The 115,343-nt window shown below is 73.2% G+C and carries 80 protein-coding genes and 1 pseudogene (1 of these 81 only partly in view); 51 read left to right on the top strand and 30 right to left on the bottom strand.

The window, feature by feature from the left end; all coding sequences use genetic code 11:
• Window positions 1–800: the 3' portion of a GDP-L-fucose synthase family protein gene (locus ACWERV_RS01490; RefSeq protein ID WP_452927599.1), read on the top strand. Its footprint begins 268 nt before the window's first position; only the last 800 of its 1,068 coding nucleotides appear in the window; its start codon lies beyond the left edge, outside the window; its stop codon occupies window positions 798–800.
• Here ACWERV_RS01490 and ACWERV_RS01495 read toward each other — a convergent pair.
• Window positions 797–2,407: a sugar transferase gene (locus ACWERV_RS01495; protein ID WP_452927283.1), complete on the bottom strand. Its 1,611-nt coding sequence runs from the start codon at window positions 2,405–2,407 to the stop codon at window positions 797–799. The two genes, ACWERV_RS01490 and ACWERV_RS01495, sit on opposite strands and share 4 nt — an antisense overlap.
• 253 nt (window positions 2,408–2,660) lie before the next feature.
• Between ACWERV_RS01495 and ACWERV_RS01500 the strand changes: the two genes are divergently transcribed.
• Window positions 2,661–3,653, top strand: a complete 993-nt coding sequence (locus tag ACWERV_RS01500) for a small ribosomal subunit Rsm22 family protein (RefSeq protein ID WP_452927285.1) — start codon at window positions 2,661–2,663, stop codon at window positions 3,651–3,653.
• 148 nt (window positions 3,654–3,801) lie between these two features.
• On the opposite strand, the gene corA is transcribed toward ACWERV_RS01500, so the two are convergent.
• From corA to ACWERV_RS01515, 3 genes are all read right to left on the bottom strand, one after another.
• Window positions 3,802–4,920, bottom strand: a complete 1,119-nt coding sequence (corA, locus tag ACWERV_RS01505) for a magnesium/cobalt transporter CorA (protein ID WP_398187765.1) — start codon at window positions 4,918–4,920, stop codon at window positions 3,802–3,804.
• The gene (locus ACWERV_RS01510) at window positions 4,917–6,458 is read right to left on the bottom strand and encodes a phytoene desaturase family protein (RefSeq protein WP_452927289.1); all 1,542 of its coding nucleotides are present in this window, start codon (window positions 6,456–6,458) and stop codon (window positions 4,917–4,919) included. The genes corA and ACWERV_RS01510 overlap by 4 nt, the downstream gene beginning before the upstream one ends.
• Window positions 6,459–6,987: 529 nt before the next feature.
• Window positions 6,988–7,200, bottom strand: a complete 213-nt coding sequence (locus tag ACWERV_RS01515; RefSeq protein WP_398188185.1) for a hypothetical protein — start codon at window positions 7,198–7,200, stop codon at window positions 6,988–6,990.
• 113 nt (window positions 7,201–7,313) lie between these two features.
• Here ACWERV_RS01515 and map point away from each other — a divergent pair, with 113 nt between their 5' ends.
• Together map and ACWERV_RS01525 are read left to right on the top strand one after the other, a co-directional pair.
• Window positions 7,314–8,174, top strand: a complete 861-nt coding sequence (map, locus tag ACWERV_RS01520; protein ID WP_452927291.1) for a type I methionyl aminopeptidase — start codon at window positions 7,314–7,316, stop codon at window positions 8,172–8,174.
• A gap of 97 nt (window positions 8,175–8,271) precedes the next feature.
• On the top strand, window positions 8,272–9,240 hold the full coding sequence (locus tag ACWERV_RS01525) for a hypothetical protein (protein WP_452927293.1): 969 nt from the start codon (window positions 8,272–8,274) through the stop codon (window positions 9,238–9,240).
• A 22-nt stretch (window positions 9,241–9,262) separates the two neighbouring features.
• Here ACWERV_RS01525 and ACWERV_RS01530 read toward each other — a convergent pair whose 3' ends face one another.
• Complete coding sequence (locus tag ACWERV_RS01530) at window positions 9,263–9,979, bottom strand: bifunctional DNA primase/polymerase (RefSeq protein ID WP_398187776.1); 717 nt, start codon at window positions 9,977–9,979, stop codon at window positions 9,263–9,265.
• A 233-nt stretch (window positions 9,980–10,212) separates the two neighbouring features.
• Between ACWERV_RS01530 and ACWERV_RS01535 the strand changes: the two genes are divergently transcribed.
• Window positions 10,213–10,899 (top strand): biliverdin-producing heme oxygenase, encoded by a 687-nt coding sequence (locus ACWERV_RS01535; protein ID WP_452927296.1) that lies wholly within the window; start codon window positions 10,213–10,215, stop codon window positions 10,897–10,899.
• 171 nt (window positions 10,900–11,070) lie between these two features.
• Here the strand turns inward: ACWERV_RS01535 and ACWERV_RS01540 are convergent, their stop codons facing one another.
• A complete protein-coding gene (locus tag ACWERV_RS01540; protein WP_452927299.1) occupies window positions 11,071–12,513 on the bottom strand; it encodes an HtaA domain-containing protein in 1,443 nt (480 codons plus the stop codon).
• 116 nt (window positions 12,514–12,629) lie between these two features.
• The gene (locus tag ACWERV_RS01545) at window positions 12,630–14,150 is read right to left on the bottom strand and encodes an HtaA domain-containing protein (protein ID WP_452927302.1); all 1,521 of its coding nucleotides are present in this window, start codon (window positions 14,148–14,150) and stop codon (window positions 12,630–12,632) included.
• A gap of 205 nt (window positions 14,151–14,355) precedes the next feature.
• Here ACWERV_RS01545 and ACWERV_RS01550 point away from each other — a divergent pair, with 205 nt between their 5' ends.
• The 6 genes from ACWERV_RS01550 to ACWERV_RS01575 all read left to right on the top strand — a co-directional run bounded on the left by ACWERV_RS01550 (window position 14,356) and on the right by ACWERV_RS01575 (window position 20,146).
• The gene (locus ACWERV_RS01550) at window positions 14,356–15,333 is read left to right on the top strand and encodes a heme/hemin ABC transporter substrate-binding protein (RefSeq protein WP_452927305.1); all 978 of its coding nucleotides are present in this window, start codon (window positions 14,356–14,358) and stop codon (window positions 15,331–15,333) included.
• Window positions 15,330–16,535, top strand: a complete 1,206-nt coding sequence (locus ACWERV_RS01555) for a FecCD family ABC transporter permease (protein ID WP_452927308.1) — start codon at window positions 15,330–15,332, stop codon at window positions 16,533–16,535. The genes ACWERV_RS01550 and ACWERV_RS01555 overlap by 4 nt, the downstream gene beginning before the upstream one ends.
• Window positions 16,532–17,395 (top strand): heme ABC transporter ATP-binding protein, encoded by an 864-nt coding sequence (locus ACWERV_RS01560; protein WP_452927311.1) that lies wholly within the window; start codon window positions 16,532–16,534, stop codon window positions 17,393–17,395. Before ACWERV_RS01555 ends, ACWERV_RS01560 begins: the two co-directional genes overlap by 4 nt.
• Window positions 17,396–17,560: 165 nt before the next feature.
• Window positions 17,561–18,394, top strand: coding sequence for a dimethylargininase (gene ddaH / locus ACWERV_RS01565; RefSeq protein ID WP_452927314.1), 834 nt, complete (start codon window positions 17,561–17,563; stop codon window positions 18,392–18,394).
• Window positions 18,395–18,478: 84 nt separating this feature from the next.
• Window positions 18,479–19,204, top strand: coding sequence for an NADPH-dependent F420 reductase (npdG, locus tag ACWERV_RS01570; protein WP_452927317.1), 726 nt, complete (start codon window positions 18,479–18,481; stop codon window positions 19,202–19,204).
• Between the two features lie 117 nt (window positions 19,205–19,321).
• Window positions 19,322–20,146, top strand: a complete 825-nt coding sequence (locus ACWERV_RS01575; RefSeq protein ID WP_452927320.1) for a tetratricopeptide repeat protein — start codon at window positions 19,322–19,324, stop codon at window positions 20,144–20,146.
• Between the two features lie 13 nt (window positions 20,147–20,159).
• Here the strand turns inward: ACWERV_RS01575 and ACWERV_RS01580 are convergent, their stop codons facing one another.
• Both ACWERV_RS01580 and ACWERV_RS01585 read right to left on the bottom strand, forming a co-directional pair.
• Window positions 20,160–20,714: a MarR family winged helix-turn-helix transcriptional regulator gene (locus ACWERV_RS01580; RefSeq protein WP_452927323.1), complete on the bottom strand. Its 555-nt coding sequence runs from the start codon at window positions 20,712–20,714 to the stop codon at window positions 20,160–20,162.
• On the bottom strand, window positions 20,711–22,405 hold the full coding sequence (locus ACWERV_RS01585) for an FUSC family protein (RefSeq protein WP_452927326.1): 1,695 nt from the start codon (window positions 22,403–22,405) through the stop codon (window positions 20,711–20,713). Before ACWERV_RS01585 ends, ACWERV_RS01580 begins: the two co-directional genes overlap by 4 nt.
• A 122-nt stretch (window positions 22,406–22,527) precedes the next feature.
• On the opposite strand from ACWERV_RS01585, the gene ACWERV_RS01590 reads away from it, so the two are divergent.
• From ACWERV_RS01590 to ACWERV_RS01600, 3 genes are all read left to right on the top strand, one after another.
• Window positions 22,528–22,722 carry a hypothetical protein gene (locus tag ACWERV_RS01590; RefSeq protein WP_398187810.1) on the top strand — a complete coding sequence of 65 codons (195 nt, stop codon included), beginning with the start codon at window positions 22,528–22,530 and terminating at the stop codon, window positions 22,720–22,722.
• A gap of 245 nt (window positions 22,723–22,967) precedes the next feature.
• On the top strand, window positions 22,968–23,462 hold the full coding sequence (locus tag ACWERV_RS01595) for a hypothetical protein (protein ID WP_452927329.1): 495 nt from the start codon (window positions 22,968–22,970) through the stop codon (window positions 23,460–23,462).
• A 206-nt stretch (window positions 23,463–23,668) separates the two neighbouring features.
• Complete coding sequence (locus tag ACWERV_RS01600) at window positions 23,669–24,157, top strand: hypothetical protein (protein ID WP_452927331.1); 489 nt, start codon at window positions 23,669–23,671, stop codon at window positions 24,155–24,157.
• Window positions 24,158–24,707: 550 nt separating this feature from the next.
• Here ACWERV_RS01600 and ACWERV_RS01605 read toward each other — a convergent pair.
• Window positions 24,708–25,493 (bottom strand): site-2 protease family protein, encoded by a 786-nt coding sequence (locus ACWERV_RS01605; RefSeq protein WP_452927334.1) that lies wholly within the window; start codon window positions 25,491–25,493, stop codon window positions 24,708–24,710.
• A gap of 537 nt (window positions 25,494–26,030) precedes the next feature.
• Here ACWERV_RS01605 and ACWERV_RS01610 point away from each other — a divergent pair.
• Complete coding sequence (locus ACWERV_RS01610) at window positions 26,031–29,453, top strand: AfsR/SARP family transcriptional regulator (RefSeq protein WP_452927337.1); 3,423 nt, start codon at window positions 26,031–26,033, stop codon at window positions 29,451–29,453.
• Between the two features lie 12 nt (window positions 29,454–29,465).
• Here ACWERV_RS01610 and ACWERV_RS01615 read toward each other — a convergent pair whose 3' ends face one another.
• The 6 genes from ACWERV_RS01615 to ACWERV_RS01640 form a co-directional block, all read right to left on the bottom strand.
• Window positions 29,466–30,302, bottom strand: coding sequence for an ABC transporter permease (locus tag ACWERV_RS01615; RefSeq protein ID WP_452927340.1), 837 nt, complete (start codon window positions 30,300–30,302; stop codon window positions 29,466–29,468).
• Window positions 30,299–31,363 carry an ATP-binding cassette domain-containing protein gene (locus ACWERV_RS01620; RefSeq protein WP_452927342.1) on the bottom strand — a complete coding sequence of 355 codons (1,065 nt, stop codon included), beginning with the start codon at window positions 31,361–31,363 and terminating at the stop codon, window positions 30,299–30,301. Before ACWERV_RS01620 ends, ACWERV_RS01615 begins: the two co-directional genes overlap by 4 nt.
• A 153-nt stretch (window positions 31,364–31,516) precedes the next feature.
• Window positions 31,517–32,194: an anti-sigma factor family protein gene (locus ACWERV_RS01625; RefSeq protein WP_452927345.1), complete on the bottom strand. Its 678-nt coding sequence runs from the start codon at window positions 32,192–32,194 to the stop codon at window positions 31,517–31,519.
• On the bottom strand, window positions 32,191–32,823 hold the full coding sequence (locus tag ACWERV_RS01630; protein WP_452927348.1) for a sigma-70 family RNA polymerase sigma factor: 633 nt from the start codon (window positions 32,821–32,823) through the stop codon (window positions 32,191–32,193). The genes ACWERV_RS01625 and ACWERV_RS01630 overlap by 4 nt, the downstream gene beginning before the upstream one ends.
• Before the next feature lie 196 nt (window positions 32,824–33,019).
• Complete coding sequence (gene panB / locus ACWERV_RS01635) at window positions 33,020–33,892, bottom strand: 3-methyl-2-oxobutanoate hydroxymethyltransferase (protein ID WP_398187831.1); 873 nt, start codon at window positions 33,890–33,892, stop codon at window positions 33,020–33,022.
• Between the two features lie 151 nt (window positions 33,893–34,043).
• The gene (locus ACWERV_RS01640) at window positions 34,044–34,664 is read right to left on the bottom strand and encodes a TetR family transcriptional regulator (RefSeq protein ID WP_452927352.1); all 621 of its coding nucleotides are present in this window, start codon (window positions 34,662–34,664) and stop codon (window positions 34,044–34,046) included.
• An 82-nt stretch (window positions 34,665–34,746) separates the two neighbouring features.
• On the opposite strand from ACWERV_RS01640, the gene ACWERV_RS01645 reads away from it, so the two are divergent.
• The 8 genes and pseudogenes from ACWERV_RS01645 to ACWERV_RS01680 all read left to right on the top strand — a co-directional run bounded on the left by ACWERV_RS01645 (window position 34,747) and on the right by ACWERV_RS01680 (window position 70,100).
• Window positions 34,747–35,682, top strand: a complete 936-nt coding sequence (locus ACWERV_RS01645; RefSeq protein WP_452927355.1) for an oxidoreductase — start codon at window positions 34,747–34,749, stop codon at window positions 35,680–35,682.
• A 296-nt stretch (window positions 35,683–35,978) separates the two neighbouring features.
• Entirely contained in the window at window positions 35,979–37,088 is a 1,110-nt protein-coding gene (locus ACWERV_RS01650) for a cytochrome P450 (RefSeq protein ID WP_398187840.1), read from the top strand.
• On the top strand, window positions 37,088–37,300 hold the full coding sequence (locus ACWERV_RS01655; RefSeq protein ID WP_452927359.1) for a ferredoxin: 213 nt from the start codon (window positions 37,088–37,090) through the stop codon (window positions 37,298–37,300). Before ACWERV_RS01650 ends, ACWERV_RS01655 begins: the two co-directional genes overlap by 1 nt.
• A 333-nt stretch (window positions 37,301–37,633) precedes the next feature.
• The gene (locus tag ACWERV_RS01660) at window positions 37,634–38,212 is read left to right on the top strand and encodes a LuxR C-terminal-related transcriptional regulator (protein WP_452927362.1); all 579 of its coding nucleotides are present in this window, start codon (window positions 37,634–37,636) and stop codon (window positions 38,210–38,212) included.
• 231 nt (window positions 38,213–38,443) lie between these two features.
• Window positions 38,444–58,402, top strand: a complete 19,959-nt coding sequence (locus ACWERV_RS01665; protein WP_452927365.1) for an SDR family NAD(P)-dependent oxidoreductase — start codon at window positions 38,444–38,446, stop codon at window positions 58,400–58,402.
• Window positions 58,403–58,448: 46 nt separating this feature from the next.
• Window positions 58,449–66,581: pseudogene (locus tag ACWERV_RS01670) on the top strand (HAD-IIIC family phosphatase); the annotation flags it as partial.
• A complete protein-coding gene (locus ACWERV_RS01675) occupies window positions 66,574–68,970 on the top strand; it encodes a thioester reductase domain-containing protein (protein ID WP_452927368.1) in 2,397 nt (798 codons plus the stop codon). The pseudogene ACWERV_RS01670 and the gene ACWERV_RS01675, both read left to right, overlap by 8 nt.
• The gene (locus ACWERV_RS01680; RefSeq protein WP_452927371.1) at window positions 68,967–70,100 is read left to right on the top strand and encodes an alpha/beta hydrolase; all 1,134 of its coding nucleotides are present in this window, start codon (window positions 68,967–68,969) and stop codon (window positions 70,098–70,100) included. The genes ACWERV_RS01675 and ACWERV_RS01680 overlap by 4 nt, the downstream gene beginning before the upstream one ends.
• Window positions 70,101–70,188: 88 nt before the next feature.
• Here ACWERV_RS01680 and ACWERV_RS01685 read toward each other — a convergent pair whose 3' ends face one another.
• Window positions 70,189–70,920: a TetR/AcrR family transcriptional regulator gene (locus ACWERV_RS01685; RefSeq protein WP_452927374.1), complete on the bottom strand. Its 732-nt coding sequence runs from the start codon at window positions 70,918–70,920 to the stop codon at window positions 70,189–70,191.
• A complete protein-coding gene (locus ACWERV_RS01690) occupies window positions 70,917–72,515 on the bottom strand; it encodes a DHA2 family efflux MFS transporter permease subunit (RefSeq protein ID WP_452927377.1) in 1,599 nt (532 codons plus the stop codon). The genes ACWERV_RS01685 and ACWERV_RS01690 overlap by 4 nt, the downstream gene beginning before the upstream one ends.
• Window positions 72,516–72,682: 167 nt before the next feature.
• Between ACWERV_RS01690 and ACWERV_RS01695 the strand changes: the two genes are divergently transcribed.
• Both ACWERV_RS01695 and ACWERV_RS01700 read left to right on the top strand, forming a co-directional pair.
• A complete protein-coding gene (locus ACWERV_RS01695; RefSeq protein ID WP_452927380.1) occupies window positions 72,683–73,471 on the top strand; it encodes a hypothetical protein in 789 nt (262 codons plus the stop codon).
• A gap of 247 nt (window positions 73,472–73,718) precedes the next feature.
• On the top strand, window positions 73,719–74,672 hold the full coding sequence (locus ACWERV_RS01700; RefSeq protein WP_452927383.1) for an NADP-dependent oxidoreductase: 954 nt from the start codon (window positions 73,719–73,721) through the stop codon (window positions 74,670–74,672).
• Between the two features lie 10 nt (window positions 74,673–74,682).
• Here the strand turns inward: ACWERV_RS01700 and ACWERV_RS01705 are convergent, their stop codons facing one another.
• The gene (locus tag ACWERV_RS01705; protein WP_452927386.1) at window positions 74,683–75,090 is read right to left on the bottom strand and encodes a hypothetical protein; all 408 of its coding nucleotides are present in this window, start codon (window positions 75,088–75,090) and stop codon (window positions 74,683–74,685) included.
• Window positions 75,091–75,608: 518 nt separating this feature from the next.
• Between ACWERV_RS01705 and ACWERV_RS01710 the strand changes: the two genes are divergently transcribed.
• Together ACWERV_RS01710 and ACWERV_RS01715 are read left to right on the top strand one after the other, a co-directional pair.
• Window positions 75,609–76,511: a helix-turn-helix domain-containing protein gene (locus ACWERV_RS01710; RefSeq protein WP_452927388.1), complete on the top strand. Its 903-nt coding sequence runs from the start codon at window positions 75,609–75,611 to the stop codon at window positions 76,509–76,511.
• 14 nt (window positions 76,512–76,525) lie between these two features.
• On the top strand, window positions 76,526–76,735 hold the full coding sequence (locus ACWERV_RS01715) for a DUF397 domain-containing protein (RefSeq protein ID WP_452927391.1): 210 nt from the start codon (window positions 76,526–76,528) through the stop codon (window positions 76,733–76,735).
• 16 nt (window positions 76,736–76,751) lie between these two features.
• On the opposite strand, the gene ACWERV_RS01720 is transcribed toward ACWERV_RS01715, so the two are convergent.
• Complete coding sequence (locus ACWERV_RS01720) at window positions 76,752–77,300, bottom strand: GNAT family N-acetyltransferase (protein WP_452927394.1); 549 nt, start codon at window positions 77,298–77,300, stop codon at window positions 76,752–76,754.
• 62 nt (window positions 77,301–77,362) lie between these two features.
• On the opposite strand from ACWERV_RS01720, the gene ACWERV_RS01725 reads away from it, so the two are divergent.
• Together ACWERV_RS01725 and ACWERV_RS01730 are read left to right on the top strand one after the other, a co-directional pair.
• Entirely contained in the window at window positions 77,363–77,611 is a 249-nt protein-coding gene (locus tag ACWERV_RS01725; RefSeq protein WP_452927397.1) for a hypothetical protein, read from the top strand.
• The gene (locus ACWERV_RS01730) at window positions 77,608–78,009 is read left to right on the top strand and encodes a DNA-binding protein (protein ID WP_452927399.1); all 402 of its coding nucleotides are present in this window, start codon (window positions 77,608–77,610) and stop codon (window positions 78,007–78,009) included. The genes ACWERV_RS01725 and ACWERV_RS01730 overlap by 4 nt, the downstream gene beginning before the upstream one ends.
• Window positions 78,010–78,084: 75 nt before the next feature.
• On the opposite strand, the gene ACWERV_RS01735 is transcribed toward ACWERV_RS01730, so the two are convergent.
• Complete coding sequence (locus tag ACWERV_RS01735) at window positions 78,085–78,591, bottom strand: carboxymuconolactone decarboxylase family protein (RefSeq protein WP_452927402.1); 507 nt, start codon at window positions 78,589–78,591, stop codon at window positions 78,085–78,087.
• 62 nt (window positions 78,592–78,653) lie between these two features.
• Between ACWERV_RS01735 and ACWERV_RS01740 the strand changes: the two genes are divergently transcribed.
• Both ACWERV_RS01740 and ACWERV_RS01745 read left to right on the top strand, forming a co-directional pair.
• Complete coding sequence (locus tag ACWERV_RS01740; RefSeq protein ID WP_452927405.1) at window positions 78,654–79,133, top strand: MarR family winged helix-turn-helix transcriptional regulator; 480 nt, start codon at window positions 78,654–78,656, stop codon at window positions 79,131–79,133.
• A gap of 304 nt (window positions 79,134–79,437) precedes the next feature.
• Entirely contained in the window at window positions 79,438–80,370 is a 933-nt protein-coding gene (locus ACWERV_RS01745) for an endonuclease/exonuclease/phosphatase family protein (protein WP_452927602.1), read from the top strand.
• Here the strand turns inward: ACWERV_RS01745 and ACWERV_RS01750 are convergent.
• From ACWERV_RS01750 to ACWERV_RS01775, 6 genes are all read right to left on the bottom strand, one after another.
• Window positions 80,367–82,121: an NAD+ synthase gene (locus tag ACWERV_RS01750; RefSeq protein ID WP_452927408.1), complete on the bottom strand. Its 1,755-nt coding sequence runs from the start codon at window positions 82,119–82,121 to the stop codon at window positions 80,367–80,369. The two genes, ACWERV_RS01745 and ACWERV_RS01750, sit on opposite strands and share 4 nt — an antisense overlap.
• A gap of 150 nt (window positions 82,122–82,271) precedes the next feature.
• A complete protein-coding gene (locus ACWERV_RS01755) occupies window positions 82,272–83,912 on the bottom strand; it encodes a glycoside hydrolase family 13 protein (RefSeq protein ID WP_398187898.1) in 1,641 nt (546 codons plus the stop codon).
• Between the two features lie 136 nt (window positions 83,913–84,048).
• Entirely contained in the window at window positions 84,049–84,939 is an 891-nt protein-coding gene (locus ACWERV_RS01760; protein WP_398187900.1) for a carbohydrate ABC transporter permease, read from the bottom strand.
• Window positions 84,940–84,954: 15 nt separating this feature from the next.
• The gene (locus ACWERV_RS01765; RefSeq protein WP_452927412.1) at window positions 84,955–85,911 is read right to left on the bottom strand and encodes a carbohydrate ABC transporter permease; all 957 of its coding nucleotides are present in this window, start codon (window positions 85,909–85,911) and stop codon (window positions 84,955–84,957) included.
• A gap of 117 nt (window positions 85,912–86,028) precedes the next feature.
• On the bottom strand, window positions 86,029–87,435 hold the full coding sequence (locus ACWERV_RS01770) for an ABC transporter substrate-binding protein (protein ID WP_452927415.1): 1,407 nt from the start codon (window positions 87,433–87,435) through the stop codon (window positions 86,029–86,031).
• A gap of 299 nt (window positions 87,436–87,734) precedes the next feature.
• Window positions 87,735–88,760 (bottom strand): LacI family DNA-binding transcriptional regulator, encoded by a 1,026-nt coding sequence (locus ACWERV_RS01775; RefSeq protein ID WP_031518284.1) that lies wholly within the window; start codon window positions 88,758–88,760, stop codon window positions 87,735–87,737.
• 172 nt (window positions 88,761–88,932) lie between these two features.
• Here ACWERV_RS01775 and ACWERV_RS01780 point away from each other — a divergent pair, with 172 nt between their 5' ends.
• The gene (locus ACWERV_RS01780) at window positions 88,933–91,203 is read left to right on the top strand and encodes a galactose-binding domain-containing protein (protein ID WP_452927419.1); all 2,271 of its coding nucleotides are present in this window, start codon (window positions 88,933–88,935) and stop codon (window positions 91,201–91,203) included.
• A gap of 4 nt (window positions 91,204–91,207) precedes the next feature.
• Here the strand turns inward: ACWERV_RS01780 and ACWERV_RS01785 are convergent, their stop codons facing one another.
• Window positions 91,208–92,476, bottom strand: a complete 1,269-nt coding sequence (locus tag ACWERV_RS01785) for a PucR family transcriptional regulator (protein ID WP_452927422.1) — start codon at window positions 92,474–92,476, stop codon at window positions 91,208–91,210.
• A gap of 456 nt (window positions 92,477–92,932) precedes the next feature.
• Between ACWERV_RS01785 and ACWERV_RS01790 the strand changes: the two genes are divergently transcribed.
• The 16 genes from ACWERV_RS01790 (at window position 92,933) to glnA (ending at window position 109,533) form a co-directional block, all read left to right on the top strand.
• Window positions 92,933–93,550 carry a hypothetical protein gene (locus ACWERV_RS01790; protein WP_452927425.1) on the top strand — a complete coding sequence of 206 codons (618 nt, stop codon included), beginning with the start codon at window positions 92,933–92,935 and terminating at the stop codon, window positions 93,548–93,550.
• Window positions 93,551–93,811: 261 nt separating this feature from the next.
• Window positions 93,812–95,518, top strand: a complete 1,707-nt coding sequence (locus ACWERV_RS01795) for a DUF6801 domain-containing protein (protein WP_452927428.1) — start codon at window positions 93,812–93,814, stop codon at window positions 95,516–95,518.
• Between the two features lie 64 nt (window positions 95,519–95,582).
• On the top strand, window positions 95,583–96,566 hold the full coding sequence (locus ACWERV_RS01800; RefSeq protein WP_452927431.1) for an ABC transporter ATP-binding protein: 984 nt from the start codon (window positions 95,583–95,585) through the stop codon (window positions 96,564–96,566).
• Window positions 96,563–97,375, top strand: coding sequence for an MlaE family ABC transporter permease (locus ACWERV_RS01805; protein WP_398187926.1), 813 nt, complete (start codon window positions 96,563–96,565; stop codon window positions 97,373–97,375). Before ACWERV_RS01800 ends, ACWERV_RS01805 begins: the two co-directional genes overlap by 4 nt.
• A gap of 3 nt (window positions 97,376–97,378) precedes the next feature.
• A complete protein-coding gene (locus tag ACWERV_RS01810) occupies window positions 97,379–98,194 on the top strand; it encodes an MlaE family ABC transporter permease (protein ID WP_452927434.1) in 816 nt (271 codons plus the stop codon).
• Window positions 98,191–99,465, top strand: coding sequence for an MCE family protein (locus ACWERV_RS01815; RefSeq protein ID WP_452927436.1), 1,275 nt, complete (start codon window positions 98,191–98,193; stop codon window positions 99,463–99,465). The genes ACWERV_RS01810 and ACWERV_RS01815 overlap by 4 nt, the downstream gene beginning before the upstream one ends.
• Window positions 99,462–100,490, top strand: a complete 1,029-nt coding sequence (locus tag ACWERV_RS01820) for an MCE family protein (protein WP_452927439.1) — start codon at window positions 99,462–99,464, stop codon at window positions 100,488–100,490. Before ACWERV_RS01815 ends, ACWERV_RS01820 begins: the two co-directional genes overlap by 4 nt.
• Window positions 100,490–101,566, top strand: a complete 1,077-nt coding sequence (locus ACWERV_RS01825) for an MCE family protein (protein ID WP_452927442.1) — start codon at window positions 100,490–100,492, stop codon at window positions 101,564–101,566. Before ACWERV_RS01820 ends, ACWERV_RS01825 begins: the two co-directional genes overlap by 1 nt.
• Window positions 101,563–102,690 carry an MCE family protein gene (locus ACWERV_RS01830; RefSeq protein WP_452927445.1) on the top strand — a complete coding sequence of 376 codons (1,128 nt, stop codon included), beginning with the start codon at window positions 101,563–101,565 and terminating at the stop codon, window positions 102,688–102,690. Before ACWERV_RS01825 ends, ACWERV_RS01830 begins: the two co-directional genes overlap by 4 nt.
• A complete protein-coding gene (locus tag ACWERV_RS01835; protein ID WP_452927448.1) occupies window positions 102,687–103,829 on the top strand; it encodes an MCE family protein in 1,143 nt (380 codons plus the stop codon). The genes ACWERV_RS01830 and ACWERV_RS01835 overlap by 4 nt, the downstream gene beginning before the upstream one ends.
• Window positions 103,829–105,133: an MCE family protein gene (locus ACWERV_RS01840; protein WP_452927451.1), complete on the top strand. Its 1,305-nt coding sequence runs from the start codon at window positions 103,829–103,831 to the stop codon at window positions 105,131–105,133. The genes ACWERV_RS01835 and ACWERV_RS01840 overlap by 1 nt, the downstream gene beginning before the upstream one ends.
• Window positions 105,134–105,303: 170 nt before the next feature.
• Complete coding sequence (locus ACWERV_RS01845; protein ID WP_452927605.1) at window positions 105,304–105,813, top strand: hypothetical protein; 510 nt, start codon at window positions 105,304–105,306, stop codon at window positions 105,811–105,813.
• A gap of 19 nt (window positions 105,814–105,832) precedes the next feature.
• Window positions 105,833–106,537, top strand: a complete 705-nt coding sequence (locus ACWERV_RS01850) for a hypothetical protein (protein ID WP_452927454.1) — start codon at window positions 105,833–105,835, stop codon at window positions 106,535–106,537.
• Window positions 106,538–106,548: 11 nt separating this feature from the next.
• A complete protein-coding gene (locus ACWERV_RS01855) occupies window positions 106,549–107,199 on the top strand; it encodes a nuclear transport factor 2 family protein (RefSeq protein ID WP_452927457.1) in 651 nt (216 codons plus the stop codon).
• A gap of 28 nt (window positions 107,200–107,227) precedes the next feature.
• Window positions 107,228–108,019 (top strand): hypothetical protein, encoded by a 792-nt coding sequence (locus ACWERV_RS01860; RefSeq protein ID WP_452927460.1) that lies wholly within the window; start codon window positions 107,228–107,230, stop codon window positions 108,017–108,019.
• A gap of 152 nt (window positions 108,020–108,171) precedes the next feature.
• Window positions 108,172–109,533, top strand: coding sequence for a type I glutamate--ammonia ligase (gene glnA, locus ACWERV_RS01865; protein ID WP_452927462.1), 1,362 nt, complete (start codon window positions 108,172–108,174; stop codon window positions 109,531–109,533).
• 63 nt (window positions 109,534–109,596) lie between these two features.
• On the opposite strand, the gene ACWERV_RS01870 is transcribed toward glnA, so the two are convergent.
• Complete coding sequence (locus tag ACWERV_RS01870) at window positions 109,597–110,985, bottom strand: DUF7507 domain-containing protein (protein WP_452927465.1); 1,389 nt, start codon at window positions 110,983–110,985, stop codon at window positions 109,597–109,599.
• Window positions 110,986–111,652: 667 nt separating this feature from the next.
• Here ACWERV_RS01870 and ACWERV_RS01875 point away from each other — a divergent pair.
• Together ACWERV_RS01875 and ACWERV_RS01880 are read left to right on the top strand one after the other, a co-directional pair.
• Window positions 111,653–112,399 (top strand): GPP34 family phosphoprotein, encoded by a 747-nt coding sequence (locus ACWERV_RS01875; RefSeq protein WP_452927468.1) that lies wholly within the window; start codon window positions 111,653–111,655, stop codon window positions 112,397–112,399.
• A 101-nt stretch (window positions 112,400–112,500) separates the two neighbouring features.
• Window positions 112,501–112,929: a nitroreductase/quinone reductase family protein gene (locus tag ACWERV_RS01880; RefSeq protein WP_452927471.1), complete on the top strand. Its 429-nt coding sequence runs from the start codon at window positions 112,501–112,503 to the stop codon at window positions 112,927–112,929.
• Between the two features lie 28 nt (window positions 112,930–112,957).
• Here ACWERV_RS01880 and ACWERV_RS01885 read toward each other — a convergent pair whose 3' ends face one another.
• Entirely contained in the window at window positions 112,958–114,442 is a 1,485-nt protein-coding gene (locus ACWERV_RS01885; RefSeq protein ID WP_452927474.1) for an MFS transporter, read from the bottom strand.
• Window positions 114,443–114,591: 149 nt separating this feature from the next.
• On the opposite strand from ACWERV_RS01885, the gene ACWERV_RS01890 reads away from it, so the two are divergent.
• On the top strand, window positions 114,592–115,236 hold the full coding sequence (locus ACWERV_RS01890; RefSeq protein ID WP_452927477.1) for a TetR/AcrR family transcriptional regulator: 645 nt from the start codon (window positions 114,592–114,594) through the stop codon (window positions 115,234–115,236).
• The last annotated feature ends 107 nt before the right edge of the window (window positions 115,237–115,343 follow it).

Raw genomic sequence — 115,343 nt, forward strand, 5'->3', positions numbered from 1 at the left:
CCGCCCGGGTCGGGGGGATCATGGCCAACGCGACCTACCCCGTGCAGTTCCTGGAGGACAACCTGCGCATCCAGCTCAGCGTCGTCGCGGGCGCGCACGCCGCCGGGGTGCCCCGGCTGCTCTTCCTCGGCTCCTCCTGCATCTACCCGCGGCTGGCCCCGCAGCCCATCCGCGAGGACGCCCTGCTGACCGGCCCGCTGGAGCCCACCAACGAGGCCTACGCGCTCGCGAAGATCGCCGGCATCGTCCAGGTGCAGTCCTACCGGCGGCAGTACGGCGCCGCGTACGTCTCCGCGATGCCGACCAACCTCTACGGGCCCGGCGACAACTTCGACCTGGAGACCTCGCACGTCCTGCCCGCGCTGATCCGCCGTTTCCACGAGGCGGCCCGGGACGGCGCCCCCGAGGTCACCCTGTGGGGCAGCGGCACCCCGCGCCGCGAGTTCCTGCACGTCGACGACCTTGCCGCGGCCTGCACCCTGCTGCTGCGCACATACGACGCCGACGAACCGGTCAACGTCGGCTGCGGCACCGACCTGCCCATCCGCGAACTCGCCGAGACCGTACGGGACGTCGTCGGCTACCGCGGCCGGATCGGCTGGGACACCACCCGGCCCGACGGCACCCCGCGCAAACTCCTCGACGTCTCCCGGCTGTTCGCGCTCGGCTGGCGCCCGCGGATCGCGCTGCGCGAGGGCATCGCGGCCGTGTACGCCCAGTGGTGCGCGCAGTCGCAGGCCGCGCAGGCCCCCGGGTCTGTGCCGGACCCGGGGGCCGGAGGCGTGGCGGCGGCCCACTAGTAGGCCCCGCGCCCGTCGACCACGGCCCGCAGCGTGCGGGTCATGACCTCCAGATCGCCCGCCAGCGACCAGTTGTCGACGTACCGCAGATCCAGCGCGAGCGTCTCGTCCCACGACAGGTCCGAACGCCCGCTGACCTGCCACAGCCCGGTGATGCCCGGCTTGACCGCGAGCCGGCGCAGCGCCACCTCGTCGTACCGGTCCACCTCGTCCGGCAGCGGCGGACGCGGGCCGACCAGCGACATCTCACCGCGCAGCACATTGAGCAGCTGCGGCAGCTCGTCCAGCGAGCAGCGCCGCAGGAAGCGGCCCACGGCCGTGACCCGCGGATCGTGCCGCATCTTGAACATCAGGCCGTCGTGCTCGTTGGCGCCACTGCGCTCCAGCTCCGCCCTGCGGTCCTCGGCGTCGACCACCATCGTGCGGAACTTCCACATCGTGAACGGTGTGCGGTGCTGCCCGCAGCGCACCTGCCGGTAGAAGGCCGGGCCCCGCGAGGTCACCTTGACCAGCGCCGCCAGCACGCAGAACAGCGGCGCCAGCACCAGCAGGCCGAGCGCGGCCGAGGCGCGGTCCAGCGCCGACTTCAGCCGCAACTGCGCCCCGTGCCGCACGGGCGGTGTGATGTGCAGCAGCACCAGGCCCGCCGGATCCTCCAGCCGCACCCGCCGCACCTGCACGTCCACCAGCCCCGGCGCGAGCGCCACCGGCAGACCCGCGTCGTGCAGCCACCAGGACAGCCGGCGTAATCGTTCCGCCGACAGCCGCGGGCCCGGCGCCACCAGGACCAGCTGCGCGCGCGTCTCGCGCGCCGCCCGCAGGACCGCCTGCGCGTCCTGCCCCGGCCCGGCCGGCTCCAGCACACCGAGCCGCCCCGCGACCGGCGCGCCGCTCGCCAGCCGCCTGCTGCCCACCGGCACGACACCCACGACGGCGTACGCGTGCCCGGCGCGGGCCGCCAGATGTGCCACCGCGTGGTCCACGGCGCCCGGCTCGCCCACCACCAGCACCGGGCGCACCGCGTGCGCGGTGCGCCGCGCGGCACGCAGCCGGTGGTACGTCACCCGGCAGCACAGCACCGTCAGCACCGGTGCCCACACGAGCCCGGCGAACGCCGCCGACGGCCCGGCCACGGCGCCGGACGCCGTCCGCAGTACCGTCAGCACCCCGAGCAGCAGCAGCCAGTCCACGACCACCTGCGTCCCGCCCCGGGTCTCGCCGAACGCGCCCGGCGCGTACCGCCGCCGTAACGCCCGCACCACCGGCCAGGCGAGCGCCGCCGCCAGGCCCCACGCGACCGCGTGCGGTGCGTCCGAGGCGTGCAGCGCCAGCGCCGTGGGCACGCCCGCGCCGACCGCATCGACGGTGAGGTTCACCGCGTACCACGCGGCCTTGCCGCCGCTCTCGCGCTGCGCGCCCTGCCAGGCCGCGGCAGCGGCCGTACGCCCGGCTAACGCCGCGGCGCGCGCGGAACCCGCACCGCTGCCCGGACGCCGCGCGTACGACGGCGGCACCGGCGCGCCGAGGGCGCCCGGGAGCGCCGGCTGCGCTCCCCATGCGGGCGGTTCGTCCTTCCGCCCCGAACTTCGCTCACGTGCAACGGGCATGACTGGTATGGCCGACTGTGACTCGACACGCCGCATGTACCCCCCAGGCACCTCGCGACTCGACGTCTTCCACTTCCCCTTGTGGTGTCCCGCCGTGCTCCCAGGAACGCTAGGCCACGGGGAGGCCCTTCCGCTGTGGTTTACGCATATTCGAGCCGATGTTTTGTGCGAGTTAACACGCCTATGGCGCTCCGTTGGCCACGCAGTGTAAGGGGCGCGTGACAAGGGTGAACGCCCCTTACAGTTGGGGCTTGTGCCTACCGTGCCCCTCCCCGACGACCTGCGCGCCGCCCTCGCCGACCGGTTGCGGTCCACCGCCCCCACCAGCGCGTCCGCCCAGGTCGAGCGGCTGATGGACAACTACCGCGGCGCCACGCCCACCGCCGCGCCCGTCCTGCGCGACGCCGCCGACGTCGCCGCCTATGCCGCGTACCGGATGCCCGCGACCTATGCCGCGGTCCGTACCGCCCTCGGCGCGTTCCGCTTGCAGTCCGCCGCATGGGCCCCGCACACCCACCTCGACCTCGGCGGCGGCACCGGCGCGGCCACCTGGGCGGTCGCCGACACCTGGCCGGACGCCGGCCACACCAGCACCGTCCTCGACTGGTCGCAGCCCGCCCTCGACCTCGGCGCCGACCTCGCCCGCGCCGCCCGCACCCCCGCCGTCCGCACCGCCTCCTGGACGCGACGCCCCCTCGGCGGCGCGTCCGCCCTCCCGGGCGCGGACCTCGTGACCGTCTCCTACGTCCTCGGCGAACTCACCCCCGCCGACCGCGCCTCCCTCGTCGACGCCGCCCTCACCTCCGCGCAGGGCGCGGTCGTCGTCGTCGAACCCGGCACCCCCGAGGGCTACGCCCGCGTCCTCGCCGCCCGCGACCGGCTGATCGCCGCCGGGCTGCACGTCCTCGCGCCCTGCCCGCACGACGGGCCCTGCCCCGTCACCGGCACGGACTGGTGCCACTTCGCGGCGCGTGTGCAGCGCACCGCGCTGCACCGCCAGGTCAAGGGCGCGACGCTGCCCTACGAGGACGAGAAGTTCAGCTACGTCGCTGCCGCGCGCTTTCCGGCGCAGCCGGCGCAGGGGCGTGTGGTGCGCCACCCGCAGATCCGCAAGGGGCTGGTCATGCTCGATCTCTGCGAGGCGGAACCGGGACTGGCGCGTACGACGGTGAGCAAACGCCACGGTGACCTCTACCGCGCGGCGCGCGACACGGAGTGGGGTGACGCGTGGCCGCCTCCGGCCTAGGGGCCCGCCACGTAGGGGTGGTTGCTGTCGTCGCCGGACCGTCCGCCGGTGGGGGCTGGTCGCGCAGTTCCCCGCGCCCCTGAAAAACGGGTGCCCGGCGGCGCGGCTGCGCCCCTGAAAAACGGGGTGCCCGGCGGCGGGATGGGGGTCAGAGCCAGCCGATGCGGCGGAAGGCGCGGAAGACGATCGTGGAGAGGGTGATCGTCACTCCGAGCATCAGGGGGTAGCCGTAGGTCCAGCCCAGTTCGGGCATGTGGTGGAAGTTCATGCCGTAGAAGCCGGCGATCATCGTCGGGATGGCGAGGATCGCGGCGCCCGCGGAGATGCGGCGCATGTCGACGTTCTGCTGGACGGCGAGCTGGCTGAGGTTGGCGGCGAGCAGGCCGTCGACGAGTTCGCTGTTGGAGACGAGGCGTTCGCGGACGTGCGAGAGGTGGTCGGAGACGTCGCGGAAGTAGCGGCGCATCTCCGTGTCGAGCAGGCCGTCGGCGCCCTCGGTGAGGCGTTCCAGGGGGCGGGCCAGCGGGAAGACGGCGTGCTTGAACTCGATCATCTCGCGCTTGAGCTGGTAGATCCGCTCGGCGTCGTCGACGTGGGTGGACGAGAAGACGTCCGTCTCCAGCGCCTCGACGTCCAGCTCGACCGCGTCCGCGACGTCGAGGTAGTCGTCGGTGACCTGGTCGGTGATCGCGTGCAGGACGGCCGAGGGGCCGTGCGCGAGCATGTCGGGGCGGGCCTCCAAGGCGCGGCGGACGCGGGAGAGGCCGGGGGCGCTGCCGTGCCGGACGACGACCACGAAGTCCGGGCCCAGGAAGATCATCACCTCGCCGGTGTCGACGACCTCGCTGGTGGCGGTCAGCTTCTCGTGCTCGACGAAGACGATCGTCTTGAGGACGAGGAAGAGCGTGTCCCCGTAGCGCTCCAGCTTGGGCCGCTGGTGGGCCTGCACCGCGTCCTCGACGGCCAGCGGGTGCAGCCCGAAGACCTCGGCGATCTCCGCGATGTGCTCGGCCTCCGGCTCGTGCAGGCCTATCCAGGCGAAGCCGCCGCGCTTGCGGGCCTCGTCCAGCGCCTGCTGCGGCGGCAGCGAGGCGGCGCGGCAGCCGTCCTCGTACACCGCGCAGTCCACCACCACGTCCGCGGTGCAGCGGCGCTGCTCGGGGACGTCGTCGGCGCCCTCCAGGGTGTGCCAGCGTCCGCCGTGCCGCCACTGCCGGCCGGTCCTGTGCCGGGCCGGTGCCGCCGCCTCGGACCTGTGCTGCTTCATCGTGCCTTCTCCAGTACCGCCATCGCCGCGTTGTGCCCGGGGACCGCGCTGACCCCGCCGCCGCGGACCGCGCCCGCGCCGCAAAGGTAGAGGTTCGCATACCCGGTGCCGACGCCCCATCGCCCTGTGGCGTCCGTCACGTCGCCGTCGGCGTACGGCCACGCCAGGTCGCGGTGGAAGATGTGCCCGCCGGGCAGGCCCACCTCGCCCTCCAGGTCCAGCGGCGACTTCGCCTCGATGCAGGGACGGCCCTCCGGGTCGTGCGCGAGGCAGTCCGCGAGCGGCTCGGCCAGCACGGCGTCGAGCTGCGCGAGGGTGGCCCGCAGCAGCTCGGCCTTCGTGCCCGCCGGGTCCTCGGCGAAGAGCCGCGCGGGGGCGTGCAGGCCGAAGAGGGTCAGGGTGTGCATGCCCTGCTCGGCGAGTTCCGGGGCGAGGATCGACGGGTCGGTCAGGCTGTGGCAGTAGATCTCGGACGGCGGCGCGTCCGGCACCCGCCCGTCCGCCGCCTGCTCGTACGCGGCCTGGAGCGCGCGGTAGCCCTCGGCGACGTGGAAGGTCCCGGCGAACGCGTCCCGCGGGTCCACCGCGGTGTCCCGCAGCCGCGGCAGGCGGCGCAGCAGCATGTTGACCTTGAGCTGGGACCCCTCCGGGGCGGGTCCTGGCGGCTCCTCGCCGAGCAGCGCGGCCAGGGTGTGCGGGGCGGCGTTGACCAGCACGTCACGGGCCTGGACGGTGCCGCCGTCGGCGAACGTCACCTCGGCCCGGACACCGTCGGTCTCGATACGGGTGACCTCCGTGCGGGTACGGACGTGCGCGCCCGCCGCGCGGGCCGCCGCCGCGAGGGCGTCGGTGAAGGCGCCCATGCCACCGACCGGCACGTCCCAGTCACCCGTGCCGCCGCCGATGACGTGGTAGAGGAAGCAGCGGTTCTGCTTCAGCGAGGGGTCATGGGCGTGGCTGAACGTCCCGATCAGCGCGTCGGTCAGCACCACGCCCCGCACCGTGTCGTCCGCGAACGCCGCCTCGACCGTCTCGCCGAGCGGCCGCTCGAACAACGCGCCCCACGCCGCGCGGTCCCCCACCCGGCGCTCCAGCTCCGCCCGCGTCGGCAGCGGCTCCGTGAGCGTCGGGAAGACCGCCTCCGCGACCTGCCGCGTCATCCCGTAGAACGCCTCCCACGCGGCGTACTCCCGCTCCGACCCGGTGAGCCGCGCGAAACCCGCACGCGTCCGCGCCGCGTCCTCCGCGTCCACCAGCAGGCCGCCCCCGGCGTACGGCGTGTACGACGAGATGCGGCGCCGCCGCACCCGGAAGTCCAGGCCCAGATCCCGGACGATCTTCCCCGGCAGCAGGCTGACCAGGTACGAGTAGCGCGACAACCGCGCGTCCACCCCGGGGAACACCCGGCTCGACACCGCCGCACCCCCCACATGGTCTAGCCGCTCCACGACCAGCACGGTGCGGCCTGCGCGGGCGAGGTACGTTGCGGCGGTGAGGCCGTTGTGCCCACCGCCGATCACGACGACGTCGTACTCCATCCCGGCACTCTAGGCTCGCCGCCGGGCTTGTGGCTTCTCCGCCACGGGGTGCCCCTTGCGGTGGGCATCGCGCCTTTCCCGCCGTCGTGGCTGGTCGCTCCGTTCTCCCCCAGGGCTTCGCCTGGGGGTACCCCCACGCAGCCCCTAAAAACGGGTGCTCTCTCACGCACCGGTGCCCAGCCGGGTGGAAAAACGGGTGCTCTCTCGCGCACCGGCGGCCAGCACCCTGGAAAACGGGTGCCCGCGCCCCGCGTACGTCACCCCCACCGGCAGGCAGCCGCTCAACCGGCTGGAAGGGGGACGGTGCGGGGTGCCCCCGCAGGAATGCGCTGGGAGGGGCTCACCAACTCGGTAGGAGGGCGAAGGCGCATTCCGAGGAGGTGCCCCGTGGCGGCCCCCGCCCCACCCAGCGGCGCGCCGCGAAAGGGGCGCGAGGAACGGCGCGAGCAACCACCCACCGGCAGAAGGTCGCGCGACCAACCGCAACAAGCCACCCCGGAGCGCACCCCCCCGCCCCACCCCGCGGTGGTCAGGACTTGTCGGACCACCGCGGATCCGTGTCCCACTCAAGATTCCGCTCCGCGGCCTGCTCCATCGCCGCTTCCGCCGCCTCCCGCGAGGGATACGGGCCGAAGCGGTTCTTCGACGGGCACTGCGGGCCCTCCTCCGCCTTCTTGTGGTCCAGGCAGTAGAACCACTCGCCCGGCTTGCCGGCCGGCTTCTTCGTCCGGAAGACCGCCATCAGCTCCTCCTCTTTCCTCCTGCTCCCGCTCCTGCTCTCTTTCGGCCACGTGAGAGCACCTACCCACCCCGGCAGGGCGCAGCCCCATGATGCGCGCCGATACACTCGGCGGCATGTCTGCGCCGTCCTCGCCGCTCGTTCCCGGCACGCTCTCGCCCACCCGGCAGGTGCCCGCGTCGATTCCCCGTCCGGAGTACGTGGGGAAGCCGGGGCCGACCCCGTACACGGGGCCCGAGGTGCAGGACGGGGAGACGGTCGAGCGGATGCGGGTGGCCTCGCGGATCGCCGCGCAGGCGATGGCGGCCGCGGCGGAGGCGGTGGCCCCGGGCGTGACCACGGACGAGCTGGACGCGATCGCGCACGCGTACATGGTCGGTCACGGCGCGTACCCGTCCGATCTCGGCTACCGCGGTTTCCCGAAGTCCGTGTGCACCTCGGTGAACGAGGTGATCTGCCACGGCATCCCGGATTCGACGGTGCTGCGCGACGGCGACATCGTGAACATCGACGTGACGGCGTTCATCGGCGGGGTGCACGGCGACTGCAACGCCACCTACCTGGTGGGCGAGGTCGACGAGGAGTCCCGGCTCCTCGTCGAGCGCACACACGAGTCGCTGGCGCGGGCGATCAAGGCGGTGCGGCCGGGGCGGCAGATCAACGTGATCGGGCGCGTCATCGAGTCGTACGCCAAGCGCTTCGGCTACGGGGTGGTGCGGGACTTCACCGGGCACGGCATCAACACGTCCTTCCACTCCGGGCTGATCATCCCGCACTACGACGACCCGCGGGCGACGACCGTGATCAAGCCGGGCATGACGTTCACGATCGAGCCGATGCTGACGCTGGGCACGCACGAGTACGAGATCTGGGACGACGGCTGGACGGTCGTGACCAAGGACCGCAGGCGCACGGCGCAGTTCGAGCACACCCTCGTCGTCACGGCGGAGGGCGCGGAGATTCTGACCCTGCCGTGAGAGCGGGCCCGCGGCCGGTAATGTGGCGCCGATTCCGCGCGTCATCGCGCAGGAGTTCAGCCAGAGCTCAAGCGCACGAGTCGAGGAGCCACGCGCCATGAACCGCCGCAGGGTGGGCCTCCGGGCCGCCGTCACCGCGCTTGCCCTGCTGCCGCTGGCCGGGTGCATGACGGTGCACGGGGAGCGCGAGAACATACCGTCGGTGCAGCAGAAGAAGGCCGCCGCGGTGCTGGCGAACTTCCTGACGGTCAACAACCGCGCCAACAAGGCGTATGTGCCCGCGGACATCCTCACCATCGAGTCCGGCGCGCTCGGTACGACGGACGAGGCGGGGCTGCGCGCGCGGCACACCAACCACCCGGACGGCAACCCGGGTTACCAGCCGCTGGCCTTCTCCGACGCCCACTACCTCATACCCCGGCAGGTGGGCTGGCCCAAGTTCTTCGTCGCCGATGTGGCCACCAACCGCGGGGCGAACTCCCGCTGGCTGCTGGTCTTCCGGCACGCGGGCCCGGACCAGCCGTGGAAGGCGGCCTATGTGGCGGCCGTGGCCACCGGGAAGATGCCGCGGTTCGCGAAGGACAAGGACGGCTACGCGCTCGACCTGGGTCTGGGCGGTACCGATCTGCTGGTCCAGCCGGGGCAGTTGAGCCAGACGTACGCCGACTACCTCGGCAAGGGCGGGGACGGCACCTTCGCCGACGGCCGCTCGACCTCGCAGGTGCGCGCCGACCGCGCGGCGCAGGGCAAGACGGCCAACTCCGTGACGCAGTACGCCGACCAGGCCACGAGCGGCGGCGACTTCGCGCCGGTCGCGCTGCGCACCGCGGACGGCGGCGCGGTGGTCTTCTTCGCCACCCGCCACCAGTCGCGCTCGACCTTCCGGGCGGGCTACGGGCTCTCGCTCGACGAGGACACCAAGGCGCTGATGACGGGCACCCCGAAGACGTCGATCACCCGTTCGACGGTCGCCGACGAGCTGGTGACGGTGCCGAAGGCGGGCGGCGGCGGCAAGGTGACCTTCCTCAGCCGCGTGGTGGGCCTGGTCTCGGCGAAGGGCGAGTGAGCCCGGCGCCGGGGGCGGGCGCTCAGCGCAGCCAGGTCGCCGGTTCGCGCTCCGGCTCGTAGGAGAACTGCGCGCACGCGTCCGCGAGGACGTCGAGGACCGGCAGCGGGTCGGGGAGCGGCAGGTCGGGGCCGTGGCCCGGGAGCCATTCGACGGTCTCGCCGGACGGCAGCCGGGAGGGCGGCAGCAGGACGTAGCTGCCGCGCGAGTGCCAGCGGATGCCGGGGTGCTCGTCGCGCGTCTCGGGATGGCAGTCCAGCTCGCAGGGCCACCACTCGTCCTCGTCGGCGGGATTGCCGCGGGTCGCGGTGAAGAACAGCAGCCGGTCGCCGGCCAGGGCGACCGGGCCGAGCGTGGCACCGTCGGCGATCAGCCGCTCCATGGCGAGCCGCCCGGCCTCGGCGGGGACGTCGAGGACGTCGTGGCCGACTCCGGTGGCGGTGACGAAGTTGGCCAGCGGGTCACGTCCGAGCCAGCGCTCCAGGGTGTCCGGATCGGTGCTGGCCTGTGTCTGCCACGCGGGGGAGACGGGGTGGACGGCGGGGATGGGACAGCCGATGCGCTCGCACGAGCACCCGTAGTTCGCGGGGTGGGCGGCGGGTGCGACGGGGAATCCGGCGGCGGTGGCGGCCCTGACCAAGGGGTCCCGGCGAAGGTCGGGCACGGCGGCCCCAGCGGCGCCCGAGGCGCCCTCCGCGCGGCGGCGCACCCACCCGGCCAACCTGCCTTTGCCTGCCATCGAGCTCCTTCCCTGGCCCCCGTCCCGCAGTGTCCACGGTACGCGGCTGGTGGAGGACATCCTCCCTCTTGCCGGGAATGAACACCCACCCGGGGTCGCCGTGTTCCCGCCACTTCCACCGGCGACTTTTTCCGACACGGAGTCGGCAACCCATTGACTTAGGCATACCTAAGTTGTGATGATCTGACTGCCGGGCGGCGCACGGGCTCCCGGCAGGACACCGGAGGTCTCCCATGTCAGCGCCCCTGTCCGCGCTCACCCCGCCCGCACCGGCGCAGCCCTTCTCCGCCGTCATCCGCGACGCCAGCCGCGCCCAGCACACCGAGGCGGAGAACTCCCGCTTCATGGCCGATCTGCTCGGCGGGCACCTCGGCATCACCGCCTACGCGCGCCTCACCGAGCAGCTCCTGCACATCTACCGGGCCCTGGAGGAAGGCGCCGACACCCTCGCCGGCGACCCGGTCGCCGGGCCCTTCCTGCGGCCCGAGCTGCGCCGCGTCCCCGCCCTGGAACGTGATCTCGACCACCTCCTCGGCGACGGCCCGCGCGAGCGCACCGCCCCGCTGCCCGCCACCGCCCGTTATGCCGCCCGGATCGCCCGGACCGCGGCCGAGTGGCCCGCCGGATACGTCGCGCACCACTACACCCGCTACCTCGGCGACCTCTCCGGCGGCCAGGTCATCCGCGGCATCGCCGAGAAGACCTGGAATCTGCCCCACAAGGGCGACGGCGTCCGCTTCTATGTCTTCGAGGACATCGCCAATCCGGCCGCCTTCAAGCGCGAGTACCGCGAACGGCTGGACGCCCTGCCGATCGGCGCGGACGAGCAGGCCCGCGTCGTCGAGGAATGCCGCGAGGCCTTCCGGCTCAACAGCGAACTGTTCGCCGCGCTCGGCGAGGAATTCCCGCGCGCCGCGTGAGCCGGTCCCCCCGAGCTGCTCCCCGCCAGGGGAGCGGCGGGGCTCCGGGCGGCCGGTGGTGGTCCGCCCGGAGCCCCGCGTACGGCTGCGTACGTCCATACCCGCCCACGTCGAGCGGGCGCCCGCCCCGGTGCAGAGGGGGCGGGCGCCCGCTTTTCGCGGTGACGGCCGTCAGGCGCGGCGGCGGGCCGCCGTCACCGTGAAGGCCGCGCCCGCGAGCACCAGTGCGCCCGCGGCCCCGACGAGCGCGCCGGTGGGCACACCCGCGCCCGTCTCGGCGAGCTGCGCGCCCGTGCCGCCGACGCTGCCCGCGCCGTCCGTGCCCGTGCCGCCGGAGGTGCCGCCGTCCGTGCCCGTGCCGCCGGAGGAGGTGCCGGTGGACGGTGCGGCGGTGGGCAGGGCCGCGTCGTCGCTCAGCGAGACCGCGAGGGTCACCGGGTCGAGCGCGGCGCCCTTCTCGTAGAAGCCGCTGAAGACCTTGGCGCCGTCCGCGGTGAGCGTGGCCTTCGCGGCGCTGACGGTCACCACGCCGGACTTCGCGGCGGGCGCGACCCCGGAGAGGTCGGCGACGGCCAGGTCGTCGTAGTCGGTGACCTTCCCGCTGGTCAGGTCCTTGCTCGCGACATCGGCGGTGAGGGTGCCGGTCGCGCCCTTCGTGTGCACCTTCAGGTCCGAGAGCTTCAGGTCCAGCGCGTACGTGCCCTGCTGGAGGTGGCCGAGGAAGCGGACGCCGCCGGAGAAGGCCGCGTTCAGCTCCGTGGTGCCCGCGTCCCAGGTACCGGTGCCCTTCGGGAAGCGGTAGCCGGACGCGGTGGCGGTCGCCCCGCCGCTCAGCTCGACCTTCCCGGCGGCGATCGGGCCCGTCACGTACGTACGGAAGGACTCCTTGACGCCCCAGTCGAGGTTGCCGTCGGCCACGGTGGCCGGTCCGCCGGGCGTGGTGGGCGCGGTGGTGGGGGGCGTGGTCGGCGGGGTGGTGGGCGGGGTCGTGGGCGGTGTCGTGGGCGCCTCCGCCGTCACGGCGAGGTCGGCCGGGTCCAGGGCGGTGCCCGCCGCGTACATCCCGTTGAAGGCCTGCGCGCCCGCCGCCGTCAGGGCCGCCGGTATGCCGTCGAACGTCATGGCACCGTCCGCGCCGCTGCCCGGCCGCACCCCGGAGAGGTCGAGCGTGGCGAACTCCACGTCGTCCGCGGTGCTGCCGCCCGCCGTCACGTCGGCGGTGAGCGTGCCGGAGGTGCCCTGCGTGGTCACCTTGAGGTCGCCGAGGGTGATGTCGAAGCCGTGCGCGGTCGAGGCGAACTCGACGCTGCCCTTGAAGGCCACCGTCACCGCGTGCGTCGCGGTGTCGTACGAGCCGGTGCCGGAGGTGAAGTGGAAGGTGCCGCCGCTGTTGGTGGTGGCGCCGTCCGCGGTCGTGATGGTGCCCTGGGCGGCACCGGTGACGTACGAGCGGAAGGACTGCTTCACGCCCCAGTCGAAGGTGCCGCCGCTGATCGGCAGCGTTCCGCTCCCGGCGGCGGACGCGAGCGCGGGCGTGCCGAGCGCGACGGCGCCGGCCGCCAGCACGACGGCCGTCGCGAGCGCGGTTCTGCGGGTACGGGTTCGGGCGGTCATGGTGGATCTCTCCTCGAAGAGCGGGACAGGGATCGGGATGCCGCGCGCCCTCGCGCGGCGGGACGGGGGCGGCGGCGAAAGCACGCCGCCCGCGGACGTTCTGAGGGCCGGGAGCGTCAGCCGCCGTCACCGGCGGGGGAGTCGGCGCCCGGCGAGGTGGTGTCTGCCGAATCGGCTTCAGGGGCGGGGGAGTCGGCGCCCGGCGGTGAGTCCCCGGCCCCTTCGGGACCGGCCGCCGTACGGCGGCGGCGGGCGCGTATCAGCAGCCCCGCCGCCACGGCCACGGCCGCGGCCACGACGGCGGCGACGGCCACGGTCAGGCCCCCCGGCGTCCCGCCCCCGCTGCTGCCGGACGACGCGACCGGCTGCGGCGAACGGGCCGCCGGGGGAGTGGTGGTGGCCGCGGGCGCGGTCGTGGCGGCGTCCGAGCCGATGTCGGGCAGCGCGGGCAGCGCGACGCCGGGGGTGAGGGCGATGGACAGGCTCACGGGGTCCATCGCCGTGCCCGCCGTGTAGAGCCCGCCGAAGGCCGCCGCCCCCTGGGCGGTGAGCGTGGCCGCGGCCTCGTCCACGGTGGCGAGGCCGTCCTTCACGACGGGCGCGGCGGGAAAGGTCACGAAGGGCTGCCCGTCGGCGTAGAGCGTGCCCTTGCCGTCCGCGACGGTGACCCGCGCCTGAGTGAGCGTCAGGTCCAGCCCGTACGAGCCGTCCTGGCCGCGCATGCCCAGGAAGCGGACGCTGCCGGAGAAGGACGCGTCCAGCGTGCGCCGCGCCGCGTCGTACGTCCCCTTGCCCGAGCCGAAGCGGAAGAGGGCGCCGCCCTCCCGTGCCCCGCCCGCCAGTTGCCAGCTGCCGTGCGCGATGTCGCCGGTGACGTACTCCCGGAAGGTGCGGCGCACGCCCCAGTCGACGGCGCCGTCCGCGATGCTGCCGGGGGCCAGCGACGCGGGCTTCCGCGTCGGCGCCTTGGACGGGGTGGCGGACGCCGCCGCCTTCGGGTGCAGATCGACGGAGAGGGTGACGGGGTCGAGCGCGGTGCCCGCGGTGTAGTACCCGGCGAAGGCGCTGGCTCCCTGCGTGGTGAGCGTCGCGGGCACGCCGGTGAGCGCCAGCCGTGTCCCCGTCACCCCGCGGGTGTCCACCCCGCCGAGCGCGAGGCGCGCGAGCGGCACCTGCCGGGACACCGTGACCTTGCCGGTGTCCTTGTCCTTGCTGCTCATGTCGGCGTAGAGGGTGCCGCTGTGCCCCGAGATCCGTACCGAGGGGCGGGAGATGGCGAGGTCCAGCTGGTAGACCCCGTTGCTCTGCTTGTGCCCGACGAAGTGCACGCCGCCCGCGAAGCCCGCGCTCAGCGCGCCGGACGCGGGATCGTACGACCCTTGCGCGGACGGGAAGCGGAACTGCTCGCTCCCGACGGTGTCCGCGCTTCCGGTCAGGCTCCAACTCCCGTGCGCGATGGGCCCGGTGACGTAGCTCTGGAAGGACGACTTGATCCCCCAGTCCAGCCGTCCGCCGCTCACCGTCACCGTGTCGGCGGCCCGCGCGGCGGGTGCTCCGCCGAGCGCGGCGGCAGCGGCCACGACGACCGCGGCGAGGACGCACGCGATACGGACGCGGGCATGGCGAAGCAGCGGCATCAGACCCCCTCCGGGCTGTGATTTTAGGTAAGGCTAACCTAAGCTATCCGGGCAGGCGGCGGGAACCACCCGCCCCCGACGAGGAGCGAGAGGGGCCGCCCCCGTGCACAGCCCGGACACGTACAGGCGTCACGCGCGACGGCGCGCCGCGGCGGAAGGCGCCCCCGGCGGAACGAACACCCCGCGCGCCCGGCGCCGAACGGGCATGGCGCTCGCGGCGGTTGCCACCGCCGCCCTGCTCGCCCTCACCGCGTGCGGCGGCGCGAAGGACACCGCGGCCGCCCCCTCCGCCGCGCCCGCCGACACGATCGAGCCCCTGCCCGGCGCCGCGCCCACCCCCGCCCTCCCCGCCACCGTGACCTCGGCGGACGGCCACCGCGTCACCGTCACCTCCGACGACCGGATCGTGCCGCTCACCGGCGGCCTCTCCGAGATCGTCTTCACGCTCGGCCTCGGCTCGCACGTCGTCGCACGCGACATCACCGCGACCTTCCCGCAGGCGGCGAAGCTCCCGCTGGTCACCCGCGCGCACGACGTGTCGGCCGAGGGTGTCCTCTCCCTGCACCCCACCCTCGTCCTCGCCGAGGAGTCCACCGGCCCCGCCGAGGCCGTCGCCCAGATCCGCCAGGCGGGCATCCCCCTGGTGATCCTCCCCGCCGCGACCTCCCTCGCGGACGTCGGCCCGCGGATCACCGCCGTCGCCGCCGCACTCGGTGTCCCCGCCGCGGGCAAGGCCCTGCACGACCGCACCGAGCAGCGCATCACCGCCGTACGCGACTCCCTCCCCGCGGGCACCACCAAGCCGCGGGTCGCCTTCCTCTACCTGCGCGGCACCGCCTCCGTCTACCTGATCGGCGGCCGCGGCTCCGGCGCCGACTCCCTCATCGACGCGGCGGGCGGGGTCGACGCGGGCGTGGCCTCCGGCCTGACCAAGGACTTCACCCCGATCACCAGCGAGGCCCTCGTCAAGGCCGCCCCCGACGTGATCCTCGTGATGACCAAGGGCCTCGCGTCCGTCGGCGGCGTCACCGGCCTGGAGAAGGTCCCCGGCGTCGCCCAGACCCCCGCGGGCCTCGACCACCGCGTGGTCGCCATCGACGACGGCACCCTCCTCAACTTCGGCCCCCGCACGGACGCCGTCCTGCGCGAACTGTCCGCCGGCATCCACAAAAAGACGTCATGACCGCGTCCCCCACCGACGACCGGCCGCCGACACGCCCACCGGCCGCGGGCGCATCCGCTGCTCGGGACGGGGCCGACCCGCGCACACCGCAGGCACGTGCGGACGTCTCCCCGGCGATACCCGCGGGAGGCGCCGCGCGCGCAACCACCCACCAGGGCAAGGCCGCACGCCCCGCCTCCCGGCGCACCGCCCCGCTGACGCTCGCCCTCGTCCTGGCCCTCCTCCTCGTCTGCCTGCTCTCCGCGGGCATCGGCGCCTACCACATCCCCCCCGCTGACGTCCTCGCCTCCGCCGCCCACCGCGCGGGGGCCGGCGGCCACCGGCTCGACCGCGTCGCGGAATCCGTCCTCTGGGACGTCCGCCTGCCGCGCATCGTCCTCGCCCTGCTCGTCGGCGGCTCCCTCGGCTGCGCGGGAGCGCTCATGCAGGGCGTGTTCGGCAACCCGCTCGCCGAACCCGGCGTCATCGGCATCTCGTCGGGCGCCGCGGTCGGCGCGGTCGGCTCCATCGCGCTCGGCCTGACCTTCGCCGGGACATGGACGGTCACGGTGTGCGCGTTCGCCGCCGGACTGCTCACCGTCCTCCTGGTGTACGGACTGTCGCGCTCCGGCGGCCGCACGGAAGTGGTGACGCTCGTCCTGACCGGCATCGCCGTCAACGCCTTCTCCGGCGCGCTCATCGGCCTGTTCGTGTTCTACGCCGACAACTCCCAGCTCACACAGATCACTTTCTGGCAGCTCGGCTCCCTCGCCCAGGCCACCTGGCCCAAGGTGCTGGCCGTACTGCCCTGCGCGGCAGCCGGTTTCGCCGTCGCGCCCTTCTTCGCCCGCCGCCTCGACCTGCTGGCGCTCGGCGAACGCCAGGCGGGCCACCTCGGCGTGGACGTCGAACGCCTGCGGCTCACGCTCGTGCTCGTGGTGGCGCTGCTCACGGCGGCCGCTGTCGCCGTCGCCGGGATCGTGGCCTTCGTCGGGCTCGTCGTGCCGCACCTGCTGCGGATGGTGGCGGGCCCCGGCCACCGCTTCCTCGTGCCGGGCAGCGCGCTGGGCGGTGCGCTCGTGCTGGTCGCCGCGGACCTCGGGGCACGTACCCTCGCGGTGCCCGCCGAACTCCCCCTGGGAGTGCTCACCGCGCTCGTCGGCAGCCCCTTCTTCTTCTGGCTGCTGCGCAGGACCCGCGCCCGGCAGGGAGGTTGGGCATGAGCGCCCTCGACTCGGTGCTGCGCCGTGGCCGTACGCACCTGGCCCGCCGTCGCGCGGGCACCCCGGTACCCCCGCCGCCCCGCCCCGGCGACGTGCTCGCCGCCGCCCGCGCGCTGCGGGTACGGCTCGGGGCCAGGACCGTGCTCGACGGGGTGGACCTCGACGTCACCGCCGGCGAGGTGCTCGCCCTGGTGGGCCCGAACGGCGCGGGCAAGTCCACCCTGCTGGCCGCGCTCGCGGGCGACCTGCCCACGGCGGGCGGCGAGGTGACGATCGACGGCACACCGGTCACCGCGTGGGCCCCGCGCCACCTCGCCCGGCGCCGCGCGGTGCTGCCCCAGTCCGCGCCGCTCGCCTTCCCGTTCACCGCAGGAGACGTCGTACGCATGGGCCGCGCGCCCTGGGCGGGCACACCGCTCGCCGCCGACGACGACACGGCGGTGGCCGAGGCCATGGCGGCGACCGAAGCGGGGGGCTTCGCGGACCGGCCCTACCCCGCGCTCTCCGGCGGCGAACGCGCGCGGGTCGCGCTGGCCCGGGTGCTCGCGCAGCGCGCGCCGCTGCTGCTCCTGGACGAGCCGACCGCCGCGCTCGACCTCCACCACCAGGAGCTGGTGCTGCGTGTGTGCCGTGAGCAGGCCGCCGCCGGGCGGGCGGTCGTCGTCGTCCTCCACGACCTCGGCCTCGCGGCCGCGCACGCCGACCGGGTCGCCGTCCTCGCCGCCGCCCGCATCACGGCCTGCGGCCCGCCTCCCGACGTCCTGACGTCCCCTCTCCTGACCGAGGTCTACGCCCACCCCGTCGAAGTCCTCCCCCACCCCCGCACGTCCGCCCCCCTGATCCTCCCCCTCCGCGACTGACCCCCGCCGAGCAGGCTGCGCGCTGCCGCGCGGCCCCTCCGTCCGCTGAGGCCCGGTGCGAACGACAGGGCTCTTCGCGCAGCGATCTGGCGCACAATCCTGCCAGGGGTACGGGCCCACCGGCCCGGCCCCGTATCAGGGAACTCACACCCCGAGGAGCCCGCATTGCGCACAGCCACGCCCCGTCGCTACCTGATGTGCCCACCCGCGCACTTCCGGGTCGCGTACTCCATCAACCCGTGGATGGACCCCCGCAAGCCCGTCGATCCCGCGCTCGCCACCTTCCAGTGGGAGGACCTGCGCGACCGCTACCGCGGCCTCGGCCACACCGTGGAGACCCTCGAACCGGTGGCGGGTCTGCCGGACATGGTCTTCGCGGCGAACGGCGCGACCGTCGTGGACGGGCGTGTGCTGGGCGCGCGGTTCGCCAACCCCGAGCGCGCGGGCGAGGCGCCCGCGCACCTCGCGTGGTTCCGCGAGCGGGCGGCGGGCTTCGCCGACATACGCGAGCCCGAGCACGTCAACGAGGCCGAGGGCGACTTCGCCGTGACCTCCGGGTGGCTGCTCGCCGGGCAGGGCTTCCGCAGCAGCCCGCTGGCGCACGACGAGGCGCAGGAGTTCTTCGGGCGGCCGGTGATCAGCCTGGAGCTGACCGACCCGCGCTACTACCACCTCGACACCGCGCTCGCCGTCCTCGACGACGGCGCCGACGAGATCATGTACTACCCCGGCGCCTTCTCGCCGGGTTCGCGGGCCGTCCTCGCCCGGCTCTTCCCGGACGCCCTGCTCGCGACCGCGGAGGACGCGGCCGTGCTCGGCCTCAACGCGGTGAGCGACGGCCGCAACGTCCTCCTGCCGCGCGAGGCGGCCGGGCTCGCCGCGGCACTGCGCCACCGCGGGTACGAGCCGGTGGGCGTCGACATGAGCGAGCTGCACAAGGCGGGCGGCAGCGTGAAGTGCTGCACGATGGAGCTGCGCCCGGCCCCCGCGCGGGCCTGACCCGGCGCCGGGAAGCCGCCGTTCGGGCGGCGCCGTGGCCCCCGGAACCCCCCGCGCCGGGGGCCACCTGGCAGGATCGCCGTCATGACTAACGCTGACGACAGCAACACCGCCGCCCCTGCCAAGCCCAAGGCTCCCGCGAAGGACCCCTGGGCGCTGCCCGACGTCTCGGGCCTGGTCGTCGGGGTGCTCGGCGGCACCGGTGACCAGGGCCGCGGCCTCGCGTACCGGCTCGGCAGGGCGGGCCAGCGGGTGATCATCGGCTCGCGCAGCGCGGACCGCGCGCGGGTCGCCGCCGACGAACTCGGCCACGGCGTCGAGGGCGCGGAGAACGCGGAGTGCGCGCGGCGCAGCGACATCGTGATCGTGGCGGTGCCGTGGGAGGGCCACGCCAAGACCCTGGAGGAGCTGCGCGCCGACCTCGCGGGCAAGCTCGTGATCGACTGCGTCAATCCGCTCGGCTTCGACAAGCAGGGCGCCTACGCGCTCGTCCCGGAGGAGGGCAGCGCGGCCCAGCAGGCCGCGGCCCTGCTGCCGGACTCCCGCGTCACCGCGGCCTTCCACCACCTGTCCGCGGTGCTGCTGCAGAACCCCGAGGTCGAGGCGATCGACACCGACGTCATGGTCCTCGGCGACTCCCGCGCGGACACCGACACCGTCCAGGCCCTCGCGGCCCGCATCCCGGGCATGCGCGGCGTCTTCGCGGGACGGCTGCGCAACGCCCACCAGGTCGAGTCCCTGGTGGCCAACCTCATCTCCACCAACCGCCGCTACAAGGCCCACGCGGGTCTGCGCCTGACGGACGTCTGAGCCGAGTCGCGTGGGGGTACCTCCCGGGCGGAGCCCGGTCCGGGAGGTGCCGCACGCGCCCCGGTGGCGCGGGCGCGTTCTCGAACAGGCGTGCCCCGTACGCCATATGCTCCGGGTATGACGATATTCCGCCCCAAGTCCCGTGGCGCCGCCGGGCAGGGAGTGCTCGCCATGCCCGAACTGGCCCGCGCCGCCGCCTTCTACCAGGCCGGGCGTTACGCGGAGGCGGAGGCCGAGGCCCGTACCGTCGCCGCGGCCCGGAACTGGCCGCCGGAGGACGCGCCGATGGCCCTCGGCCTCGCCGCCCTCGCGGTGAACGCGCAGGGCCGCCACGCGGACGCCCTGGCCGCCTACGACGACCTGGTGCCCCGGTTCCGCAAGATCTTCGGGGCCAGGCACGCGCAGACCCTGATCCTGCGCTCGAACCGCGCACAGGTCCTGACCGCGCTCTCCCGGCACGCCGAGGCCGAGGCGGAGTGCGCCGACATCGCCCGTGCGGCGGCCCGCGGCAAGGGGCCGGAGATGCCGAACATCACGGTGGCGGCGCGCAACGGACAGGTCTACGCCCTCAACAGCCAGGGCCGGCACGCGGAGGCCGAGGCCGTCGTCCGTGCCGCGCTCGCCGTGCCCGGTGTGCCCGCCCAGTTCACGCTGTCCCTCACGCTCGGTCTGGCCCGCAGCCTCAACGGGCAGGGCCGGCACGCCGAGGGGCTGGTGGAGGCCGAGCGCGCGGCCGCGCAGTACGCCGACCAGGCCGCCCAGCGGTCCGTCGCCGGCGCCGTCGAACTGGCCACGGCCAACGCCCTGCTGGGCCTCGACCGCGCCACCGAGGCCCGCGCGCAGGCCTCGGCCGGTCATGAGGCGTGCCTCGCCGCCTTCGGACCGGACCACTACCGCACCGTCGAGGCACGGGAGTTGCTCGCCCGTATCGACGAGGCCTGACCCGCCGCCGGGGCTACGGCCTGCCGAGCCGCCCCTCCAGCTGGACGAGCAGATCGCTCAGCCGCGCCGCCAGCTCGTCCCGGGCCGCGCCGGGGACACCCGCGAGCACCGCGGCCTCGTAGGAGAGCTGGTCGGGCAGCAGTCCGTCGACGAGGTCTCGTCCGGCGTCGGTCAGGCGGACCAGGGCGACCCGGCGGTCGCGGGTGTCGGGGCGGCGGTCGACGAGGCCGCGCTCGGTGAGGGACTTCAGCCGCTTGGTCACGGCCGCGCCGGACGAGAAGGTCTCGCGGGCCAGCTCGCCCGGTGTGAGCTCGTGCCCGGTGCGGCGCAGCGTGCCGAGGACGTCGAACTCCGGGCGGGTCAGCCCGGCGCGCCGCAGCGGCGCGTCCTCCGCCTGCTGGAGCAGCGCGGCGCAGCGGTTGATGCGCCCGATGATCTCCATGGGCGCGGTGTCGATGTCGGGCCGTACCGCGTACCACTGCCGGACGACACCGGCCACCGTGTCGTCCGCGACGCCGCGCGCCGTCCCGTCCGCCGTCCCGTCCGCCGTCCCGTCCGCCGCCGTCATACGTGTACGCCCTCCGCAGGTGGCGGCGCCTGCCGCCGTATCGCCACCGCGAGGGTACGGTGCCCGGCCTGCTCGGCGTGCAGCACCCGCTCCCGCGGGAGGTCCCGCTGCCACCACTCGCCGGCCGCGGTGTCGGCGGCGGTCCGCAGGGCGACGAGCGCGCCGGTGAGGTCGCGGTGCGCGGCGGTGAGGGCGTGCGGGTCGGGTTCGGGCGCGGCGAGCAGCCCGGCGGAGTGCTCGCGGGCGCGGTGGACGGCGGCGAGCGCGTGCTCGATACGGTCGCCGGCCCGCCGGTTGGTGACGGCGACGGCCGCGGCGAAGCCGACGAGCGCCCCGACGACGGTGTCCAGCGCGCGGTCGGCCATGAGCGTCCCGGGCTCCTGGTAGCGGGCGAAGTCGGTGACGAGCAGCGCCATGGGTGTGACGCACACGCTGCCGAGCCAGTAGTTGCGGGTGATGAGCGCCTCGGCGCCGAAGTTGAGGGCGACGCAGCACAGCACGAGCGACAGCCGGCTGACGTGGCTGAGCGGTGCCAGGGCGGCGAAGAAGAGGACGCCGAGGAGATTGCCGACGACGCGCTGGACCCCGCGGTTCCAGGTGAGCGTGACGTTCGCCTGGTAGAGCGAGGCGGCGGTGACGAGCGCCCAGTACGGCCGCCCCACACCGAGCGCGAGCGACGCGTACCCGGCGAGCGCGCACCCGAGCGCCGTCCGCACGGCGAGCGGCGCGACAGCCGCGAGCCGCTCCCGTACGAGCGCGGCGAACGGCTGCCCCGACCGGGGCCCGGCGGCGGCGGTGGCCGCTGCCCGCTTCCGCCGTACGCCGTGCGCGGTCCACGTCTCCCGCCCCGCGGACCCCGCGCCCTCCGGCGCCGGGAAGGCCCCGTTGCCGCGCAGCTGCGCCGCCCAGGCCCGCAGCCGGGCCGGGTCCGCGTCGGCGGGGGCGGCCAGGGCGACCTCGGCGCGGGTCAGCAGCCGGGCGAGGGGAGCGGCGGCCGTGGAGCGGGGCCCGGAGGCGCCCAGCGTCTGCCAGGCCGCGTGCAGGGCGGCGGCCGCGGCACCGCGGGCGGCCCCGTCGCCGGACTGCGCGTACCCGGCGGTGGCGCGCAGCGCGTGCGCGGTGGCCCGGCGCTCCGGCCCGTACGGCCGGACCAGCCCCGGCGCCATGCCGACGACCCACGACCACAGGCCCGCGAGCGCCGCGAGGCCCACATGCCCGGGGACCTGCCACAGCTCCTGCGGGGCGAAGAGCGTCGCCGAACTGATGAAGGTGAAGATCACGTTGGCCGGCGGCCCGACCCGTGTCGCGTCGCACACCGCCTTCTGGCCCGCGGCCAGCAGCGCCCCGACCGTCACCAGCACCACCGCGCTGCTGGTCAGCGACGCCGTCACGAGCGCGGCCGCGAAACCCGCGAGCATGCCGAGCACGACCCAGCCCAGCACGCGGGCGCGGGCGGCGTACGGCCGGTTGTGCGCGTACAGGGCGCACAGCGACCCGGCCATCGTGTAAAGGGCCAGGTCGAGCCGCCCGAGCGCGAGCAGCAGCAGGTTGGGCGGGGCCACGGACACGACGACGCTCAGCGCGGGCTTGAACCATGTCTCCGACGGCACGCCGAGCCGCATCAGACCGGACAGGGAGAGGCGGGGGAGACGGGGGAGGCTGCGGGTGAGGGGAGCGGGCGTGCGGGGCATACGAACAAGCTTAACAGGTGTTTTACTCGTAAAGGATATGACCGGGGATGGCCCGCCGCCCGTGGTGGGGGAGAATGGGCGGAACGCCGCCCCGCGCTGCTCAGGACAGGAGCCGTACGCCCATGCCCCGCCTCGCCCTCTACGCCCTCGTGGTGTGCGTGCTCGCCGTAGCCGCCGCCGTCGTGTCCTTCGTGAAGGGCAACTGGATCGGCATCGTGTGGGTGCTCGTCGCAGGCGTCTCCAGCAACATGTGGTGGTACTACCACCGCAAGGCGCGCCTCACCGCGGCCGGCGCCCCGGGCGCCGACCAGGGGTGAACCGGCCCCGCCGGGCTCAGTGCCGCCAGCACTGATGAGCCCTCCCGGCGGGCTGGGCTTCCGGTGTTCCGCACTCCGCTGACCTGCGTGGCGGTGGTCGGCGTTGGGCGCTGTTGGTCAGTGTTGGCCAGCCTCGTACGGCCCACGGGCGGCCCCGAAGCCGGGTGCTGAGGCCGGGTGCTGAGGCCGCCGCCGGAACCGGCGGTGGCCCCGCAAGCCTCCTTCCTTGTGGGAGGGAGCCCGGCATGGATGCCAGCACCGTCACGGCCGTCGCCGCCACGGCCATAGCGAGCGCGTCGTTCGTGGTCTCGATCGGCGAGGCCCGCACCACGCGGCGCCACAACCGGCACTCGGTGGCACCCGCCCTCGAACTCTGGACACAGCGTCGCCAGGGCGGCACGACTGGTCTGCGGCTGTGCAACTACGGCCTCGGGCCCGCCGTCGTCACCGGGACCGCCGTGGCGCTCGACGGCGTCGAACTGGGGGGCTGGACCCGCTCGGTCGTCGACGGCCTCCGTGGCGGCCTCGCCGAATGGCCGCACGCCCTCGCCATCAACCCGGGGCACCACGTGATCCCGGCAGGTGCGGAGCGCTTCCTGATGTACGTCACCGCATACGACCCCGCCCGCCATCGCGATCTGTGGCAGCTCCTCACCACGCGGCTGACCCTGCGGGTGACATACGACTCGCTCTACGGCGGCGAGGGCTTCGAAGTCCACCACCCGCTCCCGACCGCCTGAGGCTTCGGCTCGCCCCGGCCGCGTACCCCTACCGGCGGACCGGCATCGAGCACCCTCTCTGGCCGGGTACTCGAAGCGACTTCTACCGGCGGGGGCCGGGGCGACCACCCGGTCAGGTTCGGCGGGGCGGCTGCACGTCGGTCCACCGAGCGAGTCAGGAGGCTACGGATGGGGAAAGAATCATTGCGAGGCCGAGTGGGGGACGCATGAGCGCTGAGCTTTTGGTGGCAGGAGGCGCCACCGTTATCGCGTTGGGTTCGTTATGGGTGTCGGTCGTACAGTCCCGAAGTACCATCCGGCACAACCGTCAGTCGGTACGCCCGCTGATCCAAGTTCGCCAAGTACGCCTCAAGCCCGACCGTCGGGCGGGTCTGCTGGCGGTCAACGCAGGACTCGGACCCGCACTTGTCACCAGCACCGAGGTCTATTTCGACGGCACACACCTGGGACAGTGGAATCTGTCAGCCTTTCACCACGTCTTCGCAGGCGCACCGCGAGAACCAGTGATCTCAGCTCTCTTCACCGGCTCCGCCCTTCTGCCTCACACCAAGACTTACCTTCTGCTCCTTGAACCCTTCGACGACACCTCCGACGCCTGGTTCTGGGAAATCGTCGCCAACCGCCTGCGTGTCGAAATCCACTACGAGTCCCTTTACGGCGGAGAAAACTTCCACGCCGTCCCACCACCCCTGTGATGGCGACAGCAGGGGCTGCTTTTCAAGATATCGCGGCTCATCCGGCTCAACTGATCCGCAATGAGCCGGATGAGCCGCGATATTTCGGGAACCACAGCTCTCAAGGACAACTCACCACCTGCGCGGTGTGCGGCCAGCCCCTCGCAGCGCTGAGAACCGGCCAGACCACCCACCCCTCCTGCACCTGACCGGCCGGGACACCTGGACACCGTCCGGACCGGGCAGCCACCCCGCCGTCCGCACGACCACCCCACCGCGCCCAGCCAGGAGCCCACCCGTGCCCAGCACCCCGCCGAAGGGCGGCAAGGTGCGGGACGTGCCCCTGCCGGAGTGCTGCCCGCGCCGAAGCCCGGCGGGCCCGTCAAGGCGTCCCGGGAGGACGGCACGCATGCCCTGAGGCACTTCTACGCCTCGGTGCTGCCGGACGCGGGCGAGAACATCGAGGCCCTGAGCACGTACCTCGGTCACAGCGATGCGGGCTTCACGCTCCGGACCTATTGCGGCGTTCCGAGCCGCCCGCGAGACGCCTGACGGCCCACAGACGGCCCCGTCAGTGCTTCCAGAACTGGAAGTAGTAGTAGCCGTTCGCGGCCAGCCACGGCGGCACGTGGAACCACTGCAGGACGTGGTAGACGCCGTCGAAGAACTTCTCGTTGACCGCCGGGATGTACAGCACACCGAACGTCGCGAGCAGCCCGAACGGCGCGAACGCCTCCGCCTGGCGGCGGATGTTGTACGACAGCCACGGCTCCCAGATGCCGTAGCCGTCCAGCCCCGGCACCGGCAGCAGATTCAGGAAAGCCGCGCTGACCTGGAGGAACGCCAGGAAGGCGAGCGCCGTGCAGAAGATCAGCGGCCAGCCGTCGGCCAGCCCCGTGGTGAACGGCAGCATCAGCAGCACCGCGAACAGCACGTTCGCGAGCGGGCCCGCCGCCGAGATCGCGGTGTGCTTCCAACGGCCCCGGATACGGTTGCGCTCGATGAACACCGCGCCGCCCGGCAGACCGATACCGCCCAGGATCACGAAGATCACCGGCAGTACGATCGACAGCCCGGCGTTGACGTACTTCAGCGGATTGAGGGTGAGATAGCCCTTCGACCCGATGCTGATGTCACCGCTGTGCAGGGCGGTACGGGCGTGCGCGTACTCGTGCAGGCACAGGGAGACGACCCAGCCGGACACGACGAAGAGGAAGACGGCGAAGCCGGGGTCGGAGGCGAAGTCCGTCCACAGGGCCCAGCCGGAGACGCCCATGACGGCGGCGATCCCCAGGAACACCGGGCTCACCCACCGGTCCCCGCTCCCGCGGGCCTGACGAATGGGCGTGACGCTCATGAACGGGCCTTTCCCCTTCCCGGGGCTCCGGCCGCCCCGGCGTGTCGTGCATTCTCCCATGCGGGGGGCTGTGAAGAATCCGTGAGCTCGGCCCCCACCGGGGCGCGGGTCGTCACCGGCCCGAAGGGACGGTTCGGTTTCGTGCCGGACCACCGGCCGGTGGTGGGTTGCTCGCTCCGTTCTCCCCCAAAGCTTCGCCTGGGGGTACCCCCACGCGCCCCTGCGGGGCGCTGCTTCTGCTCGGCGGGGCACCCGTTTTTTAGGGGCGCGGGGAACTGCGCGCTCAGCCACGACGGTGGCGCGGGTCGTCACCGGCCCGATGGGGCAGTTCGGTCCGTCCCGGACCACCGGCCGGTGGGGGCTGCTCGCTCCGTTCTCCCCCAGAGCTTCGCCTGGGGGGTACCCCCATGCGCCCCTGAAAAACGGGTGCCCGGCGGGGCATCCGCGCCCCGGAGAACGGGTACCCCGCAGAGCATCCGCGTCCCTGAGAACGCTCGCCCGGCGAGGCATCCGCAGGGCATCCGTAAGAATGGGGGAGTGCGATACGGGATCCTCGGGGGCGCCGAGGTGTGGGGGGACGGCGGTGGGGCGAGGGGATCGCTCGCCGGCGGGCGGCTGCGCGCGCTGCTGACCGCGCTGGCGCTGCGGCCCGGCCGCGTCGTCGCGGCGGACGCGCTGATCGAGGACGTGTGGGACGGCGAGCCGCCCGCCGGGGCGACCGGCGCACTGCAGGCGCTGGTCGGACGGCTGCGCCGGGCGATCGGGCACGACGCGGTCGACTCCGTCGAGGGCGGCTACCGCCTCGTCGCGGAGAAGGACGACATCGACCTCTTCCGTTTCGAGCGCCTCGCAGAGGAGGGGTCCCGCGCGCTCGCCGACGGCGACCCCGTCAAGGCCGCGGGTCTGCTCGCGGACGCGCTCGCGCTGTGGCGCGGCCCCGCCCTCGCGGATCTTCCGGACCGGGGCAGCGCGGCGGTGCGGGCCGAGGCGCTGCGGCTGGACGCCCGGCGGCTGCGGCTGGCGGCGGAGGTGCAGCTGGGCCGGGCGGCGGGTGTGCTGCCGGAGCTCGCGGGGCTGGCCGCCGACCACCCGCTGGACGAGCCGTTGCACGCCCTGCACATCCGTGCCCTGCGTGCGGCGGGCCGTACGGCGGACGCGCTCGCGGCGTACGAGAGTGTGCGGCGCGCCCTCGCGGATCAGCTCGGCACCGACCCGAGCCCCGAACTGCGGGCACTGCACGCGGAGTTGCTGAACCCCGCGGCCGAGCCGGCGCCACCGCCGCGGCCCGTGGCGCAGAAGCGGCGGCCCGCCCGGCAGGGCAACTCCCGCGCCCGACTCACGAGCTTCGTCGGCCGGGAGGCCGAACTCGGCGCGGTGGCCGACGACTTGACCCGCGCCCGGCTGGTGACGCTCACCGGTCCTGGCGGCACGGGCAAGACCCGGCTGTCGCAGGAGACCGGCGATCTCGTCGCCGACCGCTGGCGGGACGGCGTCTGGTACGCCGAACTCGCCCCGGTCAGCGACCCGCGCGGCCTCCCCGAGGCCGTCATCAGCTCGCTCGGCCTGCGCGACACTCAGTTGCACGGTCTGACCAGCGAGGCGATAGCCGCGGTCGAGAACAAGAGCAAGGACCCGGTGCGCCGCCTCACCGATCTGCTCGCGGGCCGCGAGCTGCTCCTCGTGCTCGACAACTGCGAGCATGTCATCGACGCCGCCGCGACCCTCGCCGAGCGGCTGCTCGCCGACTGCCCGGGTCTCGTCGTCCTCGCGACGAGCCGCGAACCCCTGGGCGTACCGGGGGAGTTGGTGCGGCCGCTGGATCCGCTGCCGGATCCGACCGCGCTGCGGCTGCTCGCCGACCGCGGGGCGGCGGCCCGCCCCGGCTTCTCCGTGGACGACGACCCGCTCGCGTGCGCGGAGCTGTGCCGCAGGCTGGACGGGCTGCCGCTGGCGATCGAGCTGGCCGCGGCCCGGCTGCGCAGCATGTCGCCGCGCGGCCTGGCCGACCGCCTGGACGACCGCTTCCGGCTGCTGACCGGCGGCAGCCGTACGCTGCTGCCGCGCCAGCAGACGCTGCGCGCGGTCGTCGACTGGTCCTGGGATCTGCTCGACCCGGCCGAGCGCACCCTGCTGCGCCGCCTCGCCGTCTTCCGCGGCGGCTGGACGCTGGAGGCGATCGAGGCGATCTGCGCCGACCCGGTACCGGGCGGCGGCGCCCGCACCCCCACCGCCCCGGCGCCCGGCGGGTCCGGCGACCGGATCGACGCCGCCGACGCGGCCCCGCTGCTCGCCTCGCTCGTCGACAAGTCCCTGGTCCTCGCGGAGTTCACGGGTGACGGCGAGCGCTACCGGATGCTGGAGACGATCGCCGAGTACGCCGCCGAGCGGCTGGACGAGTCGGGTGAGCGGGACGCGGTCGCGGGACGGCACCTCGTCCACTTCCGGGAACTGGCCCGCAGGGCGCACCCCAAGATGCGCGGGGCCGGTCAACTGGCCTGGTTCGAGCGGCTGGAGCGCGAGCACGAGAATCTGCGGGCGGCGCTGCGCCGTGCCGTCGACACCGGTGACGAGGACGAGGCGCTGATCCTCGTGCTGGCCTGCTCGTGGTTCTGGGAGGTGCGCAACTACCTCTCCGAGCGCCGCTACTGGCCCGGTCTGGTGGCCGCGATGGGCGAGGACCCGTTCGACACGCCGCCGTACCTGGAACCCGTCGAGCGCGGGCCGCTCGACGACCCGCCGCCGCTCGGCGAGCAGCAGCTCATCGAGGCGCGGCGCTGGGTGCGGGTGGTGCAGATGGCCGCCTCGGAGGGCGACACGGAGTGGTGGACGATGCCGGAGGTCGCCCGGCTCGGTGAGCGGATGATCGCGAGCTACCCGCCGCACCTGCCGCAGTCGGCCCGCTTTCCGGGCCTGATGCGCCCGTACGCGGCCTTCTTCACCGGCGACTTCGAGAAGCTGCGCAGCCTGGTGGACGAGACGGTGGAGTCCTGCCGCATCCACCACCGGGAATGGGAGCTGGCCTTCTCCCTCCAGATGCGGGCCAAGGTCAACAACGACGTGAGCGAGTACGTCGAGGCGTCGATCCGCGACATCGCCGAGAGCCGGAAGATCTTCGAGCGGTTCGGCGACGAGTGGGGCATGGCCGAGACGCTGTCGGCCGAGGCGGAGGCGGCCGGCAACGCGGGGGACTGGGCGCACGCCGCCGAGAGCTGCCGCAAGGGCATCGCACTGGCCCGCAAGATCGGCTCCCAGCAGCATGTCCCGGTCCTCACCGTCCGGTTGGGCGACGCCCTGGTCAACCTCGGCGAGATCGACGAGGGCATGAGGACGCTGCGCCGGGGCGTCGAGGAGGCCTCGGAGTACGGCGCCGACCACGACGGCGCCCGCTTCTACGGCCGGGTGCTGCTCGCGGGCGCGCTCACGCACGTCGGGAGGACCGCCGAGGCGCTGGAACTCATCGAGGAGACGCACCACGACAGCCGGCACACCAGCGGCCAGCCCGGCTTCGTCGTCGGCATGCTCGTGAGCATGAAGGGCTATCTGGTCGGCCTGCTCGGCGACCCGCTCGGCGGCCTGGGCATGATCCGCGACGGTCTCGCGGTGCTCGCCGCGCATCCGATCGCCCATGTCATCACCCCGCGGATCGGCATGATCCTCGCCCCCGGCGCCGCCGAACTCCTGTCGGTGCTGGCCGAGTCGGCGTCCCCGGCCGCCCCCGTGCCGCCCGGCGGGCGCGCCGACCGCCGGGCCCGGCGCGCCGCGGCCCTGCTCAACGCCCACCGCCGGCTGCGCCCCAACGCGCTGCCGCCCGCCGAGGCCCAGCGGGTGGCCGCCACCACCGAGCGGCTGCACGTGCTGCTCGGCGCGGAGCGGTACGCGGCCGCGCACGCCGAGGGCGACGGCCTCACGGTGGAGGAGGCCGTCGCCCTCATGCGCGACGTGGCGGAGCCGGCCGGCTGAACCGGCGCGCACTCAGGTCTTCTTGCGGAAGCGGGCGACCGCGAGGGGCGCCGTGACCAGGGTGATGCCCGCGGTCCAGGCGAGCGTGATCCACACCGAGTGGGCGACGGCCCCGCCGTTGATCAGGCTGCGGGAGGCGTCGGCGAGCGTGGACAGCGGGTTGACCTTGGTGAAGCCTTCCAGCCAGCCGGGCATCGTGGTCGGCTTGGCGAAGATCGAGCTGCCGAACTGCAGCGGCATCAGCACGAGCATGGCGACCCCCTGGACTGCCTGCGGCGTCTTCATGGTCAGGCCCAGCAGGATGAAGATCCACATCAGCGACGCCCCGAACACCGCGGACAGCGCGATCGCGGCCAGCAGGTGCAGCACGTCCGTGCCGATGGTCATCCCCAGCGCGAAGCCCATGCCGAGGAGGATGAGGGTCGCGATCATCATGCGGCCCAGCTCGACGACGATCTTGGCGATCAGGACCGAGGACCGCGCGATCGGCATCGTGCGGAAGCGGTCCATGACCCCCTTCTTGAAGTCGTCGTTGATACCGGTGCCGACGGCCTGCGCGATGTTCATGCCCATCATCGCCATCAGGCCGGGCACCACGTAGTTGACGTACTCGTGCTGGTGGCCCTTGCCGGAGACCGCGCCGCCGAAGACGTACACGAACAGCAGCGTGAAGATGATCGGCATCAGGACGGCGTCGAACATCGACTCCGGGTCCTGCTTGATCTGGAGCAGGTTGCGGCGCGAGAGGGCGCCGATGTGCCGCAGGTTGGCCCGCAGGCCTATCCGTCCCTCGGCGGGCGCCGCGGCGGTCGTGGCCGGCCGGTCGAGGGTGGCCGTGGCCGTGGTCATACCGTCACCTTCTTCTTCTCCCCGTGGTCCGCCGTGCGGGCGGTGGTCGCGCCGGCGGCAGCCGGTGCGGAGTCGTCGTCGTGCGTGCCGTCGTCGGCCTTCTTGCCGGTGATGGCGAGGAAGACCTCGTCCAGGCTGGGCAGGTGCGTGCCGATGTGCGCGATGCCGAAGCCCCGCTCGGCCAGCAGGCCGACGACGGCCGTGAGCTGCTCGTCGGTGAGGATCGGCACCGACACCTCGCCGTCGGCAGGGGCGGTCTGCACCTCGCCGAGCCCGGCCAGGCCCGCGTCGCGGACGGCCGCGGCCATCGCGTGCAGCTGCACCGGGTCGGACGGGCGGATCACCAGCGTGCGGCCGCCGACCTTCGCCTTCAGCTCCGCCACCCGGCCGTTGGCGATCACCCGGCCGCGGTCGATGACCGTCAGCTCGTTCGCGAGCTGCTCGGCCTCCTCCATGTACTGCGTGGTCAGCAGCACCGTCGCGCCCTCGGCGACCATGCGCTGGACCTCTTCCCACACCTCGTTGCGGGTGCGCGGGTCGAGACCGGTCGTCGGCTCGTCCAGGTAGAGCACCTGCGGGCGGCCTATCATGCTCGCCGCCAGGTCGAGGCGGCGGCGCATACCGCCGGAGTAGTGCATCGCGGGGCGCTTGGCGGCCTCGGTCAGCGAGAAGCGCTCCAGCAGCTCGTCGGCCCGCGCCTTGGCGTCCCGGCTCGACAGGTCGAGCAGCCGCCCGATCATGTAGAGGTTCTCCCGGCCGGACAGCTTCTCGTCCACCGAGGCGTACTGGCCGGTGAGGCCGATCACCCGGCGCAGCTGCCGGGGCTGCCGCAGCACGTCGTAGCCGGCCACCGTGGCCGTGCCCGCGTCCTGCCGGATCAGCGTGGACAGCACCCGCACCAGGGTGGTCTTGCCGGCCCCGTTCGGCCCGAGGACCCCGAGGACGGTGCCCTGCTTCACGTCAAGGTCAACGCCGTCGAGTGCCTTGGTCTGGCCGAAGTGTTTGACCAGCCCCCGCACCTCGACGGCGGACTCGTTGTTCCTGTTCGGTCGCGTCGTCATGTCCACCACTGTGCCGGGCGCCCCCGACACGGCACCGACACGGCACCGACACGCCCTGTCGGTGCCGCCGACACGCCCCGGCACGCGGTGTCGGTACGCCGTCGGTGCACTTTCGGTACGCCGCTGACCTGCGGAAACGCTCGGGTGACGGGGTCAGGCGGGGACGCTGACGAGCAGGTCGCCGCGCTCGGTGCGGATCTCGAAGTGGGTGATGTCGCCCGCGTGCAGCCCCGCGGCGCCGTGCACGGTGAGCGGAACGGGCTGCGTGTCGGTGCCGTAGCCGTCCGCGGGGACGGACCAGGTGGCCACGGTCTGCTGGTCGCCGTCCATCGCGTAGACCAGCAGCCGGCAGGTCAGCGGGCCGCGGACACCGGTCAGCCGCAGGTCGATCACACTGCCCCAGCCCTTGTCCGTCACGCCGACGACCGCCGAGACGCCCGTCGCCGGGTCCGAACCGCTGTGCTGCTGGGTGCTGAAACCCGGCTGCGCGGTGGACGAGCGGCTGCCCTGCACGGACACCACGGCGACCACCGGACCGCCCACCACCAGCACCGCCGCTGCTGCCACCGCGACCGTCAGCCGCCGCCGGCGCGACCTGCGCGCGCCCGCGACCTGCGCGAGCAGCCGGTCCAGCAGCGCGTCGCCGCTGGGCGGACCGGCGAGGTCGACGCCGTCCGCGCGCAGCTCCGCGAGCACCGGCACGACCCCGCCCAGCTGGTCCAGCTCGTCACCGCACAGGTCGCACTCCGCCAGGTGCGTCTCGAAGCGCGCCATCTCGTCGTCGTCGAGGGCGCCGAGCAGGTAGGCGCCCACGTCCATGTGCGGGTTCACGACGTCGTCACCCCCCTCTCCTCCAGCGCGTTGCGCAGCGCGCGCAGCGCGTAGAACACCCGCGAGCGTACGGTGCCGGGCGGCAGCCCCAGTTCCGCGGCGGCCTCATTGACGGTACGGCCCCGGAAGTACGTTTCGACGAGGGCTTCACGATGTGCCTCGGACAGGTCCTGCAGCGCGTCGGAAATGGTCATCAGGCGCAGCGAGCGTTCCAGTTCGTCGCTCGCGGGAAGCTGCTCCAGGGCGGCGGGGGAGGTCTCCGGCGGGCGTGCCTGGCGGCTGCGGTGGCCGTCGATGACCAGCCGCCGGGCGACGGTCACCAGCCACGGCCGCAGCGAGCGGGCCGCCGGGTCGAGCGTGGCGGCGCTCTTCCAGGCCCGCAGCAGGGTCTCCTGCACGATGTCCTCGGCCAGGAAGCGGTCGCCGGCCACGAGCCGCAGGACGTACGCGTACAGCGCGCCGGCGTGCTCGCGGTACAGCGCCCGCATCAGCTCCTCCTCCGGAGCGGCGCCGGCCGGCCCCGAAGGCCCGTGGGGTGGTCCTTCCACGGGCGCATCCTGCCCTACCCGGCCCGCGCGGTCGAGATCGCCTCCCACGGCGAGCGCACCGCGACGCGGAGTGAGGTTCATGGCGGAGGTCCCGTCCGTCCCGTATGTGCCGGTGGGCGCCCCCGGGCGGAGCGCTCACCCGCACATACGGGCGGACGGCGGGAATGTCTCAAAAGGGCCCGTGCGGATTTCGCGGGAAGGCCCTTTCCGGACGTCCTGCGCGAAGACGCCCGCACGAGGACACACCCCGTGCGGGCGTCCCCCGCGGATCAGCGGTTCAGTGGAACGTGTGCTCCTCGGCGGGGAAGGCCCCGCCGACGACCTCCTCGGCGTACGCCTTGGCCGCGTCGCCGAGCGAGCGCCGCAGGTCCAGGTACTGCTTGGTGAAGCGCGGCACCTTGCCGCCGGTGAGGCCGGCCATGTCCGTCCACACCAGCACCTGCGCGTCGGTGTCCGGCCCGGCGCCGATGCCGACGACCGGGATGTGCAGCGAGCGGGTGACCTCCGCGGCGACCTCGGCGGGCACCAGCTCCAGCACGACGGCGAAGGCGCCCGCGTCCTGCGCGGCCTTCGCGTCCCGGATGAGCTGCTGCGCCGCCTCCTCGCCGCGGCCCTGCACCCGGTGCCCCAGCGTGTTGACCGACTGCGGCGTCAGGCCCAGATGCGCCATGACCGGGATGCCGGACTCCACGATCAGCCCGGTGGCCGCGAGCGAGCGCTCCCCGCCCTCCAGCTTGACCGCCCCGACCCCGGCCTCCTTGACCAGCCGCGTCGCGCTGCGCAGCGCCTGCACGGGACCTTCCTGGTACGACCCGAAGGTCAGGTCCCCGACGACCAGCGCGCGGCTCGTCCCGCGCACGACCGCCGCGGCCAGCATCGTCATCTCGTCCAGCGTGACGGGCACGGTGCTCTCGTAGCCGAGGTGGCAGTTGCCCATCGAGTCCCCGACCAGCAGCACCGGGATCCCGGCCTCGTCGAAGACCGACGCGGTCATCGCGTCGTACGCGGTGAGCATCGGCCACCGCTCCCCGCGCTCCTTGGCGAGCGCCAGATCACGCACCGTGACCCGGCGGCTGCGGCTCCCGCCGTACAGCGCCTTGGGATTGTCGAGCCCCTTGCCCTGCTCCTGGGCAGCAGAAAGTGACGTCATTCTCGACGGCTCCTTCACGTCATCTCGAGGCACCCTGACGGTGTCCCCGGACCACCCCCCATGCTGGCACGCTGCGCGCCCGCGGCAAAGGGGGCTCCCCGTCCCGGCTCGCTCCCGGGCGGCGCGGCACCCGTGGCGGGGCGGGCGCGTCTCAGGACCGGGCGCGGTCCACGACGGAGTCCAGCGCCGGGGCGACGACGGCGAAGGCCCGGCCGGTCAGCTCCGCCGGGTCCACGGTGTCGTCGTCGCTCCACCGCTGGAGGATGGTGTCGAAGGCCGTCAGCGCCATCCCGGCGGCCAGCTCCGGGTACAGCTCCGCCGCCGGGTCCATGCCGAGGCGCCGGGCCAGTTCCGCCGCCAGCTCGCCGCGCCACTGCGCCTGGCGCTCCAGGAAGCGGGCGAGCAGCGGCGGTGTGCGCAGGATCAGCCGCACCACGCTCAGCGCCCGGTCCGCGTGCCCCGCGCAGGCGTCGACGGACGACTGCACCGCGTGCCGCAGGGCGACGGACGGCGGCTCCTGCGGCGGGCGGGCGGCCAGTTCGTCGCGCATGCTGGCGCCCATCTCCGCGAGGAACTGGACGACGACGTCCTCCTTCGAGGAGAAGTAGCGGAAGAACGTCCGCTTGGACACGCCCGCCGCCGCGGTGATCTCGTCCACCGTCACTGCGTCGAACCCCTCGCGCACGAGCAGGTTCAGCGCGGCCTGGGTCAGTGCGTCCGCGACGAGCGCGCGCTTGCGCTCGGCCAGGGTCCCAGCGGGTCGGGAAGTCATCCACCCATCGTAGGCGCCGCGCCGTTTTCGCCTCCAGATGCCACGCTTGACACTCAATGCCACGGAGGGCACGATGAGCCGCATGACGCGTGAGAGCCGTTGGCGAGCCGACCAGATGCCGGACCAGGACGGACGGGTGTTCGTCGTCACGGGGGCCAACAGCGGCCTCGGACTGGCGACCACCAGGGCGCTGGCCCGCAAGGGTGCCCGGGTGGTGCTGGCCGTCCGCGACGAGGAGAAGGGCCGCCGGGCCGTCGCGCAGCTGATGTCCGAGCAGGCCAGGGCCCGCCTGGAGGTGCGCCCGCTGGACCTGGCGGACCTGGCGTCGGTGCACGCCTTCGCCGACGGGCTGAAGTCCGACGGGGTGCACCCCGACGTGCTCATCAACAACGCGGGCCTCATGGCGCCGCCCCGCACGCTCACCGCCGGGGGCCAGGAGGTGCAGTTCGCCGCCAACCACCTCGGCCACTTCGCCCTCACCGCCCTGCTGCTCGGCCTCATGGCCGGCAGCGACGACCCCCGCGTCGTCACCGTCACCTCCGCCAACCACCGCCAGGCGCGGATGTTCTTCGACGACCTGACGGGTGAGCGCAAGTACGCGCCCATGGGCTACTACAACCAGTCCAAGCTCGCCAACGCCCTGTTCGGCTGGGAGCTGCACCGCAGGCTCGGCGCGGCCGGCAGCCGGGTCCGCAGCGTGCTCGCGCACCCCGGTTACACTGCCACCGGACTCCAGACCAGCGCGCCCGTCGGCCGGGTGAAGTTCGTCTTCGGCCGGCTGCTGCTGCCGCTCGCGCAGGCGCCGGAGCAGGGCGCGCTGCCGCAGCTCTACGCGGCCACCGATCCGCAGGCGCGCGGCGGTGAGCTCTACGGGCCCGACGGCATGGGCGAGTTGCGCGGCGCGCCCAAGCGGGTGGAGCTGGCCCCGCGCGCCACCGATCCGGCGGCCGCCGCCCGGCTGTGGCAGCTTTCCGAACAGCTGACCGGAGTGAGTTTCGCGCTGCCCGCCGTGGTCTGACGCGCTTGTCGAGAGGTATCGGGCGTTCGCGCCATATAGGCTGCCCAAACACCGGAATAAACTATTCCGTTGGCTGCGGGCCAAGTGTGAGTCAGATCACTCTATGGCGGCCATTTGGCGCGATCCCTGTTACGATGATGACCCCTTATTGACAGCACGTTGTTCGGGGGTCCACTGTGACGAATAAGGTTCCGGACGTTGATGTCGTAAATCTCCCTGCTTTCCCATTCATAGGCCCGGAAAGCAATCCCTTCATTCCGGTCCGTGATGACGACCTGGCGCGCTTAGAAGGGGCCATGGGCAAGGTCCGGCTCCCCTTCGGGGGATGGGCCTGGCTGGCGACACGGCACGATCAGGTCAAGCAACTGCTGCGGCACCCCGGATTCAGCTCCGACCAGTACCGTCCGGGATTCCCGGTGCTGAATCCGCTGCCGCCCCAGCAGGCGGACGCCACCGGGCTGTTCATCTTCATGGACGGCGAGGCGCACAGCCGCCTGCGGCGCATGCTCACCGCCGAGTTCATGATCAAGAACATCCGGCGGATCGAGCCGCTGATCGAGGAGACGGTCGTCGAGACCCTGGAGCGCATGCGGGCCGGCGGCCCGCCCGCCGACCTGATGAGCGAGTTCGCGCTCCCCGTCCCGTCCATGACGATCAGCCACCTGCTGGGCGTCCCGTACTCCGACCACGAGTTCTTCCAGGAGCACAGCCGCGCGATCATGGACCGCAACTCCGGTCCCGCCGAGGTCGGGGCCGCGCTCGGCGCCCTGAGCCAGCTCCTCGGCGAACTGATCACCTACAAGCGCACCACGCCCGGCGAGGACCTGCTGAGCAGGCTCGTCGCCGAGCGCGTCGTCCCCGGCGAACTGCGCGAGGACGAGCTGCTGAGCATGGCCCAGCTGCTGCTCGTCGCCGGCCACGAGACCACCGCCAACATGATCGGGCTGTCCGCGCTGGCCCTGCTGGAGCACCCGGAGACCCTGGACGCCCTGCGCAAGGACCCCGGCCTCGCCCCCAACGTGGTCGAGGAACTCCTGCGGTACGTCACCGTCGTCCGCACCGGCCTGCCACGGCTCGCCATGGAGGACGTCGAGATCGACGGCCACCTCATCCGGGAGGGCGAGGGCGTCGTCGCCATGCTGTCGCTGGCCAACCGGGACGCGGCGGCCTTCCCCGACCCCGAGGTCTTCGACCCCGAACGGCAGGAGGCGCACCGCCACATGGCGTTCGGCTTCGGCCTGCACCAGTGCGTCGGCCAGCCGCTGGCCCGCGCCGAACTGCGCATCGCGCTGGTGGAACTCGCCCGCCGCTTCCCCGGCCTGCGCTCCCTGACCACGCTCGCGGACGTCCCCAAGCGCCACATGGCCGTGACCTTCGGGGTCGGCGAGCTCCCGGTGACGTGGTAATGCGCATCACCGTCGACAGGGAACTGTGCTGCGGGTCCGGCAACTGCGTCGCCAACGCCCCCGAGGCGTTCGACCAGGACGATGCCGAAGGACTCGTACAACTGCTGGTGGAAGAAGCGCCCGAAAATCTCCGGGCGCAGGTGGAAAGAGCCGCACACATGTGCCCGGTGGGTGCGATCAGTGTCAGTCCGCAGGCTGCTTCGACGAATTGACGACGCCATAGTGCGGGGGCGAGTGCGCCGTTGTCCGTGAACCGTCCGGCGGGGGACCGATGAATATCACCGGCCCGCCGGACCTGGTTCCGGGTCCGCTGTGAATTCTGCCGCGAGCGCCGGATGGATCGTCGTCTTCCTCCGGTGCTTCTTCGGCGTGCCCGCCTCTCTGGCGCACGGGGCGAACCCGTGCGTGTCCGCGTCCGGAAACGGTGTGTCGCTGCGCGTCCTCACTGCGTGCATTTCACGCCCAGCAGGGGAGCGATGATGATGAACAAAGACCCCAGAATACGAATTGTCGTGTGCGACCAGCATCCTTACGGACGTCTCGGTATGCGCGAGGCATTAGGCCGGGACCCCGCGCTGTGCGTGGTCGGGGAGGCGCCCGGTCTCGGCGAACTGGTCCCGGTCGTCGACCTGTGCCGCCCCGACGTCGTGGTGCTGGCCGACCCGCCCACCGCGTCCTACGCCGACACCCACGAGATGGTCGGGGTCGGCGCCGACCTGGTGGTCGTCGTGCCCGACGCCGACGTCGCCCTCGGCTGGATCGGCTGCACCCGGGCCGAGATCAAGGCCCTCGTCCACTCCGACGACCCCGAGGAAGAGCTGGTCACCGCCGTCCGCAGAACCGCCGACGGCACCGGATACGTCTCACCCGGCCTCAGCGGCCCGCTGCTCGGGTACGTGCGCGCCTCACTGCCGCGGCGCCTGACCGTCGTCCCCACCCACGCGCCCCTGACCTCGCGCGAGTCCGAGGTGCTGGAGCTCGTACGGCGCGGCATGGCGAACAAGGAGATCGCCCGCCGGCTCGGACTGAGCGAGAAGACCGTCAAGTTCCACGTCTCCAACGTGCTCGCGAAGGCGCACATGGCCTCCCGGGCCCAGCTCATCGCCTCCGCCAGAACCATGTGAGCCGGGGCCCCGCGAGCACCAACGACCGCGGACGCCCGACCGCCCGCGCCCAGACCGTCCACGCCCCGGGGCGGCACCGACCACCCGGCCCCGCTGATTGCAGCACAGGCCCGGCGGCCGGACAACCTGGACGAAGGTCCAGCACCGGCCGGAAAACCCCTACCGAAGCCCCAGGTCCGGGCCGTTCCTCTGACGGAAGCCGATCTTGGGGTCGCTGCGGATACTCCGAGTATGAAGCCATCCATGCCCGGTGACCAGGTGACCGACGGCTCCTACGACAACGCCGTCGCGGTGATCGGCCTCTCCTGCCGCGTCCCGTCGGCCTCCACCCCGGCCGAGCTGTGGCGACTGCTGTCCGAAGGAACCGACGCGGTCTCCCCGTGGCCACAGGACAGAGGACCCGGCTCCCCGTCCTGGCGTGGCGGCTTCCTCGCCGACGTCGGCTCCTTCGACGCGGCCTTCTTCGGGGTACGGCCCGAGGAAGCCGCCGCCATGGACCCCCAGCAGCGCCTCGCGCTGGAACTCGCCTGGGAGGCCGCCGAGGACGCCGGGACGCCCGCCGACCGGCTGCGCGGCACCCGCACGGGGACGTTCGTCGGCGTCGCGTCCGACGACTACACCACCCTCGCCACCCGCGCCGCGCTCACCGGCCGGACCGGCGGCGGCGACCTCGACGACTTCGTGGGCCGCCACCGCGCCGTCGTCGCCAACCGGATCTCCTGGACCCTCGGCCTGCGCGGGCCGAGCCTGGCCGTCGATGCGGCCCAGGCGTCGTCGCTGGTGGCCGTCCACCTGGCCGCCGAGAGCATCCGCCGCGGCGAGTGCGACCTCGCCCTCGCGGGCGGCGTCAGCCTGATCCTCTCGCCGGAGAGCATGACGGCCACCGCGGGCCTGGGCGCCCTGTCCGTACGCGGCCGCAGCGCCGTCTTCGACGCGAGCGCCGACGGGTTCGTACGCGGCGAGGGCGGCGGCATGGTCCTGCTCAAGCCGCTCGCGCGGGCCGTCGCGGACGGCGACCCGATCTACTGCGTCATCCGCGGCAGCGCCGTCAACAACGACGGCGCGGGCGACCGCCTCACCGACCCGGACGCGCAAGGCCAGCAGGACGTCCTCGCGCGCGCCTACGCCGACGCGGGCACCAGCCCCGACGTCGTCCAGTACGTGGAACTGCACGGCACCGGCACCCCCGTCGGCGACCCCGTCGAGGCCGCCGCCCTGTCCGCCGTCGTCGGACGCGGCACCGACCGCCCCCCGCTGCACGTCGGTTCGGTCAAGACCAACATCGGCCACCTGGAGGCCGCCGCCGGCATCGCCGGACTGCTCAAGGCCGCCCTCAGCGTCCGGCACCGGCAACTGCCCCCCACCCTGCACTTCCGCACCCCGCACCCGGCGATCCCGCTGGACACGCTCAACCTGCGCGTGCAGACCGCGCTCGACGCCTGGCCCCGGCCCGACACCCCGCTCGTCGCGGGCGTCAGCTCCTTCGGCATCGGCGGCACCAACTGCCACGTGGTGCTCGCCGAAGGCCCCTACACCGGCCGCCCCGACCGCCCGGTCGCCCGGCCCGCCACCCCCCGCCCGCTGCCCTGGGTCATCTCGGCCCGCACCGGCCGCGCCCTCGACGCCCAGGCCGGCCGCCTGCTGGACCACCTCCGGGACGGCGACCTCCGGGACAGTCACCTCCCGGACGGCGACCTCCGGGACAGCGGTGACGACGCGGCCGACATCGCCCGCTCGCTCGCCGCGACCCGCACCGCCCTGGAACACCGCGCCGTCGTCATCGGCACCGACCGGGCCGAACTCGCCGCCAAGCTGGCCGACCTGCACACCGCCGCCGTCACCGGCGTGACGAGTGCGGCCGGTGCCACCGGCAACCCCGGCGCCACCGCGGCGGAGGGCCGTACCGCCTTCCTCTTCGCGGGCGGCGGCGCGCACCGCCTCGGCATGGGGCGCGAACTGTACGCGGCACACCCCGTCTTCGCCCGCGCGCTCGACGAGGTGCTCGACCACTTCGACCCCGCCCTCGGCCTGCGCGAGGTGCTCCTCGACGCCCACGACGACACGGCGGACACGGCGGACGCGGAAACCGCGGCAGCAGCACTCGACGGCATGCGCCTCATGCAGCCCGCGCTGTTCGCCTTCCAGGTCGCCATGTACCGCCTGGTCACCTCCTGGGGCGTCACCCCCGACCTGCTCGTGGGCCACTCCTTCGGCGAGATCGTCGCCGCCCACGTCTCCGGCTCCCTCTCCCTGGCCGACGCCGCCGCCCTCGCCGCGGCCCGCGGCGCGCTCATGGAGGCCCTGCCGCCCGGCGGCGCCATGATCGCCGTCGAGGCCACCGAGGAGGAGGCGGCCGAAGCGCTGCGGGACACCGACGACGTGTCCATCGGCGTCATCAACGGCCCGCGCTCCGTCGTGCTGTCGGGCGCGGACGCGTCCGTCACCCGCGTCGCCGCCGCCTTCCAGGACCGGGGCCGCCGCACCACCCGGCTGCGCGTGCAGAACGCCGCCCACTCACCGCTCACCGTGCCCATGCTCGACGACCTCGCCCGCAGCATTAGCGGGCTCACCGCCGACGCACCGCGCATCCCGATCGTCTCCACCGTCACCGGGCGCACCGGCACCCCGATGACCGAGCCGTACTGGATCGCCCACGTCGGCGCCACCGTGCGCTTCCACGACGCCGTCACCGCCTGCCGCGAGCTGGGCGTGACCCGGTTCCTCGAACTCTCCCCGGACTCCGTCCTCACCCCGCTGGTCCACCCCACGGAGACCGAGGTCGCCGTCGCCCTCCAGCACCGGGACGTCCCCGAACCCGAGGCCCTGCTCACCGGGCTCGGCGCCGCCTGGGTCGCCGGCCTGCCCGTCGACTGGGCCGAGGCCGTCGGCGACGCCCGCCTCGTCGCCCTGCCCACCTACGCCTTCCAGCGGGAGCGCTACTGGCTCGACGAACTCCCCGCCGCATCCGCCGCATCCGCCGCATCCGTTGCATCCGTTGCCGAGCAGCACCTCAGCTCCACCACGCTCGCCCTGCGCGACACGATCCGCAGCTCCCCCGACGGCTTCCTCCAGCGCTGGCTGGCCGAACACGTCGCCGAGATCGCCGGCGGCCACGGGGCGGACCCCGAGACCGCCCTCCGCGACCCCGACACCGCCTTCCGCGACCTCGGCTTCGACTCCGCGCTCTCGGTCCAGTTGCGCAACCGGCTCGTCTCCGCCACCGGGCTCCGCCTGCCCACCAGCGTGCTCTTCGACCACCCCACCCCCCAGGCGCTCGCCGCCCACCTGCACGACCGGATCGTCGGCGCCCTCGACACCCCCGCCGCGCCCGCCGTCACCCCCGTGGCCGTGGACGGCGATCCGGTGGTGATCGTGGGGATGGCGTGCCGGTTGCCGGGTGGGATCGAGTCGCCGGACGGGTTGTGGCGGGTGGTGTCGGAGGGTGTGGACGCGGTGTCGGAGTTTCCGGCGGACCGTGGGTGGGATCTGGCGGGGTTGTACGACCCGGATCCGGATCACGCGGGGACGAGCTACGCGCGGCACGGCGGCTTCTTGGCCGGTGCGGGTGATTTCGACGCGGACTTCTTCGGGATCAGTCCGCGTGAGGCGGCGGCGATGGATCCGCAGCAGCGGTTGCTGCTGGAGACGGCGTGGGAGGCGCTGGAGCGCTCGGTCATCGACCCGACCTCGTTGCGCGGCAGCCGCACCGGCGTCTTCGTCGGCGCCATGAACATGGAGTACGGCCCCCACCTGCACGCACCCGTCGACGGCACCGAGGGCTTCCGCCTCACCGGCAACACCACGAGCGTGGCGTCCGGCCGGATCTCGTACCTGCTGGGTCTTGAGGGTCCGGCGATGACGGTGGACACGGCGTGCTCGTCCTCGCTCGTCGCCCTGCATCTGGCCGCCCAGGCGGTACGCAGCGGCGAGTGCTCGCTCGCGCTCGCGGGCGGCGTGACCGTGCTGTCCACGCCCGGCATGTTCGTGGAGTTCTCGCGGCAGCGGGGGCTGGCGCCGGACGGGCGGTGCAAGGCGTTCGCGGACGCGGCGGACGGTACGGGGTGGGCCGAGGGCGTCGGCGTGCTGGTCGTTGAGCGGCTCTCGGACGCGCGGCGCAACGGCCACCGGGTGCTGGCGCTGGTGCGGGGTTCGGCGGTGAACCAGGACGGTGCGTCCAACGGTCTGACAGCTCCCAACGGTCCGTCCCAACAGCGCGTCATCCGCGCCGCGTTGGCGGGTGCGGGACTCGATACGGCCGACGTGGACGTGGTGGAGGCACACGGCACGGGTACGGCGCTCGGTGACCCGATCGAGGCGCAGGCGCTGCTCGCGACGTACGGGCAACAGCGTCCCGGCGACAGCCCGTTGTGGCTGGGCTCGCTGAAGTCGAACATCGGGCACACGCAGGCCGCGGCCGGTGTGTCGGGTGTCATCAAGATGGTGGAGGCGATGCGGCACGGTGTGCTGCCGCAGACGCTGCATGTGGACGAGCCGTCGCACCACGTCGACTGGGACGAGGGGCAGGTGCGGCTGCTGACCGAGAACCGGCCGTGGCCCGTCGTGGACCGGCCGCGCCGCTCGGCGGTGTCCTCCTTCGGCATCAGCGGCACCAACGCCCACGTCATCCTCGAAGCCCCGCCCGCCGAGGTGGCGGAGGAGCCCGGCGCCGAGCCGCCCGCGTCCCTCACCCCCTGGGTCCTGTCGGCGCGGACCGAGGACGGCGTACGGCGGCAGGCCGCGAGGCTGCTCGCCCACCTCGACGTCCACCCCGGCCTCGACCCGCGCGACGTGGCGTTGAGCCTGGTCGCGGGACGGGCACGGTTGGAGTGCCGCGCGGTGGTGTGGGGCACGGAGCGCGAGGCGCTGTGCGCGGGGCTGCGCGATCTGGCGGCGGGGGTCGCGTCACCGGATGCCGTGCTCGGCTCGGCGGCGGCTTCGGCGGGTGTGGTGTGGGTGTTCCCGGGGCAGGGCTCGCAGTGGGCGGGGATGGCGCGGGAGTTGCTGGAGACCTCTGAGGTGTTTGCCGCGCGAATGGGCGAGTGCGCGGCGGCGCTGGATGCGTTGACGGACTGGTCGTTGCTGGAGGTGGTGCGCGGGGACGGGGCTGAGCTGGAGCGGGTGGATGTGGTTCAGCCGGTGTTGTTCGCGGTGATGGTGTCGCTGGCGGCGGTGTGGGAGTCGCTGGGGGTGCGGCCTGCTGCGGTGGTGGGGCATTCCCAGGGGGAGATCGCGGCCGCGTGTGTGGCGGGTGCGCTGTCGCTGGAGGACGCGGCCAGGGTCGTTGCGTTGCGGTCGCGGGCGATCCGCTCGCTGGCCGGTCGTGGCGGCATGGTCTCGGTGCTCGCGTCGGCCGACCGGGTGAGCGAGTGGGTGACGGACGGGCTTGCGGTGGCGGTGGTCAACGGGCCCGAGCAGGTCGTGGTGTCCGGTGCTCCGGACGAGCTGGACGCCTTCGTAAAGCGCTGCGAGCAGGAGGGCGTCCAGGCACGGCGGATCGCGGTGGACTACGCCTCCCATTCACCCCAAGTGGAGGAACTGCGCGCGGAGTTGTTGGACCTCCTGGGCGGAATAGAGCCGCGCGGCTCGGGCATCCCCCTCGTCTCGACCGTCACGGGCGAGGTCATCGACACGTCGGTGATGGACGCGGAGTACTGGTTCACGAACCTGCGCCGACCCGTGCGCTTCGACCAGGCCCTCTCCACGCTGCTGGGCGACGGGCATCGGGAGTTCGTCGAGGTCAGCCCGCATCCGGTGTTGCTGGGCGCGGTGGTGCAGGCGGCCGAGGCGGCAGAGGTCGAGGGTGTGACCGCCGTGGGGACGTTGCGGCGGGAAGAGGGCGGGCGGGACCAACTGCTGCGTCACGCTGCCGAGTTGTTCACGGCCGGTGTGGATGTCGACTGGTCGTCGTGGGTCGCGGGCGGGCGGCTCGTCGATCTGCCGACGTATGCGTTCGAGCGTCGCCGCTTCTGGCTGTCGGCGGGCCGGTCCCCGGTGGACGCGGCCGGGCTGGGCCTCGACCCGGCCGGTCACCCCCTCCTGCACGCCGCCGTCCCGCTGGCTTCGCAGGACGGATGGGTACTGACGGGGCAGCTCTCCCTCCAGGACCACCCGTGGCTGAGCGACCACGCCGTCCACGGCACCGTCGTCCTGCCCGGCACGGCCTTCGTCGAACTCGCCCTGCACGCGGGTGGGCAGGCGGGTTGCGAGGTGGTGGAGGAGCTGACGTTGGAGCGTCCGCTGCTGGTGGCGGAGGGCGCGTCGGTCGTGGTCCAGGTGGCGGTGGGCGCCCCGGAGGACGAGGCCGGGCGCCGGCCGGTCACCGTGCACTCCCGCCCCCAGGGCAGCAGCGACGAATGGAGCCGCCACGCCACGGGCACCCTCGCGCCGACAGACCCCGTACCGGAGGAGCGCCTGAGCGCCGCGTGGCCGCCCCCGGGCGCCCGGCGGATCGAGGGTCCCGACACCGTCTCCGGCACCTACGAGCGGCTGGCCGGGCTCGGTTACGGGTACGGGCCGGTGTTCCAGGGCCTGCGGGACGTGTGGCGGGTCGGGGAGGAGCTGTTCGCGGAGGTGCGGCTGCCCGTCGAGCCCGGCGGCTTCGGGCTGCACCCCGCGCTGCTGGACGCCGCCCTGCACCCCCTGCTCGGCGACGAACTCCGCGTGCCGTTCGCCTGGAGCGGGGTCCGTATGTCCTCGGTGGGGGCCTCGGTGCTGCGGGTGCGGTTGACGCCCGGGGCCGAGGGCGTGGTGCGGGTGGCCGCGTTCGACGGTGCGGGGCTGCCGGTCGTGACGGTGGAGGGGCTGCGGCTCCACCCGATGGCGCAGGACCAGCTCCGCGAGGTGGCGGGGCAGGGGACCGGCGGGCTCTTCGCACTGCGGTGGACGGTCGTCCCGGTGCCGGAGTCGGCGGCACGGGACGCGTCCCTGGTGCGGGTGGAGGAGATCGCGCCGGGTGGAGACGTGCGCGGGCGGCTCGCGGAAGTGCTCGCGGTGGTACAGGACTTCGTGGCCGAGGGCCCGGAGGACGGCCGTCTGGTGGTCGTGACGCACGGGCGGATGGCCGGGGTCGCCGATCCGGTGACCTCCGCCGTGTGGGGCCTGCTGCGCTCCGCGCAGGCGGAGCACCCCGGGCGTCTCGTCGTCCTCGACACACCCGAGGACGCGGACACCGTGAGCGCGGTGGAGGCCGCTCTCGCGACGAACGAACCCCAAGTGGTGCTCGACGAGGACCGTTTCGTCGTACCCCGGCTCGCGGCACTGCCCGCCGAGGAGGACGGCGCCGCTGCTTCCCTCGCGTCCGAGGGGACGGTGTTGGTGACGGGGGCGGGCGGTGTGCTCGCGGGTCATGTGGTGCGGCATCTGGTGGCACGTCACGGGGTGCGGCATCTGGTCCTCGTCGGCCGTCGTGGGAGCGAGCGGGTCGACGACCTGGTGGCGGAGGTGGCGTCGGCGGGCGCGTCGGCGCGGTTCGTCACCTGCGACGTGGCGGACCGGGACGCGGTCGCGAGCGTGCTGGACGGTATCGGTGCCGAGCATCCGCTGACGGGCGTGGTGCATACGGCCGGTGTGCTGGACGACGGTGTGGTGACGGCGTTGACGCCGGAACGCGTGGACACCGTCCTCGCGCCGAAGGTGGACGGTGCCCGCTGGCTGGACGAGCTGACGCGGGGCGCGGAGCTGTCGGCGTTCGTGGTGTTCTCGTCGGCCGCCGGTGTCGTCGGTACGGCGGGGCAGGGCAACTACGCGGCAGCGAACGCGTATCTGGACGCGCTGGCTCAGGTGCGCCGCGCGGAGGGCCTTGCCGCGACCTCGATGGCGTGGGGGTTGTGGGCCGACACCAGCTCCATGACCGGGCACCTGGGGAACGCGGATCTGGCGCGGCTGACGCGCACGGGGCTGGCTCCCCTCCCCACCGAGGACGGCCTCGCGCTCTTCGACGCCGCCCTCCGGTCCGACCGCGCGACGGTCGTGCCCGCGCGTCTCGACCTTCCTGCGCTGCGGAACCGCGCGGCCCAGGGCAGCCTTCCCGCCGTCTTCGCCTCCCTGGTCCGGCTCCCGCTGCGCCAGGCGGCGGCGCCCGCTGCCGAAGAGGCCCGCTCCTGGACCGCCGGGATGGCGGCGTTGGGGGCGGAGGAGCGGTCGGCGGCGCTGGTGGCGCTGGTCGGGGCGCAGGTCTCGCTCGTCCTGGGCCATGGTTCGGCGGGTGCGGTGGATCCGCAGCGGGCCTTCCGGGAGATGGGCTTCGACTCGCTCACCGGCCTCGAACTCCGCCAGCGCTTGCAGACGGCCACGGGGCTCCGGCTGCCGTCCACCCTCGTCTTCGACTATCCGACGCTCACCGCGCTGGCCGGCTACCTCGACGAGCAGGTCGGCGGCACGTCCACGCTCCCGGCCGTACCGCCCGCACTCACCAAGGCCGACGTGGACGCCGATCCGGTGGTGATCGTGGGGATGGCGTGCCGGTTGCCGGGTGGGATCGAGTCGTCGGACGGGTTGTGGCGGGTGGTGTCGGAGGGTGTGGACGCGGTGTCGGAGTTTCCGGCGGACCGTGGGTGGGATCTGGCGGGGTTGTACGACCCGGATCCGGATCACGCCGGGACGAGCTACGCCCGGCACGGCGGGTTCCTGGCCGGTGCGGGTGACTTCGACGCCGACTTCTTCGGGATCAGCCCGCGCGAGGCGGCGGCGATGGACCCGCAGCAGCGCCTGCTGCTGGAAACCGCCTGGGAGGCACTGGAGCGCTCGGCGATCGACCCGACGTCGCTGCGCGGCACCCGCACCGGCGTCTTCACCGGCCTGATGTACCACGACTACGGCTCCTCGCAGAGCGAGGCGGCTCAGGACGTCGAGGGGATGCTCATCACGGGCACCAGCGGCGGTGTCGCCTCGGGCCGGATCTCGTACCTGCTGGGTCTTGAGGGTCCGGCGATGACGGTGGACACGGCGTGCTCGTCCTCGCTTGTCGCGCTGCACCTTGCCGCTCAGGCGCTGCGGAACGGTGAGTGCTCGCTCGCGCTGGCGGGTGGGGTGACGGTGATGTCGACTCCGACGACGTTCGTGGAGTTCTCGCGGCAGCGGGCGATGTCCCCCGACGGGCGGTGCAAGGCCTTCTCGGACTCCGCCGACGGTGCCGGATGGGCCGAGGGCGTGGGCCTGCTGGTGGTCGAGCGCTTGTCGGATGCGCGGCGCAACGGGCACCGGGTGCTGGCGCTGGTGCGGGGCTCGGCGGTGAACCAGGACGGTGCGTCCAACGGTTTGACCGCGCCGAACGGCCCGTCCCAACAGCGCGTCATCCGCGACGCGTTGGCGGGTGCCGGGCTGAACGCGGCCGACGTGGACGCCGTCGAGGCCCATGGCACCGGCACCGCGCTGGGCGATCCGATCGAGGCGCAGGCGCTGCTGGCGACGTACGGCCAACAGCGCCCCGACGACCGTCCGTTGTGGCTGGGTTCGGTCAAGTCGAACATCGGGCACGCGCAGGCGGCGGCCGGGGTCGCGGGCATCATCAAGATGGTCGAGGCGATGCGCCACGGTGTGCTGCCGCAGACGCTGCACGCGGACGAGCCGTCGCACCACGTCGACTGGGAGCAGGGCGACGTCCGACTGCTGACGGAAAACCGCCCCTGGCCCGAGCTGGACCGGCCGCGCCGCTCGGCGGTCTCGTCGTTCGGCATCGGCGGCACGAACGCCCACGTCATCCTGGAAGCCCCGCCCGCCGAGGTGGCGGAGGAGCCCGGCACCGAGCCGCCCGCGTCCCTCACCCCCTGGGTGCTGTCGGCGCGGACCGAGGACGGTGTACGACGCCAGGCCGCGCGGCTGCTCGCTCACCTGGATGACGCTCCGGGCCTGGGGCTGCGGGATGTGGGGCTGACGCTCGCTGCCGGGCGGGCTCTGCTGGATCACCGGGCGGTTGTGCTGGGCGCCGACCGTGAGGCGTTGTCGTCGGCGTTGGCTGCGGTGGCTGCCGGTGAGGACACCCCGGACGCGGTGGTCGGTTCGGTGCGAGCGGGCGGTGTGGTGTGGGTGTTTCCGGGTCAGGGCTCGCAGTGGGCGGGTATGGCGCGGGAGTTGCTGGAGACCTCTGAGGTGTTCGCCGCGCGGATGGGTGAGTGCGCGGCGGCGCTGGATGCGTTGACGGATTGGTCGTTGCTGGGGGTGGTGCGGGGGGACGGGGCTGAGCTGGAGCGGGTGGATGTGGTCCAGCCGGTGTTGTTCGCGGTGATGGTGTCGTTGGCGGCGGTGTGGGAGTCGCTGGGGGTGCGGCCTGCTGCGGTGGTGGGGCATTCCCAGGGGGAGATCGCGGCCGCGTGTGTGGCGGGTGCGCTGTCGCTGGAGGACGCGGCCAGGGTGGTTGCGTTGCGGTCGCGGGCGATCCGCTCGCTGGCCGGACGTGGCGGCATGGTCTCGGTCCTCGCGCCTGCGGAACGAGTGGGCGGGTGGCTCACCGACGGGCTTGCGGTGGCGGTGGTCAACGGGCCCGAGCAGGTCGTGGTGTCCGGCGCCCCGGACGAGCTGGACGCGTTCGTGAAGCGCTGCGAACAGGAGAGCGTCCAGGCACGGCGGATCGCCGTGGACTACGCCTCCCACTCACCCCAAGTTGAGCAACTGCGGGCGGAGTTGCTGGACCTGCTGGACGGGATCGCGCCCCGCAGCTCCGACATCCCCCTGGTCTCCACCGTCACCGGCGAGGTCATCGACACGGCCACCATGGACGCCGACTACTGGTTCACCAACCTGCGCCGACCCGTCCGCTTCGACCGGGCCCTCTCCACCCTCCTGACGGACGGCCACCGGACCTTCGTCGAAGTCAGCCCGCACCCGGTGCTGCTGGGCGCGGTGGTGCAGGCGGCCGAGGCGGCAGAGGTCGAAAACGTGACTGCCGTGGGGACGTTGCGGCGGGACGAGGGCGGCCGTGATCAACTGCTGCGCCATGCGGCCGAGTTGTTCACGGCCGGAGTGGATGTCGACTGGTCGTCGTGGCTCTCCGGCGGGCGGCTCGTCGATCTGCCGACGTATGCGTTCGAGCGTCGCCGCTTCTGGCTGTCGGCGGGCCGGTCGCCGGTGGACGCGGCCGGGCTGGGCCTCGACCCGGCCGGTCACCCCCTCCTGCACGCCGCCGTCTCCCTGGCGGACCGGGGGGACATCGTGCTCACCGGCAGGATCTCCCTCGACACGCACCCCTGGCTGGCCGACCACGCTGTCTTCGGTGCGGCGCTGCTCCCGGGCACGGCCTTCGTCGAACTCGCCCTGCACGCGGGTGGGCAGGCGGGGTGCGAGGTGGTGGAGGAGCTGACGTTGGAGCGTCCGCTGCTGCTGGCGGAGGGCGCGGCGGTCGTGGTCCAGGTGACGGTGGGCGCCCCGGAGGACGAGGCCGGCCGGCGGGCGGTCACCGTGCACTCCCGCCCCCACGACACGGGTGCCGACTGGGTACGGCACGCCGTCGGCGTCGTGGTTCCCGGAACGCCGCTGCCCGTACCGCCCCTGGACGTCGCCTGGCCGCCGTCCGGTGCGCAGTCCGTGCCGGGTGCGGAGGTCTACGAGCGGCTGGCCGGGCTCGGTTACGGGTACGGGCCGGTGTTCCAGGGCCTGCGGGACGTGTGGCGGGTCGGGGACGAGGTGTTCGCGGAGGTGCGGCTGCCCGTCGAGCCCGGCGGCTTCGGGCTGCACCCCGCACTGCTCGACGCGGCCCTGCACCCCCTGCCGACGGACGACTTGCGGGTGCCCTTCTCGTGGACCGGGGTTCGGCTGCGTGCGGTGGGTGCCTCGGTGCTGCGGGTGCGGTTGACGCCCGGGGCCGAGGGTGTGGTGCGGGTGGCCGCGTTCGACGGTGCCGGGCTGCCGGTCGTGACGGTGGACGAGCTGCGTATCCACCCCATGTCGGAGGACCAGCTCCGGCAGGTCGCCGCCGGTCGGACGAACGGCCTGTACGAGCTGGGCTGGACCGCCGCTCCGGTTCCGGAAGCGGTACCGGGCACCTCCGCCGCGCGCGTGGAGGAGGTCGCGCCGGGCGGTGACGTACGCGCCCGGCTCGGTGAAGTGCTGGCGCTGGTACAGGACTTCCTCACCGAGGGCCCGGAGGAGGACGGCCCGCTGGTCGTGGTGACGCACGGGCGGATGGCCGGGGTCGCCGATCCGGTGACCTCCGCCGTGTGGGGTCTGTTGCGCTCCGCGCAGGCGGAGCACCCTGCGCGTCTGGTCGTCCTCGACGCACCCGAGGACGCCGACACCGCGAGCGCGGTGGAGGCCGCCCTCGCGACGGACGAACCCCAAGTCGTCCTGCACGACGGCCAGTTCGTCGCCCCCCGGCTGACCGCGTCCACGGTGGACGCGGACGGCCCGGCTGTTTCCTTCCCGCCCGAGGGGACGGTGTTGGTGACGGGGGCGGGCGGTGTGCTCGCGGGTCATGTGGCGCGGCACCTGGTGGCACGTCACGGGGTGCGGCATCTGGTCCTCGTCGGCCGTCGTGGGAGCGAGCGGGTCGACGACCTGGTGGCGGAGGTGACGGTGGCGGGCGCGTCGGCGCGGTTCGTCACCTGCGACGTGGCGGACCGGGACGCGGTCGCGAGCGTGCTGGACGGCATCGGGACCGACCATCCCCTGACCGGCGTGGTGCATACGGCCGGTGTGCTGGACGACGGTGTGGTCACCGCCTTGACGCCGGAGCGGGTGGACACCGTCCTCGCGCCGAAGGTGGACGGTGCCCGCTGGCTGGACGAGCTGACCCGTGACGCGGAGCTGTCGGCGTTCGTGGTGTTCTCGTCGGCCGCCGGTGTCATCGGCACGGCGGGCCAGGGCAACTACGCCGCCGCGAACGCCTACCTGGACGCGCTCGCGCGGGCCCGCCGTGCGGACGGCCTTCCCGCGACCTCGATGGCATGGGGCCTGTGGGCGGAAAGCAGCTCCATGACCGGGCACCTGGGGGACGCGGATCTGGCGCGGCTGACCCGTACCGGACTGGCCCCTCTCCCCACCGAGGACGGCCTCGCGCTCTTCGACGCCGCCCTGCGGTCCGACCGCCCCGCCCTCGTCACCGCCCTGCTCGACCTGCCGGCTCTCCGGAAGCGTGCCGTCAAGGACGGTCTCCCGCCGCTGTTCTCCTCCCTCGTCCGCGCACCGGTCCGGCGTCCCGTCGCCCAAGGCGGGGCGACGGGGACCTCGTCGTGGGGTGCGGACATGGCGGCGTTGGGGGCGGAGGAGCGGTCGGCGGCGCTGGTCGCGCTGGTCGGGGCGCAGGTCTCGCTCGTCCTGGGGCATGGTTCGGCGGGCTCGGTGGACCCGCAGCGGGCCTTCCGGGAGATGGGCTTCGACTCGCTCACCGGCCTCGAACTGCGCCAGCGCTTGCAGACGGCCACGGGGCTCCGGCTGCCGTCCACGCTGGTCTTCGACTACCCGACGCTCACCGCGCTGGCCGGCTACCTCGACGAGCAGGTGCGCGGCACCTCCGCGCTCCCGGCGGCACCGCAGCCGCCCACCAAGGCCGACGTGGACGCCGACCCGATCGTGATCGTGGGGACGGCGTGCCGGCTGCCGGGCGGGATCGCGTCGCCCGACGAGCTGTGGCAGGCGGTGGTGAACGGCCTGGACGCGGTCTCGGAATTCCCCGCCGACCGTGGGTGGGATCTCGCGGAACTCTACGACCCCGACCCCGATCACGCCGGGACGAGCTACGCCCGGCATGGCGGGTTCCTGGCCGGTGCGGGTGACTTCGACGCCGACTTCTTCGGGATCAGCCCGCGCGAGGCGGCGGCGATGGACCCGCAGCAGCGCCTGCTGCTGGAAACCGCCTGGGAAGCGCTGGAGCGCTCGGCGATCGACCCGACCTCGCTGCGCGGCACCCGCACCGGCGTCTTCACCGGTCTGATGGCCGGCGAGTACGGGCCGCCCCTGCACGAACCGGTCGACGGCATGGAGGGCTTCCGCATGCTCGGCAGCGCGTCGAGCGTGGCGTCGGGCCGGATCTCGTACCTGCTGGGTCTTGAGGGTCCGGCGATGACGGTGGACACGGCGTGCTCGTCCTCGCTGGTCGCCCTGCATCTGGCCGCTCAGGCGCTGCGGAACGGTGAGTGCTCGCTGGCGCTGGCGGGTGGGGTGACGGTGATGTCGACTCCGACGACGTTCGTGGAGTTCTCGCGGCAGCGGGCGATGTCCCCCGACGGGCGGTGCAAGGCCTTCTCGGACTCCGCCGACGGCGCCGGATGGGCCGAGGGCGTCGGCCTGCTGGTGGTCGAGCGCTTGTCGGATGCGCGGCGCAACGGCCACCAGGTCCTCGCCGTCGTGCGGGGCTCGGCGGTCAACCAGGACGGTGCGTCCAACGGCCTGACGGCCCCCAACGGCCCCTCCCAACAGCGCGTCATCCGCGACGCGTTGACGGCCGCCGGGCTGAACGGCGCGGACGTGGACGCCGTCGAGGCCCACGGCACCGGCACCCCGCTCGGCGACCCCATCGAGGCACAGGCGCTGCTCGCGACGTACGGCCAACAGCGCCCCGACGACCGTCCGTTGTGGCTGGGTTCGGTCAAGTCGAACATCGGGCACGCGCAGGCGGCGGCCGGGGTCGCGGGCATCATCAAGATGATCGAGGCGATGCGCCACGGCGTCCTCCCGCAGACGCTGCACGCCGACGAGCCGACCCACCACGTCGACTGGGAACAGGGCCAGGTCCGGCTGCTGACCGAGAACCGGCCGTGGCCCGACGTGGACCGGCCGCGCCGCTCGGCGGTGTCCTCCTTCGGCATCAGCGGCACCAACGCCCACGTCATCCTCGAAGCCCCGCCCGCCGAGGCCACGGAGGAGCCCGGCACCGAGCCGCCCGCGTCCCTCACCCCCTGGGTGCTGTCGGCGCGGACCGAGGACGGCGTACGACGCCAGGCCGCACGGCTGCTCGCCCACCTCGACGTCCACCCCGGCCTCGACCCGCGCGACATCGCGCGCACCCTCGCCTCCGGGCGCGCCCTGCTCGACCACCGGGCCGTCGTCCTCGGCGCCGACCACGACGCCATGACCACGGCGCTGGCTGCCGTCGCCGCAGGTGAGGACACACCGGACGCCGTGCTCGGCGCGGTCGGACCGGCGGGAACCGGCGGCCTGGCCCTGGTGTTCTCCGGCCAGGGCGCACAGCGCGCCGAAGCGGGCCGGGAGCTGTACGAGCGGTACCCGGTCTTCGCCGGGACGTTCGACGCCGTGTGCGCGGCGGTCGACGCGCACCTCGACGGGTACGTCGAACACCCGCTGCGCGACGTCGCGTTCGCGCCCGCCGGCTCGCCCCTCGCGGCCCTGCTCGACCAGAGCGTGTACACGCAGACCGCGCTCTTCGCGCTGGAGACGGCGCTGTGGGAGCTGCTGCGGTCGTGGGGCGTCACGCCCGACTACGTGATGGGGCACTCGCTCGGCGAGATCACCGCGGCCTGCGCGGCGGGCGTGCTGTCCCTGCCCGACGCGTGCGCCCTGGTCGCGGCGCGCGGCCGACTGATGCAGGCGCTGCCGGAGGGCGGCGCGATGCTCGCGGTCGAGGCCGACGAGCACGAGGTCGGCGCCTACCTGGAGTCGGCCGGACTGGCGGAATCGGCCCGACGCGCGGACGCGGCAGGATCGGCGGGCGCGGCAGGATCGGCGGACGTGGCCACGTCGGCGGGCGCGGCGGGCATCGCCGCCGTCAACGGGCCCCGGGCCGTGGTGGTTTCGGGGGACGAGGCCGCCGTGGTCGCCGTCGCCGAACACTTCCGGTCCGCCGGGCGGCGGACGCGCAGGCTGCCGGTCTCGCACGCCTTCCACTCGCACCGCATGGAGCCCGTGCTCGCGGAGTTCGCCGAGGTGCTGTCGGGCCTGGCCTTCGAGCCGCCGCGGCTGCCCCTCGTCTCCAACCTCACCGGCGAACTCGCCGATCCCGCGCACCTGTGCACGCCCGCGTACTGGGTCGAGCACGTCCGCCGGGCCGTGCGGTTCGCCGACGGGGTGCGCTGCCTGGCCGACCGCGGGGTGACCACCTTCCTGGAGGTCGGTCCGTCGGCCGTGCTCACGCCGATGGCGCACGCCACCCTCGACGCGGCGCTGCCGGACGGCCGTTACACCGCCGTGGCGACGCTCACCCCGGGGCGGCCCGAGGCGCAGGCGCTGGCCGCCGCGCTGGCCGTGCCGTTCACGGGCGGCCTGCCCGTCGCGTGGGAGCGGACGCTGCCGGGCGGCCGCCTGGTGGAGCTGCCCGGCTATCCCTTCGCGCGGCAGCGCTACTGGCAGGCCGCCGACGAGACGGTCACCGGGCTGCGCGCCGCGGGGCTCAGCGCCACCCGGCACCCGCTGCTGGGCGCCGCCGTGCACCTGCCCGACGGGCAGACCGTCCTCACCGGACGGCTGCTGCCGGGCGCGCAGCCCTGGCTCGCCGACCACGCCGTGGACGGCACACCGCTGCTGCCCGGCACCGCCTTCCTCGAACTGGCCCTGCACGCAGGGGCGGAGACCGGCTGCCCGGTCGTCGAGGAACTGACCCTGCACACGCCCCTCGCGCTGCCCTCCGGCGCCGCGGTGTACTTCCAGGCGGTCGTGGGCGCCGCGGACGAGGACGGCCGCCGGACGATCGCCCTGCACTCCACGGACTCGCCGTCGGCCCCGGCCGCCGCCGAGGCCTCCGTCCGCCACGCCACGGGCGTGCTCGCCCCGGCCGCCGCCCCGCTGCCGCAGCCCGCGCAGTGGACCTGGCCGCCGGAGGGGGCGGCACCCGTACCGCTGGACGGCTTCTACGCCGAGCTGGCCGCGCGCGGCTACGACTACGGTCCGGCCTTCCGCGGCCTGCGCGCGGCCTGGCGCACCGCGGACGAGCTGTGGGCGGAGGTCGAACTCCCCGTCGAAGCGGGCGGGTTCGGCCTGCACCCGGCGCTCCTGGACGCCGCCCTGCACACCGTCACCCTCGGCCTCCCGGACCTCGCCGGGAGCGGCGCCGACCGGCCCCTGCTGCCGTTCTCCTGGACCGGCGTGACCCTGGAGGCGACCCGCGCCGCCGTCCTGCGCGTCCGGCTCGCGGCGACCGGCGACGGCGCGGTGTCCCTGACCGCGGCCGACACCTCCGGCCGCGCCGTCGTCACCGTCGACGCGCTCGCGCTGCGGCCGATGGCGGCGGGGGGCGCGGCCGCGGACCGGCCCGGCGGCCTGCACCTGCGCTGGCGGCCGCTGCCCACCGCGGGCGTCCCGGCACCCCCGGCCGACCTCGCCGACCTCACGGTCGTTCCCGTCGAACCGGGCGGCGACGACCCGCGGACCCGGCTGGCCGAGGTGCTGGAGTCGGTCCAGCGCTTCCTCGCCGACCCGGCACGGGAGCGCGCACGGCTCGCCGTCGTCACCCGGGGCACGCTCATGGACCGGCCCGACCCGGTCAGCGCCGCCGTGTGGGGCCTGGTGCGCTCCGCCCAGGCCGAGCACCCCGGACGGCTCCTGCTCGTCGACGTGGACAGCCGCACGGACGAAGCCCTGGCGACGGCCGCCGCCACCGGCGAACCGCAGGTCGCCGTCCGCGGCGGCCGCCCCTTCGCCCCCCGGCTCACCCGGACCGCCCCACCCCTGCTCCCCCTGCCGGACGCCCCCGCCTGGCGGCTGCGCACGGAAGGCCCCGACGCCCCGTCGCTCGTCGAAGTCCCCTCCCCGGAACGGCCGTTGGGCCCGCTGGACGTCCGCGTGTCGCTGCGCGCCGCCACGCCGCCCGCCGGCCACGGAACCAAGGCGGCGCGCCTGGCGGACCCGGCGTACCTGGCGGACCCCGCGTATCCGGTCGCCGCCGGTGACGCGCCCGTTCCGGCTCACCTGGTCGTACCCGGCCACTCGGGCGTCTCTGGGATCCCGGCCGACTCCGGTCACGCGGCCGCCCCGGCGTCCCCGGCGGACCCCGCGTCCCCGGCCACCGCCGGTCACGCGACCGACCCCGCGTACCCGGCCGCCGGTCACGCGACCGGCCCCGCTGCCCCGACCGACCTCGGCCACTCGCGAGCCCCCGGAAGCCCGGCCGACCCCGACGCAGACCCCGCCTCCTCGCCCGACGACGTGTCGCCCTGGTCCGGTGCCGGGGTCGTCGTCGAGGTCGGGGCGGACGTCACCGGTCTCGCCCCCGGCGAGCGCGTGTTCGGCGTCTTCCCGGGGGGCGAGGCCCCGGGGCGGTTCGTGGTGGCCGACCTCCGGGACGTGGTCCGCGTCCCGGAGGGGTGGAGCTTCGCGCAGGCCGCCGCAGCCGCGCCCGCGTTCCTCACCGCCTGGCACGCCCTCGCGGACCTGGCCCGTACCGGATCCGGCGATCAGGTGCTCGTGCACGGCGCCGGGACGGCCGTGGGCCTGGCCGCCGTGCAGGTCGCCCGGCACCTCGGCGCGGAGGTGTACGCCACCGCCCCGGCCGGGGCCCGCGACGCCCTGGGCGGCCTGGGGCTGGACGCGGCGCATCTGGCCGAGCCCGAGGCCGACGTCTTCCCCAAGACCCTCCCGGCCGGGTTCGACGTGGTCCTCGACCCGCTGGGTGGGGACACCGCCGAGGCGTCGGCCGCGCTGCTCGCCGCCGGGGGCCGCTACGTGGCCGTGGCCGGGCGGTACGAGGCGCCGGGCGGTGCCGCGTACTCGGAGTCGGCCCCCGCCGGCGCCGCGGACGCCGGGCCCGCCCGGCAGCGGGAGATCCTGGCCGAGCTGGCGGGCCTGCTCGCCGGGGCCGTGCCGCCGCCCGTGCGGGCCGTGGACGTACGGGCCGCCGCCGCGAGCCGCGACCTGCCGGTCGCGCCGCCCGCCACCGCGGCCGGTCCGGAGGCCGCGGAGGTCCTGACCTTCCCCTGGCCGCTCGACCCGGACGGCACGGTCGTCGTCACGGGCGCGAGCGGCACCCTGGCGCAGCACGTCGTACGCCGCCTGGTCGGCGCCCACGGCGTACGGCACCTGCTGCTGCTCAGCCGCAGCGGCGCCGGGCTGCCCGCGGACCTGGGCGACGCGCAAGCGACGACCGGGCGGGCGGCCGGGCAGGTGACCGCGCAGGCGGTGGCCTGCGACGTCGGCGACCGCGACGCGCTCGCCCGCGCCCTGGCCCACATCCCTTCCGCACACCCGCTGACCGCCGTCGTGCACACCGCGGGCGTCCTCGACGACGGCGTGCTGGAAGCCCTCACCCCCGAGCGGCTCGACGCCGTGCTGCGGCCGAAGGCGGACGCGGTCCGGCACCTGGACGAGCTGACCGCCGACGCCGACCTGGCGGCCTTCGTGGTCTTCTCCTCCGCGGCCGGTGTGCTCGGCACGCCCGGCCAGGCCAACTACGCGGCCGCCAACGCCTATCTGGACGCCTTCGCGGCCCGCAGGCACGCGGACGGACGGCCCGCGGTCTCCCTCGCCTGGGGCCTGTGGAGCGAGGCGAGCGGTATGACGTCCGGCCTCGGCGACGCCGACCGCGGCCGGATCGCCCGCAGCGGACTGCTGCCGACCGGCACCGACGAAGGACTCGCCGCCTTCGACCGGGCGCTGACGGCCGCCGTGCCGTTCCTCGTCCCGGCGCGCGTGGACACCGCGGCCCTGCGCACGCCCACCGCACCCGTTCTGCTGCGCGACCTCGCGCCCGCCCCCGCCCCCTCCCGGCGCACCGCCGCCGAGGCCGCCCCGGCGGCGCCCGAGCCGCTGCGCGACCGGCTGCTCCAACTGCCCGCCGAGCGGCGCCGCGAGACGCTGCTCGACATCCTGCGCGCGGAGGCGGCCGACGTGCTCGGCTACGGCGACCCGCGCCGTATATCTGCGGACGGGGCCTTCCGCGACCTCGGCTTCGACTCCCTCACCGCCGTCGAACTCCGCAACCGGGTCAGCGCCCGGACCGGCCTGCGGCTCAGCTCCACCGCGGTGTTCGACCACCCCAGCCCCGCCGCCCTGGTCGACCACCTGCTCGCCGGACTCGCCCCCCGCCCGGCCGAACAGGGCGCCGGTGAACCCACCTACGAGCAGGTCATGGCCGATCTCACCCGGCTCCGCGGCCACTTGACGGCACTCACCCTGACCGGCGCCCAGCGCACCGCCCTGGCCGAGACCGTCCGCAGCATGTCGGTGCCCTGGACGGCACCGGCCTCCCCGGCGCAGACCGAGGAGGAAGCGCCCGCCGACCTCGAATCCGCGAGCGCGGCGGAGGTCCTCGCCTTCGTCACGAACAGCCTCGGCATCTCCGTCTCCGGCGACGAACCGCCCACCGACCCGAGTTGAGAGTGAGTTCATGCCCACCGAAGCAGAGCTGCTGAAGTACCTCAAGGCGGTCTCCGAGGAACTGCACGCCACCCGCGGCCGGTTGCAGGAGCTGGAGACCCGCCGCGACGAGCCCGTGGCGATCGTCGGCATGGCCTGCCGGCTGCCCGGCGGCGTGTCCACCCCTGAGCAGTTGTGGGATCTCGTCGTGAAGGGGGAGGACGCCGTCGGCGACTTCCCCGACGACCGCGACTGGGACGTCGAGACGCTCTACGACCCCGAACCCGGCCGCGCGGGCGCCACCTACACCCGCTCCGGCGGCTTCCTGCGCGACGCGGCGGAATTCGACCCGGCGTTCTTCGGGATATCCCCCCGCGAGGCGCTGTCCATGGACCCGCAGCAGCGCCTCATGCTGGAGGCGTCCTGGGAGGCGCTGGAGAGCGCCGGGATCAACCCGCAGACCCTCAAGGGCACCCGTGCCGGAGTCTTCGCCGGATCCTTCCACCACGACTACGACCCCGGTGGCGGCAGCGTCGGCAGCCTCGTCTCCGGCCGCGTCGCCTACACCCTGGGCCTCCAGGGCCCCGCCGTCACCGTGGACACGGCGTGCTCGTCCTCCCTGGTCGCCCTGCACCTGGCCGCCCGCGCGCTGCGCAGCGGCGAGTGCTCGCTCGCGCTGGCGGGCGGGGTGACGGTGATGTCGTCCCCGACGACGTTCGTGGAGTTCTCGCGGCAGCGGGGGCTGGCGCCGGACGGGCGGTGCAAGGCGTTCGCGGACGCGGCGGACGGTACGGGGTGGGCCGAGGGCGTCGGCGTGCTGGTGGTGGAGCGCTTGTCGGATGCGCGGCGCAACGGGCACCGGGTGCTGGCGCTGGTGCGGGGTTCGGCGGTGAACCAGGACGGTGCGTCCAACGGTCTGACGGCTCCCAACGGCCCGTCCCAACAGCGTGTCATCCGCGACGCGTTGACGGCCGCGGGACTTGACACGGCCGACGTGGACGTGGTGGAGGCCCACGGCACCGGCACCGCGCTGGGCGACCCGATCGAGGCGCAGGCGCTGCTTGCGACGTACGGCCAACAGCGCCCCGACGGCAGCCCGTTGTGGCTGGGCTCGCTGAAGTCGAACATCGGGCACACACAGGCCGCGGCCGGAGCCGCGGGCATCATCAAGATGATCGAGGCGATGCGGCACGGCGTCCTGCCCCGGACCCTGCACATCGACGAGCCGTCGCACCACGTCGACTGGGACGAGGGCCAGGTGCGGCTGCTGACCGAGAACCGCCCCTGGCCGGACGCGAACCGCCCCCGTCGCTCGGCGGTGTCCTCCTTCGGCTACAGCGGCACGAACGCCCACGTCATCCTCGAAGCGCCCCCCGTCCCCCCGGAATTGCCGACCCCCGAACCCACCGGGGCCCTCCTGCCGTGGGTGCTGTCGGCGCGGACCGAGGACGGTGTACGACGCCAGGCCGCGCGGCTGCTCGCTCACCTGGACGACGCTCCGGGGCTGGGGTTGCGGGATGTGGGGCTGACGCTCGCTGCCGGGCGGGCTCTGCTGGATCACCGGGCTGTCGTGCTGGGTGCGGACCGTGAGGCGTTGTCGTCGGCGCTGGCTGCGGTGGCCGCCAGTGAGGACACCTCGGACGCGGTGGTCGGTTCGGTGCGAACAGGCGGTGTGGTGTGGGTGTTCCCGGGTCAGGGCTCGCAGTGGGCGGGGATGGCACGGGAGTTGCTGGAGACCTCTGAGGTGTTCGCTGCGCGGATGGGTGAGTGTGCCACCGTGCTGGATGCGTTGACGGACTGGTCGTTGTTGGAGGTGGTGCGGGGGGACGGGGCTGAGCTGGAGCGGGTGGATGTGGTCCAGCCGGTGTTGTTCGCGGTGATGGTGTCGTTGGCGGCGGTGTGGGAGTCGCTGGGGGTCCGTCCGGCTGCCGTGGTGGGCCACTCCCAGGGGGAGATCGCGGCCGCGTGTGTGGCGGGTGCGCTGTCGTTGGAGGACGCGGCGCGGGTGGTGGCGTTGCGGTCGCGGGCGATCCGCACACTCGCCGGTCGCGGCGGCATGGTCTCGGTCCTCGCGTCGGCCGACCGAGTGGCGGAGTGGCTCACCGACGGGCTTGCGGTGGCGGTGGTCAACGGGCCCGAGCAGGTTGTGGTGTCCGGGGCCCCGGACGAGCTGGACGCCTTCGTGAAGCGCTGCGAACAGGAGAGCGTCCAGGCACGGCGGATCGCCGTGGACTACGCCTCCCACTCACCCCAGGTCGAGGAACTGCACGCCCAACTCCTCGACGTACTCGACGGGATCGCGCCCCGCAGCTCCGACATCCCCCTGGTCTCCACCGTGACCGGCGAGGTCATCGACACCGCCACCATGGACGCCGACTACTGGTTCACCAACCTTCGCCAGCCCGTCCGCTTCGACCGGGCCCTCTCCACCCTCCTGGCGGAAGGCCACCGGACCTTCGTCGAAGTCAGCCCGCACCCCGTCCTCCTCGGCGCGGTCGCGCAAGGTGCCTCGGGAGCCGGGGTCACCGCTCTCACCGCGGTCGGCACCCTGCGCCGGGACGAGGGCGGGCGTGATCAACTCCTGCGTCACGCTGCCGAGTTGTGCACGGCCGGGGTCGCCGTCGACTGGTCGTCGTGGCTCTCCGGCGGCCGGCTCGCCGACCTGCCCACGTACCCCTTCCAGCACCGGCGCTACTGGCAGGCCCCCGTATCCGGCACCGACGTGCGCTCCAACGGTCTCGACCCCGTGCGTCATCCCCTGCTCAGCGCCGCCGTGGACCTCGCGGGTACGGGCGAGGTCGTCCTGACCGGCCGGGTCTCCCGGGCCACGCACCCGTGGCTGGCCGACCACGCCGTGCACGGCACTGTCGTCCTGCCGGGCACCGCCTTCGTCGAGCTCGCCCTGCACGCGGGCGACATGGCGGGCCACCCCGGCGTGCGCGACCTGACCCTGCACGCGCCGCTGTCGCTGCCCGAGCGCGGGGACGTCGATCTCCAGGTGCAGGTGGGCGCCGCCGACGGCACCGGGCGGCCGGTGGAGATCCACTCCCGGCGGCACGGCACAGCGGAGTGGACCCTGCACGCCCGCGGGCTCCTCGTCGAGGGATCCGCGCCGCTGTCGGAGGACGCGGGGAAGCTGCTCGGCGCCGCGTGGCCGCCCGCCGACGCGCGTCCGCTCGACGTGGACGCGCACTACGAGGCCCTGGCCGCCGCCGGGCTGGAGTACGGTCCCGCCTTCCAGGGCCTGTCCGACCTGTGGCGCGCGGACGGCGCCGTGCTCGCCCAGGCGGTCCTGCCGGGGCGGCAGGCCGAGGAGGCGACCGCGTTCGGCGTGCACCCCGCCCTGCTCGACGCCGCGCTCCAGGCGGCCGCCGCCGACCGGGCCGGCGGCCCCGACCGCGCCGACGACGCCGACCGCGCGGACGGCCGGACGCCGCTGCCCTTCTCCTTCGGCGCCGTCACCCTGCACGGCCGCGGCGCGGGCGGCATCCGGGTCCGCGTCACCGCGACCGGGCCCGACACCTACACGGTGGAGGCCGCGGACGCCTCCGGTGCGCCGGTCGTCCGCATCGACGACCTGCTCGTCCGCTCCGTGACGGCCGCCGACCTCGCCGTGCCGGAGAGCGGTGAACGGACGCTGCTGGCCCTGGAGTGGACCGCGGCCGACCTGCCGGACGCCCCGGAGGCACCGGAGCCGACGCTGCTGCGGGTTCCCGTACCCGCCGCGAACGCGGGCAGCGCGCCGGAACGCGTCCGCCGCGTCCTGCACGAGACGCTGGACGGGCTGCGCGAGTGGCTGGCGCAGCCGCGGCCCGCCGGTGCCCGGCTGGCCGTCGTGACCACCCGGGCGGTCCTGACCGGCGCGGAGGAGGACGACGGCGCATCGGTGGACCTCGCCCACGCCGCGGTGTGGGGCCTGGTACGAGCGGCCCGCGCGGAGAACCCGGGCCGTATCGTCCTGATCGACACCGAGGGTGCGGGCGCCCCCGCCGCCGACGTCCTGCCGGCCGCCGCCCGCTCCGGCGCCCCGGAACTGGCCCTGCGGGCGGGCCGTGTCCTCGTCCCGCGGCTGCGGCACCGCTCCCCGCAGCCGTCCCGCACACCCCTCGACGCGCTCGGCAGCGGAACGGTGCTGATCACCGGGGGGACGGGCGGGATCGGCGCCCACGCGGCCCGGCATGCCGCCCGGCTCGGCGTCCGCCATCTGCTGCTGCTGTCCCGGCGCGGGCCCGACGCCGAGGGGGTGCCCGCCCTGCGCGCGGAACTGGCCGCGGCCGGTGCGGAGGTGACGGTCCTGGCCTGCGACGCGGCCGACCGCGACCAGCTGGCGCAGGCGCTGCGGGCGGTCCCCGAGGACCGTCCGCTGACCGCCGTCGTCCACTCCGCCGGAGTGCTGCGGGACGGCATCGTCGACTCCATCGACGCCGACGCCCTGGACGCCGTGCTGCGGCCCAAGGTGGACGCCGCGTGGAATCTGCACGAGCTGACGGCCGGTACGCCGCTGTCCGCCTTCGTCGTCTTCTCCTCCGCCGCCGGGGTCCTCGGCGCCGCCGGGCAGGCCGGTTACGCCGCCGCCAACGCGTTCCTCGACGCGCTGGCGCAGGACCGCCGCCGTACCGGCGCCGCCGGGCTCTCCCTGGCCTGGGGCCTGTGGGCGGAGGCCACCGGGATGACCGGGCACCTCGCCGAGACGGACATCGAGCGGATCAACCGGGGCGGGATCACCGCCCTCGGCACCGAGCAGGGGCTCGCCCTGCTGGACGCCGCGCTCGCCGCGGACCCCGCGGCTGCCGGGGCCGACCAGGCCGTACTGGTGGCCGCGGCCCTCAACCGGCCGGTCCTGCGCGCGACCGACCCCGGCCTGCTGCCCCCGCTGCTGACGGGGCTGTACCCGCCGCGCGTGCGCGCCGCCCGCGGCCCGGCCGTCCGTACCGGGGGACCGGCCGTACCCGCCTCCCGCGAGGAGGTCGTGGCCCGGCTGCGCTACCGGTTCGCGGGCACGATGGGCTTCGGCACGGACGAACTCGACGTCACCGCGCCGCTGGTGGGGCAGGGCCTGGACTCGGTGATGGCGATGCAGATCCGCAGCCTCGTCGAGACCGACTTCGGCCAGACCCTGCCGATCGCGACCATGTTCAACGCGGCCACCGTCGAGACCGTCGCCGACGCCGTGCTCGCCGGGGCCGCCACCGCCGGAGGCAGCCCGGCCCCCGCCGACGGCGCCGAACCGGCCGCCGCCGCCACCGCCGTCGCGGAGATCGCGCACTACCCCGCCACCCGGGACGTCGTACGGCTGCTGCGGACCGAGCGGAGCGACACCCCCGGCGCGACCCACCACGTCGGACTGGCCGTACGCCTCGCGGAGCCGACGACCCGGGACCGGCTGGCCGGGGCGCTCGACCGGCTGGCCGGGCGGCACGCGGCGCTGCGCACCGCCGTCGTCCCGGACGACGACGGCGGGCAGCGGCTGGAGGTGCACCGGGCCGCGGCCGACGACCTGCTGCGGTGGACCGAGTCGGCGGACGCCGTCGATCCGGCCGCGCGGCTGCACGCGCTGATGGAACCGCTGTTCGACCTCACCCGCCCCTCGCTGTGGCGGTTCGAGCTGGTCACCGGCCCGGCGGGCGACCAGGTGCTGGTCTTCGGGGCGCACCACGCGGTCTCCGATCTGGCGTCGCTGATGCTCGTCGCGCACGAACTCGACGCCGAACTCGCCGGTCAGGCACCGCCCGCGGCCGTCACCAACCGGGACGTCGAACTGCTGCTGCGCTCCCAGCCGTCCGCGGCCGACGCGCCGCCCACCGCGGCCGACGCGCGGGCCGACTTCGCGGGCGCCCAGCGGCTCGACCTCGAACTGGCCCGGCCCCGCCCCGCCGAGCGGACCTACCGGTCGGCGACGCACCTGACGCACCTGCCGCCCGAGCTGGCCCGGCGGGTCGCGGACGCAGCCACCCGGCTGAGCGTGACGCCCGCCGCGTTCTGGCTCGGCGCGCTCACCGTGCACCTGGCGAGGCTGCGCGGCCGCGACCGCTTCGTGCTGGCGGTACCGGTGGACACCCGGATGCACGTGGGCGCGCTGGACGCGATCGGCTACTTCGGCCTGCCCATCCCGTTCGCCGCCCGGCTCGCGGCGGACGACACCGGCACCGACGTGCTGCGGCGCACCGACCAGGGGCTCAGCCGCCTGCTGGAACGGGGCATCAGCTTCTTCGACGCGATGCCGGCCATGGTCGCGGAGGGGCTGTACCGCAGGAACGCCCCGCTGGTCGAGGTGTACTTCAACTACATGCCGCCGCAGGCCGGGGCCGCCGGGAAGCTGTCGGTCCTGCCCGCCGGGACCGGCTGGTCCGACCTGGACCTGATGATCACGGTGATGCCGGGCCTGGACACGGTGGTGCTGGAGTACAGCACCGACATCCTCGACGAGGCGGCGTGCGCGGCCCTCGCCGAGGGGGTCCTCGCCGTCGCCGCGGAGATCGCCGCCGACCCCGCCGTCCCCGCCGTCCCGGCCGTCCTCCCCGCCCCCGCGGCCGAGCGGGAGACGGCGGTACGGGAGGAGGCCCCCGCCGCCGAGCCCCCCGGCGTGGTCGCGGTCGCGGCCACCTTCGCCCTCGGCAACCTCCCCGCCCTGGTCGGCGTCGCGCTGGAGGACGCCCTCGGCGGCGCCTTCGAGGTCGCCGAGGCCCCCTACCACCAGGTCCTCGCGAGCCTGCACGACCCGGGCAGCGTCCTGGCCGCGCCGGGCACCGCCGCCGCGCTCGTCCTGCTGCGCCCCGGCGACCTCGTCCGCTTCGCCCCCGGCGACGACGACCTGCCCGCCCAACTGGCCACGGAGTACCCGGCCGCGCTGCGCGCCCTCGCCGAGCGCACCCGCACCCCGGTCGTGGTGGCCTTCCTCCCCGAGCGGGCGCCCGACGAGCGGCTGCGCGGCTGGGAGGAGCAGGTGACGCGCGGGCTCGCCGAGCAGCCCGGGGTGGCCGTGCTGCCGTCCGGGTGCTGGGCCGACGAGTATCCGGACGGCGGCTTCGACGAGATCTTCGACGAGCGCACCGACCAGATGGCCCATCTGCCCTTCCAGGAGGAGTTCCAGGCGGTCGTCGCGCTGCGGCTGGCCGACGTGCTGGAGCAGGCACGCCGCAAGGCGCCGAAGGTCATCGTGGTCGACGGCGACGAGACGCTGTGGAGCGGCGTCGCGGGGGAGGCGGGCCCGGAGAACGTCGATCTGACCGGACCCCGCGCACTGCTCGCGCGGCGGCTGCTCCAGTGGCGCGCCGCCGGAGTGCTGCTCGCACTCGTCTCGAACAACGACGAGGACACCGTGCACGCCGTCCTCGACCGGCCCGACAGCCTCCTGGGCCGCGAGCACTTCGCGGCGATCTCCGCCGCCTGGGAGCCCAAGTGGACCCGGATCACGCGGATCGCCGACCAGCTCAACCTGGGCGTCGACAGCTTCCTCTTCCTGGACGACAACCCGGTGGAGATCGCCGCCGTACGCGCCCAGCTCCCCGGGGTGCTCTGCCTGACCTGCCCGCCCGCCGACCGGCTCGCCGACTTCGTCACCCGGCTGTGGCCGATGGTGCCCCGCGCGGCGACCACCGAGGACGCCGCCCGCGCCGACTTCTACCAGCAGGAGCGGGTACGTGACGCCGCCCGTGCGGAGCTGGGCTTCGCGGAGTTCCTGGAGAACCTGCGGCTGGAGCTGGACATCGAACCGGTGTCCGCCGCGACGGCCGAACGCACCGTCCAGCTCAGCCGCCGCACCAACCAGTTCAACCTCCGGCCGCGCCCGCTGGACGACGCCGGGCTGGAACGGCTGCGGCGGGACGGCGAGGTGTGGACGGCGACCGCCCGCGACCGGTTCGGCGCCTACGGGCAGATCGGCGTCCTCGCCCTGCGCAAGGACGGCGAGGCGCTGGAGGTGACCGCCTGGATGATGAGCTGCCGCGTGCTCGGCCGGGGGGTGGAGGACCGGCTGCTGGCCTGGCTCGCCGACCGGGCCGAGGCGCTGGGCTGCACGGCGGTGCGCCTGGTCGCCGAGCACACACCGCGCAACATCCCGGCCCGGCGCCTGGTCTCCCGCCTGGGCGGCGGCGAGGTCGAGGCGCGGCGGCTGGAGACGGAGATGGCACCGGCACAACTCCGGGAGTTCCGTTCCTGGGGCCTCGGATCGGAATCGGCAGCGGAGGTCGGCAATGCATGAGCCGGACGGCGGCGCGAGCCGCGACAGCAGCGACACCCGGCGGGAGGCGGAGGCGCAGGCCGAGGCGCTGGAGCGGGGCGGCACGCGCCGCACCCAGGCGGCCGATCTGCTGGCCCGCTTCCGCAAGGCCGCGGCGCCGCCCGCACCGCGGCCGTCCCCCGGTGGCGCCCGGCCGCGCGGCGCCGAGCAGCTCGCGGCCTCCATCGCGGCCCTGGCCGCCCGCTTCCTGCCCGGCGACACCGCCGACGTCGACACGGATCTGTTCGACGCCGGGCTGTCGTCCGTGGACGCCGTCGAACTCGTCTCGCTGATGGCGCGCGAGCTGGACGTCACGATGAGCCTGGACGACGTCTTCGCCGACGCCCGGCCCGCGCGCCTGGCCCGCCGGCACGCCCCGGACCGTACGGCGGAGCCGGACGGTCCGGGCGCCGCGGACACCCTGCCCGCCGTACGGACGGGGGCCCTGCCCGCGGGCCCGGACACCTCACCGGGCACGTCGTCGGACGAGGGGGCCGGCAGCGAGGACCTGGAGATGATCCTCGCCGACCTCGCCCTCGCCGACCGGCTGCCGTTCAGCCGCCAGGCCGAGCGGATCGCCCCGCGGCTGATCCTGCTCACCGGCGCCACCGGCTTCCTCGGCAGCCATCTGCTGCTGGACCTGCTGCGGCGGGGCGACGCCGACGTGGTGTGCCTGGTCCGGGCCGAGGACGACGCGGCCGCCGAACGGCGGCTGGGCGAGGCGCTGGTGAGCTTCGGCCAGCCGTGGTCCGGCGAAGTCCGGCGCCGGGTACGGGCGTTCGCCGCGGATCTGCGTCAGCCCAGGCTCGGCCTGTCGCAGGAGCGCTGGGACCGGCTGGCGCACGAGGTCGACTCGGTCGTCAACGTGGCCGCCGCCGTGGACTTCCTGCGCGGCTACCCGTCCCTGCGGCAGACCAATGTCATCGGCCCGCTGCACCTGGCCGAACTGGCGATGGCGGTACGGTCCAAGCCGCTGCACCACATCTCGTCGGTGGCCGTCTTCAACGAGGTCGGCATCGCCACCATGGGCGAGGACGACCCGGTGGCGCACGTCGACCGGCTGTTCGCGGGCTACGACAAGTCCAAATGGGCCGCCGAGGCGGTGCTGCGGCGGGCCCGCGAGCACGGGCTGACCGCCACCTTCATGCGGCCCGGCGCCATCGGCGGCCACACCCGTACCGGGGTGTACAACCCGCGCGACCTGAGCACCGGCCTGATCGGCGCCATCTCACGGTTCCGCACCGTCCCGGCGTTCCGCTTCATGAACCTGGCCCCGGTGGACTGGATCAGCAAGGTCGCCGCCGCGATCGTCTACGACCCGCAGGCGTGGGGCCGCAACTACAACCTGACCGGCCGCGCCGAGACGCTGCCGGAACTCGTCAAGGACATGAAGCTCGCCGGGATGAACGTCCGCCCGACCGGCTGGCGGGAGTGGCGCGAGGACCTGATGCGCCGGCACGAGAAGGAGCCGGTCCCCGAACTCGACTTCCTGGTACGGATCCTGGGCAGCCCCACCGCCGTCAAGCTCTTCGAGGCCCTGATGTTCGGCCCGGCGGCCGGCATGGACCGCACCGAGGAGTTCCTCGCCCGGCACCGGCTGCCGCTGCCCGAACGCTACGGCTCCGAGGCCCAGTTGAAGGCCTTCGAGCGGATGGCCGAGGACGGCGTGGCGCGGCTGCCCAGCCGCGAGGACCCGCCCTACCTGTCCTTCCGGGAGCGCACCCGGGGCCGCGTCGGCCCGGTCGGGCAGGAGCCGGACACCGAGTGCCGGACCGCGTTCACGCTGTCCGTCGCGAGTATGTACCAGGTGGTGCGGCACCGCAGGATCGACGTGCGCGGCGAGGTCGTCTGCGCGCGGCTGCACCCGAAGCCGCTGACCGTGCTGGACGGCGAGATCCTGGTCCGCCCCGACGAGGGCATCCCGCACCGGCACGGCAACGACCACCCGCTGCTGCGCTACCAGCTGACCCTCCAGGACGAGGACGGCGGCCGCTGGTGGCTGGAGGGCTGGAAGACCGCCCGCGCCCGGCACGACTTCTGGAAGCAGACCCGCACGGTCGAGGTCACCCTCGGGCGCGAGGGCGAACCCGCGAGCTTCGCCGGTGTCGTGCAGGTGCCCGGGAAGAGCTACGTGCCCGACCAGATCGACGGCATCCGCGTCGATCCGCGGCTGTCCTCCCAGGAACAGCGGCTGGCCAAGCTCACCTGGCTGTCCTGGTTCTTCCTCCAGGTCGGCATGGGGCTGGCGGAACCGTCGATGCGCGCCGCCGCCGAACTGCTGGACCTGCGGCGGGACGCCATCGACCGGGACCGCGACAAGCACCGGCGCAAGCTGCGCAAGCTGATGATCGAGAAGGAGCAGCTCCGATGACGCTCAGGCCTCTTCAGCACGCCCTGTCCGCCCGGGTCGAGGACATCCCGTTCACCGCCTCCGACGGCACCCGGCTGGGACTGACCCGGGTCGTCGCCGACACCGCCGGTGACACCGCCGACCGCCCCGCGGTGCTCGTCCTGCACGGCCTGACCGCCTCCGCGGACATGTTCGTGCTGCCGGAGACCCGCAACCTGGTGGACGTCCTGCTGGACGCCGGGTACGAGCCCTGGCTGCTGGACTGGCGCGGCAGCTGCCGGCTCCCGTACAACGAGGGCCGCACCCGCTACACCTTCGACGACGTCGCGCTCTACGACATCCCCGAGGCCGTCGCGCTGGTCCGGCAGCACACCGACGACCGCCCGCTGCTGGTCGTCGCGCACTGCATCGGCGCACTGTGCCTGTCGCTGAGCATGGCGGCGGGCCTGGTGCCGGGCCTGGCCGGAGTGGTCGCGCAGGGCGTCTTCCTCACCCCCAAGATGTCCTGGAAGACCCGGGCCCGCCTGCACTTCGGCGGTGAGCTGCTGCGCTCGCGCTTCGCGCACATCCCGACCGACATCCGGAAGGTGGGGCTGCGCTCGAAGTACGCCCTGCTGTTCGCCGAGGTGTCGCTCGGCGCCGAGTGCAAGGACCCCAACTGCCAGATCCTGCACAACGATTCATGGGGCGTCGGCGGCTCGCTCTTCGTGCACGACAACCTCGACCCGCGCACCCACGACCGGCTCGCCGACCTGTACGGCACCGTCCCCATGTGGGTGCTGCCGCACCTGCGCAGCGTGGAGCTGGCGCACACCATGATGCGCCACAACGACAGCGACGACCGCTATGCGGCGCTGCCGAAGAACGCGCTGGACGACGCCGACCGCATCGAGGCGCCGCTGATGCTCGTCTCCGGGGACGACAACCGGTTCTGGTACGACTCCAACAAGGTGTGCCACGAGATCCTCACCACCCGGCACCCCCAACTGGACGTCCGCTACGTGGAGATCCCCGGCTACGGCCACCTCGACACGTTCATCGGCCGCAGTGCCGCGCTCGACGTCTTCGGGCACATCGTGGACTTCCTCGACGAGCACCGCCCGTCCGCCGAGCGCAGCCCGGCGACCCGTCCCGACGCCGCGGTCCGCTGAGTCCGACGCCGAATCCGACGCCGACGCCGCCCGGTGCCACCGGGCGGCGCCGACGGGGCTCGGAGACGCGGGCCCACCGGGCGGGGCCTCAGGGCGCGATGCCGCGCAGGATCAGGTCGACCACCCGGTCCGACAGGCCCGCGTCGAGCGCGGCGCCCTGGCGGAAGGCGCCGCGGGTCATCATCGTCCCGGCGACGAAGTCGACGAGCAGCTCCAGGTCGTCGCCCAGCTCCGGGCGGACCGCCCCGATGGCGATCCCGTGCTCCAGCACGCGGCGCAGCGCCGCCCGGCGCCGGGCGATGACCGTGTCGTGGTACTTCCGCCACAGCACCGGGTTGTTCTGCATCTGCCCGAGCATGTTCCGCAGCATCGCCGAGTCGCGCTTGGCGAGCCCGCGGCGGCGCATCGACTCGACGGCCACGAACAGGTCGTCGCGGAAACTCGCGCCGCGGAAGCCCAGCGGGCCGGTGAGGTCGCTGTCCGCGGGGACGTCGATCTGCGCGAGGACGTCGAGCAGCAGCGCGTCCTTGCCGGACCACCGCCGGTAGACGGTGGCCTTGCCGACGCCCGCCTCCCGCGCGATGCCCTCGACGGAGAGGTCCGCGAAGGTCGCCCCGTCGCCGATGAGCCGCAGTACGGTCTCGACGACCTTGCGGCCCACGGCCGCGTCCCGCGGCCGGCCGCGCGGCGCGGCGGCCACGCCGTCGGGGTGCGGGGCCGCCGCCTGCGCGGGGTGCGGGGCTGAGCTGCGGTGCGGGCCTGGGCCGGTGTGCGGGGCTGAGCCGGTGTGCGGGCCTGGGCCCGCGGGTGGGCCGCTCACCGTTCGGCACCGGCCTTCGCCAGCTCCTCCGTGCCGCCGCCGCCGGCCGGCGCGGGCGCGGCGGGCGGCTTGGGGGGCAGGAAGACCAGGACGACGAGCGCGCCGAACAGCGCGACGAGGCCGGAGGCCACGGCGGTGACGTGCATGGCGTGGATGAAGGCGTCGTGCGCGGGCTGGACGATCCCGGCCCCCTTCGTGCCCATGTGCTCGGCCGCGCCGAGCGTCGCCTCCACGGACTCGGCCGCCGAGTGCCGCTGCGCGGGCGGCAGGTCGCCGAGGTGGCCGTCGATGCCGTGCCGGTAGACGGTGGACATCAGCGAGCCGAGGACGGCGACCCCGAGCGCGCCGCCGACCTGCCGGAAGACGTTGTTGACGGCCGAGCCGGAGCCCGCCTTCTCGCGCGGCAGCGACGACATGATCATGACGGTGGCGGGCGGCATGACGTGCGCCATGGCCGTACCCATGACGAAGAACAGCACCTCCAGCACCCAGATCGGGGTGTCCACGTCCATCAGCAGGAAGCCGATGAAGGCGAGGCCGGTCAGGGCCATGCCGACCGCGCACACCGCGCGGGCGCCGAACCTGTCGACCAGCAGCCGGGCGCGCGGTGCGAAGACCATCTGCGCGGCGGCGAGCGGGAGCAGCAGCAGGCCGGACTGGAGGGCGCTGTAGCCGCGGACGGACTGGTTGTAGAAGACCACGAAGAACGTCACGCCCATGAGGGCGAAGAAGACCAGCCCGATCGCGGTGACGGACGCGGAGAACTGCCGCTTGGTGAAGTACGAGATGTCCAGCGCCGGGTGGTCGATGCGGCGCTCGTAGAGCACGAACGCGACGAGGACCAGCAGGCCGCCGCCGGAGGTCAGCCACACCTCGGGGTCGGTGAAGTCGCCGAGCTGGCCGCCCTTGATGATGCCGTAGATCAGCAGGACCAGACCGGCCATGGACAGGATGACGCCGACCGGGTCCACCCGGCCGGGCCGCGGGTCCTTGGAGTCGGGGACGAGCACGAACATCGCGATCAGGCCCGCGATCACGATCGGCACGTTGACCAGGAAGACCGAGCCCCACCAGAAGTGCTGGAGCAGCAGCCCGCCGGTGATCGGCCCTACCGCGATGGCCAGGCCCACCACACCGGACCATATGCCGATGGCCTTCGGCTGCTCCTCGCGCTCGAAGACGTTCATGATGATGGCGAGGGTGGCGGGCATGATGAAGGCGCCGCCGAAGCCCATCACCCCGCGGTAGGCGATGAGTTCGCCCGCGGACCCGGCGGTCGCGGACAGCGCCGACCCGGCGCCGAAGACGAGCATGCCGAAGAGCAGCACCTTCTTGCGCCCGATGCGGTCGCCCAGCAGCCCCGCGGTGAACAGCAGCCCGGCGAAGACCAGCGTGTAGGAGTTGATGGCCCATTCGAGCTGGCTCTGCTTGGCGCCGAGGCCGGTGGGCTTGGGCTGGGCGATGGTCTTCATCGCCACGTTGAGGATCGAGTTGTCCAGTACCACGACGAGCAGGCTGAACAGCAGAACGGTGAGGATCGCCCAGCGGCGGCGGTGTATCGCCTCGGGCACGGCGGGAGTTGCGTTGGCGGCCATGCCGCCAGGGTAGATCCGCTTTACGATACGGTCCCGTCCCGTATCGCAAAGTCCCGGCAAAACGTCGGCCGTGACGGGCGGTTGGCGGCCGGTGCGGGTATCCTCCGCGCACCCGGCGGCCTCGAACGGCGGGGCGTGCGGGGGAGCGGCGGGGGAAGGCGGTCGGCATGGACACAGCCCCTGTGCCGCCGCGACCGGCGGACCCGCCGCGTATCCCGCCACGGCGGAGGCCCGCCAAGCGCACGCTTCTGCTCGCCGGGGCGGCGGCCGTCGTGCTCGGCGTCGTGCTCGCCCTCACACTCGGCGGAGGTGACGGCGGTGACGGCGGCTCCGCGGACGGCCCCGGGCGCCCCCTCCCGGGCCTGCGCGCCGACGACGTCCGTACCGTCGTCCTCGACGGGGTGTCCGGCACCGTCAGGATCACCGCCGACCCCGGCGCGCGGGCCGTCACCGGCAGCTTCCACCGCCCCGACGGCCACCCGGCGGCCCTGCGCGGCAGCACGTCCCACGACCGCGTCCTCACCCTCAACTGCCCCGACGACGACGGCCGTCCGCAGCCCTGCGCGGGCGACCTGGCCCTGGTGCTGCCCGCGCACACCGGCCTGCGGATCCGGCAGACCTCCGGCGAGGCCGAACTCGACGGACTCGGCGGCGACCTCGACCTCGACGCCTCCTCGATCCGCCTCACCACCCGGGACCTGCGCCCCGCGCACGCCGCCGTCACCGTCGTGTCCGGCAGCGCCGACCTCGGCTTCTCCGCCGCCCCCGCCGGACTCGACGTGCACGCGACCTCCGCGTCCGTCGCCGTCCGCCTGCCGAGGACCGAGGACGGCTACGCCGTCACCACCGCCGCGGCCTCCGCGGACGTCCGGGTCGGCGTTCCCCGGGACCCCGCCGCCGCCCACCGGGTGGCCCTCACCGTGACCTCCGGCTCCCTCTCCGTCGACAACGCCTGACGCGCGGCGGGACGCCGACGCCGTAGACCGCGTCGGGGGCCGACACCGCCGCCCGCGGACGCCCGGCCAGGGCCCCGACGACGTCCCGCCCGGCTTCTCGGCGGGCTTCCGGCGCCACCGCGGCGAAATACCGCGACCGCCGCGACCGCACTGCCATGCTGTGCGCGGCCCGGCCGTTCCGGCGGCGCGACGGCCCGCCCCGGCCCCATGCCGTGGTGCCGGACCGAGAAGGAGAAAGTGGCAGCAGATGCGAGCGATCGGTATCACGCAGTTCGGCGACACCCCGCAGCTCATGAAGCTGCCCGTGCCAGAGCCCGGCGCGGGCGAGGTGCAGATCGCCGTCGAGGCGGCGTCGGTCAACCCGCTGGACTCCGGGATCGCCGCCGGGAATCTCGCGGCCATGGGCGAATACCGCTTCCCGCTCACGCTCGGCGTGGACGGCGCGGGCCGGGTCACCGCGGTCGGTGAGGGCGTCACCGGCTTCCGCGCGGGCGACCGCGTCTTCGGCCAGCTGTGGAACCGCCCGCTCCAGCACGGCACCTTCGCGGAGGTGTGCGTGACGCGGGAGGCCCCGGCGTTCGGCGCGCTCGCCACCGTGCCCGACGGGATGCCGTCCGACGTCGCCGCCGCGCTGCCGACCGCCGGGATGACCGCGGTCGGCGCGGTCGAGTGGCTGGACGTGCCCGCGGGCGGCTCGCTGCTCGTCGTCGGCGCGACGGGCGGGGTCGGCACCTTCGCGGTGCAGGTCGCCGCCTCCCGCGGCCTCCACGTCACCGCGACGGCGTCCGCCGGGGTCGCCGAGCAGACGCGCGCCCTGGGCGCGGACGTCGTCCTCGCCCGCGAACACCTCGGGGAGGAACTCCCCGGCCTCACCGCGGGCGCCTTCGACGCCGTCCTCGACCTGGTCGGCGACCGCGCCCTCACCACCCGCCTCGCGGGCGTCGTCCGCGACGGCGGCGCCCTCCTGTCCATCGCCTTCGGCATCGACGACCAGCTCCTGACGGACGAGCGCATCCGCACGTCCAACTACCGCCTCGACCGCAAACCCGACCGCCTCGCCGCGATCGCCGAACTCGTCACGCGCGGCACGATCCGCCCCGTCATCGGCGCGTCGATCCCCCTCGAACAGACCCCCCACGCCCTCGCGGGCGGCGTGGCCGTGCCGGGCCTGCGCGGAAAGACCGTGCTGCACATCGGCTGAGCAGACTCCGTCAGGGCTCCAACTGCCAGGTGTGCGCGCCCGGGTGGGCGGCGAACTCGCAGCACGGGGTGCCGGCGGAGGGGCAGACGTCGAGGCAGTCCGGCAGCACCAGGACCGCGGTGGGCGCGTGGCCCCGCACCCAGGGCGCCCACAGGGCGCCCGCCGGGTCCGGCAGGTCCAGCACGAGCGCGTGGTGGTCCCCGGAGTCGTGCGCCTCCAGCGTGCACCGCAGCCCCCGCTCGACGTCCGCGGCCCCGCCCGCCGCGAAGCAGAGCGCGGCGTCGAGCAGGTGGGGCGGCAGCCGGGTCCGCTCCCCGCACGCCCGCCGCCGCTCGTCCGGGGCCCGCAGCTCGACCCACACGTCCTTGCCGTCCCCGGTCGGCTCGACCCCCCACGTGTCCGCGACCCCCTCGACCACGAGCAGCCCCGCCCACCCTCCGCCGCCCAGTCCGGCGCCTGCACCGCGGGCAGCTTCTCGCTGCTGTCGCTGACGGTGACCCGCACGCCCCGGCTGCGCCGCTCCAGCGTGAGCACGCACGTCACGCAATCCGTGTGCTTCCCGACGTTCGAGAGCAGCTCGGACGCGCACAGCGCGGCGGCGTCGGCAAGCTCCCCGTACCCCCAGAGCCGCACGTACGCCCCGACGTCATGCCGCACCCCGGCGACGGCCTCTGCTCTGACCTCCACGACCTGCCGGTGGCACTGCCCGGGAAGCGGTTGAGCTGTCGCTGTCATGGCCTCTCCCTGCCGCCCGGCCGCGGGCGTGCGTCGTCAGCGTTCGGACGCTGCGTCATCGGACGCGCATCCTCCGTTACGCCCCAGGCTGGACCCAAGTAGGGTGTTCCCGCAACCTGTTCAGCTTCAAAGTTGCAGGAATCCCAGAAGTGGCGCACCAGTTCGACATTGACGCGGCGTGGAGCTATGAGGTACGAAAAAGTGACGTCCAACACACCTGCAACGGGGGTCAAGTTGCCCAAGCACCTGCGCCCGACTGTCCGGCGCCGCAAGGTCGGCAGCGAGTTCAAACGCCTGCGCGAGGCGGCGGGGGTCACGATGGACCAGGCCGCCGAGCGGATCGGCGGGGACAAGTCGAAGATCTCCCGCCAGGAGAACGGCCGCCAGAGCGTGAGCAAGCTCGAAGCGGAGGCCCTGCTCGAGCTCTACCACGTCGAGGACCAGCGTCTCCGGACAGCCCTGATCACCATGGCTCGCGAGAGCCGCCGCAAGGGCTGGTGGGCGCAGTACGGTGACCTGCTGGCCGACTCCTTGCAGGAGCAGTTGAGCATCGAGTCCGACGCGGAGCGGATACTGATCTTTCAACCTCAACTGATTCCCGGGTTGCTCCAGACCCGCGCCTACGCGTACGAGTCCATCCGCCGGGCCATGCCGAAGACGGCCACTGACGAGGAAGTAGAGCCCTACGTCCAGCTACGGCTGGCGCGCCAGGAAATCCTGCGGGGCGAGAAGGCGCCCAAACTCGTCTGCGTCCTCGACGAAGCCGTGCTGCACCGCCCGATGGGCAGCCCCGAGGCGATGGCGGAACAACTGCGGCGATTGGTGGAGGTCAACGATCCGCCGCACCTGACGATTCAGGTCGTCCCGTTCTCCCACGGCTGGCACGCCGGTGTGGACGGCGCCTTCAGCATCTTCTCGTACCCCGATCCGATGGACCTGGACGTCGTCAGCATCGCGTACCTCGACGGCGCCCTCTACCTGGAGGAGGACGGCCCGGTCGAGCGTCACCAAATGGCCTTTGACCAACTACGCGCCGCCGCCCTATCGTCTCAGCAGTCCATGGCCCTGATTTCCAAGCTCGCGAAGGGCCTGCTTGGCGGCTAGAGACGGGTACGACGATGATGCGGCACGACTTCCCCGCGACCGGATGGCGCAAGTCCTCCTACAGCAGCGACAGCGGGCCGCAGTGCATCGAGTTCCAGCCCGCCCCGCAGGGGCTCGTCGCTGTCCGGGACAGCAAGAACCCCGCCCTCGGAGCTCACACCTTCACCGCCACGGAGTGGCAGCATTTCGTGGAAGCCGTGCGCAACGGCGAGTTCGACCGCTGACGGCGGGCCCGGCGGGTCAGACCGCCGGGAGGGACGGGTCCGGCTGCCAGGGGGTGGGGGCGGTGATCGACCAGCGTTCGTGGTCGCGCCAGGCGCCGTTGATGTAGAGGTAGTCGGGGGACATGCCCTCGAAGCGGAAGCCGAGGCGCTGGACCAGCGCGAGGGACGGCTTGTTCGCGGGCTGGATGTTCGCCTCCAGGCGGTGGAGGCGCAGCTCGGTGAAGGCGTGCTCCAGGACGAGGGCCAGGCCCTCGGTCATGTAGCCGCGGCCCGCGGAGGGGGCGAAGGCCGCGTAGCCGAGGGACGCGCCCTGGTAGCGGCCGCGGATGATCGAGTTGATGTTGACCGTGCCCGCGGCCGCGCCCGTCTCGCGGAGGCGGACGAGGAAGCCGAGGTTGGTGCCGTCGTCGAAGCGGTGCATCCAGGTACGGAAGGCCTCCGCCGTCTTCGGCAGCTGCATGTACGGCCCGTACAGCTCGGCGCTGGCGGCCACGAGTGCGCAGAATTCGTCCTGGTCGGCAAGGGTGAGCGGGGCGAGTTCCACCCGCGGCGGCGTCGTGAGCATGGGCCCACGCTAGGGCATGCCCGCCGGCGCCCTCGGTGCGCATATCGGAGTATGCTCTCCGTATGGCTGGAACCACGCGGATCACGGTCACCCTCCCGACGGAGCAGGTGGAGGAGCTGAAGAAGCTCACCGACAACGTCTCCGGGTATGTCGCCGAGGCGGTCGCCCGGCAGCTTCGGCACCAGCTGCTCGGCGACGACCTCCGCCGCTACCAGGACGAGCAGGGTGAGTTCAGCGCGGAGGAGCTGGCCGAGGCGCACGCCAGGATCTTCGGCTCCGGCGGAGCGGCCGGGTCGGCGAGCGCCGCGTGACCGACCGGTTCGAGACGGTGGTGCTGGACTCCCAGGGCCTGTCCGCGTGGATCGCGCAGGACCGGGGTGTGCTGGCTCTGCTGCACACCTTCCACGGCATGGGCGCGGACCTGGTCGTCGGCGCGAACACCATCGTGGAGGTCTCGCACGCCCGCGTGAACGAGGCGCGGCTGAACTGGGCACTCTCCCGTGTCAGGGTCGCGGCGGTCACGGAGGAAGCGGCGAAGGCCGCGGCCCGGCTGCTCAAGCAGGCCGGGCTGCACGGGCACACGTACGCGATCGACGCGACCGTCGCAGAGGTGGCGCTCCGTCAGCCGGGGCCGGTGGCGATGCTCACCTCCGACGTCGACGACATGACCAGGCTCTGCGGCAGTCGCGTCCGGCTCGTCGCCCTCTGAGCCGTCCCGCCCGGCGGAACGCGGCGACCGGGCATCAGCCGCCCCGGCGCCGCCGCGTCCCGGCCCGTACGCCGCTCAGGCCGCCCCGGTCAGGCGGTTCGCCAGGGTGGTGAGGGTGTACGCGCCGATGCCGAGGACGACTTCCAGGGCGTTGCGCTCGGTGTAGCCGTGGGCGAGGAGGGACTGGAGGGTGGCGTCCGGTACGGCGCCCGCGGTCGTCATCGCGTCGAGGGTGAAGGTGCGGAGTGCTTCGAGGCGGGGGTCGGGGAGGGGGCGGGCCTCGCGGAGGGCGGTGACGACGTCGGGGGAGGCGGGGAGTTTGCGCAGCCTCGCGGTGTGGATGCCGATGCAGACGTGGCACTGGTTGCGGACGGAGACCGTCATCGCGACGGTCTCCTGCGAGAGCGCGTCCAGCGTGCTGGTCTCGAAGCTCGCGGTCAGGGCGAGGAAGCCGTTGAGCAGCTCGGGCGAGTGGGCGAGGCGGGCGGCCGCGTCGGGCAGCCCGCCGAATTCCTTCTTGATCGCCCGCAGCGCGGGCTGCGACTCCGGCGGGGCGCTGTCGAGGGTGTGTGCGGCGAACATGGGAGCCCCCTAAAATGGACAACATGGTTGACGATGAGACGATGGTAAACCAGGTTGTCCATATGGGGAAGCCGGAGACGCGGCCCCGGCCCGGGTACGAGTTGCCGCTGCTGCTCCTCGCGGGCTTCCGCACGCTCATCGACGAGGTCCACGCGGAACTCGCCGCCCAGGGGCATCCGGACCTGCGGCCCGCGCACGCCTTCGCCCTCCAGGCCATCGGACCCGACGGGGCGGGCGCGAGCGACATCGCCCGCACGCTCGGCATCTCCAAGCAGGCCGCGGGCAAGACCGTCGACAAGCTCGTCGCCCTCGGCTACGCCGTGCGCGCGGACGACCCCGCGGACGCGCGCCGCAAGCTCGTCCGCATCAGCCGGTCCGGCTACGACGTCCTCGCCCGCTCCGCTGCGGTCTTCGACCGGCTGCGTACGCAGTGGGCGGCCGCGCTCGGCGAGGACGCGGTGCGGACGATGGAGGACGGTCTGCGCACCGTCGCCGCGCCGGGGGCGTTCCGGTTGGACGCCGCGTCCTGGATCGGGCCCTGAGCCGTTCTTCCGGAGGAGCGCCGCGGCGGCGGCAGCGGAAAAAGGGGAAAACGTCCGGGATTCGTCACAAGCCGCCCCCCGGCGGAACCCGCGGGACGGGCGGGGCCGTCGGTTCACATGCCGATCGCCTAAGGTCGGCACAGCACCCGGCACGGCTATGCACGGCGAGGCGAGGTTCCGAATGACGCAGGCGCAGAGCGGCACGGACGCCACCGCGGGGGACGAGGAGGTGCGGCCCGCGGCGGGGGAGAGCCGGGTGCGGGCTGCGGGGCGGAAGTTCGCGCGCTGGTGGCGTCCCACCGGGATGTGGCGGCGCGGGATCGTCACCGCGGCGGTGTGCGTCCTGCTCACCGGTGTGCTGTTCTTCCACTCCGACATCCCCAACCGGATCGGCAACCTCGGGAGCCTGACCGAGACGTTCCTGCCGTGGCTCGGCCTGGTGCTGCCGGTGCTGCTGGTGGTCGCGGTGCTGCGCCGGTCGGCGACCGCGCTGATCGCGCTCGTGCTGCCGGTGGCCGTGTGGGCGAACCTCTTCGGCGGCCTGCTCATCGACAAGTCGGAGTCCGGCGGCGACCTCACCGTGCTGACGCACAACGTCAACGCCGACAACCCCGACCCGGACGGCACCGCGCGGGACGTGGCCGCGGCCGGGGCGGACGTCGTCGCGCTGGAGGAGCTGCCGGAGAGCCAGGCCAAGCGCTACGCGAGCGACCTCGCGCGGGCCTACCCGTACCACTCGGTGCAGGGCACGGTCGGGCTGTGGAGCAAGTACCCGCTGAGCGGGGTGCGTCCGGTGGACATCCGGATGGGCTGGACGCGGGCGATGCGCGCGGCCGTCGCCACGCCGGACGGGCCGGTCGCGGTGTACGTGGCCCATCTGCCGTCCGTGCGGGTGAAGTTCGACGCCGGGTTCACCGCCGGGCAGCGCGACCGGGCGGCGGACGCGCTCGGCCAGGCCATCATCGCCGAGCCGCTGCACAGCGTGGTGCTGCTCGGCGACCTCAACGGCACGATGAACGACCGCGCCCTCGCCTCCGTGACCTCCCAGATGCGCTCCACCCAGGGCGCGGCGGGCAACGGCATGGGCTTCAGCTGGCCGGCGAGCTGGCCGATGGCACGGATCGACCAGATCATGGTCAAGGGCGCCGAACCGCGCTCGTCCTGGACCCTGCCGAAGACGGGCAGCGACCACCTCCCGATCGCCGCCCGCCTCCAACTGCCCGCGAAAAACGACTAGTCGCCCTCGCGCCAGCGGTCGGTGATGGGCAGCCGGCGGTCCTTGCCGAAGCCCTTCGCGGAGATCTTCGTGCCCGGCGGGTACTGGCGGCGCTTGTACTCGGCGGTGTCCGTGAGCTTCAGGACGCGGGTGACCAGCTCCGGGTCGAAGCCCGCCGCGACGATCGCCGCGTAGCCCTGGTCGCCGTCCACGTACAGCGCCAGGACGCGGTCCAGGACGTCGTAGTCGGGCAGCGAGTCGGTGTCGACCTGACCGGGGCGCAGTTCGGCGCTCGGCGGCTTGCTGATCGAGTTCTCCGGGATCGGCGGTGTCTCGCCCTTCTCGGCGGCGACCGCGTTGCGCCAGCGGGCGAGCCGGAACACGGTCGTCTTGTAGACGTCCTTGATCGGGCCGTACGCGCCGACCGAGTCGCCGTAGAGGGTCGAATACCCCACCGCCAGCTCGCTCTTGTTGCCCGGCGCGAGCACGATGTGGCCCTCCTGGTTGGAGATCGCCATCAGCGTCACCCCGCGCAGCCGGGACTGCAGGTTCTCCTCCGCGAGCCCGGTGAGCCCCAGCGACTCCATGTACGCGTCGAACATCGGCGCGATGGGGACGGTCCGGTAGTTCAGGCCGGTGCGGCGGGCGAGTTCGGCGGCGTCGCCCCGGGAGTGGTCCGAGGAGTACGCCGACGGCATCGACACGCCGTACACGTTCTCCGCGCCGACCGCGTCGCACGCCAGCGCCGCCACGAGCGCCGAGTCGATACCGCCGGACAGGCCGATCAGCACCGAGCGGAAGCCGTTCTTCTGGACGTACGCGCGCAGGCCCGTCACGAGCGCGCCGTAGACCTGGGCGTCGTCGCCGAGCGGCTCGGCGACCGCGCCCGCGAACTGCGGCTCGTACGCCGGGACGGGCTTGTCCGACAGCGTCAGGTGCTGGATCTCCAGCCCGTCGTCGACGACCCCGGACGCAGGGGAGGGCGCGGCGGCCGGCAGCTCCAGGTCGAGGATCACGCACTCCTCGGTGAACTGCGGGGAGCGCGCGACGACCTCGCCTTCCGCGTCCACCACGATCGTGTCGCCGTCGAAGACCAGCTCGTCCTGCGCGCCGACCATCGCGACGTACGCCGTCGTGCAGCCCGCCTCCCGGGCCCGCTTGCGCACCAGCTCCAGCCGGGTGTCGTCCTTGTCGCGCTCGTACGGCGACGCGTTGATCGACAGCAGCAGCCCGGCGCCCGCGGCGCGCGCGGCCGGTACGCGGCCGCCGTCCTGCCACAGGTCCTCGCAGATCGCCAGCGCGACGTCCACACCGTTCACCCGGACCACCGGCATCGTGTCGCCGGGCACGAAGTAGCGGAACTCGTCGAAGACGCCGTAGTTGGGCAGGTGGTGCTTGGCGAAGCGCAGCGCGACCCTGCCGCCGTGCAGGACCGCGGCGCAGTTCTGCGGGGCGCCCGCGGGCTGGCCGTAGCGCGGGCGGGCGTTCTCGCTGCGGCCGAGGTAGCCGACGACGACCGGCAGCCCGCCGAGGCCCTCGGCGTCCAGCCGGGCCGCGAGGTCGGCGAGCGCGGCGCGGCTCGCCTCGACGAAGGACGACCGCAGGGCCAGGTCCTCCACGGGGTAGCCGGTGAGCATCATCTCGGGGAAGGCCACGAGGTGGGCTCCCTGCCCGGCGGCGTGCCGGGACCAGCGCAGCACGGACTCGGCGTTGCCGGCGATGTCGCCGACGGTGGAGTCGATCTGGTTCAGGGCGAGTCGTAGTTGAGGCACGTGGTCATTGTAATCGTCATTTCGACGAAATGCTGTCTGCCGGGTCACACCCGGCGGTCGTTGCGCATGTCGCGCCGGGCAACGGGCAAGGGGCGCGTGGGAGGTGTTCCCACGCGCCCCTGAGGACGAGGTGCCCGGCCGGGCGGAGGCTCAGGTCCGCAGCCAGGCGGCCGTGTCCGCGGGCAGGCGGCCCCCCACGAGCGGCCCGCTGGTCAGCAGAACCTCCGCGTGCGCGGGCAGCTCCGCCGGCTCCTCCGCCAGGTTCAGCACGCACACGAACTCCGGCGACCGCCGGAACGCCAGGACCGACGGGTCGGACTCCAGCCACGCGAACGTACCGTCGCCGAGGCCCGGCTCGGCCCGGCGCAGGCGCAGCGCCTCCCGGTAGAGGGAGAGCATGGAGTCCGGGTCGGCGGACTGCGCCTCGGCGGTGCGGGAGGCCCAGTCCGCGGGCTGCGGGAGCCACGGTTCGGCGGTGGCACCGGCGGGGCTGAAGCCGAAGGGCGGCTCGGAGCCGCTCCACGGCAGCGGCACCCGGCAGCCGTCACGGCCGGGGTTGGTGTCGGCCGAGCGGAGGTACATCGGGTCCTGGAGCTTGTCCAGCGGGATGTCCTCGACCTCGGGCAGGCCCAGCTCCTCGCCCTGGTAGAGGTACACCGAGCCGGGCAGCGCGAGCGTGAGCAGGGCCGCGGCCCGCGCACGGCGGGTGCCGAGCTCCAGGTCGGTGGGGATGCCGAAGGCCTTCGTGGCGAAGTCGAAGCCGGTGTCGGCGCGGCCGTAGCGGGTGACCGTACGCGTCACGTCGTGGTTGCACAGCACCCACGTGGCGGGCGCGGCGACGGGCGCGTGCGCGGCGAGCGTGACGTCGACGGAGGTGCGCAGCCGGTCGACCTCCCACGGGCAGGACAGGAAGTCGAAGTTGAAGGCCGTGTGCATCTCGTCGGGCCGCAGGTAGCGCGCGAAGCGCTCCGCGTCGGGCAGCCACACCTCGCCGACCAGGATGCGCGCACCCGGGTAGGAGTCGGCGATGGCGCGCCAGCCGCGGTACACCCCGTGCAGCTCGTCGCGGTCGATGTACGGGTGCGGGACGCCGGGCTCGTCGGTGAGGTCGGGCAGCCCCGGGTCCTTCATGACCATCGCGGCGGAGTCGATGCGCACGCCGCCGGCGCCGCGGTCGAACCAGAAGCGCAGGATGTCCTCGTGCTCGGCGCGGACCTCGGGGTGGTTCCAGTTGAGGTCGGGCTGCTCGGAGTCGAAGAGGTTGAGGAACCAGTCGCCGGGGGTGCCGTCCGGGTTCGTGGTGCGGGTCCAGGCGGGGCCGCCGAACTGCGAGGGCCAGTTGTTGGGCGGCAGCTCGCCGTTCTCGCCGCGCCCGGGGCGGAACCAGAAGCGCTCGCGCGCGGCCGAGCCGGGGCCCGCGGCCAGCGCCTCGCGGAACCACGGGTGGGCGGCCGAGATGTGGTTGGGCACGATGTCGATGATGGTCCTGATGCCCAGCGCGAGGGCTTCCGAGATGAGCTTCTCGGCCTCCGCGAGGGTCCCGAAGACCGGCTCGACGTCCCGGTAGTCGGCGACGTCGTAACCGCCGTCGGCCATCGGCGAGGGGTACCACGGGCAGAACCACAGAGCGTTGACGCCCAGCTCGGCCAGGTACGGCAGCCGGGACCGCACACCGGCCAGATCACCGGTCCCGTCACCGTTGCTGTCGGCGAAGCTCCGCGGATAGACCTGGTAGATGACCGCGCCGCGCCACCAGTTCTCGTCGGCCTCGGGCTGAGGGGTGTCTGCCACGTCAACGTCCTTTCGGGCAGGTGGGACCCCGCCGCCGGCCCCGGATGGCGGGGATGTGGGCATGAGGGCCGGCGGCGGAGTGCTGTGGGGTGGAGCGTTACGGAAGGCTGGGCAGCGTGTCGGACTGCCGGGCCGGTCAGCCCTTGAGGCTGCCGGCGGTCAGGCCGGACATGATGTTGCGCTGGAAGAGCAGGAAGATCAGCAGGGTCGGCAGCGCCGAGATCGCGAGCGCGGCGATGAGGACGTTCTGCGGGACGCCCTGCGAGAGCGAGTTGATGCCGATGTTGATCGGCTGCTTCGTCGGGTCGGGCTCCACCAGCATCGGCCAGAGGAAGTCCTTCCACACGTTGACCACCGCGAAGATCGACACGACACCCAGGATCGGCCGGGACATCGGCAGCACGATGGACAGCAGGGTGCGCATCGGCCCGGCCCCGTCGATGGCCGCGGCGGCCATGAGGTCGTTGGGGATCGAGTCGAAGAACCGCTTGAGCAGGAAGATGTTGAAGCCGTTGGCCACGGTGGGCAGCCAGATCGCCCACGGGTGGTTGATCAGGTTGACGTGCAGCAGCGGCAGGTCCAGCACCGTCATGTACTGCGGGATGATCAGCACGGCCGACGGGATCATCAGCGTGGCGAGCATGCCGCCGAGCACGATGTTGCCCAGGACCGGGCGGAGCTTGGACAGCGCGTAGGCGGCGGCGACGTCGAAGACGAGCTGGAAGAAGAGCGCGCCGAACGCGTAGTAGAAGGTGTTCCACAGCAGCTTGGCGAGCTTCAGCTGCGTCCACGCGTTCTTGTAGTTCGACGGCTCGGGGTGGTGCGGGAAGAGGGTGGGCGGGTTCTGCACCACCTCGTGCACGGACTTGAAGCCGCTGGTGACCATCCAGTACAGCGGGCCGATGAAGACCACCGTGAAGACGACCAGGACCAGCGTCAGCACGGTCCAGTAGATACGCCTGCCGCGCGGCCGGGCGAGCGTCGCGGACGATATCAGCGTCCGGTTCTGCGGAGTGAACTCTGCCATGACCTGTGATCCGTCCTAGTCGCTGTTCCGGTTGAGCCGCGCGTACACACCGGAGAATCCGATGAGTACCAGGAGCAGGAAGAGGCCGAGGGCCGCTGCGCCGCCGAAATTGTTGTAGCGGTAGCCGTACTGGTAGACCATGTAGACGACCGTCATCGTGGAATTCTCCGGGCCGTTTCCGCCGGCCATCAGGTACACGTTGGTGAATTCCTGCATGGTCGCCACGACCTGCAGCAGCAGCATGAGCGAGAGCACCAGCCGGGTCTGCGGGATGGTCACGTGCCAGATCTTGCTCCACAGGCCGGCGCCGTCCAGGTCGGCGGCCTCGTACAGCTCACCGGGGATGTTCTGGAGCGCCGCCAGGTAGATCAGGGTCGCGCTGCCCATGCTCATCCAGGTGGCCGCGATCACCACCGAGATGAGCGCGGTGTTCGACGAGTCCAGCCATTGCGACGTCGGCAGGTGGAGGAAGCGCAGAATGCGGTTGAAGAGGCCGTATTCCGGGTTGTAGAAGTACTTGAAGAGCAGGGCCCCGGCGACCGGCGGAAGCATCACCGGAAGGTAGATCAGCACCCGCAGGTACGCCCTCGCGTGCCGCAGCTCGTTGAGCAGGATCGCCACGAGGAAGGGCACCGCGAAACCGATGACCAGCGCATAGAGCGTGAACAGTCCGGTGTTCTTCCAGGCCGTCCAGAAATACGGGTCGTGGTAGACCGTCTTGATGTTCTGGAAACCGACCCAGCTGGTCACACCGCGTTTGGTGTGCTGGAAGCTCATGATGAACTCCCGGACCATCGGGTACCAGGAGAACAGCCCGAAGCAGATGATCGCGCCGATCAGGAATCCGTAGGCGCGCAGGTTCTGGCTGACCTTGCGGCCCAGGCCGCCCCGGCCGCCCGCGCTACGGGGACCGGCGGCCCGCCCGGCGTGGCGCCGTGTTGTCTTGTCGGGGACGGTCGTCGTCGCCGCCATGGGAAGCTCCTCGGCTGGAAGCGTGCGTGGTCGAGGGTGGGAGTCGGGGCTCGGTGGCCGGGCTCGGGGCCGCGCCCGCGGGGCCGGTCACCGACCGGCCCCGCGGGGGCTGCGCTGTTACTGGCTCGCGGCCAGCAGCTGGTTCGCCTGCGTCTCGGCGGAGGAGAGCAGCTTGTCGACGTCGGCGTTCTTGTTGCTGAGGACGCCGGACATCACGGTGTCGAGCACGGTGTAGAGCTTCTGCGCGTTCGGCGGCTCACCCTTCACCGGGACCTGCGCGTCCACGTAGGACTTGTAGTTCTGGACCGGCACCGTGGCGTACTGGGTCTTGTCCGCGGTGTCCGTGGCCTTGGACTGGCCGGTGAAGAAGAAGGGCTGCGGCAGGCCGACCGGGATGCCGTCCGCCTTGTTGCGGGCGTAGTTGAACTGGCCCTTCTTCAGGGTCAGGAACTTGAAGTTGATCCAGGCGATGCCCGCCTTGATCTGGTCCGGGGTGTCCGACTTCTTGAAGAAGTAGTCGTTGCCGCCCATCAGCGAGGTCTTGCCGCCGGGGATCGGCGCCATGCCGAGGTCGTCGAAGTTGGCGCCGTACTGCTGGACCATGAGCTGGATGTCGTCGGGAGCCGCGAGGTACATGCCGATCTGGCCGGCGCCCATCGCCTTCTGGCTCTCGCCCCACTCCTTGCCCGCGCTCTGCGGCATGCTGTTGTCGACCCAGCGCATGTCGTGGATCGTCTGCAGGATCTGCTTGGCCTCGGGACCGTTGAAGGTCGCCTTGGAGCCGCTGTCGTCGACGACGGTGTTGCCGGCGCCGTAGAGGGCCGAGGTCAGGTGCCAGCCGCCCTGGTTGCCGGCGCCGTACTCGAAGAAGCCGTGGATGCCCTTGCTGCCCAGCTTGTCCTGGATCTGCTTGGCGTCGGTGCGGATCTCGTCCCAGGTGGTCGGCGGCTTGTTCGGGTCCAGACCGGCCTCGGTGAAGATCTTGCGGTTGTAGATCAGGCCCATCGAGTAGTTCGTGGTGGGCAGGCCGTAGAGGCGGCCGCCGTCCTTGAGGATGTCGAGGACGCCCGGGTCGATGTCCTTGAGGTTCGGCACCGTCTTGTCATTGACGTAGTCGGTGATGTCCGCGGCCTGCCCGGCGTCCAGCACCTGCTGGAGGTCGGTGACGTACGAGTAGAACGCGTCGGTCTCGGACCCGCCCTGCAGCTGCGCGGTGAACTTGTCCGTCTCCTCGCAGGGGAACGCGTCCTTGCTGTTGATCGTCACGTTCGGGTACGTCTTGTGGAACTCGGCGACATCGTCGAGCCACTGCTTGCGCTCGGGCTTCTTCGTGGTCGGCGGCATGCAGTCGACGCTGATCGTCACCTTGGTCTTCGGGTCCAAGGGGGTACCGGCGCTGGCGCTGCTGGTCTTGCTGCCGCCGTCGTCCTTCTTGTCCTTGCTGTCGGAGCACGCGGCGCTCGTCAATCCGATGCCTGCGACCAGCGCGAATGCCACCAGTCTGCGGTAGCGGATTCCACTCATGATCAAACCCTTCCCCTGAACCACTGCGCGTCGTTGGACTGCGATTGGGACCCCTGCGGCGCATGATGCACATGATGTCCGGCGCAGGTGCAGCGCGACCGTCTCGGGTTGGCTCAACGTACTTAACCCGATAGATGTCCGCAAGATGTCGCGCGAATTTCGCAAAGACACGACTTGGTCACGACGCCTGGTGAGCGGGTTACGCTGCGCAGACGACGGAGCGCGCATCAACCGCGCACCGGCCACCGGTGCGCGGAAGTGCGCGCTCAGCCCTGCCAGGACCCCCGAGGGGCCCGCGACTACGCGTTGGTGCGCGCCTCCGGGTGCGGGATACGGGCGGGGTGCGGGGCCGGTCCGGTGGAACCGCGCACCACCAGTTCCGGTTCGAAGAACAGCTCGTCGTGGTCGACCGAGGCGCCGCTGATCTCGCCGGCCAGCAGGTCCACCGCGGCCCGGCCCATCGCCTCGATCGGCTGGCGTACGGTGGTCAGCGGCGGCTCGGTGCAGTTCATGAGCGAGGAGTCGTCGTAGCCGATCACCGACACGTCCTCGGGCACCGACAGCCGGCGCCGCCGGGCGGCCCTTATCGTGCCGAGCGCCAGCAGGTCGGAGGCGCAGATGAAGGCCGTGATGCCGCGCGCCAGCAGCCGGCTCGCCGCGGCCTGGCCGCCCTCCAGCGTGAAGAGCGCGTGCTCCACGGTGACCGACGGGTCCACCCGGCGCGCGGCCGCGAGCTTGCGGCGCGAGGGCACGTGGTCCGGCGGGCCGAGCACCAGCGCGATGCGCTGGTGGCCCAGCGACATCAGGTGGTTCATCGCCTGCTCCACCGCCACCGCGTCGTCGCACGAGACGCGGGGGAAGTCGAGATGGTCGATCGCCGCGTTCATCAGCACGGTGGGCAGGTTGCGTTCGGCCAGGCGCGCGTAGTGGTCGTGCGGCGACTCGGCCTGGGCGTAGAGCCCGCCGAAGAAGACCACCCCGGACACATGCTGCTGGAGCAGCAGTTCCACGTAGTCGGCCTCCGAGACGCCGCCCGCGGTCTGGGTGCAGAGCACCGGGGTGAAGCCCTGCTGTGCCAGCGCGCCGCCGACCACCTCCGCGAATGCGGGGAAGATCGGGTTCTGCAGCTCGGGCATGACCATGCCGACCAGCCGGGCGCGTTCCCCGCGCAGCTGGGTGGGCCGTTCGTAACCGAGCACGTCAAGAGCGGTGAGGACCGCGGCCCGGGTAGCGTCGGAGACGCCGGGCTTCCCGTTCAGCACCCTGCTGACGGTGGCCTCGCTCACTCCGACCTTCTTTGCCACCTCGGCAAGTCGTCGTGTCATGGCGTCGATTCTAGTACAGGTGGCGCAAGTTTCTTGCGGTGATTTTGCGAGATCTCTGCAAGTCATCCAAATTTTGCGAAACCTGGTCGACATATTGCTGTGTCAGATCGGGGTCCCTAGGGTGTCGGACGTCACATGAGCGACTCCCCTCACGAAGGGATCCCCCCACCGCATGGACACCAGACGTCACAGCACCCGCTGGCTCGGCGCCGCCACCGCGGCGGCCCTCGCCGCCGGCGGCCTCGCCTTCGTCACCCTCGCCCCGCAGGCGGGCGCCGCGACCCGCGCCCAGGCGGTGTCGCCGTTCGCGGTCAGCGGCGGTGCCACCGTACCGTTCACCGAGTACGAGGCCGAAGCCGCGGCCACCAACGGATCGCAGCTCGGCCCCGACTACACGCAGTCGACGGTCGCCTCCGAGGCGTCCGGGCGGCGCGCGGTCACCCTCGGCGGCCAGGGCAAGTACGTCGAGTTCACCCTCACCAAGCCCGCCAACGCCGTGGACGTCGCGGTGAACCTGCCACGCGGCGCCTCCGGCAGCGTCTCCGTCTACGTCAACGGCACCAAGATCGCCGGCAAGCTCGCCGTCACCTCGCAGTACTCCTACGTCGACACCGGCTGGATCGCCGGGGCGAAGACGCACCACTACTTCGACGACTCCCGGCTGCTGCTCGGCCAGAACGTCCCGGCCGGCGGCAAGGTCAAGCTCCAGCTGGACGCCGGGGACACCGGCAGCGCGACGATCGACGTGGCCGACTTCGAGCAGGTCGCGGGCGCCGCCACCCAGCCCGCGAACTCCGTGTCGGTCGTCGCCGACGGCGCCGACGCCTCCGGCGGCGGCGACTCCACGCAGGCCTTCCGGCAGGCCATATCCGACGCCAAGGCCCAGGGCAAGGAGGTCTGGATCCCGCCGGGCACCTTCAAGGTCACCTCGCAGATCCCGGCCGACGGCGTCACCCTGCGCGGCGCCGGCAACTGGTACTCGGTCGTGCGCAGTTCGCACTTCATCGACCAGACCTCGGCGAGCGGCAACACCAAGCTCTACGACTTCGCCGTCTTCGGCGACGTCAGCGTCCGCAACGACAACTCGCCCGACAACTTCGTCACCGGCAGCCTCGGCCCCAACTCCGTGGTCTCCGGGATGTGGATCCAGCGCGAGAAGGTCGGCCTGTGGCTGACCGGCAACAACGACAACCTCGTCGTCCAGAACAGCCGCATCATCGGCACCACCGCCGACGGCCTCAACCTCGACGGCAGCGCCCACAACGTCACCGTCAAGAACAACTTCCTGCGCAACCAGGGCGACGACTCGCTCGCGATGTGGTCCCTCGGCTCGCCCGACACCGGCAACACCTTCACCGGCAACACCATCGTGCAGCCCAACCTCGCCAACGGCATCGCGATCTACGGCGGCAGCGACAACACCGCCTCGAACAACGTGATCGCCGACACCAACGCCCTCGGCAGCGGCATCGCCATCTCCAACCAGGCCTTCCTGCAGCCCTTCAACCCGCTGTCGGGCACCGTCACCGTGTCCGGCAACACCCTCATCCGCACCGGCGCCCTCAACCCCAACTGGGGCCACCCGATGGGCGCGCTGCGCGTGGACTCCTACGACTACGCGATCAGCAACAACATCCGGATCAGCGACACCACCTTCGTCGACAGCCCCTACAGCGACTTCGAGTTCGTCTCCGGCGGCGGCCACGGCTACACCGTCAGCGGGGTGACCGTCAGCGGCGCCACCGCGTCCGGCACCGGCACGGTCGTCGTCCAGGCGGAGACCCCCGGTTCGGCGTCCTTCAGCAACGTCACCGCGACCGGCACCGGCTCCACCGGCGTCTACAACTGCTCCTACCCCGCCAACCTGCCCGCCTTCACGATCACCAAGGGCTCCGGCAACAGCGGCTGGGACGGCACCTGGGGCGACTGCGCCAGCTGGCCCCAGCCCGGCAGCGGCCCCGGCACCACCACCGGCGGCAGCACCACCGGCGGCGGTGACGGCGGGACGACGACCCCGCCGTCGAACGGCAACCTCGCGCTGGGCCGCCCGGCGAGCGACACCGGCCACGCCGACGTCTACGGCGCGGGCAACGCGGTCGACGGCAACGCGAACACCTACTGGGAGAGCACCAACAACGCCTTCCCGCAGTCGCTGACCGTCGATCTCGGCGCGGCGCGGCAGGTCGGCCGGCTCGTCCTCAAGCTGCCGCCCGCGGCGGCCTGGGCGAGCCGCACCGAGACGCTGGCCGTGCTCGGCTCCACCGACAACTCCTCCTGGAGCACCCTGAAGTCCGCCACCGGCTACACCTTCGACCCGGTGAGCGGCAACAGTGTGACGGTGACGCTGAGCGGGGCGAGCACCCGCTACCTGCGGCTCACCGTCACCGGCAACACCGGCTGGCCCGCGGGTCAGCTCTCCGAGCTGGAGGCCTACACCTCGTAGGCGCTCAGCGCTGCTTCGCCACCCGGGGCCTGGCAGGCGGGCGCCGGGTGGCGCGAGCGGTGCCGGCGGCGGGGGAGCCGCCGTCGCGCAGGTGCAGGGCGCGCAGCGCGATCTCGGTGGCGAAGCGTTCGTCGGGACGCGTGAGCTGGTCGCCGAAGGCCCGCTCCAGGATGCGCATGCGGTAGCGCACCGTCTGCGGGTGGACGTCGAGCTGCTCGGCGATCTGCGCGGCCGTCCCCCGGGTGGTCAGCCAGATCCGCAGGGTGTCGACCAGCCGCGCCTGCTGGGTGGGCGTCAGCGCGGCGAGCGGGGCGAGGAAGCGGGCGGCCATCTGCTCGGCCAGCGCCGGATCGCCCAGTAACCACAGCGACAGCAGGTGGTCCTCGCAGCGCAGCAGCGGGCCGCCGGACACCGCTCCCGTCCCGGCCAGCGACAGCGTCTGCCGCGCCCAGCGCAGCGAGTCGGCTGCCTCGCCGAGCCCGGTGGTCAGCCCGACCGCGGCCCGGCAGCCGCCCAGCGCGTCGTCCAGGCACGCCCGGCGGGCCTCGGTCAGCGGCCCCGGCACGAGCAGGTGCGGTTCGGGGTCGGCGAAGTCCTGGAGCATGTCCGGGTCCAGCGCCTGGCGGCGCGGGTGGGTGCCGGGGGCGACCGCCACCATCGTGACCTCGTCCGGCAGCCTCCACCCGCAGTGCTCGGCGAGTTCGGCGAGCGCGCTGCGGGCCACCGCGGTGCCGCCGAGGATGCGCCGCAATAACCGGCGGCGCCGGTTGTCCGGCTCCTCGCCCAGCTCCGCGAGCGCCTGGACGTAGCCTTCGCGGGAGAGTTCGGCCAGGTCGCCCATGTAGGCGAAGAGCGCGTCGGCGAAGGTCAGCATGAAGGCCGCCGACAGGTTGTAGCGGCGGCTGACGGCACGCACCCGGCGCAGCGCGACCTGGCATCCGATGCGGTAGGCGGCCTGGAGGTTGTCCAGGCTGCGCCCCTCGTACGCCTCGTAGCGCCCGAAGCGCCGGCACAGGTCGTCGCGCTGCGCGGTGGTGGCGGTGGGGGCGGCCACCCGGTCCACGAAGCTGGCGATGCTCTGCTCGATGCCGAACCGGATCACCTTGCTGTTGGGGCCTTCCAGAAGGTGCCCGTATTCGGGGATCGCGGCGACGATTTCAGCAGCCATCTCTTTCAATAGACCCGGGAGTTCCGGGCGCATGATGGCGGCGAACTCCCGGGGTATGGGACCCGTGATCTCCCCCTGATCCGGGACCTGCCGCATGACGGACATGAGCCTCCCCCTCCGTACCGCCTCATCGCGTCGGTGGCCTCGCTGCAACATAGACCAAATGTTCACGCTGCGCAGCCCCGCGGATGCGGAAACGTTGTCGGCCGTACCGGAACAGGGCTGTGGCCGGGGCGGGCGGGGGTGCGGCGGGGGTGGGCCGGGCGGGCGGGGAAATACTCACTTCCCGACAAAAACGGCGGGGGTGATGTTGCCCCGGTGACAGAAAATTACCCGACGGTAAGGTTCCGGAAGGAATCTTGGACCGGATTGTTGCGCCCTTCGGTTACCCGTACGTAACGTCCAGCCCTGCAAGGGCACCCGAGGGAATCGGTGCTCCACGTTCCAGGTAGCAGTCGCAGCCGAATTCCGCCCCCGACGTGCGGTGATGACGCACATGAGGCACGCGGTTCCGGTTAATCAGGTACGTCGAACTCCCCGGTTTCACGAAAGGATTCAGCCATGCGTAAGTTCACCAAGGCGTTCACGGGTACGGCGGCGACGGGTGCCGCCATCATCGCCGCGATCGGCCTGGCGGCCGGCCCGGCCTCCGCCGTCACGCCCACCCAGGTGACGATCAGCGGGAGCGGCACCAACGGCGCCTTCACGGCCACCGCGTCGAAGCCGACGCTGAAGGACAACAAGACCGGCGTGACGCTCAACTGCAGCTCCGCCGCGGCCGCCGGCACCGCCACCAACGGCACCCACGCCGGCACCCAGGCGGCCACGCTGACGTCCCTGACGTGGACGTCGTGCAACATCAGCGGCATCGGCTTCGGGGTGACGGCCAACGCCACCCCGTGGTCCCTGAACGCGACCGACGTCACCAACGCGTCGGGCGTGACCGCCGGCAACATCACCGGTGTCAACGCGACCCTGTCCGGCGCGTGCAACGCCACCGTGACCGGCACGGTCACCGGCACCTACACCAACGGCACGCACACGCTGGCGATCAACGCGGGCACCCTGACGGTCTCCGGCGTCAGCGGCCTGTGCCTCGGGCTGATCAACAACGGCGACTCGGTCACCTACACGGCCAACTACGTCACCACGCCGGCCCTCCAGGTCACCGCGAGCTGACGGCAGCGCGACCCGCGCCGTCCGCACCAGCACCGTCTGCACCGAGCCCCGGCGGGCACCCTGCCGCCGGGGCTCGCTGTCCCTCCGGGGCGTCCGGTACTCGTCCGGTGACAAGTTCGGGATTCCGCTTTGTCACCGGTTGACAAGAAAGCGGCCCGCGCGGGATCCCGTCGAATTCGGCCTCGTCGATCACTTGTACGGCCTTATTACCCGCCCGTAATGTCCGTGCGTCGCCGACGCGCCAGCCAGAGGAGTCCGTTGATGCGAGGTGCCGTGAACCCGCGCAGGGTGGTGCTGACGGCTGCCACCGCGTCGGTCGCCGTACTCGCCGGGATGCTGCCCGGCACCCCCTCCGCTGCCTCCGGCCCCGACACCGCCGTCGAGATCGCCTACACCTGCGCGTTCGGCACCGGGAGCGGGACGGACGGCGGCGCGACCGTGACGCAGGACGCCACCGTCACCGTCCAGCAGACCTACCCGGCGAGCGCCGTGGCCGGAAAGAGCTTCCGGCCCGGCGCGCTGACCGTCGAGGTGGCGCTCGACAAGAAGGCCGCCGACGCGGTGCTGCCCGCCGGCGCCACGTCGGCCACCGCCACCGCCTCGCTCACCGCCCGCGTCACGCAGGGGCCGTCGGGCGCGGACGCCCCCTGGCCGGGGCTGCGCGCCGCGGCCGCGCCCGCGACCGACGGGCTGGACCTGACCTTCACCGGCGACGCGACCGCGGTCACGGCCACCGCGCCGGGGACCGTACGCTTCGACGCCGGACGGCTGGACCTGGCGATCGCCGCCCTGGCCGACCCCACCGCACCGCCCTCCGGCTCCGCGACCGACTCCCCGCCGCAGGACTCCGGCTCCGGGACCACCGCGGAATCGGCCGGATCCGCCGCGGCCGACGCCGACGCCACCGTCACCCCGGCCGCGGGCACGACCACCGGCGGCGTCACCGCGGCCTGCACCCCGAAGGACGGCCAGGCCACCCTGCTCGGCGAGGTCGCGGTGTCCGGGGCGGCGGGCCCCGGGCAGTCCGCCACCGGCACTCCGACCGGCACCGGCCCGGCGGCGCCGGACCCGTCCTCGGGAACGGCCGCCTCCGCGGGCGCGGGCGAGAGCCCCGCGGCCACGAGCCACAAGGGCACCCTGGAAGTGGCCGCGCCCCCGCACTCCGGCATCTCGGACTGCCCGCCGCCACCGGCCGGCGAACCGGACCAGGCGATCCTGGACGCCGTGCCCCGCCCGGAGGGCGCCAACCCCATCGTGCTCCCACCGGACCAGCGGCAGGCCGAGTGCACCTTCCTGACCGGGCTGTCCAACGTCGGCAAGCTCAAGGGCGCGGCGACCGTCAACGACCTCGACGACCACCCGGCGATGACCAACGTCACCCAGGTGGGCACCTGGTTCGGCTTCCAGCCGGACGGCTCGATCTACCTGGAGCTGGACAGCATCGTCACGCTGGACCTGCCGCCGGCCAAGTCGACCTTCCTGACCTTCGGGTTCATGCCCACCACCGCCATGATGACGATGACCCAGCTCGCCCCGCTGACGCTGATCATCGCCGGCAGCAGCGGCGACGACTACATCACCTACACCGACGTCTACGGCAAGCTGGACCTGCGGCTGAGCGACATCAAGGTCAACGGCACGCCCCTGGACGTCGGTGCGAACTGCCACACCGTCAGGCCCCTGGACCTCCATCTGGTCGGCACCGACTACACGTACAAGGGCCACGACGGTGTCACCCGGCCCTCGGACTACAACGAGATCGTCGGCGGCCCGCTGCACCAGGACCAGCTCACCATCCCGCCGTTCACCGGCTGCACCGCGCACGGGGACGACGTGGACGCGCTGCTCACCGCGTCGATCTCCGGCCCGGACAACTCGCTCAACTTCATGCAGGGGCCGCTGTGCATCCCCAGCGCCCTCCTGAACTGCGAGCCCGAGATCCAGTACCCGACACCGCCGCACCGCTGAGCGGCCCCGACATGTCAACCGAACGCAACGTCCTGCCGCTGAGCCATTGGAGGAGAGCGGTGCCATGGGAATCGAAGTGACCGTCGAGGGCCTCACCAAGTCCTTCGGCAAGCAGAACGTCTGGCAGGACGTGACGCTCACACTGCCGCCCGGCGAGGTCAGCGTCATGCTGGGCCCGTCGGGCACCGGCAAGACCGTCTTCCTGAAGTCCGTCATCGGACTGCTCAAACCGGAGCGCGGCCGCGTCCTCGTCAACGGCGTGGACATGGTCAACGGACCCGAGCGGGAGATCTACGCCACCCGCAGGCTCTTCGGCCTGATGTTCCAGGACGGCGCCCTCTTCGGCTCCATGAACCTCTTCGACAACATCGCCTTCCCGCTGCGCGAGCACACCCGCAAGAAGGAGTCGGAGATCCGCCGCATCGTCATGGAGCGGATGGACATGGTCGGCCTGGTCGGCTCCGAGGGCAAACTCCCCGGCGAGATCTCCGGCGGCATGCGCAAACGCGCCGGGCTCGCCCGCGCGCTCGTCCTGGACCCGCAGATCATCCTGTGCGACGAGCCGGACTCCGGCCTGGACCCGGTGCGCACCTCCTACATCTCGCAGCTGCTCATCGACCTCAACGCGCAGATCGACGCGACGATGCTCATCGTCACCCACAACCTCGACATCGCCGCGACCGTGCCGGACAACATGGGCATGCTCTTCCGCCGCGAACTCGTCGCGTTCGGGCCGCGCGAACTGCTGCTGACCAGCGACATGCCGGTCGTACGGCAGTTCCTCAGCGGCCGCCGCGAGGGCCCGATCGGCATGGCGGAGGAGAAGGACGAGGCGACACTCGCGCTGGAGCAGGGGTCGGGCGCGGCCGCCCTGCCGCCCGCGCCCGGTGCGCTCGCCCCGCAACTGGAGCCGAGCCCCGGACTGCCGCCGCGGCAGGCGGTGCAGCGGCGCCGGGCGCGGCTGCTCGCGATGTGGGACCAGCTGCCGGCCGCGGCCCGCGCCGCCGTGCAGTCGGGGCTGGCACCGGTGCAGGGGGAGCCGGCATGAGCGCACCCGTGCGGCTGCGCGAGCCGGCCGAACGCCGGTCCTTCCCCGGTACGGGCGCGCTGCGGCAGACCGGCCAGCTGATGACGCTGGCCGCCACCACGGTCCGGGACACCTTCCGGCGGCCCTTCCAGGTCCGTGAGCTGATCGAGCAGTTCTGGTTCGTGGCGAGCGTGACGATCCTGCCCGCCGCGCTGGTGTCGATCCCGTTCGGCGCGGTCATCGCGCTCCAGGTGGGCTCGCTCACCCAGCAGCTCGGCGCCCAGTCCTTCACCGGCGGCGCGAGCGTGCTCGCGGTGATCCAGCAGGCCAGCCCGATCATCGTGGCGCTGCTGATCGCGGGCGCGGGCGGCAGCGCGATCTGCGCCGACCTCGGCTCGCGCAAGATCCGCGAGGAACTCGACGCCATGGAGGTCATGGGCGTCTCACCGGTGCAGCGGCTGATCGTGCCGCGGGTGCTCGCCACGATGCTCGTCGCGGTGCTGCTCAACGGCCTGGTGTCGGTGGTCGGCACGGCCGGCGGCTACTTCTTCAACGTCATCGTCCAGCACGGCACCCCGGGCGCCTACCTGTCGAGCTTCTCCTCGCTCGCCCAGCTGCCCGACCTCTACATCAGCGAGATCAAGGCGCTGGTCTTCGGCTTCATCGCCGGCATCGTCGCCGCCTACCGGGGCCTGCACCCGCGCGGCGGGCCCAAGGGCGTCGGCGACGCGGTCAACCAGTCCGTGGTCATCACCTTCCTGCTGCTGTTCGTCGTCAACGTCGTGCTGACCGCGATCTACCTGCAGCTCGTCCCGCAGAAGGGGGCCTGACCCATGGCACTCCTGGACCGCCCGCTGCGCTGGCTGGACGAGACCGGTGACCACTTCATCTTCCACGTCCGCGCGGTGCTGTGGATCCCGCGCACCCTGCGCCGCTACCTCAAGGAGGTGCAGCGCCTGCTCGCCGAGGTCGCGTTCGGCAGCGGCGGGCTCGGCGTCATCGGCGGCACCGTCGGCGTGATGATCGGCATGACCCTCGCCACCGGCACCGTCGTCGGCCTCCAGGGCTACGCGGCGATGAACCAGCTCGGCACCGCCGCCTTCACCGGCTTCATCTCCGCCTACTTCAACACCCGCGAGATCGCGCCGCTCGTCGCCGGCCTCGCGCTGTCCGCGACCGTCGGGGCCGGCTTCACCGCCCAGCTCGGCGCGATGCGGATCAACGAGGAGGTCGACGCCCTGGAGGGCATGGGCATCCGCTCCATGCCGTACCTGGTCAGCACCCGCATCATCGCCGGGGTCGTCGCGATCGTGCCGCTGTACGGCGTCGGGCTGCTCAGCTCCTACGCGGCCTCGCGCGCGGTGACCGTCTTCTTCAACGGCCAGTCACCGGGCACCTACGACCACTACTTCGGCATCTTCCTGTCGCCCACCGACGTGCTGCTGTCCACCCTGAAGGTGCTGATCTTCAGCGTCATCGTGATCCTCGCGCACTGCTACTACGGCTACACCGCCAAGGGCGGGCCCGCCGGGGTCGGCATCGCGGTCGGCCGGTCGGTGCGCAACGCCATCGTGATCATCGCGGTGACCGACTTCTTCCTGTCGCTGGCGCTGTGGGGCGCCACCACCACCGTGCGGGTGGCCGGATGACCACCACCGAGACCCGTACCCCCGCCCCCCCGCCGCCCCCCGCGCGCCGCCGCCGGGGCGACCCCGGCAAGGCCGGGCGGCGCACCGCCGGGATCGTCTTCCTGCTCGTGCCCGCGCTGCTGGCGTGGCTCGCGGTCGCCGTCTACGACAAGGACTTCAGCGACGACGCGACCGTCACCGTCATGACCGGCAGCGTCGGCAACGAGATGCACCCCGGCGCCGACGTCAAGGTCCGCGGGGTCGTCGTCGGCCGGGTCAGCTCCATCCACGCCGACGGCCAGGGCGCCCGGCTGACGCTCGCCATCGACCGCGACCAGCTGCGCCGCATCCCCGCGGGCGTCACCGCGCAGATGCTGCCCACCACGCTGTTCGGCGCCCGCTACGTCGCGCTCGTGCCGCCCGAGGGCGCCCGGTCCGGCGGGCCGTCGCTCCGGGCGAGCAGCACCATCGAGCAGGACCGCTCGAAGGACGCGATCGAGCTGCAGCAGGTGCTCGACAACGTCCTGCCGCTGCTCACCGCCGTCCAGCCGCAGAAGCTCGCCGCGACCCTCAACGCCGTGGCGACCGCCCTCGACGGCCGCGGCGCCCAGCTCGGCACCACCCTCGTCCAGCTCGACGGCTACCTGCGCAAGCTCAACCCCGAACTGCCCGCGCTCACCGACGACATCAAGCAGCTCGTGACCGTCAGCCATGTCTACGACGACGCGGCGCCGGACCTCGTACAGGCCCTCACCGACTTCACGCGCACCTCCAGCACGATCGCCGCCGAGCGCGCCAACCTCGACACCCTGTACGGCACCGCCACCGGCACCGCCCAGGACGTCACCACCTACCTCCAGCAGAACAGCCCCAACATCATCCGGCTCAGCGCCGACAGCCGCGGCACCCTGGGCCTGCTGGCGAAGTACTCGCCGTCCTTCCCGTGCACCTTCCGCACCCTCGCCGACTTCGTGCCCGTCATGGACAAGGCGCTCGGCAAGGGCACCGGGCAGCCCGGCCTGCACGTGAACCTCACCACCGTGGCCTCCCGCGGCAAGTACCTGCCCGGCAAGGACACCCCGGTCTACGGCAAGAGCGGCGGCCCGAAGTGCTACGCCGTCCCCTACACCGGCGGCAAGGGCACCACCCCGCTGGCCAACTCCCCGCAGGAGAACGAGCTGATCAACGAACTCCTCGCGCCGGGCACGCAGACCGCCCCGAGCGCGCTGCCGGACTGGAGCAGCCTGCTGACCGGGCCGGTCTTCCGCGGAGCGGAGGTGACCGTCCGGTGAAGCGCCGCAGCCTGACCGGGCCGATCGTCAAGTCGATCATCTTCATCCTGGTCACCTCGCTGGCCACCGCCGTCCTCGCGATCAGCATCGCGGGCGGGGGCGTCGGCGACACCTACGGCTACAACGCCCTGTTCACCGACACCACCGGGCTGATGTCCGGCGACAGCGTACGGATCGCGGGCGTCAAGGTCGGCACCGTCGACTCGGTGTCGGTCTACCGGCACAACCTGGCCAAGGTGCACTTCTCGGTGCAGCGCGAGCGGACGCTGCCGAAGTCCGCGACGCTGACGATCAAGTACCTCAACCTCGTCGGCCAGCGCTACATCGACCTCGCCCAGGGCACCGGCCCCGTCGGCGAGACGCTGGAGCCGGGCCAGACCGTGCAACTGGACCACACCACCCCGGCACTCGACCTCACCCAGCTCTTCGCCGGCTTCCAGCCGCTGTTCGAGGGCCTGTCGCCGCCCGAGGTCAACCAGCTGTCCGGCGAGATCATCCAGGTCCTCCAGGGCGAGGGCGGCACCGTCGACTCGCTCATCGGCTCCATCGGCTCGCTGACGACCACGCTGGCGGCCAAGGACCAGGTGATCGGCCAGGTCATCGACAACCTCAACACCGTGCTGAGCACCGTCAACACCCGTGAGGCCAACTTCAACGACCTCGTCGACACCCTCCAGCAGCTCGTCACCGGCTTCTCCGGCGACCGCGAGCCCATCGGGCAGTCCATCACCGCGATCTCGCAGCTCACCAACAGCACCGCCGGACTGCTCACACAGGGGCGCGCACCGCTCAAGGAGTCCATCGACCAGCTCGGCCGGCTGTCGTCCAACCTCGGCGACGCCACCCCGCAGATCCAGTCCTTCCTCACCAACGCCCCGAAGAAGTTCCAGGCCCTCGGCCGCGCCGCCTCCTACGGCTCCTGGCTCAACCTCTACCTGTGCCAGGCGACCGTGAACGGCGTGACCACCACCGACGGCAGCACCCCGCCGACCGGGATAGCGATCAGCGAAGCGAGGTGCCGGTGATGAGGCGTCCGGGACTCAGGTTCGGACGGGCCCGCGCCGACCGCGGCAGGCCGCTCTTCAAGCCGCTGCGCGACCGCAACCCGGTCGCCGTCGGGGCCGTCGGGCTGCTCGTGCTCGCCCTCGTCGGGCTGCTGGCCTACAACGCCGACGCGCTGCCCTACATCGGCGGCGGCACCAGCTACTCCGCCGACTTCACCGAGGCCGCCGGGCTGCGGCCGGGCAACGAGGTACGCGTCGCGGGCGTCAAGGTCGGCAAGGTGACGGGGGTGTCGCTGGACGGCGCCAAGGTCAAGGTCACCTTCAAGGTCCGGCACACCTGGATCGGTGACGCCAGCACCGCGGCGATCGGCATCAAGACGCTGCTCGGCGAGAAGTACCTCGCCGTCGACCCGCTCGGCAGCCGCGAGCAGGACCCGCACCAGCGCATCCCCAAGAGCCGCACCACCTCCCCGTACGACGTCACGCAGGCCTTCGACGGGCTCGGCAAGACGCTCGGGGCCATCGACACCCAGCAGCTCGCGACCAGCTTCCAGACGATCTCCGACACCTTCAAGGACACCCCCGGCTCGGTGCACAGCGCCGCCACCGGGCTGTCCGCGCTGTCGCAGACCATCTCCAGCCGCGACGCCCAGCTCGCCCAGCTGCTCACCGGCAGCAAGCAGCTCACCCAGACGCTGTCCGACCAGAACGGGCACTTCCAGACCCTCATCTCGGACGGCGACCTGCTGCTCGGCGAGATCGAGAAGCGGCGCAGCGCCATCCACAGCCTGCTCACCGGCACCCAGGACCTGAGCACCCAGCTCAGCGGCCTGGTCGCCGACAACGACAAGCAGCTCGGCCCCACCCTCGACGCGCTCGACCGGGTCACGACCGTGCTGCTCACCAACCAGACCAGCCTCGACCAGGCGCTCGCGCTGGCCGGGCCCTACTACCGGGTCATCGGCAACACGATCGGCAACGGGCACTGGTTCGACAACTACCTGTGCGGGCTGCTGCCCGACAGCTACCTGCCGGCAGGCACGCCGCCGCCCACCGACGGCTGCATCCCGCCCAAGGCGACGGGAGGAGCGAAATGAGGATCCCGCGCCCGCGGCTGACCCTCCCCGAGGTGCGGCGGCCACGGCTGCCCCGGCGGGTGATCGTGACCGTGGTCGTCCTCGCGATCGTCGCCGCCGGGGCCGTGACGGCGGGCTTCGTCGCCTTCGGCGGGCCCGACGGCAAGCATGTGACGGCCTACTTCGACCGCACGGTGGGCGTCTACAAGGGCTCCGACCTGCGCATCCTCGGGGTGAAGGTCGGCACCGTCGAAGCCGTGCGGCCCAAGGGCAAGCAGGTCGAGGTGAGCCTGCGGCTCGACCACGGCGTCAAGGTGCCCGCGGACGCCGGGGCCGTCATCGTCGCCCCCAGCGTCGTCGCCGACCGCTACGTCCAGCTCACCCCCGCGTACACCGGCGGCCCGCAGCTCGCCGACCACGCCGTCATCACCGCCGCGCACACCGCGACGCCCGTCGAGATCGACCAGCTCTACACCAGCGTCACCCAGCTCAGCGACGCCCTCGGCCCCAACGGCGCCAACACCACCGGGGCGCTGTCCGAGCTGCTCACCGTCGGCGCCGACAACCTCGACGGCAACGGCAAGGCGATCGGCGACAGCATCACCCAGCTCGGCCAGGCCTCCAAGACGCTCGACGCGCACAGCGGCGACCTGTTCTCGACCCTGGCCTACCTTCAGTCCTTCACCACGATGCTGAAGAACAACGACGGCAAGGTGAAGGCCGCCGCCGACCAGCTCTCCACCGTCACCGGCTTCCTGGCCGCCGACAAGGAGGACCTCGGCGCCGCGCTCTCCACGCTGGCCACCGCCCTCGGACAGGTCAAGAGCTTCATCGACACCAACCGCGGACGCCTCAAGACCAGCATCGACCAGCTCCAGCCGATCACCCAGACCCTGGTCGACCAGCGGGCCTCGCTCGCCGAACTCCTCGACACCGCACCGCTGGCCGCCGACAACCTGCTGGGCGCCTACAACCCGGGCACCCGCACCATCGACGGCCGCACGGACATCAACGAACTGAGCCTGGGCGGCGGCACGCACCCCGCGTCGTCCACCTCCGCGGCCCGCACGAAGTCGCCCGCCACGGACCTCCCGCTGCCCTTCCCCGTCACCGGCACGACCACGACCGAGGGGGCCGCGCGATGAGCCGACGCCGTACGACGCGCGGCGCCGCGGCCGCGGCGCTGCTCGGGCTGGCCCTCACCGGCTGCTCGGTCGGCGGGGTGCAGAGCCTGCCGCTGCCCGGCGGCGCGAACCTCGGCAGCAACCCCTACACCGTCAGGGCGCAGTTCGCGGACGTCCTCGACCTGGTGCCGCAGGCGTCGGTCCGCGTCAACGACGTCGCCGTGGGCCGCGTCACCTCCGTCAAAGTGGCCTCCGACGGCTGGTCCGCGCTGGTCACCATGAAGGTCAACGGCAAGGTGCAGCTCCCCGCCAACGCCTACGCGCACCTGGAGCAGTCCAGCCTGCTCGGCGAGAAGTACATCCAGCTCTCCGCGCCGCCCAAGAACGAGGCCGCCACCGGCACCCTGCGCGGCGGCCCGGTCATCCCGGTGTCGCACACCAACCGCAACCCGGAGATCGAAGAGGTCTTCGGCGCCCTGTCGATGGTCCTCAACGGCGGCGGGGTGCAGCAGCTCAAGACCATCAACACCGAGCTGAGCAAGGCACTCACCGGCAACGAGCCCCAGGTGCGCGACATGCTCACCCAGGTCGACACGCTGGTGAGCGACCTCGACGCGCACAAGGCCGACATCACCTCCGCCCTCGACGGGGTCAACCAGCTCTCCGCCACCCTCGCCGCCCGCGACACCAAGATCGGCACCGTGCTGGACGGCCTCAGCCCCGGCCTGAAGGTGCTGGACGAGCAGCGCGGCTCCCTCGTGACGATGCTCCAGGCCCTCGACACCCTCTCCGGCGTCGCCGTGGACACCGTCAACCGCAGCAAGGACGACATGGTCGCCGACTTCAAGGCCCTCGCCCCCACCCTGCAACGGCTCGCCGACTCCGGTCAGGACCTGCCCGACTCGCTGCAGGTGATGCTCACGTACCCGTTCACCGACGAGGTGCTCAGCGGCGTCAAGGGCGACTACCTCAACGTCTACCTCGACCTCACCGCGGCCCCCGGCACCTCGCTGACCTCGCTCCTGGAGGAGAAGGACAACTCCTACCCCCCGACGTACCCGCCGACGCCCGAGGCCGCGAAGAAGGGCAAGGCCGGCAAGGTCCAGCCGCTGCTGCCGCTGCCGCTGCCCTCGGTCACCACCACGACGAGGGGGCGCTGATGCTCACCAAGGCCACCGTCACCAAGAACATCGCCTTCCTGGTCGTCGCCGTGCTCGTGCTCGGCTACCTCGGCGTCAACTACGCCGACCTCGGGCGCTATGTCGGACTGCGCGGCTACTACACCGTGACCGTCGAACTGCCCGCGACCGGCGGCCTGTTCGAGCACTCCGACGTCACCTACCGGGGTGTGTCGGTGGGCCGGGTCGGGCCCATCTCGCTCACCTCGGACGGCGTCGAGGCGAAGCTGCGCATCAACAAGAGCGCGCCGCGCATCCCGCAGCACCTCAAGGCCGTCGTCGCGAGCCTGTCGGCGGTCGGCGAGCAGTACATCGACCTCCGGCCCAGCACCGACGACGGCCCCTACCTGCACGACGGCTCCCGCGTCGACCAGGCGAACGCCGAGATCCCCGCACCCGTCACCAACCTCCTCACCAGCGTCAACGACCTCGCCGCCTCCGTGCCGCTCGAGTCGCTGCGCACCGTCGTCGACGAATTCGGGCTCGTCTTCAACGGGCAGGCCGACAACCTCCAGTCGCTGCTGGACACCAGCGGCCACTTCATCGACGCGGCCGACACCAACCTGCCCACCGACACCCAGCTCATCGTCGACGGGCAGACCGTGCTGAAGACCCAGGCCGACGAGGGCGACGCCATCCGCTCCTTCGCGGACAGCGCCAACCAGCTCGCCGCCCAGCTCAACACCTCCGACGCCGACCTGCGCCGCCTCATCACCACCGCGCCCGACGCCGCCACCCAGGTCAGCGCGCTGCTGCGGGACGTCGGACCGCAGCTCAGCGTGGTCCTCGCCAACCTGCTCACCACCTCCGACATCGCCGTCACCCGGCAGAGCGGCATCGAGGAGTACCTGGTGACCGTGCCCGCCGTGGTCGCCGCCGGATCGTCGTCGGTCGACGCGAGCGGCATGCACTTCGGGCAGGCCGTCACCTTCTTCTCCCCGCTGCCCTGCACCTCCGGCTACGGCGGTACGACCTACCGCACCGGGCTGGACACCGGCACCCCGAAGACCGCCTTCAACACCGCGGCCCGCTGCACCTCGCCCGCCTCCAGCGGCATCGACGTCCGGGGCTCGGCGCACGCGCCGGGGAGCGGCGCCGTCCCGAAGCCCGCCGAGCCCGGCTCGGTGCTGCCGACGAACACGGGGACGGCGACGGCCACGAGCACGGGCACCCTCGCGCCCGCCACGACGACCATGGGCCCGCAGCTGCCGGGGGCGCTCGCGCTGCCCGCGCTGCCCCCGGGCGGGCCGACCACGATGGCCGGACTGCTGGGGGTGACGGGATGAAGCGGGACATGACGAAGGAGCAGGCGGAACCGGTCGAGTCGGACGAGCCGGCCGTCGAGCCGGGCGATCCGGCTGTCGATCCGGCCGCCGAGCCGGAGACGGCGGAGGTGGCCGCGGCGGACCGGACGTACGTGCTCGTGCTGCCGTCGCCGCGGGGGCTGCTGCGGGCGCTGCGCAGACGGCCGGGGAAGGCCGTGTGGGCGGTGGCCTGGACGGTCGCGGCCGTGGTGTGCGCGCTGGGGGTGTGGTCGTACGCGGACACCAGCGGCGACGGGTCACTGAGCTACGGCAAGGCGCGGGACGCCGCCCTCGCGGACGGCACGAGCGACATCGCCCGGCTCAACACCGTGGACGCCGCGCACGCCGCCGACGACCTCACACGGTGGCTCGCGGCGACCACCGGACCGCTGCACGACCGGCTGAGCAGCACGCACGCCGCCGACACCACGACCGTCGAGCAGTCCGGCACCTCCACCCGGGGCAAGGTCACCGACGCGGCGGTCACCGAGCTGGACACCCGGGCGGGTACGGCGAAGCTCATCGCCACCGTCGAGGTCCGGGTCACCCCGGCGTCGGGCACGGCCACCACCGACCGCAAGCGTTTCGAGGCGGGCCTGTCGCGCACCGGGGACGGCTGGAAGCTCACCGCGCTCACCGCGGTACCGGTCGGGGCGAGTTGAGAGCGGAGGACGAGGCAAGGTGACGACGACCGAGCAGAAGGCCGCGCAGGACGCGGCACCGGATTCCGGGGAGCGGGAGGACGAGGCCGCCGCTGCCCTGCCCGACACGGAGCCGGAGGCGGACACGGAGGCGGACACGGAGCCGGAGGCGGACCCGGACGGCGGCGCGGGTGAGGCCCGCCGCCCCTGGTGGCGTGTCCGCCCGCGGCTGCCCGCGGCCGTACGGCGCGATCCGCGGCGGGCCGCCGCCGTGGCCGTGATCGCCGCCCTGCTGCTCACCGGCGGCGGATTCGGCTATGCCGCCCAGCAGTTGAAGTCCCCGGCCGCCGCCCGCAACCACGCCCTCACCGACACCGAGGCGACCAGCCGGCTCACCGGCGAGATCAGCAACGCGCTCGGCCGCATCTTCGCGTACACGCCCACCGACACGCAGTCCACCGAGCAGGCCGCGCGCGACACCCTGGAGGGCGCGGCGGCCTCGCAGTACCAGAAACTCTTCGCGCAGATCCGCGACCAGGTCGCGGGCCAGCAGCTGACGCTGAGCACCCGGGTGGTGCGCGCCGCGGTCGTCTCGCTCACCGGTGACCGGGCCCGGCTGCTGGTCTTCCTCGACCAGACCGCGCAGCGCGCGGGCGCCGAGCCGACCACCGCGGCGGCCCAGCTGTCGGTGTCCGCCCATCTGGTGGGCGGCCACTGGAAGATCGACCACCTCACGGCCCGGTAGGAGAAGCCCCGATGGCACGCACGCAGTCCTCCCGTACCGCGTCCGGCACGCCGGGCACCCCGCCCGGCGGCGAGGGTACGGGCCGCCGCCCGCTGCTCGCGGTCGCGCTCGCCCTCGTGCTGGCCGCGGCCGTGGCCGCCGCGCTCGCCGGGTGGTCCTGGTACGGCACCGCGCACGACGACGACGCCTCCTTCGCGCGCACCCGGGACACCGTCCTGGCCGCCGCCGAGCAGGCGGTGCAGAATCTCAACACGCTCGACCACGGCGACCTCGACCACGGTCTGGACATCTGGGAGTCCTCCACCACCGGCGATCTGCACACCCAGCTCACGCAGGGCCGGGCGGACTTCGCCAAGCAGGTGCAGCAGGCGCAGACGACGACCACCGCGAAGGTGCTCTCCGGCGCGGTCACCGAGCTGGACACCAGGACGGGCAAGGCCAGTGTGATGGTCGCGCTGCGGATCACCGTCCAGGCGCCCAAGCAGCAGCCCGCCGTCAAGGAGTCGCGGATGCTCGGCGAGCTGACGCGTACGGCCTCCGGCTGGAAGCTCAGCGCGCTCGGCCAGGCGCCGACCGGCGAGAGCGACGCCGGCACCGTCCCGTCCGGCACGGCCACCCCGGCCCCCACGGCCACCACCCCGAAGCCCACCGCAAGCCACTGACGGCCGTACGCGAGAGGACCGACGCGCCATGTCGACCACCCGTCATCTGATCAACCGGCAGCGCAGGCTGGCAGCGGTGTCCGCGGCGGCGGAGGAGCGCGCGGCGGACCGCGAGGCCGAGCCCGCCGGAGCCGTCCGCACCCAGCAGGCGGCGCGCGCCCGTACCCGTACGGCGGTGCGGGTACGCCCCGAGGCCGACGAGCCGGAGCCCGCGGCGGAACGCCCGCCGAAGGCCGCGGGGAAGACCGCCGGGAAGGCCGCGGGGAGAGCAGCGGCGAAGACCCGGCCGGAGAAGGCGGCCCGCCGGCCCTTCCCGGTCGCGCTCGCGCTGCTCGCCGCCGCGACCGTGCTGCTCGGCGGCTTCGCCGCCTTCGCCGCGAGCCGGGCGTCCGGGCTGCACGACTCGGTGGCCGCGCACAACACCGCGCTCACCGACACCGCCCGCACCAGCGAGGTCAAGGGCCAGGTCGCGGAGGCGGTCAACGCCGTCTTCTCGTACGACTACGCCGACCCGGCCCGTACCGACAACGCCGCCAAGCGGCTGCTCACGGGCAAGGCCGTGCAGCAGTACGCGACGATGCTCGCGCAGGTGCGCGCGCAGGCGCCGACCCGCAAGCTCGTACTGACCACCACCGTCACCGACACCGGCGTCGACACGATCGACGGAAACCGCGCCCACCTGCTCGTCTACGCCGACCAGCGCAACACCAGCACCGCAAAGGCGGCCGCGGGCAGCACCTACGCCCCGGCCATGTTCGCGGTGGACGCCGTCCGGACCGGCGGTACCTGGAAGATCGCCGCGATCGACACCTTCGGCTGAGGCGACGGGCGGAGCGACGCGCGTCCTCGCAACCGGCACTATGGACGGTGAGCCGTGCCTGCAACGCACCCGAAACGGTGTGATGCAATGCTCATGATCCCCCGCCCGGACCAGGCGGGGGAGCGGTGCCTGACCGGCGAGGATGGATGGATATGGATAAGCAGCAGGAGTTCGTGCTCCGGACCCTGGAGGAGCGGGACATCCGCTTCGTGCGGCTGTGGTTCACCGACGTGCTGGGCTATCTGAAGTCGGTCGCCGTCGCCCCCGCCGAACTCGAACAGGCCTTCGACGAGGGGATCGGCTTCGACGGCTCCGCGATCGAGGGCTTCGCCCGGGTCTACGAGTCGGACATGATCGCCAAGCCCGACCCCGGCACCTTCCAGATCCTGCCCTGGCGCGCCGACGGCCCCGGCACCGCCCGGATGTTCTGCGACATCCTCATGCCCGACGGCTCGCCGTCCTACGCCGACCCGCGTTACGTCCTCAAGCGCGCGCTCGCCAAGACCTCCGACCTCGGCTTCACCTTCTACACGCACCCCGAGATCGAGTTCTACCTGCTCAAGGACAAGCCGCTGGACGGCACCAGCCCCACCCCCGCCGACAACTCCGGCTACTTCGACCACACCCCGCAGGCCGTCGGCATGGACTTCCGCCGCCAGGCCATCACGATGCTCGAATCCATGGGCATCTCCGTGGAGTTCTCGCACCACGAGGGCGCCCCCGGCCAGCAGGAGATCGACCTGCGGTACGCCGACGCGCTGTCCACCGCCGACAACGTGATGACCTTCCGGCTGGTGATGAAGCAAGTCGCCCTGGAACAGGGCGTGCACGCCACCTTCATGCCCAAGCCCTTCTCGGAGTACCCCGGTTCGGGCATGCACACCCACCTGTCCCTCTTCGAGGGCGACCGCAACGCCTTCTACGAGTCCGGCTCGGAGTTCCAGCTGTCCAAGGTGGGCCGGTCGTTCATCGCGGGCCTGCTGCGGCACGCGGGCGAGATCTCCGCGGTCACCAACCAGTGGGTCAACTCCTACAAGCGCATCTGGGGCGGCTCGCAGCGCACCGCGGGCGCGGGCGGCGAGGCCCCCTCGTACATCTGCTGGGGCCACAACAACCGCTCGGCGCTCATCCGGGTCCCGATGTACAAGCCCGGCAAGACCGGCTCCACCCGCGTCGAGGTCCGCTCCCTCGACTCCGGCGCCAACCCCTACCTCGCCTACGCCGTCCTCCTCGCGGCGGGCATGAAGGGCATCCAGGAGGGCTACGAACTCCCGGCCGGTGCCGACGACGACGTGTGGGCCCTCACCGACGCCGAACGCCGCGCCCTCGGCATCGAGCCCCTCCCGCAGAACCTGGGCGAGGCCATCGACCTCATGCAGCACAGCGAACTGGTCGCCGAGACGCTCGGCGAGCACGTCTTCGAGTTCTTCCTCCGCAACAAGAAGCAGGAGTGGGAGGAGTACCGCTCCCAGGTCACCGCCTTCGAGCTGATGAAGAACCTGCCCAACCTGTAGGGGCGGTCCCGCGCCGCCGTGTCCGGGCCGGTCGCCGCGACCGGCCCGGACGCGCCGCCGCGCTCAGCAGCAGGGGGTGCAGCACTTCGGGGCGGGCTCGACGCAGACGGTGACCGCGTCGGTGTTGTCGGCCGGGCGGGGGTCCTTCTCGCGGGCGTGCGCGGTCGCGGTGTTGGTGACCCGGCCGGTCGCGGTGGCTTTGGCGCGCAGCACCAGGGTCTCGGTGCAGTCGACGGCCAGACCGCCGACGGACCAGATGCCGGTGGCCGGGTCGTAGGTGCCCGCGGTGGCGTCGGCGGACACGAAGGCCAGCCCGGCGGGCAGCGGGTCGGCCACCGTGGTGCCGGTCGCCACGTTCGGCCCGGAGTTGCGGACGGTGACGCGGTAGGTGACCGTCTGGCCGACGGTCACCGTCGTGGCGTCCGCGGACTTCACCACGCTCAGGTCGGCGGCCGGACGCACCACGGTGAGCGTCTCGTCGGACGTCGCGGTCAGCGGCTCCGGCTCCGGGCCGAGCCGGTTCTCGTACGTGGCACTCGCGGCGTTGACGATCCGTCCGCCGCCGCTCGCCTCGTCGATCGTCACCCGGTACTCCACCGTGGTGCCCCGCGGCAGGGTCAGGGTGTTGGGCAGGCTGCCGGACATCTCGGCGGTCGCGCCCTCGCCCAGCCGGAAGACCACCGCGCGGCTGCGCACGTCGTAGGAGGCCTGGTCGTCGCCCTCCGCGTCGGTCTTGGGCCCGCTGTTCGGGCCCTCCACGACACGCAGCGAGCCCGGCAGATACGTGGTGCCCGGCGGGATCGCGTCGGTCAGCGTCAGCGCCTCGGCCGCGCCGCCGCCCTCGTTGCGGGCCGTGATCCGGTACGTGATGACGTCGCCGACGTCGAGCGGCCCCGCCGGGATCGCGTCCTTGGTGAGCACCACCAGCGGGGCGGTGCCGAAGAAGACCCCGTCCAGGAAGTTGCCGATCGACTGGTTGCCGCCCGCGGCCGCGACGGAGCGGAAGGCGAAGCGCGTCGTCGTCTGGCCCGCGGGCACCACGTAGGTGCCGGTGTAGTGGCCCCAGGCGGTGTTGCCGTCGGTGAACTGCCGCTGCTCGACCGCCGCGCCCGGCACACCGATGTCCAGCGCCATGGTGTCCTGGCCGTTGCGCCCGCGGTGGTCGAGCCGCCAGTAGAGCTTCGTGCCCGGCGTCGTCGGGAGGTCCTGGTAGAGGGTGGAGACCTGGGTGGCGTTCAGCTCGGCGAACTGCGCGCCGTCCGCGGACGGCACGCCCAGGAAGCCGGAGTGCCACAGCTCGACCAGGTGGTCGGCGGCCGTGGTCAGCCAGCCGGGGACGTGGCGGGCGGCCTGCGGACGCGAGGCGTCCGGCAACTGCTCCTCGCCGGAGACGGCCGGCTCCTCGAAACTGCCGTTGGCCAGGGTGACACGGAGCGGGATGGGTGAGGTCACTGCTTCCCCCTTCGAAGCGGTGTCGTCCGGCGGCGCCGCCCGGACTCGTCGCCGGGTCTCGTCGCCCGGCCGGCCCGCACGCGGGATCGCCGCGCCCGGGAAGCCGGACGGCCGCCGGAGACGTCCCGAGAGAAGCGCGGCGGAGCCGGTCGTGGAAAGACGCCCCGCATATGTCTCGGCCAAGTCGCCGCGGCACGTTTGACCGCCCCGCGGCCCGCCGGGCGCGGGCCTTCCGCCGGCCGTGCGGCGCGGGGCGCACTCGGCCCCCGCCACGCACGGGCCGCCGCGCCGCCCCGCGCTCCCGCGGAGGCTCGCCCGGCCTGCGTCCGGCCGCCGCCGTGGGGTCCGGCTGAGGTCGGGCCGCCGCCCCGTGGGATACGGCCTCCGTCCCGGCCCGGGGGCCGATCCGTAACGCTCCGCCTCCGGTGTCCGTCCGGGCACGGCCTCCCCGCTCCGGATCCGGATGCCGTCCGCGCCCGGCGGCGTGAGCCGGCGGCGGCCGCCCCCCGGCGGCGGGAGCCGATTGGCCGAGAACGCCTGCCCGCCGCGCCGCGCGGCGCCTCGCACGGGTGAATCGCGGGGGCGAGGAGTTGACTCCTGTCAGGCTTTGGTCACAGCCTGGGCGGAACGGGAGCTTCCGTCACACACCGGACGTACGCTCGCGCACATGACCATGGGGGACGAACTGCTCCTGCTGGCGATCACGCCGGGCAGGCTGCACAGGGGGTTACGGATCCGGTCGCCGCAGCGGCTGCGGCTGGCGTTACGGGCCGCGGAGCTCGCGGAGCTGGCGCTCGCCGGGCGCGTCGAGGTGGGGGAGCGGCGGATCACGGTACGGGACCGGACGCCGGTCGAGGTGCCCCGGCTCAGCGGGGTGCTGCGGGTCCTGGACGGCGCGGAGCCGCCGCCCACGCTGGAGGAGTGGCTGCGCGGCGCCCCGCACTCGCTCGTGGCGGAGTACGTCTCCCGGCTCCAGGACCGCAAGGCCGTCCGGGTCCACCGCTGGCGCGGGCGCGACGGGCGGACCCGCCACGACATCCTCTCCGTCGACCTGCCGCGCCGCCGTGCGGCGGTCGCCCGGGTGACCGCCGCGGTGCGCGCCGCGCCCGGTCCCGCCGACGGCGACGCCGCTCTCGCGTACGGCCTCGCGCTGGCCGTGCTCGCCCGCAGCGCGCGGCTGGCCGCCGCGGTCCACCCGGGGCTGCGCGGCCTGCCCGCCCGCCGCCGGCTGGCCGCGCTGGCCGCGCCCGGCGGTGAGTCCGGTCTGCTGGGCGGCGCGGTGGCGGCCGCGTACGCGGCGGAGGCGGCGGCCGCCCGTATCCCCGACGCCTACTCCGACCGGGGCGGGTACGGCGGTGGCGGGGTCGACGGCCTGGCCGGTCTCGACGGGGCCACCCCGGGCGGCACCTGGTGAGACCCGGCGGCGGCCCGCCCCGTACGCCAACTGCCCTGGCCCGCGCGGCCAGTAGAGTGGGCGCGGCCGGCACCGGCCGGCTCCTTGGGGGAGGAGAAGAGATGAGCATGTCCGAACGGCTGCGGCGCAACCAGCTGGTCATCGACGAATTCCGGTCCGCCGCGGGTGTGGTCGGCGGCGACTGGGCGAGCGTCCCGCTGCTGCTGCTCACCACCACCGGGCTACGCAGCGGCGAGCCGCGCACCGCACCGACGACGTATCTCGCGGACGGCGAACGGCTCGTCGTCTTCGCCGCGAACGGCGGCCGCCCCGCGCACCCCGCGTGGTACCGCAACCTGCTGGCCGACCCCGCCGTGCGGGTCGAGGTCGGCGAGCAGGTGTACGAGGCGACCGCCGCCACCGCGGACGGCGCGGAACGCGCCCGGCTGTGGCAGCTCCAGCTCGCGGCGGCCCCGTATTTCGCGGGCTTCCAGGAGCGCGCCGGGGACCGTCTCATCCCGGTCGTGGTCCTCACCCGCGCCGCGGGCTGAGGCGGCACGGCCCCGTCGGGCTGCCCCGTCAGGCGGTCGCGTCCCCGGCGCCCAGTGCGGCCGGCTCGGACGCGTCCGCCGGGGCGGCGTCCCCCGCGGCGGGCCGCGGGCGGCGGGACGGGATGAAGGACGCGAGCAGCAGGGCCAGCAGCGCGGTGCCCGCGCCGATCGCCATGACGGTGCGGAAGCCGTTCTGCGAGGGGACCTGCACCGGGCCGTAGGCGAGGGTCATCTGGGCCAGCACCACACCGGCGACCGCGCTGGACACCGACGTGCCGACGGCCCGCATGAGGGAGTTGAGGCTGTTGGCCGCGGCCGTGTCGGACACCGGCACCGCGCCCATCACCAGCGCGGGCATCGCGCCGTAGCCGAGGCCCACGCCCGCGCCGATGATGCAGGACACCAGCACGAGCTGCCACACCGCGGACATCAGCGCGATGTTCACGAGGTAGCCCGCGGCGACCGTGGCCGCGCCCAGCATCAGTGTCGTCTTGGGCCCGCGGGCCTGGGTGATCCGGGCGGAGAAGGGCGCCACGACCATCATGACCAGCCCCTGCGGCGCCAGCACCAGACCGGTGACCAGCAGCGACTTGCCGAGCCCGTAGCCGGTGTCCTTGGGCAGCTGGAGCAGTTGCGGCAGCACGAGCGACATCGCGAACATCGAGAAGCCGTACGACACGGACGCCAGGTTGGTGAAGAGCACCTGCGGGCGGGCGGCGATCCGCAGGTTCACCAGGGCGTACGGCAGCCGCAGCTGGTAGGCGCCCCACACCAGCAGGACGGCCACGCCGCCCGCGAACAGGCCCAGCGTCGTCCCGCTCGCCCAGCCCCACGCGGCGCCCTTCGAGACGCCCAGCAGCAGGCACACCAGGGCGGCGGACAGCCCGAGGGCGCCGGGTATGTCGAAGCGCCCGCCGGTGCGCACCTCCGACTCCGGCACCAGCACCGCGACCAGCGCGGTCGCCACCGCGCCCGCGGCGGCGGAGACCCAGAAGAGCACGTGCCAGTCGAAGTGGTCGGCGACCAGCGCGGCCAGCGGCAGGCCGAGCGCGCCGCCGACACCGAGGGACGCGCTCATCACGGCGGTCGCGGACGCGAGCTTCTCGGTGGGCAGCTCGTCGCGCATGATGCTGATGCCCAGCGGGATCACCCCGGACGACACGCCCTGGAGGGCGCGTCCGACGATCATCGGGCCCAGCGTGTCCGACAGCGCGCACACCACCGATCCGGCGGTCAGCAGGACGAGGCTGACCAGCAGCAGCCGCCGCTTGCCGTGCATGTCGCCGAGCCGGCCGAAGACGGGCGTGGCGACTGCGGAGGCGAGCAGGGTCGCGGTGACCGCCCAGGTGGCGTCGGAGCGCGAGGCGTGCAGGAGGTCGGGCAGTTCCGGGACCAGCGGGATGACCAGGGTCTGCATCAGGGAGACGACGATCCCGGCGAAGGCCAGCACGACGACCACGGCGTCGGCGCGCCCGGAGGCGACCTTCCCCGGGGGTGCGGGGGTCTCGGACATGGGCTCAGGCCTCCGGTCTGGACAGGCGGTTGCGCGGGCGGATAATTTAAATAAATCGATTGATTTAAATGTAGGGAGCGGTGCCGGACCCGTCAAGCGACCGCAGGTCGGGCGGGGTGCGCGGGCCCGCGCTCGGTAAGGTCGTAGCCATGCCAGCCAGGAGCGTCCGCGCGGAGAAGGTCGAGGCGACGCGGGAGGCGATCCTCGCGGCGGCCGAACAGCTCTTCGCCGAGCACGGCGTCTACAACATCTCCAACCGGCAGATCAGCAACGCCGCGGGCCAGGGCAACACCGCCGCCGTCAACTACCACTTCGGCAACAAGACCGACCTCGTACGGGCCATCGCCCGCCGCCACACCGAGCAGATCGAACGCAACCGCGCCCGCCTCATCGCCCGCACCGAGGGCTCGACGGACCTGCGCGACTGGGTGGGCTGCATGGTCCGCCCGCTCACCGAGCACCTCGACGCGCTCGGCAGCCCCACCTGGTACGCCCGCTTCAACGCCCAGGTGTCCGCCGACCCGGCCCTCTACGAGGCCGTCGTCCCGGAGATCTCCGCGTCCCCCACCCTGCGCTCCCTCCTCGACGGCCTCAACGCGTGCCTCCCCGGACTCCCGGACGACGTCAAGGCCGACCGCGGTGTCATGGCCCGCCACCTCATCGTCCAGATGTGCGTGGAGCGCGAACGCGCCCTGGCCACCGGCACCCCCCTCGCCCACCCCACCTGGTCCGACCTCGCCACCAGCCTGACCGACGCCCTCACCGGCCTCTGGCACGCCCCGGTCACCCCCTGACCGACCGCCGCCGCACCCGCGGATTCCCGTCCCGGGCACCGGCAACGCGGCCTCGGCGAGGGTCATCGTTGCAGCTCAGAGGTGGTGCTGGGCTGGGTGTGGGGGGT

This window comes from Streptomyces sp. NPDC004031, assembly GCF_053604375.1.

Excerpts from the sequence above, each read along its gene's own strand:
- ACWERV_RS01835 (WP_452927448.1), top strand. The coding sequence starts at position 102,687 with ATGAGCCGACGCCGTACGACGCGCGGCGCCGCGGCCGCGGCGCTGCTC.
- ACWERV_RS01680 (WP_452927371.1), top strand. The coding sequence starts at position 68,967 with ATGACGCTCAGGCCTCTTCAGCACGCCCTGTCCGCCCGGGTCGAGGAC.
- ACWERV_RS01560 (WP_452927311.1), top strand. The coding sequence starts at position 16,532 with ATGAGCGCCCTCGACTCGGTGCTGCGCCGTGGCCGTACGCACCTGGCC.
- ACWERV_RS01495 (WP_452927283.1), bottom strand. The coding sequence starts at position 2,407 with ATGCCCGTTGCACGTGAGCGAAGTTCGGGGCGGAAGGACGAACCGCCC.
- npdG (WP_452927317.1), top strand. The coding sequence starts at position 18,479 with ATGACTAACGCTGACGACAGCAACACCGCCGCCCCTGCCAAGCCCAAG.
- ACWERV_RS01690 (WP_452927377.1), bottom strand. The coding sequence starts at position 72,515 with ATGGCCGCCAACGCAACTCCCGCCGTGCCCGAGGCGATACACCGCCGC.
- ACWERV_RS01695 (WP_452927380.1), top strand. The coding sequence starts at position 72,683 with ATGGACACAGCCCCTGTGCCGCCGCGACCGGCGGACCCGCCGCGTATC.
- ACWERV_RS01525 (WP_452927293.1), top strand. The coding sequence starts at position 8,272 with ATGAACCGCCGCAGGGTGGGCCTCCGGGCCGCCGTCACCGCGCTTGCC.
- ACWERV_RS01725 (WP_452927397.1), top strand. The coding sequence starts at position 77,363 with ATGGCTGGAACCACGCGGATCACGGTCACCCTCCCGACGGAGCAGGTG.
- ACWERV_RS01715 (WP_452927391.1), top strand. The coding sequence starts at position 76,526 with ATGATGCGGCACGACTTCCCCGCGACCGGATGGCGCAAGTCCTCCTAC.
- ACWERV_RS01515 (WP_398188185.1), bottom strand. The coding sequence starts at position 7,200 with ATGGCGGTCTTCCGGACGAAGAAGCCGGCCGGCAAGCCGGGCGAGTGG.
- ACWERV_RS01885 (WP_452927474.1), bottom strand. The coding sequence starts at position 114,442 with ATGTCCGAGACCCCCGCACCCCCGGGGAAGGTCGCCTCCGGGCGCGCC.
- ACWERV_RS01510 (WP_452927289.1), bottom strand. The coding sequence starts at position 6,458 with ATGGAGTACGACGTCGTCGTGATCGGCGGTGGGCACAACGGCCTCACC.
- ACWERV_RS01595 (WP_452927329.1), top strand. The coding sequence starts at position 22,968 with ATGGATGCCAGCACCGTCACGGCCGTCGCCGCCACGGCCATAGCGAGC.
- ACWERV_RS01775 (WP_031518284.1), bottom strand. The coding sequence starts at position 88,760 with ATGACACGACGACTTGCCGAGGTGGCAAAGAAGGTCGGAGTGAGCGAG.
- ACWERV_RS01855 (WP_452927457.1), top strand. The coding sequence starts at position 106,549 with ATGGCACGCACGCAGTCCTCCCGTACCGCGTCCGGCACGCCGGGCACC.
- ACWERV_RS01540 (WP_452927299.1), bottom strand. The coding sequence starts at position 12,513 with ATGACCGCCCGAACCCGTACCCGCAGAACCGCGCTCGCGACGGCCGTC.
- ACWERV_RS01650 (WP_398187840.1), top strand. The coding sequence starts at position 35,979 with ATGGGCAAGGTCCGGCTCCCCTTCGGGGGATGGGCCTGGCTGGCGACA.
- ACWERV_RS01615 (WP_452927340.1), bottom strand. The coding sequence starts at position 30,302 with ATGACCACGGCCACGGCCACCCTCGACCGGCCGGCCACGACCGCCGCG.
- ACWERV_RS01790 (WP_452927425.1), top strand. The coding sequence starts at position 92,933 with ATGCGTAAGTTCACCAAGGCGTTCACGGGTACGGCGGCGACGGGTGCC.
- ACWERV_RS01550 (WP_452927305.1), top strand. The coding sequence starts at position 14,356 with ATGGCGCTCGCGGCGGTTGCCACCGCCGCCCTGCTCGCCCTCACCGCG.
- ACWERV_RS01660 (WP_452927362.1), top strand. The coding sequence starts at position 37,634 with ATGCGCGAGGCATTAGGCCGGGACCCCGCGCTGTGCGTGGTCGGGGAG.
- ACWERV_RS01600 (WP_452927331.1), top strand. The coding sequence starts at position 23,669 with ATGAGCGCTGAGCTTTTGGTGGCAGGAGGCGCCACCGTTATCGCGTTG.
- ACWERV_RS01780 (WP_452927419.1), top strand. The coding sequence starts at position 88,933 with ATGGACACCAGACGTCACAGCACCCGCTGGCTCGGCGCCGCCACCGCG.
- ACWERV_RS01640 (WP_452927352.1), bottom strand. The coding sequence starts at position 34,664 with ATGACTTCCCGACCCGCTGGGACCCTGGCCGAGCGCAAGCGCGCGCTC.
- ACWERV_RS01580 (WP_452927323.1), bottom strand. The coding sequence starts at position 20,714 with ATGACGGCGGCGGACGGGACGGCGGACGGGACGGCGGACGGGACGGCG.
- ACWERV_RS01760 (WP_398187900.1), bottom strand. The coding sequence starts at position 84,939 with ATGGCAGAGTTCACTCCGCAGAACCGGACGCTGATATCGTCCGCGACG.
- ACWERV_RS01810 (WP_452927434.1), top strand. The coding sequence starts at position 97,379 with ATGGCACTCCTGGACCGCCCGCTGCGCTGGCTGGACGAGACCGGTGAC.
- ACWERV_RS01770 (WP_452927415.1), bottom strand. The coding sequence starts at position 87,435 with ATGAGTGGAATCCGCTACCGCAGACTGGTGGCATTCGCGCTGGTCGCA.
- ACWERV_RS01805 (WP_398187926.1), top strand. The coding sequence starts at position 96,563 with ATGAGCGCACCCGTGCGGCTGCGCGAGCCGGCCGAACGCCGGTCCTTC.
- ACWERV_RS01665 (WP_452927365.1), top strand. The coding sequence starts at position 38,444 with ATGAAGCCATCCATGCCCGGTGACCAGGTGACCGACGGCTCCTACGAC.
- ACWERV_RS01530 (WP_398187776.1), bottom strand. The coding sequence starts at position 9,979 with ATGGCAGGCAAAGGCAGGTTGGCCGGGTGGGTGCGCCGCCGCGCGGAG.
- ACWERV_RS01590 (WP_398187810.1), top strand. The coding sequence starts at position 22,528 with ATGCCCCGCCTCGCCCTCTACGCCCTCGTGGTGTGCGTGCTCGCCGTA.
- ACWERV_RS01745 (WP_452927602.1), top strand. The coding sequence starts at position 79,438 with ATGTGGCGGCGCGGGATCGTCACCGCGGCGGTGTGCGTCCTGCTCACC.
- ACWERV_RS01555 (WP_452927308.1), top strand. The coding sequence starts at position 15,330 with ATGACCGCGTCCCCCACCGACGACCGGCCGCCGACACGCCCACCGGCC.
- ACWERV_RS01700 (WP_452927383.1), top strand. The coding sequence starts at position 73,719 with ATGCGAGCGATCGGTATCACGCAGTTCGGCGACACCCCGCAGCTCATG.
- ACWERV_RS01875 (WP_452927468.1), top strand. The coding sequence starts at position 111,653 with ATGACCATGGGGGACGAACTGCTCCTGCTGGCGATCACGCCGGGCAGG.
- glnA (WP_452927462.1), top strand. The coding sequence starts at position 108,172 with ATGGATAAGCAGCAGGAGTTCGTGCTCCGGACCCTGGAGGAGCGGGAC.
- ACWERV_RS01765 (WP_452927412.1), bottom strand. The coding sequence starts at position 85,911 with ATGGCGGCGACGACGACCGTCCCCGACAAGACAACACGGCGCCACGCC.
- ACWERV_RS01830 (WP_452927445.1), top strand. The coding sequence starts at position 101,563 with ATGAGGATCCCGCGCCCGCGGCTGACCCTCCCCGAGGTGCGGCGGCCA.
- ACWERV_RS01535 (WP_452927296.1), top strand. The coding sequence starts at position 10,213 with ATGTCAGCGCCCCTGTCCGCGCTCACCCCGCCCGCACCGGCGCAGCCC.
- map (WP_452927291.1), top strand. The coding sequence starts at position 7,314 with ATGTCTGCGCCGTCCTCGCCGCTCGTTCCCGGCACGCTCTCGCCCACC.
- ACWERV_RS01800 (WP_452927431.1), top strand. The coding sequence starts at position 95,583 with ATGGGAATCGAAGTGACCGTCGAGGGCCTCACCAAGTCCTTCGGCAAG.
- ACWERV_RS01795 (WP_452927428.1), top strand. The coding sequence starts at position 93,812 with ATGCGAGGTGCCGTGAACCCGCGCAGGGTGGTGCTGACGGCTGCCACC.
- ACWERV_RS01735 (WP_452927402.1), bottom strand. The coding sequence starts at position 78,591 with ATGTTCGCCGCACACACCCTCGACAGCGCCCCGCCGGAGTCGCAGCCC.
- ACWERV_RS01860 (WP_452927460.1), top strand. The coding sequence starts at position 107,228 with ATGTCGACCACCCGTCATCTGATCAACCGGCAGCGCAGGCTGGCAGCG.
- ACWERV_RS01890 (WP_452927477.1), top strand. The coding sequence starts at position 114,592 with ATGCCAGCCAGGAGCGTCCGCGCGGAGAAGGTCGAGGCGACGCGGGAG.
- ACWERV_RS01585 (WP_452927326.1), bottom strand. The coding sequence starts at position 22,405 with ATGCCCCGCACGCCCGCTCCCCTCACCCGCAGCCTCCCCCGTCTCCCC.
- ACWERV_RS01740 (WP_452927405.1), top strand. The coding sequence starts at position 78,654 with ATGGGGAAGCCGGAGACGCGGCCCCGGCCCGGGTACGAGTTGCCGCTG.
- ACWERV_RS01675 (WP_452927368.1), top strand. The coding sequence starts at position 66,574 with ATGCATGAGCCGGACGGCGGCGCGAGCCGCGACAGCAGCGACACCCGG.
- ACWERV_RS01545 (WP_452927302.1), bottom strand. The coding sequence starts at position 14,150 with ATGCCGCTGCTTCGCCATGCCCGCGTCCGTATCGCGTGCGTCCTCGCC.
- ACWERV_RS01620 (WP_452927342.1), bottom strand. The coding sequence starts at position 31,363 with ATGACGACGCGACCGAACAGGAACAACGAGTCCGCCGTCGAGGTGCGG.
- ACWERV_RS01720 (WP_452927394.1), bottom strand. The coding sequence starts at position 77,300 with ATGCTCACGACGCCGCCGCGGGTGGAACTCGCCCCGCTCACCCTTGCC.
- panB (WP_398187831.1), bottom strand. The coding sequence starts at position 33,892 with ATGACGTCACTTTCTGCTGCCCAGGAGCAGGGCAAGGGGCTCGACAAT.
- ACWERV_RS01645 (WP_452927355.1), top strand. The coding sequence starts at position 34,747 with ATGACGCGTGAGAGCCGTTGGCGAGCCGACCAGATGCCGGACCAGGAC.
- ACWERV_RS01655 (WP_452927359.1), top strand. The coding sequence starts at position 37,088 with ATGCGCATCACCGTCGACAGGGAACTGTGCTGCGGGTCCGGCAACTGC.
- ACWERV_RS01575 (WP_452927320.1), top strand. The coding sequence starts at position 19,322 with ATGACGATATTCCGCCCCAAGTCCCGTGGCGCCGCCGGGCAGGGAGTG.
- ACWERV_RS01815 (WP_452927436.1), top strand. The coding sequence starts at position 98,191 with ATGACCACCACCGAGACCCGTACCCCCGCCCCCCCGCCGCCCCCCGCG.
- ACWERV_RS01605 (WP_452927334.1), bottom strand. The coding sequence starts at position 25,493 with ATGAGCGTCACGCCCATTCGTCAGGCCCGCGGGAGCGGGGACCGGTGG.
- corA (WP_398187765.1), bottom strand. The coding sequence starts at position 4,920 with ATGAAGCAGCACAGGTCCGAGGCGGCGGCACCGGCCCGGCACAGGACC.
- ACWERV_RS01630 (WP_452927348.1), bottom strand. The coding sequence starts at position 32,823 with ATGAACCTCACTCCGCGTCGCGGTGCGCTCGCCGTGGGAGGCGATCTC.
- ACWERV_RS01825 (WP_452927442.1), top strand. The coding sequence starts at position 100,490 with ATGAGGCGTCCGGGACTCAGGTTCGGACGGGCCCGCGCCGACCGCGGC.
- ACWERV_RS01880 (WP_452927471.1), top strand. The coding sequence starts at position 112,501 with ATGAGCATGTCCGAACGGCTGCGGCGCAACCAGCTGGTCATCGACGAA.
- ACWERV_RS01840 (WP_452927451.1), top strand. The coding sequence starts at position 103,829 with ATGCTCACCAAGGCCACCGTCACCAAGAACATCGCCTTCCTGGTCGTC.
- ACWERV_RS01785 (WP_452927422.1), bottom strand. The coding sequence starts at position 92,476 with ATGTCCGTCATGCGGCAGGTCCCGGATCAGGGGGAGATCACGGGTCCC.